Genomic DNA, 114117 nt, shown 5'->3' with positions numbered 1-114117 from the left:
CGGCACGTTGCGCGTGTTCGTACGCCTCGGTGTGGGACGCCGTGGTCCCCTCTGGCGCCTCCTGATCGGCGAGCAGCTCCGCCGCCTCGGCTGCCTCGATGCGGCGGGCGTCGGCCGCATCCCAGGCGTTCTGCTGGCGAAGCACCGCACCTCGAACGGCAGCCAGCGCCGACGCGGCAGCCTCGGCCTGGCCACGCAGCTTAGTAATCCTCATATCGTGTTCGCTGACGAGGGCGCTCTGCTCGGCGATCTCCGCGTCCAGGGCATCCAGCTCCCCGCGCGCCCGCACGACGTCCGCCGCAGCCGCGGCCGCGGCTTCGCGGGCGTCGCCGAGGCCGGCGGCGATCTCGTCGATCTGGGACCGCGCCTCATCGATGTCGGCCTGGGTCACGCTCACACCGGGCTGAACATCATCGTCTGATCCGAGCAGCGCCAGTCGCTGGTTCGCCAGGGTGAACAGGCTCCGCAGTCGTTCCTGGGCTTGCTCGAGGCCGAACAGCACGCTGCGCGCGGCATCCACCTCCGTGGTGCTCTGCTGTTTCTCCAGCACCTCCATCCGGGCGCGAAGCCCGGCGGCCTGGTCCTGCAACAGCGCTCGCTCGGCGTGGCGTTCCTGCTCGTTCCGCGCGGCATCCGCGAGCGCCGTCCGCAGCCCCACCAGATCGTCCGCGAACAGCCGGGCCTTCGCATCACGCACCACCGCGGCGATCGTCGCGGCCTCGCGGGCGATCTCGGCCTGCTTGCCGAGCGGCTTCAGCTGGCGACGGATCTCTCCGGCCAGATCGCTGAGGCGGGTGAGGTTGGCTTCCATCGCGTCCAGCTTGCGAAGGGTCTTCTCCTTGCGGCGGCGGTGCTTGAGGATACCTGCCGCCTCCTCGATGAAGCCGCGCCGGTCCTCCGGCGTCGCCTGCAGCACCGTGTCCAGCCGGCCTTGCCCGACGATGACGTGCATCTCCCGGCCGAGGCCGGAATCGCTCAGCAGCTCCTGAACGTCCAGCAGACGTACGGACTCCCCGTTGATCGCGTACTCGCTGCTGCCGTTGCGAAACAGCGTGCGGGAGATGGTGACCTCGCTGTACTCGATGGGCAGGGCACCGTCGGCGTTGTCGATCGTGAGCGCGACCTCCGCTCGCCCCAGGGGGCCACGGGTCGAGGTCCCGGCGAAGATGACGTCCTCCATCTTCCCGCCGCGAAGGGTCTTCGCGCCCTGCTCCCCCATCACCCACGCGAGGGCGTCGACGACGTTGGACTTGCCCGAGCCGTTGGGGCCGACGATGGCAGTGACTCCGGGTTCGAGGGCGAAGGTGGTCGGTTGCGCGAACGACTTGAACCCCTTGAGCGTGAGGCTCTTCAGGTGCATCCGTGCCCTCCTGGCCGTTGACTTACCTGCCCACGTTACCGGATGCCCCCTCTCCCGCCCGAGAGGCGCGACACGCCGCGACACGCCCGGAATGTTGACTCGGTCGCCGTTTCCGCGCTAGCGTCGCAACCCGAACGACGAAAGGAGGATGCCATGTTCATGAACAACCGTCTCGCAACCGCAGGCTACATCGCTGGCCGCGCCGCAGGCTTCAACGCATCCCTTCGTCGTGATCCCGGTCACGTCGGGGCGTAGCAGCGTCAGCCCGGAGTAGAGCCCCGCTCCTCCGATCGCCTCTTCCGACATCGCATCGACCCACGCATCAGCGCGGGTGAGCTGTCCCTCAGGACGCCCATCCGCACGCGTTCGCGACGTCTGGCTTCTCCGCCGCCCGACGAGTCATCGACTCGTCCGCTACTCATGCACCGCGCACCGGCGCCTGCCGAGCGCACTCAACGAAGGTCACTACCGTGAACACACTCCTCACCAGGCCCGACGGCCTGACCCACCCTCCTCAACAGCTGCCGACGCCGCAGCGCCTGGCTCGTCTGGGGCTGGCCGACCGGCTCGCGTTGCGCATCGGCCTCTGGCTGATCCTGCGCGCCGAGACACCCAAGCCCACCAGCCGTCCGGGTGACCGCATCGACGCCATCCGCCAGGAGCACGAACTGCGCCTGCTGCGTGCTACCGCCTTCGGGCCGATCATCCGATAAGGAGCCGACATGACCACCATTCGCCAGATCCCCATCGCACCGGACGAGACCGCCGTCACCGGCGACATCGAAACCGCCACCGCGCTTCGCAATGCGGTGTACGCGATCCCGTCCGGCACCGATGAGGAAGACACCACGCCCGCGGCCTTCCTCCAGGAGTTCACCGGCACCACCCAGCTGCACCGCCTCTGGCTGTGCGAGCTGGGTGGCCGCCCGGTGGGCCTCGCGCGGATGCACGCTCCGGTCGAGGCGGGAGCGACATCGGTGTACACCGAGATCCTGCTGCTACCCGAGTTCGAAAGCCAGGGAATCGGGACCCTCGCGCTCCGCGTGATCGAGGACGAGGCTCGCAGCATGGGCCGTCTCACCCTGATCGGCGAGGCCGAGCACCTCCCTGATCCGACACTGCCACGGCTCACGCCCCCGACCGGTTTCGGATCGATCCCGGAGGACCACATCGCGAGGTTCCTCGCTGGGCGCGGCTGGAGCTTCGAGCAGGTCGAGCGCAAGAGCTCGTTCGACCTCACGGCGGACCTCGCCCCCGTGCGCGAGCACCAGGCGCGGGCTGCGACGGCCGCCGAGGGCTATGAGGTTCTCGCGTGGGACGACGCCACCCCGGCGGAGTTCCGCGAGCCGATGGCCCGGCTGCACGAGCGGATGTCTACCGACATCCCGACAGCAGCGCTCGAGCTGGTCCCCGAGAAGTGGAGTTCCGAGCGGATCATCCAGAAGGATGAACGGCGCGCGGCGTCGGGCGAGCGCACGCAAACGACCGTGGCGCGGCACATCGCCTCCGGCGAGCTCGTCGCGTTCAACGTGCTCTCCCGTGAGGCGTCCGACCCGGCGAGCACGACATTCCAGGGCGACACCCTGGTACATGGCGATCACCGCGGACACCGGCTCGGCATGCTCGTGAAGACGGCAGGCATCCTCCGCTGGCGCGAACAGAACCCGCACTCCACGCGCATCCTCACGTGGAACGCAGAGGAGAACCGGCCGATGCTCTCGATCAACGAAGAGCTCGGCTTCGTGCCGGCCGGCTACATCGGCGCGTGGCAGAAGCGGCTCACACCGTGAGGAAGCCCTCCGGCCCGTCTTTCGAGTACGAGCTCATCACCATCCCGGAATCGGTGGATGCACCCGACGCCGCCGGCTTCCTCGACTACTGCGACATCCGTATGCGGCAGCGTGTCGAGGAGGCCGGCGAGCGGGCGATCTCCCGCACTTCCGCGGAGGTGCTCGGCTGGTTCCTGGCGGACGCCGGCCGGGTCGCCTCCTTCACCTGGGTGATCCGTGAGGGCGCGGAGCTGATCGGTCGTGCCGGGCTCGCCATTGAGCTCGACACGGCCGAACGCGTTTCGCCCGTCGTCATCGAGATCTCCTCCGCGTATCGCGGTCGCGGTGCGGGGACGGAGATGGCGCGGATCATCCGCGACGCTGCGACCCGCGAAGGCGCCGGGACCCTCCGGGTCTGGAGCGAGCACGAAGCCGGATCGGGCGTCGATGCCGCCTCTGGGCACGGGTCCATCCCGCGCGACGACACAGCGCGCTTCATCCTCGCGCAGGGGTTCACTCTTCAGCAGGTGTACGTGCGCTCCGAACTGAACCTGCCGGAGTGCGTCGCCGGGATGTCGGCGATCCGCGCCGAGGCCGAGCGGCACACAGACGGATATCGCGTCGAGCAGTTCACCCTGCCGCTTCCCCGCGAGCGGGTCGCAGATTTTGCTCTGATGCGCGAGCGCATGAGCACCGATGCGCCGTACGGGAACCTCGCGGTCGGCGAACAGGTCTGGGACGAGCAGCGCGTGGCCGACTGGGAGAGCATCCATCACGGCGACGGCTGGCAGACGCTGATCACGATGGCGATCGACGAATCCTCCGATCGCGCGGTTGCGATCAACGAACTGGGCTACCGCGAGGACTCGACCGAGGTGAGCCAGGGCGACACCCTCGTGCTCGCGGAGCACCGCGGTCATCGTCTCGGCACGCTCGTGAAGGCTGCAGGGGTGATGGGTCTGCATGAGCGGGCCCCGCACGCTGTCATCATCACCACTGAGAACGCCGCCGAGAACGTCCCGATGCTCGCGATCAACGACGTGCTGGGGTTCACACCGGTGAAGCTCAGCGCGGCCTGGGACCTCACGCTGAACTGACCGCCGACGCTCTCTCGCGCCCGTCAGCTCGGTGGGCACGCGTCCCGAGTGACATCGTCGAATCACCAGCGGCCGTGGATGTCACGCCAGGCCCACCTGCTGCGCACCCGCAGCGTGATCAGCCCTGCGGGATCTCTTCCCCGGTGACTGCGTCGAACACGCGGTAGGTGGACTGGTACTTCCCGGTGATGGACACGTTGAGTTCAAGCGCGCCGGCGCTCCTGCGCACCTGCACGTCGCTGATCTCCGCGTCCGGGGTCTCGCGGTAGATCCGCTGAGTGACCTCGCGAATGAGATCCGTGTCGATGTCGGCCGCGGAGAATCCTCCGTCGTCACTCCGCGTCGACGCCCACGGCTCATCCAGCCGCCCGTTGCGCACCGCATAGGTGTCCAAGCCGATCGGGTCGGTGTCGCTGTGGACGCCGAGGGAGATGAAGTCGGAGAAGACGACGATGTGCTGGAGCTCACGATCGCCCAGCTGCGCCTGGATGTCGGCCAGTTCGAGCGGCAGTCGTGCCGAGTCCCAGAGACCGTGCACCTGTCCCGACCAGCGCTGCGGCGTCTCGACGACGGCGACGGTGAGACGGTCCGCTCCGTTGAAGACGTACAGCAGAGATCCGTACGCGCCTCCCGCTACGCACACCGCCACGAGGAAAAGGTTCACGGCCCGGCGGGCCGGATGCATCGCGCGGCCCGCGCCCAGCACGACCTCCTCGCGGGTGTCTGCCGGAGGGGTATGCGTCGCAGCCGGGGCGGTGATCCGCCCGTACAGCTCCGGCGCGGTGCGGAGCGACTCGGCCCACTGGGGCGCCGGACGCAGATCGATCTTCGTCCCGGCATCGGTCGTGGCCGCGACGACGAAAGCGCCGGTCGCGAGATTCGGCAGGTCCCCCAGCGTGATGAACTGCGAGATGGTCTCCCGGTGCGGCTGCCCTGTGCGCGGGAACACCGTGATCTCGATCTCGAAGAGGTGGTGGAAGTTCTGCACCGTCACGCCGGCTTCACGCAGCGATTCGATCCGGGCGATCAGCCGCGGAGCATCCGCGGGAAGTGGTTCATCGGGCTTCGCCTTCGCCAGCTGGGCGATCGATTGGCCGGTGACGGTCTTCGCCCCCATCACCGCAGCGATCGGGCCGATCACGCTGGCGCCGATCGTGCCGACGACGAACGGCAGCACGCTCGCTTCGCCCGCTCCCAGGATCAGCGAGATCCCGCCCGCGAGCAGGGCTCCCACGCTGCCCCAGAACAGCACGAGCAGAACGCGTCGCCCCCAACTCTTCATGCACTCAGCATAACGAGACGTCGTGTTCCCGCAGACGGGCCCTAGGGTGTGGGTATGGACGAGTACGAGGTCGACGCCGACGGATTCGTCTGCGTCGTTGCGCCCGATGGCTACAGCGGATTCGTGGACGAGGACTGGACGCTGCCAGATCTGCTGACGAAGTTCGCCGAGCAGATGAACGCCGGTTCACTGTTCGTGGCCTACCCGGGCGACGAGGCTGCGGATGCTGCGCTCACCGTCGACGCCGAGGAGGCGGAGAACGTGATCCGTCGGGCATACGGCGTCGTGCGCGTCGGCGACGGCGGACTGTGGCTCACCGACTACACGCAGCTCACGATGGCCGCGCAGTTCGCGGACGAGGGTCCGCTCGCCTCGTACGCGCATCGCCTCGACGTGGACCCCGGCACCTACCTGGTCGCGCTGGCGGAGACCGGTGACGGTGAGTACGCCCTCACCATCCGACCGCATCACGGGGAAGCCATCGTGCACGACGCCGTGCCCTGGTTCACGAACTGAGATCCCGAGTCTCGATACCCGTACCGGTTCCAGCGCGCGCTACGCTCACCGGATGGATGAGCAGTGGCGCGTCGAGTTCGATGCCGACGTCACCTTCGCGAACGGCGGTGGTCTGCAGACGCAGGGGTTCCGACTCGATATCGCGGGAGAGGACATCGATGACGCGGAGCTCACCGAGTACTTCGTGCACCGTCACCTGGGCCTCCTTCTCGTGGACACGGTGACGATCCGCCGCCGGCGCGTCTTCCGCGAAGCGCACACGGGCTCGCGCGGTGGTCCTTCCGATCCGGCACCGAAGGGTGAGACCGCCGCTTCGGGCTAGCATGGCCACAGGGGGAAGAATGACGGCTGATCACGATCGGCGCGCCGCGGGAGATCCGCGGACGCCACCACAACAGCTCGCAGACATCGCCACACGGCGCCGGGATCTGCACGCGGTCATCATGCGCAATCCTGCGGCGTATCCGCGGCTGCGGCAGTGGATCGCGTCGGTGAATCCGGCGGCGCTCTCATCACCGGGGACCCAGCCGAGGCCCGCGGACAGCCCACGACGGCCCGAACCGCGCCGAGCGCCGCAGATGCCGCCGTATGCGCGTCAGCCATCGCCCGCGCCGGTATCGCGTCCCGTGCAGCCCGGGCCGTATCCGCCCCCTGCAGCTGCGGCGGGATACCCCGCACCGCCGCCGCGCCGCCGACGCGGATGCTGGTTCGCCGGCTGCGGCTGTCTCGGGGTCGCCGGCTTCGTGATCGCGCTGGCGCTTGTGGTCAGCGGATTGGGCGGCGCGATCTCGGCCGGCGGATCACGCCCCACCGCTGCTCCCGCAATCACGACGACACCGCTTCCTCCGCCGGCCCCGTCTCCCACCCCGACGGCGGATCCCGAAGCGGATGCACTGGCCGAACAGCTCGCCGCGTTCGCCGCGGAGCGTGACGCCTACTACGCGCTGTACGGGGCCATTGACGGCAATCCGGTCGCCGCGCTCGTTGCTCGCCCGAACGACTTCCGCTTCCTGGAACAGCAGGCGGCCGACCCCCTGCTCACCAGCACCGATGCTGCATCGCTCGTTCAGCAGGCCGTGCAACAGCGGCAGAATCTGCAGCAGCGCATCGATGCGGCCGCAGCCCGGCGCAATAACGACAGCGGCACGATCGCCGAGGACATCGTCGACAATGCCGGCAACGGCTTCATCGACATCCGGTGGGATGCCGGCGATGTCTGTCCCATCACCGACAACGGCGAATGGCGCACGCTCGGGTGCGTGAACGGCGATGACCTGCTGACGGTCCACCTCATGCCGGGCGATCAGTTCGCCAATGAGTGGTCGCTCCGGATGATCACGGTGCACGAACTGGCGCACGTCTATCAGGGCGCCGACGTCTACCGGTACGAGGACTACGTGGGAGAGACCGATCGCCTTCTCTCAGAGGGCTACTTCGAGGGCAGCCGCGAGAAGATGGCCGACTGCTACGCGCTGGACTACTACGGCGGATGGTCGCTGTGGTACGACAACTCGTACGTCGGATACGGCTATGTCTGTGGTGACGGCGAGCGCCAGGCGATTCGCGACTGGTTCGCGGCCCTCACCTCGCCGCTCCCCCGCGGTTAGTCGCCCGCCAGTCTCACACCGGACGACCGCGAGCGATGGAAGATCGATATCGCACCGTGGACGGCTCTCCCGCATGTGATTTCCATCTTTCACCGGCGGTCCCGCGTGCATGTCCGGCCGCGACGGCGCCGCATTGCAACGTGACGGCAGAAGAATGGAGTCATGACCACAACCACAGTGAAGGCCTACGGCGCGGTGGATGCCACCGGCCCCCTCGTTGCACTGACGATCGAGCGACGCGAAGTCGGCCCGCACGACGTGCTCATCGACATCGAGTACGCCGGTATCTGTCACTCCGACATCCACACGATCCGCGGCGACTGGGGCCCGATCACCTATCCGCAGGTGGTGGGCCACGAGATCGTCGGGCGCGTCGCCGCGATCGGCAGCGCTGTCACTCGCCACCGCATCGGTGACCTCGTCGGCGTCGGATGCCAGTCCAACTCGTGTGGCGAATGCGCGCAGTGCGTGCAGGGCCACGACCAGTACTGCCTGGCCGGCAACACCCAGACCTACAACAGCATCGACCCGGCCGACGGCACGATCACCCAGGGCGGCTACTCGCAGGCCGTCGTCACCAACGAGGACTACGTGCTCGCGATCCCCGCCGGCCTCGACCCGGCGAAGACCGCCCCGCTGCTGTGCGCGGGGATCACGACCTACTCTCCGCTGCGCCACTGGAACGTTGGCCCCGGCACCCGGGTCGGAGTCGTGGGCATGGGCGGGCTCGGGCACATGGGTGTCAAGTTCGCCGCCGCGCTCGGTGCGGACGTCACGGTCCTCTCCCGCGGCACCGCCAAGCGCGAGGATGCCCTGGCCTTCGGCGCGCACCGATACGTCGACACGACGGATCGCGAGGCCATGCGGGAGCTGCGCGGCGGCCTCGACCTCATCATCAACACGGTCTCGGCAGGCATCGACATCCGGGTGTACCTCAGCCTCCTCGACGTCGACGGCACCCTGGTGGTCGTCGGCGCGCCGGCCGAGCCGTTCAGCGTTCCGGCATTCTCGCTGATCCCCGCGCGGCGTTCCATCGCCGGATCCACGACGGGAAGCATCACCGAGATCCAGGAGATGCTGGAGTTCTGCGCCGAGCACAGCATCCACCCCGAGACCGAGCTGGTCTCCGCCGATCAGATCAACGACGCCTGGGAGCGGGTGCTCTCCGCCGACGTGCGCTACCGCTTCGTCATCGACGCCAAGACGCTGTAAGCAGCCGTGGAAGACGGGGACGCCGCTCGGATTCGTTCCGGGCGGCGTTCCCGGCTCTCCGGTATTCAGCGCTTGCGCTGGCAGCGGGGGCAGAAGTGGCTGGAGCGATTGGTGAACGACACCCGCACGAGCGATGTGCCACAGCGATCGCACGGCTTGCCGTCGCGCCCGTATGCGTGCAGCGAGTGCGCGAAATAGCCCGCCTGCCCGTTCACGTTGACGTACTGGGCATCGAAGCTGGTGCCGCCCTCGGCGAGAGCCTTCTCCAGCACGGCGCGGACCTCGGCGAACAGGCGGTTCACGGCGCGGGTCGACAGAGCACTCGCGGGAGTCTCCGGGTGGATACGGGCGGCCCAGAGCGACTCGTCCGCATAGATGTTGCCGATTCCGCTGACCACGCCCTGGTCCAGGAGAACCCGCTTGATGGCCGAATCGGTACGGGCCAGACGCGCCCGCACCGGGGTGAGCGAGAATGCCTCGTCCATCGGATCCCGCGCGATATGCGAGACCTGCGTGGGAATGAGGGCGTCGTGTGCGCCCCAGCCGGCAGGAAGCGCGTCGGTCGTCGCCACGAGGTCATCGATGGCCAGCGAGCCGAACGTCCGCTGATCGGCGAACACCACGGCGAGTTCGCCGTGCTGCGGGTGATCCACGATGAGGCGGACCCGCTCGTGGCGTTCCGGGTGAGCATCGGGTTCGCGCAACAGCATCTGCCCGCTCATCCCGAGATGACCGACGACAGCCCGACCGGTCGCCAGCGGGAACCACAGGAACTTGCCCCGCCGCGCGGCACTCAGCACGGTGGCACCCCGCAGCTCCGCTTCGAAGGAGGCAGCGTCGCCGAGGTGACGAGTGAGCGCACGGTCATCCAGCACCGACACCCCGGTGATCGTCGCGCCCGTGAGCGCCGGCGACAGTCCGGCGCGGACGACCTCGACCTCGGGGAGCTCAGGCACGCTCGCTGAGGACGTGCCAGGCGGCGAGTGCCGCCGCCATCTCGGCCGTCTTCTTGCTGGTTCCGGTGCCGGTGGTGCAGATGTCGTCGACGCACACCGTCGCGGTGAACCGGCGGTCGTGATCGGGGCCTTCGGCCTCGATGCTGTACACCGGTGCCGTCATGCCGAGCTTCGCGGCGACCTCTTGCAGGGCCGTCTTCGGATCCACCGCCGCGCCGTAGCGCTCGGGGTCAGCCAGCAGCGGCTCGATGATGCGGTGAACCAGTGCGGTCGCCTCGTCGGGACCTGCGGACAGGTACGTGGCGCCGATGATGGCCTCGGTGGTGTCGGCGAGGATCGAGTCCTTGTCGCGCCCGCCGGTCTGCTCCTCGCCGCGGCCGAGCTTCAGGAACTCGCCGATGCCCAGCGTGCGTGCGGCCTCCGCGAGAGCCACCGTCGAGACGACGCTCGCGCGTCGCTTCGCGAGGGAGCCCTCGTCGAGGTCGGGGTGGCGCGTGTACAGGAGTACGGTCGTCGCCTGACCCAGCACGGAGTCTCCGAGGAACTCCAGACGTTCGTTGTGCGGGATGCCCCCGCTCTCGTACGCATACGAGCGATGTGTCAGCGCAAGCGACAGAAGCTCGGCGTCGAGGACGACGCCGAGCTTCTGCATCAATGCGGTCAGTTCAGTCACTGTGCTTCCCGCGGTGAGGTGTCTCAGATGTCAGCGACCTTGCGGCCCTTGTACTCCAGGAACAGCTCGGTGCCCTGCGAGTCGGTGACGACCTTCGCCTGGTGCGGACGGCTGTAAACGACCTTGCCGTTCTCGATGGTCTTGACGAGCGTGGGGGCCTCGGCCTTCCACTGCGCGCGACGCGAACGGGTGTTGGAGCGGGAGACCTTCCGCTTCGGGGGGTTACCTGCCATGACTAGCTCTCTTCCGTGTTGCGCAGCTCGGAACCGGTCGTTCCGGCTGCCTGGTCTGTGAGTCCTTGAAGCGCAGCCCATCGGGGATCGATGGGGGCTGAGGAGTCTTCCGCCGACGCAGTCGTCAGCCGCTCGCCCGTGGCCGGATCAAGACCGGGGCAATCCGGCTGACACACCGGCTGAAATGGAAGCGACAGAACAATCGCATCCCTGACCGGAGTTTCAAGATCCACGTGGTTGTCTTGAACCTCGAAGTCAGTCTCTTCATCTCCAGAGTACGCGAAAAGCTCCTGGAACTCGACTTCGACACCCTGAGTGAACTCGGTGAGGCACCGGCTGCACTCCCCTTCGACGCTCGTGCGGATCTCCGCGGTCACGAGGATGCCCTCGTGGACGGACTCCAGACGCACGTCCAGGTCCAGCTCTTCACCCGCGGGGACGGCGATGAGTCCCTCCCCCCACTTCTCAGGGGCGGGAATGGTGAGCGTGAACTCGCGCATCTCTCCCGGCTGGTGCACGATATCGCGCACGGGAAGGGAGAACGGTCCGGGTCGGGTGGTCTTCACAACCGACCAGTCTACCGTGCGGGCAGGCCTCAGAGGTCGCGTGCGCCGGTGTCGAGGAACGCAGCGACGGCCGGCGGCACATACGCGGACACGTCGCCGCCGAGTCCTGCCACCTGGCGCACCAGCGAGCTGGACACCAGGGCATGCGCGGGGTCCGGGAGGAGGAACACCGTTTCGACGCCCGCGAGTCCGCGGTTCACGATCGCCATGGGCGTCTCGTACGCGACGTCGACCTGCGAGCGGATTCCCTTCACCAGCACTCCCGCATCGACCTCGACGCAGTAGTCCACCAGCAGCCCCATGCTCCACGAAGCCACCACGATGTTGCCCGCAAGCCCCGCGTCGCGAATCGACTGCTCCAGCAGACTCAGACGCTGTGCGATCGGCAGCATGGCGTGCTTCTCAGGGTTGTGGACGACGAGCACGTGAAGCTCGTCGTACAGCTCTGCGGCACGGGTGATCACATCGAGATGACCGAGCGTGGGCGGGTCGAAGGATCCGGGGACGACGGCGATCCTGCTGTTCATGCTCACAGCCTATGGGGTCAGCGCCGCGTGGCGGTCAGGATGCGAACTCCAGTTTCCCCCCGAGCGGACCGCGACGTCAGCTCTTGCCGAGCGCCGCGCGCTCCGCCTGGGTGACCCGGCGCGCGACCGCATCGGCGAGGGCCGGATGAGCGGCAAGCGTCGGGTCCGCCTCCAGCAGCCGCTCTGCTTCTGCACGGGCGATGGCGATGGTGTCGGCGTCCTTCACCACGCGCAGCAGCTTCAGCGATGATCGGGCCCCGGATTGCGCGTCACCGAGCACGTCGCCCTCCCCGCGCAGCTCCAGGTCGACCTCGGCGAGCTCGAAGCCGTCGAGCGTCGCCGCAACCGCCTCCACGCGCGTGCGAGCGGGCGTACCGTCCTCCGCCTCCGTGACGAGCAGGCACAACCCCGGAACTCCCCCTCGTCCGACCCGTCCGCGCAACTGGTGCAACTGGGAGACGCCGAACCGGTCCGCCTCCAGGATGATCATGGTGGAGGCGTTGGGCACGTCCACGCCCACCTCGATGACGGTGGTGGCAACCAGCACGTCGATCTCGCCGGCGGCATAGGCCCGCATGATCGCGTCCTTCTCCTCGGAGTGCATCTTGCCGTGCAGCACCGCCACGCGGATGTCGGCGAACGACGGATGCACGGCGAGCATCTCGGCGACCTGCACCACGCCCCACCGCGGTCCGCTGGCTTCGCCCTCCACCGGAGGCGGCAGTTCGCCGTCCACCAGCTCCTTCTGGGCGTCGATCGCGGCGCACACGACGAAAACCTGGCGCCCCTGTGCCACCTCCTCGGCGGCACGCTCCCACACCCGGCCGAACCAGCTCGGTTTGTCGGCGAGCGGGGCGACGTGGGTGGTGATGCCCGCGCGGCCCGCGGGCATCGTGCGGATCGTCGACACGTCGAGGTCGCCGAACACGGTCATCGCGACGGTGCGCGGGATCGGCGTGGCGGTGAGCACCAGCGCATGCGGCGCGGTGCCTTTCGCCCGCAGGGTCTCGCGCTGCTCGACGCCGAAGCGGTGCTGTTCGTCGACCACCACGAGTCCGAGCTCGGCGAACGTCGTGCTCTCGCTGAGCAGCGCGTGCGTTCCCACCACGATGCGCGCCTGGCCCGCCGCCACCCGCAACGCGGCCTTGCGGCGTTCGGCAGCCGGCATCTGACCGGTGAGGAGCGTGGGGATCAGCTCGGGCGCGAGCTGTGGCCCGAGCATCTTCGCGATGGAGCGGAGATGCTGGGCGGCCAGCACCTCCGTGGGCGCGATCAGGGCGGATTGCCCGCCGGTCTGTGCCACCTGCAGCATGGCTCGCAGCGCGACGAGCGTCTTTCCGGAGCCGACCTCGCCCTGCACGAGCCGGTTCATGGGCCACTCGCCCACGAGGTCCTCGGCGATGACGGCGCCCACCGCCTGCTGATCGGGGGTGAGCGTATACGGGAGCGCGGCGTCGAACCGCTCCAGCAGCGACCCCGCGGGCCGAGACACGGCGTGCAGCCGGCGGACCTCGGCGCGCTGCTGCAGAAGAGCGGTCTGCAGCAGGAGCGCCTCCTGCATCCGCAGCGTGTGGCGCGCGACGTGCGCCTGCGACACGGTCTCGGGCCGGTGCACGGCCTCGATCGCGTCGCGGGCGGGGATGCACTTGTGCGCCGCGGCGAACTCCGGCGGGAGCGGATCGGGTATCGGCCCGAGCCCATCGAGCACGGTCTCGATGGTCTTACGGATCTGCCAGCTGGGAAGCGCGGCCGTTGCCGGATAGATCGGGATGGGAGTGTTCGCCCAGCGGGCCGCGTCGACCGAGGCCTCGTCATCGAACAGCTCGTACTCGGGGTGCGCGAATTGCAGACCGCCCTTGTAGAGGCCCACCTTGCCGGCGAAGATCCCGCGCCTGCCGGGACGCAACTCGCCCTGGCGCCACGCCTGGTTGAAGAACGTGAGCGCCATCTCGCCGTTGCCGTCGCTGATCACGACTTCCAGAAGCGACCCGCGCCGGGCCTGCATCCGACGCTCGGAGACCTTTCGCACCTCCGCGACGATGGTCACCTGCTCGCCGATGGGGAGCGACCGGATGGGAGTCAGCTCGCCGTGACTGGCGTAGCGACGCGGATAGTGACCGATGAGGTCACCCACAGTGCGCATTTCGAACGCTTTCGCGAGCACGCCGGCGGTCTTGGCGCCGATCGCGCTGTCGAGGCTGGTGTCCACACCGAACTGCACCGCTCCAGCCTACTGTCGCCGTCGGACACCCCCGCCGCGTGAGCCGCGCGAGCGCGGATAGGCTGGAGCGGTGACACGGATCATCGCGGGTGCGGCCCGGGGCCTCGGACTGGCCGTTCCCGATGCAGGAACCCGGCCGACCAGTGATCGCGTCCGCGAATCGTTGTTCGGCAGTCTCGAGACGCACGGACTCATCGACGGTGCGCGCGTGCTCGACCTCTACGCCGGATCCGGAGCTTTGGGGCTGGAGTCCGCCAGCCGGGGTGCAAGCGCGGTGGATCTCGTCGAGAAGGCCCGGGCGGCGGCCGCGGTCGCGAGCCGGAACGCGGCGGGTGTCGCCAAGGCGACCGGCGTGGGCGCTCGGGTCCACCAGAGCGGGGTGCTGCCGTTCCTGCGGTCGACGTCGCTGGTCTGGGATCTCGTCTTCATCGACCCTCCCTACGATGTCGCCGAAGGGGAGATCGCGGAGGTGCTCGCCGCCCTCACTCCGCGGCTGTCCCCCGACGCTGTGGTCATCGTCGAGCGGGCGAAGCGCTCCCCAGCGCCGGACTGGTCGGCTGCGGGGATGTCCGCGATGCGCGACAAGACCTACGGCGACACCACCGTGTGGTGGGGCGAGCTCGCCTCCGTCTGACGCCATCGCCTCGACGGGATGGAGCGCGCCTGCTGCGCTTGCGCATCCTGATGCGCGTCCACGACTCAGCGAGATCGCTCAGCCCTGCGCCGCGTCCCAGTCCTGATACGGGTCCCACCCGCCGCGTGCGTCGTACACGGCGCCGTCGACGGTCACGTCACCGACGGGCGAGGCGAGAACCCGGCCGATCCTGCGGAACCCTGCGGGAAGCTCGCGGCCGGCGGGGAAGGCGGCCAGGAGGGTGTGGTCCTCTCCCCCCGCCAGCGCCGCCGCCGGGTCTGCGCCCAGCGCCGCCGCGTCGATATCGATGCGTACCCCCGACGCGCGTGCCATCCGTCGCGCGTCCATCACCAGTCCGTCGGAGACGTCCATCAGCGCGTGGGCTCCGCCGGCAGCGGCCTGCTCACCGAGCCTCACCGGAGGTTCCGGGCGCAGCTGACGCCCGACGTCGAACCGCTCGGCCTCGGTGAGGAGCGCATCGTCCACCGCCACGGGCCTGCCCTCCGCGTCGCGGAAGCGTGCAAACAGCACCTGCAGCCCACGGGCTGCGGGGCCCTGTTCGCCGGCGAGCGCGAGCACGTCGCCCGCGCGAGCCCCACTGCGCAGCACCGGGCCGGCTCCTCGCAGATCTCCCAATGCCGTCACAGCGATCGTCAGCGTGGGCGAGACGGTCACGTCGCCACCGACCACCTGGATGTCGTCTCCGAACCAGCGGCAGGCGCTCACGAGCCCGTCGTAGAAGTCCCCCACCCAGCCGAGGGGCAGGTCCGCGGGAAGCGTGAGGGCGATCAGGAGCGCCGTGGGTCGCGCCCCCATCGCGGCCACGTCGGCGAGGTTCACCGCCGCGGCTTTCCAGCCGAGTGAGGAAGCGTCCGACCAGGCCATGCGGAAGTCGGGTCCGTGCACGAGGGTGTCGGTGGTCACCACGGCGTCTCCGCCGAAGCGAAGCACGGCGGCATCGTCTCCGATTCCGAGGATCGTCGCGCCGTCGTGCCGCACATCCGGGACCCGCGCGGTGATCCAGGCCAGCAGCTCCCCTTCCGAGACCTGGGAGATCGGCGTCGCGGCATCGGGACGGAGGGGCGCCTGAGACATCCCTCCACGCTACCCGAGCACCAGGGGCGGCACGCGGCTGACGCGGAGGCGGGCGGGTTAGCCTGGAGGGGTGAGTCTCCTCCGTCGTATCGGCGCCCTCGTCGGCGCGTCCCTCGCATCCGCAGCCCTCGTGCTCTCACTGACGGGATGCTCGCAGACGATCTCCATACAGGCGGCCCCGAACGCCGATGATCCCCAGTGCGCGGCGATGATGGCGCAGCTGAACAAGACCGGCTCGTACGACACGATCGCCGGCCTGCCGCGCGTGTGGACCGACGCGCAGTCGACGGCGGCCTGGGGCTCGAAGGCGGAGATCCTGATGGCCTGCGGCGTCGAGGTCCCGATGGCGTCGACCACCCCGTGCCAGACGATCGCCGGAATCGACTGGCTCGTGGATTCCACGGACGAAAACCACTACCGAGTCACGACGTTCGGCCGCCAGCCCGCGGTGCAGCTGTTCATCTCGTCCCGCACGGACGGGCTCTCTCCCACGGAGGTGCTGGACCGGTTCGCGAAGCCGATGCTCGGCTCCCGCGTGCTCGCCACCTGCACCGAGCGCCCGACGAGCTGACCTCCGGGAACGCCACCCGGGACGCGACCGCGACATTCCTTGCCGGGGCACATCGCCGCCCAGCACCGCGCCGACGCCGGAACCCGACTCACCGCGCCGAACCCGACTCACCGCGCCGAACCCGGCTCACCCCACCGGAACCCGACTCACCGCGCCGCACCCGACCCACCCCACCGGAACCCGACTCACCGCACCGAACCCGATTCACCGCACCGCACCCGATTCACCGCATCGCACCCGATTCACCGCATCGCACCCGACTCACCGCACCGCACCCGGCTCACCGCACCGGAACCCGGCTCACCGCACCGGAACGGTGAGCACCGCCCGAGTCCCCTGACCCTGCTGGGATCGCAAGGACACGTCTCCACCGTGCCGTCGCGCGATCACGCGCACCACCGCGAGCCCGAGGCCCGTCCCCTCCACAGCCCGGGCGTTGGAGCCGCGCGCCAGATCGTCCCAGACGCCATCGATCTCCTCCGCGGGGATGCCCCACCCGGTGTCGGCCACCTCCACCGTGACGATCCCGTCGTGCTCGGTACCACGCACCTCGACCGTGGCGCCGGGATCGGAGTACTTCGCGGCGTTGCCGACGAGGTTGTAGACCGCGACGGCCAGCAGATCGGGGTCACCCGTCACCGCGGGCACCGGCCACGGGACGCGAGCGAACTCGACACGATAGCTGCGCTGGGGATGACGACCCGCCACGGCCTCCACCGCATCACGAGCCAGCGACTCCAGGTCCACGCTCTCCCGCTCCAGGGGGCGGGTCTCCAGCTCGGCGAGCTTCGCCAGGTCGGCGACCAGGGAGCTGAGGCGTTCCGACTGCACGCGAGCGACGGTGAGAGCCGCGGCGTCCCCGGTCGCGAGTCCGGTGCGGATCGCCGTGACGGGGTTCTTCACCTCGTGATCGAGGCGGCGGAGAAATCGCGCGCGTTCGGCTCTCGAGGCCGCCTCCGCCTCGGATACCGCCCGTGCCACGATCGCCTTCCGCGCGCCGCGGGCCATGACCGCGGCCGCCCAGACGATCGACGCCACCACCGACAGCGCGAGGGCGAGCGTTGCAAACGGCAGCGACAGCACGAGGACCGCATTCGTGCGTGTCGCGATGAGCACGAGGGCCGCGAGCATCCCGATTCCCAAGGGAAGCAGTGCCCACCACAGCCGTGCGCGTGACGGCCGATGCGTCATGATCCGCTCACCGCCCCGACGAACCGGTATCCCGATGCCTGAACCGTCTCGATGTAGCGCGGCTCCTGCGGATCATCGCCCAGAACACGGCGGATCTCCGCGATGCGATGGTCGATGGCCCGTGTGGTCACGGCGAACTCGTAGCCCCAGAGCGTCGCCAGGAGCCGATCCCGCGTGTGCAGTTCGTCCGGATGGCTCATCAGGTACTCCAGCAGCGTGGTGGCGCGCGGCGTGAGGACGACGTCGCGGCCCCGCAACCGGACCCGGCGCGCGGTGCGATCGAATTCCAGCTCGCCCGCACGCAGCACCTGGGCGGAGGCGAGCGACCGCTCCCCCGGACGTGCTCTGCGCAGCACGGCCCGGATGCGGCTGACCAGCTCGGGCGGATCGAACGGCTTTCCCAGGTAGTCGTCCGCCCCCTCGTCCAGAGCGGCGGATCGCTCGAATGCCTGGTCGACACGCGTCAGGAGGATGAAGGGCGTCCAGTCTTCGCGCCCCCGCAGTTCACGCAGCAGCGAGCGGCCGTCGCGTCGCGGCATGATCACGTCGCTCACGATGATGTCGGTGCGCTCGGCCGCCAGCGCTGCCAGCGCCTCTTCACCGTCGGCGGCGGTCCGTACCCGGAACCCGCTGCGCTCCAGGTACGGTGCGAGCGTGGCGCGGATGGGCTCTTCGTCGTCCACGAGCAGGACCGTGGGCTCCGTCATCGTCTCCCCTCCTCGCGGCCGAGCTGTCCCGGGTTGCGGTGCCCGGTCATCGAGCGAACTCGCTGAGGCGGAGGTCGGAGGCGAATCCGGCGTCCTCGACGGACGGCGTACCGCTCTCCCAGCGAACCGTGGTGGAGCTGCCGTTGCTGGTGACACGGATGGCGTCGACCGACGCGACGAGCGCGTCGGTGGAGAAGCCGTCGACGACGAGGGTCTTCACGTTCTGTGCGATCACCATCACGGAGCTGCCGGTCACCACGATGGTGTCGCAGTCGTCCGTCACCTCGACCCGCACCGCGAAGTCCGTGATCTCCAGATTCCCCCCGCCGCAGGTGAGCTGCTGGTCCACCGTCTTCGCCAGTGCGGCACGATGTGCCTCGGCCGTGACCGAGCCCGTTGCGGACGTGGTGGTCTGCGCAGCGGATCCGGCGGGGTCTTCGCCCGTCGCTGCGCCCGCCGAACCCTTGTCGGACGCCGTGGCCGGGGGCGTGCTCTCACCCGCGCGGGGCGCCTCCCCCGGTGCCGCGGCGTTCGGGTCCGGTGCGATCGTGGCACTGCAGCCACTGACCAGCAGCATCACCGTCGCCGCGGCGACCATCAGCAGTGGCCTCCTCCGAAACGCGCTCATGTCCTTCACCGTATCCGACCCGGCCACTGCCGCCCCGCTCATGCCGTCGTCACCGCGTAGATGATGCCGCCGGCCAGCACGACCAGCAGGACGATGATCGCGATGAGTTCGAGATATCCGAGCACGAGGCCGATCACTGCGAAGGCCGTGCCGCTCTCACCGCGCCGACGGATCTGTCCGAGCGCGATGTGCCCGAGGATGACCGGGATGAGCGAGAAGCCGAGCAGCGAGAGGACGAAGGCGACCGCCGCCAGGGAGTTCACGGGTGCCGGCGCGGCAGCGGGAACGGGGCGGATCTGGGTCATCGGCTGGTTCATACCCACAGACTAGAAACGGCCCCGCCGCACATGGTGGCGGGGCCGTCGCAGTGCTGTCGCAGATCTGCGACAGCAGGCGCCGACGTCGGCAGGCTCAGGCGCGAGCGAGTGCGTTGTCGACCAGGTAGGTGAGCAGGTCGGTGTAGCTGAGTCCCGTGGCGATCCAGCACTGCGGGAACATCGAGATGGGTGTGAAGCCCGGCATGGTGTTGAGCTCGTTCACGATCGGGCCGTCAGCCGTCACGAAGAAGTCCACGCGTGCAAGGCCCTGTCCGTCGACCGCATCGAAGGCGCGAACCGCCAGCTCACGCAGCTGGGCGGTGGTTGCGTCGTCCAGCTCGGCCGGGCACACCAGATCCACGCCCTCGCCGCCGAGGTACTTGCCCTCGAAGTCGTAGAAGTCGCGGGTGAGGACGATCTCCCCCGGAAGCGAGGCGCGCGAGGACTCGCCGGGCATCCCCTTCAGGACGGCGACCTCGATCTCACGCCCGGCCATGCCCTGTTCGATGAGCACCTTGTCGTCCTCATCGAAGGCCACCCGAAGCGCGGCGTCGAGCTCGTCGGCCGTGTGCACCTTGGAGACGCCCACGCTGGAGCCCGCGCGCGCCGGCTTCACGAACCACGGCAGCGGATACTGAGCGGCCGACGTGCGGACGTGCTCAGGCGAGGAGGCCCAGTCTGCGGAGGTCACCGTGAATCCCGGCGAGACCGGGATGCCCGCCGCCTGCAGCACGACCTTCATGAAGTGCTTGTCCATGCAGACAGCCGAATCCAGCACGCCGCATCCCGCATACGGCAGGCCGAGAATGTCGAGGAAGCCCTGCATGGTGCCGTCCTCGCCGTGCGGCCCGTGCAGGATCGGCAGGACGACATCGATCGGCATCGGCTCCGACACCGATCCGTCCGTCCGGCGGACGTGCAGCACACGCTCGCCGCCGGCCTCGGGCCACAGCACACGTGTGCCGTTGTCGCGCACCTCGGGCATGGCGTCCGCGACCATCGCGAACTTCTCCGGGCGGTCCTCCTCGAGCACGAAAGCGCCGTCTCGCGTGATCCCGACCGGAATCACATCGAACCGATCGCGGTCAATCGCGTGCAGAACCCCGCCCGCCGTGGCGGAACTGATCGAATGCTCGCTGGAGCGCCCGCCGAAGAGCACCACCACCCGCTGCTTGCCCATTGTCCGTCCTCTCCCCCTGCGGGGTGTCGTCGTCGGTGGTCAGGTGAGGGGCGATGTCCCGGGGGTGCATCGTGCCATCCAGCACCATCTTGACCTGTTGCACGATCGGCATCTCCACGCCGACCTCGGCCGCCAGCTGCAGCACCGGACCGACGGACGCGAGCCCCTCGGCGGTCTGCTGCATCTGCGTGACGACATCCTGGAAGCCGTACCCCTGCCCGAGCAGACGTCCGGCCGTGTTGTTCCGGCTCAGCGGAGACTGGCAGGTGGCGATGAGATCTCCGAGCCCTGCCAGGCCCTGCAGCGTGCCGGCCTGTGCGCCGTATGCCACGGCAAAATCCGTCATCTCGACGAGACCGCGCGTGATGATCGACGCCTTGGTGTTCTCGCCATAGCCCACGCCGTCGACGATGCCGATGGCCACGGCGATCAGGTTCTTCAGCACGCCGCCGAACTCTGTGCCGATGACGTCGGTGTTCGTGAACGTCCGGAAATACCGGTTGGACGCCAGCCGGGCGACGGCCTCCGCCGTCTCCAGCGAGGAGGAGGCCACGACGGCGGCAGTGGGCTGTTCGCGCGCGATCTCCAGGGCGAGGTTCGGACCGCTCGCCACGGCGATCCGGTCCGGGTCGCACTGCAGCTCCTGGGCGATGACCTGACTCATCCGCATGCCCGACTGCTTCTCGACGCCCTTCATCAAGCTGACGATCGGGACGTCGAGATTGCCGATCAGCGGACGCAGAGCCTTCAGGTTCTGTCGGGCGGACTGGCTGGGCACCGAGAGGAAGACGGCTTCTACGCCGTCCACGGCCGTGGACAGCTCAGAGCTGGCGGTCATGGTGCGCGGCAGGTTGATACCGGGAAGGTACTTGCTGTTGCGCTTGGCGCGGGAGATCTCCTCGGCCTGCTCCGGCCGACGCGCCCACATCACCACCTCGGAGCCCGCGTCGGCGAGCACCTTGCCGAAGGTCGTTCCCCAGCTGCCCGCACCGACCACTGCCACGCGAGATGCGCGTGCGGAGGGTCTAGGCGTCATAGCGGCCGGTCTCCTTCTGGTCGTGCTGTGCGGGATTCCACCGCTCGGCGGGCGGCTGCTCACCGCGCAGTTCGCCGAGCATCTCGGCGAGCCGGTCCATCACCAGGGTGGTGGCCTCGGTCAGGGCGGATTGCGAGTGCTCGCGCCCGGCGTAGTCGCTGAGGTCGATCGGGTCGCCGAATGCCATGGTCACGGGCTTGCGCCACGGGAACAACCGCAGCTTGCCGTAGCGCGGCATGATCTCCTGCGCACCCCACTGCACGGCCGGGATCACCGGGAGCCCGGCTTCGAGAGCCAGGCGGACGGCACCGGTCTTCCCACGCATCGGCCAGAGATCGGGGTCGCGAGTCAGCGTCCCTTCCGGGTAGACGATGACACCGCGACCGTGTTCGACGATGTCGTTCGACGCCTTGAGGGTCTCCTTCGCGGATGCGGAGGTCGATCGGCGTGCTACTGGCACCATGCCGGTCGCGCGCAGTGCGGAACCGAGCACGGGAACCCGGAAGAGGGATTCCTTCGCCATGAAGCGCGGTGCACGCCCGAGACGCCAGACCCCCACCGCCACGATCAGCGGATCGATCTCGGAGTAGTGGTTGGCGACCATGACGTACGCGCCCTCGCGAGGGAGCTTCTCCGGATGCACGAAGCGGATCTTCGCGAGGAGGCTCATGAACGGGACGACGATCGCCCCCAGCGGCCAGAACCAGCTGGGACGCGACTTCTCCGCAGTGGCGCGCACGCGATCAGCCGATGACGTCGAAGTCCGCGCCGAGGCCGGACAGCTTCGGCAGGAGCTTCTCGTATCCGCGGCGGATGATGCCGATGTTACGGACCGTGGACTCGCCCGTCGCGGTGAGCGCCGCGATGACGTGGCTGTAGCCGCCGCGCAGGTCGGGCACCACGATGTCGGCACCGGTGAGGTGGGTCGGACCGTTGATGACCGCCGCCTGCTCCAGCTGACGACGCGGCACGCGGCGCGGGCCGTTCTGCAGACCATGCGGGTGCACCACGATGTCGGCGCCCATCTTCACCAGTGCATCGGTGAAGCCGAAGCGGTTCTCGTACACGGTCTCGTGCACGATCGACTGTCCCTCGGCCTGCGTGAGCGCCACGATCAGCGGCTGCTGCCAGTCGGTCATGAAGCCGGGGTGGACGTCGGTCTCGACCGTCACGCCGCGCATCGCGCCGGCGCCGCGGCGGAAGACGATGCCGTCCTCGTGCACATCGAAGTCGCCGTTCATACGGCGAACCACGTTGAGGAACGTGAGCATCTCCTGCTGGCGGGCACCCTCGACATAGATCTCACCGTCGGTCGCGAGCGCGGCGGCCGCCCAGCTCGCGGCCTCATTGCGGTCGAAGATCGCACGGTGATCGTAGCCCTTGAGCTCCGCGACCCCCTCGATGAGGATGACGCGGTTGGGCTCGTAGGAGATGATCGCGCCCATCTTCTGAAGCACGGCGATCAGATCCATGATCTCCGGCTCGATGGCCGCGTTCTTCAGCTCGGTCTGTCCATCGGCACGGACCGCCGTCAGCAGCACCTGCTCGGTGGCGCCCACGCTCGGGTACGGCAGGTGGATGTTCGCGCCGTGGAGACCGTTCGGTGCGGAGAGGCGGATGCCGCTGGGCAGCTTCTCCACCACGGCACCGAACTTGCGGAGGGCGTCCAGGTGGAAGTCGATCGGGCGGTCGCCGATGCGGCAGCCGCCGAGGTCGGGGATGAAGGCCTCGCCCAGGCGGTGCAGCAGCGGACCGCAGAACAGGATCGGGATGCGAGAGGATCCGGCGTAGGCGTCGATCTCCTCCATGTGCGCCGACTCGACATCGCGCGGGTCCATGAGCAGCGAGCCGGGCTCGTCGCCCTCGACGACGCGCACGCCGTGCACCTCGAGCAGCGAGCGCACCACGGCCACGTCGCTGATGTCGGGAACGTCGCGCAGGGTGCTGGCGGTGTTGCCGAGCAGTGCCGCCACCATCGCCTTGGTGACCAGGTTCTTGGCGCCCTTCACGGACACGCGACCGGACAGCGGACGACCGCCGCGGATGGACAGGATCTCCCCCGCCCCTGGTGCGATTCCGCCGGTGCCGGTGATGTCGTTCAGGGTGATGCTCATGCGGTGGCCTTACTCTGCAGTGGACGTCTGCACCGGTAGGGTGCGCGGCTTCCAGGATTCGCGACGCGCCTCGTAGGCGGCGATCTTGTCTTCGTTCCGGAGGGTCAGACCGATGTCGTCCAGCCCCTCCAAGAGCCGCCAACCAGTGTAGTCGTCGATCTCGAACGGAACCGTGAGCTCGCCCAGTGTCGCTGTGCGCGCCGGCAGGTCGACGGTGATGGACACACCCGGCTCCGCGTCGATGGCCGCCCACAGCCGTTCCAGGTCAGCCTCGGAGATGATGCCGGTGAGCAGTCCCTGCTTGCCGGAGTTGCCGCGGAAGATGTCGGCGAAACGCGGCGAAAGCACGACACGGAAGCCGAAGTCCCGCAGGGCCCAGACGGCGTGTTCACGGCTGGATCCGGTGCCGAAGTCCGGACCTGCCACCAGCACCGATGCGCCCTGGAACTCGGGCTGGTTGAGGACGAAATCGGGGTCCTGGCGCCAGCCGGCGAACAGCGCGTCCTCGAAGCCGGTCTTGGTGACGCGCTTCAGATAGACCGCGGGGATGATCTGGTCGGTGTCGACGTTCGAGCGCTTCAGAGGCGCGGCGATACCGGTGTGGGTCGTGAACTTCTCCATGTCAGGCCACCTCTCCTGCGGTCTGCAGATCGCTCGGGCTGGACAGCGTGCCGCGGATCGCGGTGGCTGCGGCGACGAGCGGCGACACCAGGTGGGTGCGACCGCCCTTGCCCTGACGGCCCTCGAAGTTGCGGTTCGAGGTCGACGCACAGCGCTCCCCCGGTGCCAGCTGATCCGGGTTCATCCCCAGGCACATCGAGCAGCCCGCGAATCGCCACTCGGCGCCGAAGTCTGTCACGATCTTGTCGATGCCCTCGGCCTCGGCCTCCAGGCGCACCCGCGCGGACCCGGGAACCACCATGACGCGGACGCCGTCCGCCTTCTTCTGCCCCTGGATGATGGAGGCGAACGCGCGCAGATCCTCGATGCGGCTGTTGGTGCAGGAGCCCATGAACACGGCGTCCACGGGGACGTCCTTCAGCTTCGTGCCCGGGACCAGGTCCATGTACTCCAGCGCGCGCTCGGCGGCGGCGCGCTCGTTCGGGTCGGTGTAGTCCTCCGGCGAGGGCACCACATCGGACAGCGATACGCCCTGACCGGGGTTGGTGCCCCAGGTGACGAAAGGCTCGAGCGTGTCGGCGTCGATGAAGACCTCCGCGTCGAAGGTCGCGCCCTCATCCGTGGGGAGCGTGCGCCAGTATGCGACCGCGTCCTCCCAGTCCTGGCCCTTCGGGGCGTGCGGGCGCCCTTCGAGGTACGCGAACGTCGTCTCATCGGGTGCCACCATGCCGGCGCGGGCACCGGCCTCGATGGACATGTTGCAGATCGTCATGCGTCCCTCCATGGAGAGGGAGCGAATCGCGGAGCCACGGTATTCCAGCACGTAGCCCTGGCCGCCGCCGGTGCCGATCTTGGCGATCACGGCGAGGATGATGTCCTTGGCGGTGACCCCCGGCTTCAGCGCGCCGTCCACGTTGATCGCCATGGTCTTGAACGGCTTGAGCGGCAGCGTCTGCGTCGCCATGACGTGCTCGACCTCGCTGGTGCCGATGCCGAAGGCCATGGCGCCGAATGCACCGTGGGTCGAGGTGTGGGAATCTCCGCACACCACCGTGATGCCGGGCATGGTCAGGCCCAGCTGCGGGCCGACGACGTGCACGATGCCCTGCTCCGCGTCTCCGAGCGAGTGGATGCGAACGCCGAACTCGGCCGCGTTGCGGCGCAGCGTCTCGATCTGCGTGCGGCTGGTGAGGTCGGCGATCGGCTTGTCGATGTCCAGCGTCGGGGTGTTGTGATCCTCGGTCGCGATCGTGAGATCCAGCCGGCGCAACGGGCGGCCCTCCGAGCGGAGGCCGTCGAAGGCCTGCGGGCTCGTCACCTCGTGCACCAGATGCAGGTCGATGTAGATGAGGTCCGGCTCGTCGCCCTCCCCCTCGACGACGAGGTGGTTGTCCCAGACCTTCTCGGCCAGGGTCCGCGGACGGGCGGTGTCAGTGGTGGTCATTGCAGTCTCTCCAGAATCGGCGGATGGCCCAACGAAACGGCTCCGCGACGAGCAGGCCTAGAACGAGGGCTCGTCGCGGCGGAGAAGGAGAAGCAGTCCCGCGCGCATCTTTTGAGGCTACCACCGCCGTGAAGCACCACGGACCGCGCCCGTGCTCCGTGCGTAACGCAGAACCGGGCTGCCCAGATGACGTCTGGCCGTCACTTCCTGTCACGCGCTGTCACACGATGATCGGTTTGCGCGTCCCACCTGGAATCCTGGGCGTGCGTGCGATGAGACACGATCGATGAGAAGGAGCGCCAGTGAGCGATCAGCACGGGTTCTCGACCCGCCAGGTACACGCCGGATCCGACGTCGCCACGGCCACGCCGCGCGCCGTACCGATCCATCTCACCGCCGGCTTCCCCTTCGACTCCTTCGCGCAGGCCGAGCACCACTTCTCCACGGGCGCGGGGTTCGGATACACGCGCATCGGCAACCCGACCATCGACGCGGTGGAACGCAAGCTCGCCGCTCTCGACGGGGGCACCCAGGCGCTGCTGGTCTCCTCCGGACAGGCGGCGATGTCCACCGCGGTGCTCTCGGTGGCCGGCGCCGGCGATCACGTGGTCTGTTCGGATCACATCTACGAGGGATCGCGCGGCCTGTTCCTCGACTTCCTGGCCCGCCTCGGAATCTCCACCACGTTCGTCTCCGACATCCGTGACGCACAGACCTGGCGCGATGCCGTGCAGCCCAACACGGTGGCGTTCATCGGCGAGAGCATCTCCAACGCGGCGAACCTCCTGCTCGATGTCCCACTGGTCTCCTCGGTCGCCCGCGAATACGGCATCGCTCTCATCGTGGACAGCACCTTCTCCACCCCGTACCTGTCGCGGCCGCTGGAAGAAGGCGCCGACCTCGTGATCCACTCCGCGAGCAAGTTCCTCTCCGGACAGGGCTCGGTGCTCGGCGGCGTGGTGGTCGATGGCGGGCACTTCGACGCCGCACGCGACGGTGCACGCTCCCCGCACCTCGTCGCCGCGGGCCGTCATGGCGAGCCGAGCATCGCGGAGCGCGCCGGCGGCAGCGCCCGGATCACGTATGCCCGCGAGGTCGTCTCGTCTCGACTCGGCCCCACGATCTCCCCCCTCAACGCGTTCCTCATCGGCCAGGGCGCCGAGACGCTCTCGGTGCGCGTCCGCGCCCACAGTGCGGCGGCGGCAGAAGTGGCCGCATGGCTCGACGCCCACCCCGCCGTGGAGCGCGTCGACTACGTGGGCCTTCCCTCCCACCCCGACTACGAACTCGGACAGCGCATCCTCCCCCGTGGCGCCGGTTCCGTGTTCACGATCACGCTGCACGGCGGTCGCTCAGCGGCAGAGCACGTCGTCAACTCCGTCGGAGTGATCACGCACATGACCCACCTCGGAGATGTCCGGACCCTGGTGCTTCACCCCGCGACCACCAGCCACGTGCACAGCACCGCCGAGGAACGCGCGGCCGTGGGCGTGTTCGACGGTACCCTCCGCCTCTCGATCGGGCTCGAGGAGGTCGGGGACATCATCGCCGACCTCGAGCAGGCGCTCGCCGGCCTCTGACCTCTCGCACCGAGAGAACACGAACCGCCCCGGTGCCAGGCACCGGGGCGGTTCGTTATCGGTCATGGCGTCAGCGGCGAGCCATGCCGGGACGACGACAGACCGCAGACATCAGGTCCACCGTGCTGCCGTTGAGCCCACACGCGAACTCAGCCGGCGAGACCCTGGTCGGTGAGCCACGCCTTCGCGATGTCCGGAGCGGACTTCTGGTCCACCGTGCTCTCCTTGTTCAGCTCGCGCAGAGCGTCCGCCGTCAGCTTCGCGCTCACGGCGTTGATGGTGTCGGCGACCTTGTCAGCCACGTCCTTGTTCACGACGGGAACGACATGAGACGCGAGGAAGATGTTCTTCGTGTCCTTCAGCGCCACGAGGTCGTCGGTCGCGATCCGCGGGTCGGCGGTGTAGACGTTGCCCACCTGGATACCGCCGGCGACGAGCTCGTCGACCGTGGTGTCGGCGGTCGGCGAGAACGTGACGTCCACACCGTAGATCGACTTGAGACCGGTCGGGCCGTAAGGACGCTCCTGCAGCTCCGGCGGGCCGCCGAGGGTGAGGTTCGGCACCTTCGCGAGATCCTCGATGCTGCTGAGCCCGTGCTCAGCAGCGAACGCGGCCGTCACCGTGTAGGAGTCCTGGTCGGTGGCCGGCGCCTGATCCAGCACGGTCAGCGAATCCGGCATGGCGGCCTGGAGAGCGGCATACACGTCGTCGTCACCGGTGGCCGTCGTGTCCTTGTCGAGCCACTGGAGCAGGTTTCCGGTGTACTCGGGGAAGAGTGTCACCTCTCCGCTTTCCAGAGCCGGCATGTAGGCGTCGCGCTGGCCGATGTTGAACTTGCGCTCCACGGTATTGCCTGCGCCTTCCAGCGCCTGCGCGTAGATCTCCGCGATGATCTCGTTCGAATAGTAGGCCTGCGAGCCGACCACGATCGCGCCGGACGGTGCGGCAGAACCCGAGGGGTCGCTTCCCGCCGTGGACGATGACCCGCCGAGCGGGTCTGAGGAGGCGCAGCCCGCGAGGGCGAGAGCTGCCGCGGTGAGGGCGGCGAGGGCGAATCGTCGTGTGAGGTTCATGATCGCTCCGATCTGTTGGACGATTTCTCGAAACTACTGGTGGACGGGACGTGCGTCAGGCGGTGGCCACGGCTGCGGCGCGTGCCTGGGTCAGGCGGATGCGAACACCCGCGGGGGTGACGACACGCTGCAGCAGGGCCAGCAGCGCGTCGATGGCAAGGGCGAGCACGACCACGACGATGGACGCACCCAGGATCTGATCGAACCGGCGGGTCTGGATTCCCTGCAGGATGAAGAAGCCCACGCCCCCGAGACCCACGTAGGCGGCGATGGCGACCGTGGCGACGACCTGCAGTGCAGCGGCGCGCAGGCCGCCGATCAACAGGGGAAGGCTGAGGGGCACTTCGACTCGGAACAGCACCTGCCAGGTGTTCATTCCCACGGCGCGTGCCGCATCGAGGGTGCGACGGTCGATCGCGTCGATTCCGGAGTACGCGCCCGCCAGGATCGACGGTATCGCGAGAACAACGAAGGCGACGATGGCGGCGGGCCCCTTCAGTGCGACACCCATCAGCATGACGAGCAGGATCACCAGTCCGAGGGACGGGATCGCCCGCGCCATCCCCGAGATGACGACGGCGACATTGCGTCCACGCCCGGTATGGCCGATCCACCAGCCCAGCGGGACGGCGATGATCGCGGCGATCACCACGCTCACCAGCGTGTACCAGAGGTGCAGCCCGATGTTGGCGGGCAGCGACAGCGCCCCGCCGTCCAGGCGATCCGGCGAGAAGATCCAGGCGAAGGCCTCCAGGAACAGGTTCATGCCGCTGCCACCACCCGCCGGGTACGCGCCGTCCGTGGCGCGGGCCTGTTCCACGGCAGCAGGAGGCGGCCGAGGGCGACGAGGAGGAGGTCGAACACCCAGGCCATCACCCCCACCGCCACCACGCCGGCGAGTACTTCGGCGATGATGCGGCGCTGGGATCCGTTGGTGAACAGATACCCGAGATTCTCCACGCCGATCAGGATCCCCACGGTGGCAAGGGCAACGGTGGAGACCGTGGCGACGCGGAGCCCGGCGAGGAGGACCGGGCCGGCCAGTGGCAGCTCGACGGTGAAGAAGCGGCGAACGCGGCTATAGCCGATGGCCGTGGCCGCCTGGCGCGCGTCATCGTCGACCGAGTCGAACGCGTCGGCCACCGACCGTGTCATGAGCGCGACGGCGTAGATGGTCAGCGCGACCACCAGGTTGGTGGGCGACAGGTACTCGATCCCGAACAGGCTGGCGAGAACGGCGAAGAGCCCGAAGGACGGGATCGCGTAGAGGACGCCGACCACGCTGAGCACGACGCCGCGGATTCGCGTGTACCGGTGCGCCACCCAGCCAACGGGAAGGGCGAGCAGGAAGCCCAGGATGATCGGTGGCGCACACTGGGCAACGTGCTTGAGCGTGAGAGACCAGATGAGACCGAGATTGTCGAGAACCCATGTCATGGTGTCACCCGGCCCGCCTCGTCATCGATGAGGCGGGCGTGAGCGCGTCCCGCTTCATCCACCAGCACGGTGCCGTCGGGGGTGTGTTTGGCGCGCAGGCTCCGGCGTCCGCCGTCGAGGCCGACGAACTGACGGACGAAGTCATCGGCGGGCGCCTCGATGATCTCGCTCGGCGACCCCAGCTGTGCCACGTCGGCGCCCTGACGCAGGATCACGACCTGGTCACCCAGGAGGAACGCCTCGTCGATGTCATGAGTGACGAACACCACGGTCTTGTCCAGTTCCTGCTGCAGGCGCATGGTCTCGCGTTGCAGGTCGGCGCGCACGATCGGGTCGACGGCGGCGAACGGCTCGTCCATCAGCAGGATGTTGGGATCCGAGGCCAGGGCGCGCGCCACCCCGACGCGCTGCTGCTGCCCTCCGGAGAGCTGGGCCGGGTAACGGGAACCGAGATCCGGGTCGAGCCCGACCAGTTCCAGCAGCTCGCCCGCCCGAAGCCGCGCCTGCGCGCGGGACGTCCCGTTCAGGATCGGCACGGTGGCCACGTTGTCTCGCACGGTGAGGTGCGGCATCAGCCCGCCGTTCTGCATGACGTACCCGATGCTGCGGCGCAGGCGCACCGGATCGGTCTGCCGGACGTCCTCGCCGTCGATGAGGATGGTGCCCGATTCAGGATCCACCATCCGGTTGATCATGCGCAGCAGAGTGGTCTTGCCACACCCGGACGAGCCCACGAAGACGGTGGTGCGACGTGCCGGGATCACCAGAGAGAAGTCGACGACTGCCACGGTGCCGTCGGGATACTCCTTGTGGACTGCGCGGTATTCGATCACCGCTAAAGCCAATCACGGACCACCGACACGCACCAGGGCACTCGCCGCGGCGAGTGCCCTGGTGTGAAAGAACCGCGGGTCAGTCCAGCGATTCGACGTTACGCGCCGCGACACGACGCTCACGGCCCGACGCGATCAGGCTGGCGATCGTGGCGATGGCCATCGATGCGACGATCACGATGAGCGACGTCCACGTGCTGATCTCCGGCGCCCATTCGAAGGGCTGTCCGCCATTGAGGAACGGAACCGTGTTCTCGTGCATCGCGTGGAAGACGAGCTTCACGCCGATGAACGCCAGGATGGCCGCGATGCCGTAGTGCAGGTAACGCAGGCGCTCGAGGAGATCGCCCAGCAGGAAGTAGAGCTGGCGCAGGCCCATGAGCGCGAACAGGTTGGCCGTGAAGACGATGAACGGGCTCGTGGTGATACCGAAGATCGCAGGGATGGAGTCGATCGCGAACAGCAGGTCCGTCACGCCGATCGCGATGAAGACGATGATCATCGGCGTGAAGTACCGACGGCCGTCGATGCGGGTGGTGATCTTCGCACCGTCGAACTCGTCGGTGACGGGGATGACCCGGCGCACGAGGCGCACCACGAAGCTCTCCTTTTCCTCCTCGTCGTCGGAGGAGTTCTCCAGCGCCTGCTTGATGGCCGTGTAGAGGAGGAAGGCGCCGAAGATGTAGAAGATCCACGACCAGCGCTCGATCACGGCGGAGCCGAGCAGGATGAAGGCTGCGCGCAGGATCAGCGCGATGATGATGCCCACCATCAGCACCTCCTGCTGATAGCGGCGCGGCACCTTGAACTGCGTCATGATGAGCACGAAGACGAAGAGGTTGTCGATCGAGAGGCTGTACTCGGTGAGCCAGCCGGCGATGAACTGACCCGCGTGCTCGCCGTCGGCGAAGATCCAGATCAGCACCGCGAAGATCAGCGCCAAGGTCACATAGAAGACGACCCACAGGGTCGACTCCTTCGTCGAGGGGATGTGCGGGCGCTTGAGGACCAGCAGGAGATCCGCCACGAGGATCAGCACCAGGACGACGAGTGATCCGATCTCGAAGAGCGGCGGCAGTTCGAGCAGAACATTCTGCAGGGGAAGGAAGGTCGTGGAGATCACGGAGGCCTTTCGGAGGTTGACGAAATGACCGAAAGTCTCTCCCCCGCTCGATGAGCGGTGCGCAACCGGAGCCGGAGCTCGTGATGACGATGGCGCGTTTACGGGATACTCCCCCTCGCTTCGTCGATTCTAGCGTGTGATCCGCGTGCCGCCGCGACGCAGTGCACGGATCGGGACAGCGGAGTCTGAGACGATATCTGCCACCGGCACACTGTCAGGTGAGAGACAACAGAAGGAGGGCGCGTGGAGGCAGTACTCGACGATGCCGACCTCGTGGCTGCGGCCGCGGGAGGCAGCGAACACGCCTTTCAGCGGCTGTACCGGCAGTACGTCAGGCCGGTCTACTGGATCGCCTACGGGCTGCTGTCCAACGCGGCTGACGCGGAAGACGTCACCCAGGAGACGTTCGTGGTGGCGTGGCGGAAGCTCGCCGGCCTGGAACTGCAGGGTTCGTCCCTGCTTCCCTGGTTAGCAACCATCTGCCGCTTCCAGTCCGCGAACCGCCTCCGCTCCCGTCGGCGGGACCTCGCGAACCGCTCCGAGCTGATCGACGAGGCGGTGCCCGACACCGTGGACGTGGAGGACCAGGTGATCGGCGCCGACCTGGCAGAGCGCATCACCGAGGAGATCGCCTCGATGAGCGAGATCGACCGTGCGATCTTCCGCCTCTGCGTCGTCGAGGGCTACGGCTACCAGGCTGCGGCCGACTCGCTGTCGGTCGGCCATGGCGTCGTCCGAAACCGTCTCTCCCGCATTCGCACCCGCCTGCGGACCACCCTGACCGAATCGGAGAGCTGATGAAGGCCACACCGCCGCTCGCGAAGCCCGAACTTCCCGAGCTCGACGCATCCACCATCGACCGGATGGAGGACGCCGTCTTCGCCCGCATCGCGACGCAGACGCAGAAGGAGCGCGCCGCCGCCGCACGTCGCCATCGCCGTCGGCTGACGGCAGGATGGACGACCGCCGCGGCCACCGTCGCGGTTGTCGCCGCCGGCGCTGTCGTCGGTCCTCAGCTGATCGCCTCGACGGTGGCGCAGGACAGTTCGGCGGGCTCGTCCGCGTGGAGCGAGCCGGCCGGAAACGCCGTCCCGGACCTCGCCGCGGTCGACGCGGGCAAGGCGTTCGAGGGCGCGCCGGAGGCGTCCTCGCTGCGCAGCGACGCCAGTGCCGCAGGGGGCGCGAACGCCGCCGTCACTCCCGTCGAACCTCAGATCATCACCACGGCGGACGTGGGCCTGCAGGTCGAGGACATCACCGCAGCCACCGCGCAGCTCACGATCTTCGCCCAGAATCACGACGGCTATGTGGCCTCCCAGAGCGTGGGCAGCGGTGGCGGAATGACCGAGCCCCTGGCGGCCGACGTGCGGGTGGACTACGGATACATCTCGCTGCGCATTCCGGAGTCCGATATCGATGCAGCCATCGCGGATCTCGCCGATCTCGGTACTGTCGTCTCGCAATCGGTCAACCGCACCGATGTCACGGCGCAGTCCGTGGATCTGCAAGCACGCGTGGACTCGCTGTCCACCTCGGTTGCACGGCTACAGGATCTGATGAAGGCCTCGGGATCGGTCGCCGATCTGGTCGCGGCGGAGAGCGCACTGGCGGAGCGTCAGGCGGAGCTCGAGTCGCTGCAGCAGCAGCTCGCGAGCCTGCAGGATCAGGTCGCGATGTCCACTCTCTCCGTGAACCTGAGCCTGAAGTCCACGTCCGTGGCGGCGGATCCCGCCGGCTTCGGGGACGGTTTCTGGAGCGGCTGGAACGGTCTCATCGCGGCAGGCAACGCGCTGTTGATCGCCCTCGGGTTCGCGGTTCCGTGGCTCGTGGTGATCGGAGTGATCCTGCTCATCGTCCTGCCGATCATCCGTGCGGTGCAGAACCGGCGCCGTGCCCGACGGGAGGCCAGCGGTGAGGCAGAGGCGGAAGCCGACGACGCGGCCCTCGACGAGGCGCTGAAGGGCTGACGACAATCACCACTCCGGTGATCCCGGTTCGCCTCCTGGCGGCCGGGATCACGTCTGTCGCCGGCCGGGTTCCGCCGGCCGAGGACGGGGGTGGGAGCTCTCACGCGGGGTGGGAGCGGGAAAACGCACCGCCGGATTCGATGTCCGGAGCATTCTGGATCTTCCGTCCGGAGCCCACCCGGGCCGTGCATAACCAGGAAAACGACGAAGCCCCCGGACGTTTGTCCGGGGGCTTCGTCACTCGGTGACCCCAGCGGGATTCGAACCCGCGTTACCGCCGTGAGAGGGCGACGTACTAGGCCGCTATACGATGGGGCCGAGTGTCTCTCGCGGCCTTCCGGCTCGCTTGCGACTCATTTAGTATGCATGAGATGAGGACCGCTCTGCAAATCGGCCCCCTCATTCGTCGATCCCGGGCGTGTTCACCGCAGTGACCCCCGCCGGTCACCCGGACGTCGCGTGTGCGACGCCCCGCGCATTCGTCGCTCCCTCGTGATTTCACCTGAACACGCCGGCGGCCACTTGCGCCTGGCGACAGCAACGATCCCCCATTCGCCGATCCGGGCGCATTCCCCGGAGCAACTCTGACGGTCACCCACACTTGGCGTCAGCGACGAAAGGGAGTTGACTCGTGCCATGCGCATCACGAAGTACGAGCACGCCACGGTCACCCTCGAAAAGGACGGTGAATCGCTGATCATCGATCCGGGGAGCTTCCTCGCCAGCCTCACGGAGATCCCGCGCACCGCCGCGATCGTGCTCACGCATCAGCACGAGGATCACTGGAGCCCGCGAACGCTCGACCAGATCCTCGCGACCAACCCCGGCATCCCGATCTTCGGCCCCGCCGGCGTCGCCGCGGCGGCCGCGGGCTACGACATCACCGTCGTCGCACCCGGCGACACGGTGCAGGCGGGCCCCTTCGCGCTCCGCTTCTTCGGCGGGGTGCACGCCGAGATCCATCGTTCGATCCCGCTCATCGACAACGTGGGGGTGCTCGTCGACGATGCCTTCTACTACCCGGGCGATTCCTATGCGGCACCGGGCGTTCCGGTGAAGCTCCTGGCCGCGCCGCTCGGGGCTCCGTGGCTGAAGATCTCGGACGCGATCGACTTCGTCCTGGAGGTCGCGCCGAGCCAGGCGTTCGGGACCCACGACATGACGCTGTCCACCGTCGGCCGCGCCATGCACCGCGGACGCCTGGCCTGGGCGACCGAACAGGGCGGCGGCACGTTCCACGAGCTGGACCCGGGAGACACGATCACGATCTGATTCGCGTCACGCGCTGCGACCCCGTGCCACGGTGCGCCGATGCCGGCCCTCTTCACGGTGCGACGCTGACCGCCTGTTCCCACAGTTCCAGTCGGTCCCCCTCGATCGAGATCCGGATCTGGCGCAGATCATCCGACGGAGCGGGGTTCCAGACCAGCGCATCGCCGTCGCGCCAGATATCGAGCAGGCGCGGATAGCCGGGGCGCTCGCGCACGCCGGTGCACAGCGGCATCACGAACTCGCCGGAATCCACGAACCAGAGACAATCGAGCGAGGCGTGCTGCTGCGCGCTGGTGAGTCTCGCACCGATCACGCGAAGACCGTAGGCCTCCCCGTACGACATCCCATCCGTCATCGAGAACCCCTCGAACACGGTCGGCTGCGCATCGAGGATATCTTCGATCTCCGAGGTCGCGACCGGCGTGCCTTGAAGCGCCAGCGCCGGCCGTGGTTGCGTGGCAGCCCAGATGCCGGCGCCCACGCCGAGGACGGCAGCAGCGGCGACGGCACCGAGGGCCGCTACTCGCAGTCGCTGCCGGATCAGTGCCCCCGATGCGGAGCGTGACGACATGCGTGCCGCGCGAGGGGGCACCGTCTCCGCCTCTCCGCGGCTGCCCGAGGCCGGGCGATCCGCCGCGGGAGCCTCCCGAGTCCGCAGAGGGTCATGGCGGACCCCGCATCTCTCGAGCGTGCGCCGACGAAGGGCATCCCTCAGCGCCTCCGTCTCCTGGGGGTCCAAGGGTCCAGACCGGGGACCGAACGCGCGGCGCAGGAGTGCGCTGTCCGGCTCGAGATCGCGAACGCCCGCAGCCGAGCGCACGGGGATCGGGGCGGGCCCACCCTCGCCACGCCCCGGACCCCTCGATGCGCCGCCGTAGCCTGGGCGCCCCGCACCGTCGCCCTCGCGCCCCGCACCGTCGCCTGGGCGCCCCGCACCGTCGCCTGGGCGCCCCGCACCGTCGCCCTCGCGCCCCGCACCATCGCCTTCGCGCCCCGCACCATCCGCGGAGGCTGCCCCGGTCGCCTCCGGCGACGGCGCGCTCATGCCGGCGCCTCGGACAGCCAGACCTCAAGCCCGGAGTCCCGCTCGATGAATCGAACCGAATCCTGCACCGTCAGGCCGAACAGCGCGCTGCCGGTGCCCAGATCCCCCGCCACCTCCCACGTCGTGCCGAAGGCGCTCTCCGGCGCGCATGCGCCGAGGAGAGTCTCGGTGCGCAGGTCGGCGTCGGGGCCTCCGACATACAGGCATCGCACCAATCCCGGACCGTCGAAGGCCATCGTGCCGATGCCGATCTTCATGCGATCCGCTGCATATTCGCGATAGTCGGTGACCTCTTCGTGGGCCACCCTGCCGGATGCCGCCTCGACCACGGGGATCAGCACCCGGTCGGGATGCGGCGCCGTGAGGGCGCCGAGGAAGAACCCGACGACGGTGAGCAGGGCCACCGCCAGCGCACCGAGTCCCGCCCAGAGCACCCGCTCTGTTCGCGACAGCGCCCGGGAGCCCCGACGCGTCACAGCGACCGCCTCTGCTCCCGGGCCATCGGGAAGAACCCCGGGGCCGGGATCGGTGGAGGGCAGGTCGCCCGCGGCCCGACCCCGCACATGCGCCCGGGCCGCCTCCCACGTCGGCGACTGCAACTCACGCAGCCGCTGCTGCGCATCCGCGGCGTCGGCGCCGGCCCCGGGACCGTACACGGCGCGCTGGAGCCGGTGCAGCTCGGCGAGATCCGCCTCCTCCAGCCCACTCATGCCCCCACCGTAATACCGGCGGCCCTGATTCAGCCCGGAAGCCAGCGTTACCGCTCCAGACCGCTCACACCCCGCCGAAGCGCCGTCACGTCACCCCGTCGCAGAGCACACCCAGCGTTACCGGCTCCCGCCCGGGACCGGCTCCAGACCGGGACCAGCTCCAGACCGGGACCAGCTCCAGACCGGGACCAGCTCCAGACTGGGACCAGCTCCAGACCGGGAGCGAGTTCAGGCCGGGAGGCGGCGGTACGCGTCCAGCCAGGCGTCGGCGATGAGACGCGAGGCGCGCGGGAACGGGTGCACGCCGTCCGGTGCCCATGCGGCCGCATCCTCGCCCGCCGCCTCACTCAGGCGCTGCTGCAACGGCACCCACTGGGCGCCGAAGCGACCCGCCAGATCCGCTACCACGCGCTGCTTTCCCCTGAGCTCGGTCAGCCACCCCTGCTGCTCCGCCCGCACCGGAAGCAGGAACGGCTCGACCAGCAGCACCCGCACGCCGGCCGGCACGCGTTCGAGTAGGTGTCGCAGGTGGGCTTCGAACTCCTCGTCTGTGGTGGGGTCGTCGCTGTCGAATCGCCGCCAGACGTCGTTGATGCCGACGTAGATCGACAGCACGTCGGGCTGGGACGACATCACATCCGCCTCCCACCGACCGACCAGATCGATCGCCCGGTTGCCCGCGATGCCGGAGTTGCTGATCCGGGCATCCGCCAGCTCGGGAGCCTGCGCCAGAAGGGATACGTAGCCGTCCCCCAGCGAGGCGGGATCAGTGCGGTCGCGCCCGGCATCGGTGATCGAGTCGCCGGTGAAGTGAATGCGGAGCATGGGAGTCCTTTCGTGGGTTCAGGCTAGGGCACGGATCGGCTCCGCCCCCTCCGAGGGCAACGAAGATCCGATGTTTCCGACGCATGCTTGCGTCAGTTACCGATTATCGATTATCGTCGTGCTCATCTCCTCCCCCGGAGCTTTCGAAGACGAGAGGATCGACGATGATCAAGAAACGTTCCCTGGCGACGACGAGCATCGCCCTGCTCGCCGTGGCCGCACTGACCGGATGCAGCACGGGCGCCTCCGGTGAGGGCGGTGACGCGGGCGCCGGCGGCACCACCGAAGTGCGCGTGCTCGTGAACATCACCCCCAACCTCACCGAGGAATGGTGGAACACGCTGGTGAAGCCGTTCGAAGACGCGAACCCCGACATCGACGTCATCATCCAGAGCCCCGGCGCAGATGGCGTGCAAAAAGCCCTGCCCCGGCTCCTCGCCTCCGGTGACGCTCCCGATATCGTCCAGTCCCTGGCCCCGACACCGGAGCTCGCCCAGGAATTCGTGGATCTGTCCTCGTACGACTGGGCCGCGAATGGCCCACTGGCCGAGCAGTACGCGATCGATGGCAAGCAGTACATGGCGGGTGTCGGGATCCAGCTGCAGAGTCTGTGGTTCTACAACAAGACGGCTTTCGAGGAGGCGGGCATCACCGAGACGCCGAAGGACCTCGAGGAGTTCACCGCCGACCTCGCGAAGCTGAAGGACGCGGGGTGGACGCCGATCCAGACCGGCGGCGACTGGATGTCGCAGATGTCCTACCAGGCGCTGGCGCTGCCGTCGGTGGTGGCGCAGAACGACGACTGGTTCCAGAAGATGAGCTCCGGTGACCTCACCTTCAGCAAGACCGCCGGCGCGTACACCGAGATGTACGCCGACTGGGTGGCGAAGGGATACCTCAACTCCGACGCGCTGGGGATCAAGTATCCCGATGCGGAGCAGAGCTTCCTCGCGGGCAAGAGCGCGCTCTACCCGATGGGCAGCTGGTTCGCCGCAGCCGAGGCGAACGCGGACAACCCGCCCAGCATCGGGGTCTTCGCGGGGCCGGCCGACGCGTCGGTGAAGAACCCGGCGATGGGAGCGAACATCGCCAGCCCGTATTCGATCCTGAAGTCCAGCGACCACCAGGAGGCCGCGCTCAAGGTCGTGGAGTACCTCGCGACCGACAAGGCGGCGGTGGTCGACCAGCTCCAGGTCGACGGCAACTACCGCGACGGCTACGAGTACGAGATGAACGACCTGGCCACGGAACTGCTGCAGATCGTGTCCGACACTCCCGCATCCAGCTACACACCCACCGGAAACGGCTACGGCGAGCGCACCATGCCCGCCGGCTACGCGGACGAGCTGAACACGCAGGTCCAGGCGCTGCTCGGAGGCACTCCCGCCGCCGACGTCAACAGTGCGCTGGACTCCTGGTTCGCCGCCAACGCGCAATGACCCTCGGGGCGCCCGGCGTTCCGGGCGCCCCGCTCACGTGATGGAGCCTCCCATGGTCACACTCGACCGCCCCGCCGCGCCGCCGCGCCGGTCCTCCCCCGCCATGCGCTGGCGCGCGCGTGTTCCCGGGTTCCTGATGAGCGCGCCCGCCGTGCTCGTCTTCCTCGCGATGTTCATCGTGCCGATGATCCTGGCCTTCGTGCTCAGCCTCACCAACTGGAACGGCTACAGCCTCAACTTCACCTTCATCGGGTTCGACAACTACACGCACGCGTTCCGCAACCCGCGCACCATCGATGCGGCCGTCTTCACCGCGGTGGTGGCGTTCTTCGGCACGATCGCCTGCAACGTGCTCGGACTCGCCGTCGCGGCGCTGATCTCCGGCCCGGGACGGGCCAACACCGTGTTCCGGACGATCTTCTTCTACCCGTACATCATCAGCGCGCTGATCATCGGCTTCCTCTGGGCCGCGATGCTCAGCCCGCAGGGTGCGGTCAACAGCGTGCTCGGTGCCGTCGGCCTCGGCCCGCTGCCGTTCCTCACCGACATCGGGTTCGCCAAGGCGAGTGTGATCGCCACCATCGTGTGGTCGCACTTCGGGTTCAACATGATCCTCTACATCGCCGGCATCAAGTCGGTGCCGACGGAGTACTACGAGGCGGCCACCGTCGATGGAGCCAGCCCCTGGCAGCAGTTCCGGAACGTGACCGTGCCGCTGATCGCTCCCGTGCTCACGGTGAATCTCGTGCTCACCCTCGTCGGCCTGCTGAAGGTCTACGACGTGGTGCTCGCCCTCACAGACGGAGGTCCGGCCGCTGGAACGCAGACCATCGTGTTCCAGATCCTCAAGGACTCGTTCGCGAACGCCAAGCTGGGACTCGGCGCTGCCCAGTCCGTCGTCCTGCTCATCATCACCGCCGTGCTCGGGCTCGGCGTCACCCTCGCCCGCCGTGGCGCCGAGAAGAAGGTGGCCGACTGATGGCCCTGATCACTGACGGAACCCTGCCGCTCGTCGAGGAGCCGGCGGACACCCGCACGCTCACGACTCCCCCGCGCCGGCGTGGCCGTTCCGGCCCGCGACGGATCCGTCGCCCGCGCCTGCTCACCGTGCTCACCGGGATCGTGCTCTCCGTGCTCGCACTGGTGATGCTCGTGCCGATGTACATCATGATCATCAACGCGTTCAAGCCGCAGCAGGAGATCATCCGCAACCCCCTCGGGTTCTCCCTCGACACGCTCACTTTCGAGTACCTCTGGGCGGCGATCACCTCCGAGCGCTTCAATGTGGTGGCCGCCTACGGGATCACGCTGTTGTTCGTCGTGCTGGTCAACCTCTTCGGTATCCTGCTGTCCGCTCCGGTGGCGTACGTCATCGCTCGCGGACGGTCGAAATGGCACCTGGGTCTGCTCCTGCTGTTCGTCTCCGGTATGTTCATCCCCGGTCAGGTCACCCTGATCCCCGTGGTCTTCGTGCTGCGGGTGCTCGGACTGATCAACACGATCCCGGGATTCCTGCTTTTCGAGACCGCCGCGACGCTGCCCATCACGATCTTCCTGTTCGCGGCGTATCTGCGAACCGTGCCGCGCGACATCGACGAAGCGGCAGCACTGGACGGCGCCGGCCGCATGCGCGCCTTCTGGCTCTGCATCTTCCCCATCATGCGCCCCGTGGTGGCCACGATCATGGTGCTCAACTCGATCAGCGTATGGAACGACTTCGTCAGCCCGCAGATCATTCTGGGGCCGAGCTCGGGGCTGTACACGGTGACCACGGGCGTCTACTCCGCGGTCAGTCAGTACAGCACCTCGTACACCACGGTGTTCCCGACGCTGCTGCTGGCCATCGCACCCGCGGTGATCTTCTTCATCGTCATGCAGCGCCACATCATCGGCGGCCTCGTCGCCGGTGCCACGAAGGGATGACGCCTCGATGAGCCCCGAGACAAACACGATGCCGGATCAGGAGAAGCCCACGATGAGCGTCCTCACCTTCCCGCTCGCGCGGATTCCCGCCTGGGCGGTGCTGGAGCGGCGGCTGTTCGATGCCGTCGAAGAAGCGTGGCGGGTGTTCGACGCGCGTTTCTGCGACGCCGACGGACGAGTGCTGCGCACTCCGGAGTTCGACTCGCGTGACGGCGTGGACGATCTGTACGAGCCGTTCTTCAACTGGCCCACCTTCTACGCCCTCGGCGGCAGCGACGAGATCCTGGCGTCCGCCAAGCGCCACTGGGAGGGGGTGACCGCCCAGCTCACCGAAGGCGGCATGCTCACCGATGAGTACGAGAACGGCTATGACTGGTTCCACCAGGGTGAATCGCTCATCTTCCTCTACGCGCTGTGCGCTGCGGACCCTGACGATGCCGCCTTCGCCGAACGCGCCCGGAGGTTTGCGCAGCTGTACACCGATCCGAGCCACGGCAACTGGGACCCGGAGCTCAACATCATCCGCGCGCCGCACAACGGGTCGCTCGGCCCCCTGCCGGGGCTCGGGCCGCAATGGCAGGCGTACCGCGCGGATCAACCCGAGATGCGCAAGTACGGTCTTCCGCTGGATTCGCTGCCCGGCATCCGTTCCTGGGACGACCTCGCCGACGAGGAGAACGCCCGGCGGATGGGTCAGGAGATGCAGCGGCGCGCGGCGGGCGATGTCGCAGTGAACCTGGCTGCGACCACCCTCGCGGTGAACCGGTGGCTGTACGACGGGGACGAGGCCACCGCGCGGTGGGTGATCGGCTACATCGACGGCTGGCGTCGCCGTGCCGCTGACAACGACGGCCTTATCCCGGACAACGTCGCCCCCGATGGTCGCGTCGGCGGTCTGCACGACGGCGCCTGGCACGGCGGCCACTACGGCTGGACCTGGCCGCACGGACTCGAGACGATCGGCATGGCCACCGTGATCGCCGCGATCAACCACGCCATCGTCTCCGGGTCCACCGACGCCCTCGACCTCGCCCGTGCGAGCCTCGACGCCCCGATGTCGCACGCGGCCTCCGGCCCAGTGGAAGAGTCCGGTTTCAGCCTCGCCGGCGGCTGGAGCGAGCGATACGGCGAGTACGCCGATCGTCCCGGCATGCTCGTCCCGCACCGCTACGGCCGGGACGGATGGTTCGACTACGGTCCTCCCCGGCTGGATCTGCCCCTCTGGCTGTGGTGGTTCAGCCGCGACGAGTCCGATCTCGCGCGACTGCGCACCCTGCTGGACGGGCTCCCCCACGACCCGGCCGAGGTGATCGCGTTCCGCGACAAGGCCGAAGCCGGACACGAAGCCGCCTGGGTGAGCTTCCTGCTCGGTGAGGCACCGGACTATCCCGTGCACGCACTGGAGATGGCACTGGGCCAGGTCGCCCGACGAGTCGCCCTGATGACGGACGCCGATGTGGACCCGAGAACCGTGCATCTGCACTTCTGGCAGCGGGTGAACCCGGTGGTGACCGAGGTGCTCTCGCACCTGGTTTCGGGTGCTCCGCAGATCCTCTACAACGGCGGACTTCCGCTGACGGCGCTGCGTTACCGGGACGAGGATCGGCACCGGCCCGGGCTTCCCGCCGATGTCGCCGCGCTGGTCACACGTCTGGGTGACGGCGAGGTGGATGTGGAGCTGGTCAACCTCTCGCAGATCGCTACGCGCCGCGTGCGCGTCATCGCCTCGTCGTTCGCCCTTCAGCGGATCACCGCCGTGCGTTCGGAGGGCGTGGCCCACGGCACGTACCCGGGCCGGAGCGAGGCATACGCGTCCCCGAGGGACCCGAGCATCACACGCTCCAGCGAGGTCAGCGACGGAACCGTCGTGGTGGAGCTCCCACCCGCACACGCCGCCCGCCTCACCCTCACCGTCGAACCGGAGACGGTTCGCCCCCACCACGACGGGCGCGCCGACGCGCCCGCAACAAAGGAATGATCATGACCGACACCGCCGCCCTCATCCGCCCCGAGTTCCAGCTTCCCGTTCGCGGGCCCGAGTTCCAGCGCGCGGATGCCGACACTCTGGCGTCCCTGGAGCGGGTCTCGGCCGCCACCGCATGCGCAAAGCTGCACGGTCTCGGCATCCGGCACTCGTTCGTCGAAGGGCCCCGCCCGCTGCGCACCGGTCAGCGGATCGTCGGCAACGCCGTGACGCTCCAGTTCATGCCCCAGCGCGAGGATCTCGCCTCGGGCCTCGGTCAGGAGTACGTCGAGAAGCACACCGCGCTGTGGAAGGTGCTGGAGAGCATCCAGCCTGACGATGTGCTCGTGGTCCAGGCCTACGGCAGCGCGCACTCCGGGTGCGTGGGCGACATCCTGGCGCGCTACTTCCAGCGCCGGGGAGGCGTGGGAATGGTGGTGGACGGGCGTATCCGGGACTCCGGGAAGATCGCCGACATCGGACTTCCCGTGTGGTCAACGGGTGTCACCCCCCACTACGCCTCCCAGTCGGAGCTGTTCCCGTGGGCGTTCGATGTGCCCGTGGCCGTCGGCGGGGTGCTGTGCCTGCCCGGCGACGTCGTGGTCGCCGACGACGACGGCGCAGTGATCGTGCCGCAGGCGATGGTGTCCGCCGTCGCCGAGGACGCGGTGGATCACGAGGAGTGGGAGAGCTTCAGCCGCATGCGCCTCGACGAGGGTGCGCGCCTGAGTGACTACTACCCCCTCACCCCCGACAGCCGTCAGGAGTACGAGACATGGCGTTCCGCCCAGCGCTGATGCCGCTGCGCACCGAGGCCGACGACGCCACCGTCGTCGGCCTCGGCTGCGCGCCGTTCGGCAACCTCTTCTCCACGGTGGATGACCAGCAGTGCGACGCCACCGTGGCGCGCGCGCTCGATCGCGGAGTCCGGTTCTTCGACACCGCGCCACACTACGGTGCCGGGGAGAGCGAGCGCCGCCTCGGGCACGCGCTCGCAGGAGTTCCCCGCGATCGGGTCTGCATCGCCACGAAAGTGGGCCGCGAGATCCTCACCGCCGATGGCGAACCGGCACCCCTGGGCACCGTCGGCGCGTCGACGGGCCCGGATCTCAGTGGCGACGGCATCCTGCGCAGCCTCGAGGGCAGCCTCCGCCGGCTCGGCACTGACCGGATCGACCTGCTGTACCTCCATGACCCCGCGGACGTCGACGCGGCTCTGCGCACGGCCATGCCCGTGCTGGACCGGCTTCGTGCGGAGGGCGTGGTCCGCGCGATCGGTGTGGGCATGGTGTGGCCGGACCCGCTCACCCGGTTCGTCCGCGAGAGCGATCCGGACGTGATCATGATCGCCGGCCGGACGACGCTGCTCGACCACAGCGGGCAGCGCGAGCTGCTGCCCGCTGCGCGTGAGCGCGGGATCGGTGTGATCGCGGCGGGGGTGTTCAACTCCGGGATCCTGGTCGATCCGGTCGGCTCACCGTACTTCGACTACCGGGAGGCTCCCGCACCGATGCAGGAGCGGGCGCGCCGGATGGCCGCGCTCGCCGCGGACGCCGGCGTGAGCATCGCCGATGCAGCGGTGCAGTACGCCCTGCGCCTCGACGGCGTCGACGCGGTGGTCGTGGGGGCGCGGACCCCGCACGAGGTGGACGCCTTCGTCCGCAACAGCGAAGCCGCTGTGCCGGATCCGCTCTGGGAGCAGCTCTCCCGTGTCTGACGCCGCCGTGCCCCCTCGCCATTCCCCTGCAGCGCACCTGGATGCGCACGTCCATCTCTGGGATGTCGATGAGGTGCCCCTTCCCTGGTTCCGGGCAGAACTGGGGCTTGCGCGCCGGGTCCTCGCCGCGGATCTCGAACGCGCCGACGTCACCGGCACGGGGGCGGTGGCGGTCCAGGCGGCCAACACCCTGCGGGAGTTCACCTGGCTGGAGGACGAGGCCGCGACCGCCACGCGCCCGATGCGCCTCGTCGGCCAGTACGAACCCGGCCCGGACGGCTGGGCGGGGGTCCTGCAGCCGCGATGGCGCCGGCTCGCCGGCGTACGGCTCGCGGCGACTTCGGCGCGCAGCGATCTGTCCGATGTGCCCGGCGTCGAGCCACTCGCAGAGGGCCTGGCAGAACATGGTCTCGTGCTGGAGCTCCTGCTTCGACCGGATCAGCTTCCCGCGGCCGCCGCGCTCGTCGCGCGTCACCCCGAGCTGCCGACGATCCTCTGCCACGTGGGGCTCGGCTTCGGTGAGGCGGACACGAACTGGAATCGGGCCCTCGCCGACTACGCCTCCCACCCGAACGCGCATGCGAAGGTTTCTGGGGTGATCCGGCACGTCGGAGCCGGGCACACGGCCGACGAACGGCTGCGCGGAATCGTCACGCACGCGCGACGGTGCTTCGGAGATCACCGTCTGCTGTTCGGCAGCGACTGGCCCATGTCCGCCCGGGTCGCTCCGCACGAGGTGATCGTCGCCGTGACGGCGCGGGCCTGGGGTGAGGACGCTGCGGACGCCGACGGGTTCTGGGGCGCTACCGCCCGGATGCTCTACGGGTTCTGAGGCGGCGCTCCCGCGACCACGCAGTGTAACGACGGGCCCGACCGCTTCGGTCAGTCCTGCGGATCGGGCCCTCCGGCGATCATGTCGCGCAGCGTCCCCGCGGCGTGCGCCCGAAACAGCGCGGCCGCCGCGTCAGGGTCGCCGGCGTCGAGCACCGCGAGCAGCTCGTCGTGCCAGTCGGCGACCATTCCCCAGTCGCCGACGAAATCCGGATCGCCCAGCAGATGCAGCGAGCGCAGGCTCGGTTCGATGATGTCCCACATCCGTGGCAGGTACACATTACGGCTGGCCTCGATCACCGCGCGGTGGAAGGTGAAGTCGAGCTCGCGGAATCGGCCGAGCTCCCGTGCCTCTGCGGCGTCGTGCATCTGCGCGATCAGCCCCGATAGGTGCTCGCGGGTCTCAGAACTCAGCCGTCCCGCCGTGAGGCGTCCGGCAAGCGTCTCCAGTTCGGCGCGGGCGACGCGCGCCTGCTCGATCTCCTCGTCCGAGTACGTCGCAACGAACGATCCCTGGTGGCGTACGTGGGAGACGAGGCCGTCGTGAGTCAGTCGCTTCAGAGCCTCGCGCACCGGCGCCTGGCTCACCTGCAGCTTCTTCGCGAGACCGGATTCGACCAGCTGCTCCCCGGGCGCCAGCGTTCCACCCTTGATCATCTGCTTGAGCAAGTCGTAGATCTGGTCGGAGAGCAGACCACGACGAATCTCGGGTACGGCATCCAGGGCATCGGGCATGGCGTGATCCTATTACGGCAATCGACAATCGCTAACGAACAGGCTCAGTGTAATCGATTATCGGTAATACGGCGGTGTCTGCGGAAGTTTAGTGATCGGGAACCTCCCTGGACGCCGCGTAGTCCGGCGGAAGCATCGGCTCCGCACGGGTGTCCGCAGCCGGGTGCACGACCACCGCCTCCAGCTCTCCACCCCCGGTGAGCGTGACCGTGAGCGTCCGCGTCTCGCACACCGGCACACGATGAACGCGCCGCACGCCGATCGTGTGGCCCGACGCCAGCACCTCGCCCGCAACCGTGATGCGGTGGTGAAGCACCCGCTGCCCCTCCTCCAGACGCTCGCGCAACTCGACGTGGCCGATCGCCACGCTCTCGGCGAGTTCCGCCTCCCACACCCCGTCACCTCGGTGGTGGAGGCGAGCCGGTACCGGCCGCCCGAACCGCAAGTCCAGCTCCGCGCGGTACTCCGCGAGTCGAGCCAGATCCGCCGCGTCGATACGCCCGCTTCGATCCGGCGGCAGGTTCAGGAGCAGGTTCGCGCCGAGCTGCACCGATGCCTGGTGAATAGCGAGAAGGTGCGCCACCGACTTCGGGCTCTCATCCGGATGCCAGAACCAGCCGCGACGGATCGACACGTCGCACTCGGGCGGGAGATATCGCGGCACCGCGAGCGGGGCTTCGCCTGCCACGTACTGGCTGAGCGGCACGGCATCGGCCACATACTTCACGGGATCAGTGGCCAGGCCGTCCTCGTTGCCCACCCAGCGGATGGTCGGTGCACCCATGTTGAACACCATCGCTTCCGGCTGATGCTCCGCCACCAGCCGCATGAACCGCGGCCAGTCATACGTGCGCCCCTCGGACCCAGCACCGTCGAACCACACCTCGACGAGATCGCCGTAGCCGGTGAGCAGTTCCGTCAGCTGGGCGGCATACAGGTCGTCATAACGATCAGGATCCGCATACTCGGGCGCATGCCGATCCCACGGTGAGAGGTACACGCCGAAGCCGACCCCACGCTCACGGCAGGCATTCGCGAGTTCACCCACCACGTCTCCGGCGCCGCCGCGCCAGGGTGAGGATGCCACGGAGTAGTCGGTGGTGCTGGTGGGCCAGAGGCAGAACCCGTCGTGGTGCTTCGCCGTGAGCACGACGTAACGCGCCCCGGCGAGCTGGGCAGCGTCCAGCCACTGGCCGACATCCAGCTGCTCCGGCACGAAGGACGCCGCAGGCAGTGTGCCATCGCTCCATTCCCGGTCTCCGAAGGTGTTGACCCCGAAGTGGAAGAAGACGCCGCTCCCGGCGCGCTGCCACCGCAGCTGGGCTGCCGTGGGGCGCGGGATGTCGACGTCGTGCTGGGGAGATCCCGTTGTCATGATTCCTCCGCGCTGATCTGCACGGCGGCCACGCCGCCTGCCTCCATCCTCGCTTATGCCGGGAGTGAAGCCGCGGGTTTAGCACATCGTGATGCGCGGTGCCATCCCCTTCATGCTCGCTTCCCGCGTCGGCACCGTGGAGGGATGACGAGTCCAATGAGAGGAGAAGTCATGTCGAAACTGCAGGGAAAGCGCATCGCGTTCGTCGCGACCGACGGGTTCGAGGACAGTGAGCTCACCAGCCCGTGGGCGGCCGTCACCGCGGCGGGTGCCAGCGCCGTCATGCTCGCCCCGGCCGCAGGTTCCATCACCGGCAAGAACGGTCACGAGCAGCCGGTGGATCATGTGCTCGGTCAGGTGAGCGCGGATTCCTTCGACGCACTGGTGCTTCCGGGAGGGGTCGTGAACGCTGATCACCTCCGCATGGACAGCGAGGCGGTGGCGTTCGCTCGCGACATGTTTGCCGAGCACAAGCCGGCCGGCGTCATCTGCCACGGTGGCTGGCTGCTCGTCGAGGCCGGGGTCGTGGACGGACGGCGGATGACGAGCTATCCGAGTCTGCAGACTGATCTGCGCAATGCGGGTGCGGACTGGGTGGACGAGGAGGTCGTGGTGGACCAGGGGCTGGTCTCCAGCCGGACGCCGGATGATCTTCCCGCGTTCAACGCGAAGCTCGTCGAAGAGATCGGGGAGGGTGAGCATGAGCGCCAGCACGCCTGATCGCGAGGGGGGCGGGGCGATGGAGGACACATCCGGCGAGGCCCGCCCCGACCCGGCGACGGCCGTTCCCGACGAGCCGGAACAGGCTCACGTCCCCTACACCGGAATGCGGGAGATGCCGGCGAACGCGGACGCCAATCCCACGCCCACCACGACGCATTCCACGTGGGGTGCGGGTGAGCCCCGCCTGCTCGTCACCGATGAGACCGAGAGGTTCACGTTCGCCCTCACCAAGGACGAGGTGCGCATCGGAGCGGCGACGGGATGTGACCTGGTTCTTCCGGGGATCGACGCACTGCACGCCACGATCACCCACGACGACCGGGACGAATATGTCCTGGTCCTCCACGGCGCGGGCGAGATGAACGCCAATCCCGCGGCAGCCGCCACCGATGTGGCGGGCTCACCCCCGGGCGAACGCAGCGAGGTGCTCCGCACCGGGGCCCGGTTCACGGCCGGGCCCTGGCGGTTCGTGTTCATGCGGGCGGAGTTCGCCGATCACGGCCGGCCGTTCGGAGGTCGCGTAGGCGGTGAGCTGTCGGACCAGCCACCCCAGCCCGCGCGCCCCGACTACAGCGACCGAGACAACCCGGAGTGGAGCGGACGGTGGGAGGTCCAGGACGATTGAGCTCTCCCCCTCCGCAACGGGATCCCTCGTCTGCAGAGGGTGATCAGCAGCCCGCAGGGCGTGGTGGCGACAGCGGCGGCGGCGTCCGCCGCGCTCTGCGGGCGGTGGGGCCCGGCATCGTCACGGGGGCCGCCGACGACGACCCTTCCGGAATCGCCACGTACGCGCAGTCCGGCGCCCTGTACGGCACCGGCCTGCTGTGGACCGTGCCGCTCACCCTTCCCCTCATGATCGTCGTGCAGGAGGCCTGCGAGCGGATGACGCTGGCCACCGGGGATTCGTTCGGAGCACTGATCCGTCGCCGGTTCCAGCGCGGTGCCCGCACGTGGATCGCCGTGCTGCTGGCTGCACTGCTGGTGGCCAACAGCGTCAATGCGGCGGCGGATCTCGTGGCCATCGGCGAAGGCATGAGCCTGCTCCACGCCGGTCCGGCGCCGCTGTGGTCGCTGATCGCGGGGGTGGTGATCGGCTTCGTGGTGGTGCGCGGCTCGTTCGCGTGGATCTCGCGCATCTTCAGATGGCTGTGCCTGGTGCTCTTCGCCTATGTCGGCGTCGTGATCGTGGCGTCGGTCGACTGGGACGATGTCCTCGGCGGGCTGCTCGGTCGCGGCTTCGAGTGGGAGCCCCGGTATCTGGGTCTTGTGGTGGCGGTGCTCGGCACCACGATCAGCCCGTACATGTTCTTCTGGCAGACCGAGGAACGTGAAGAGATGCTGCGCTCGGACGCACGATCTCGCGGACGCGGACAGCGCAGGGGATCCGCGAAGCCGCTGACCCTCGACGACCAGTCACCGGCCGGAGCACGCCGGGCACTCTGGCTCGGCCGGATCGACGTCATCATCGGCATGCTCTTCTCGGTCGCCATCATGTTCGCCATCGTGGTCTCGGCAGCCGCGACGCTGGGCGTGCACCATCAGAAGGTCGACTCGGCCCAGGCCGCGGCCAGCGCGCTGCAGCCCATTGCGGGAGACTTCGCCTTCGCCCTGTTCGCGATCGGCTTCATCGGATCCGGGATGCTCGCCGTCCCCGTACTGGCCGCTTCCGGCGCCGCGGGCTTCGCTGCGCTCCTCGGCAGGCCGTGGAGCCTGGACCGCAAGCCACACCAGGCGCGCACCTTCTACGCCCTTCTGCTGGTGGGTCTGACCGTCGCGGTCGCGCTCTCGGTGATCGGGGTGGATCCCATTGGATTGCTTGTGCTGTCCGCCATCATCAACGGCATCGCCGCGGGTCCGTTCATCATCGTGCTGATGCTCATCACCGGCGATCGGCGGCTGATGGGCGAGCATCGCAACGGGTGGGCGGCCCGGATCCTCGGCTGGGGCACGGCGGTGATCATGTGCGCGGCGGGCGCCTTCGGGATCGTCTCCTTGGTGCTGGGACGGTGATGTCGCCGATCCGGACGGCGATGCGGGCCCTTGTCAACCCTGTAGCGGCGCACATGTGGCGGCATGACGCTGAGATGAACGGAAGGAAGCACATCATGAGCGAGATCTACGACGAAGGCCTGCTGCCTCCGAACGTTCACCCCTCCCGCACGGACCGGAGACAAGCCGGCGAGGCCGACACCGACACCGACACCGACACGGCGACCAACACCAACACCAACACCAACACCAACACCGACACGGCGACCGACACCAACACCGGAACCAACACCAACACCGGGGCCGATACCAACACCGGGAGCGTGAGGGATGTCGCAGACCAGGGGTTGCTCCCCCCGAACGTCAAGCCCTCACGCACCGATCGGACGGCGGACGACGACAGCGGCGGCGGGCAATCACCCCCGCCCGAGGCGGACACCGATGATCAGCTGCCCGGCACGGACGACGGCCTGCACGGCGAGGCCGGCAGTGAGCGGGAGGCCGAGCCCAGCCGGAGTGATCCGCTGCGTAGCCCCGCCACCCACCCGGAGGAGGTCCCCGAGCGCGATCCCGACATCGCGCCGCCGACCGCACCGGAGCGGGCGCCGGCTCCCGAAGAGGATCCGGAGGTGCCGCCGCTCACGGACCCCGAGTTCGACTTCCGCGACCCCCAACGGCCCCAGGGCACCCCGATGTGACCCAGGAACCCACGCCCGAGGGCACCCCGAACCGACGCAGCAAGCCACGCCCGAGGGCACCCCGACCCGACCCAGGATTCCAGGAACCGACGCCCTGGTTCACTCCGCGGGTGCGGGATACGGGTGCCCGCGCAGGAGGCGGGCCAGATGCATCGCATTCGCCGCCGCGGTCTGCGCCGCCGAACGGACACTCTCCGGCACGGTGTCGAGCGCGATGAAGTCCGTCTTGCCCATGGCCTCGCCGTTCCAGTAGACACCGCTCTGGGCCGGAATCGTGAAGCCGACATCTCCCAGCGTCTGGGCCAGGATTCCGACGATGTGATGCGCTCCGTCCTCGTTTCCGACCACCACCGGGATGGCGACACGGTCGTAGAGGCTCGGCCGGCCCCGTTCGTCGGTCTGCGAGAGTTCGGCATCGAGGCGCTCGATCACGCGCTGTGCCACGCTGGAGTGCTGACCCACCCAGGTCGGCGTCGCGAACACGAGGATGCTCGCGTCCAGCACCTGCCGCAGCAGCGCCGGCCACCCGTCGCCGGGGCCCATGTCACGCTCGACGCCGGCCTGCACACTGTGATCCACCACGCGCACCGTGTCGACATCACACCCGAGGTCGGACAGGGCGCCGGAGACGAGTCCGGCGAGTGCCCCCGTGCTCGACTCCGCTGGTGCGGGCTTCAGCGTGCAGTTGAGTACCAGTACGGTCATTCGCTCAGTCATACCGGCACGGTAGGCAGGCTGCCGCCGCCGGATCACGGGGGTGGCGCGACGGCCCGGAACGCGCTAGGCGACCTCGCGCACGGTCCGGACGCGTGTCAGAGGGGTCCGTCCGGATGGATGCTGCGCGTCTCCGATCGGCGGGAGCGACCCCGCCAGCGCCACCGCGGCGGCGGCAGCATCTTGAACACCGCCAGACAGACGTACACGACGGTGTTCACAGCGACGAATCCGGCGAGCACCGCGAACCACGGGCTGTTCAGCACGGCTTCGGGAAGCAGGACTCCCGCCGGCATGGTTCCTCCCGCCGCGAAAACGCTCATGCCGTCGCCTCCGCATCGGCGCGGCCGGCGGGCTGCTGGAGATGCGACCAGGTCGCTTCCCGTCCGAATGCCATGTCGATCACGCCTTTCACGAAAACCACGTCGCAGAAGAAGTCGTACACCAGCTCGGGGATCACCAGCGCAGCAAGCAGGCGAGCACGCCAGCCGCCGCTCCACACCGTGACCACACGTTCGATCATGAACACGAGTCCGATGGCGATCCAGAACGTGAACCACACCCACTGATCCAGCGCGAGCAGCATCGTGATGATCAGCGCGAAGTACGAGGTGAGCGCGATCACCGAGTACCCGATTCCGATCTGCTGCGACCAGTAGCGCACCGTCGTCGGCGTCAGCCCGTACTCCCCCAGGTTCTCCAGCGCTCCACGCTGCCACCGCAGCCGCTGCTTCCACAGCATCCGCCACGTCGGCATCAGCTCCGTCACCACGACGCACTCCGGCGGGGAGACGATGAGCCCGCCGAGGCTCTTGATCGCGATGGTGATCTCGTTGTCCTCGGTGAGCGCCACGGTGTCATAGACCTCGCCCGCGTTGCCCGGGATCAGCCCCCCGCGCGCATCGGCGACGGCGCGCAGGGCGGGGGCCCGAAACACGCTGGCCGTGCCGGTGAGAACGAACACCTTGCCGCGGCGGCGACGGATCTCCCGGGAGTATCGGGTGAACTCGTTGCGCTGGAATTGTCCCAGCAGGCCATGTCCCGGCTCTCCGAGGAACAGTCCACCCACAGCCATCAGCGCGCGGTCCGCGGTCATCCGCCGTCGCGCCACGCGCAGGAACCGGGTGGTGGCGAAGCGGGTGTCGGCGTCCATCACGAGAACGCCGTCGTTGTTGCCGAGCTGGGGCAGGAGCTCACCGAGCGCCTGGTTCAGCGCTCCAGCCTTCTTCCGGGTGTTGCCGACGGTCTCGAACACCTCGACTCCCGCACCGCGGGCGAGAGCTACCGTGTCATCGGTGCAGTTGTCCGCGATGACGATGATCCGCTCGGGAGGCGTGGTCTGCGCGCGCAGCGAGGCGAGGGTGGCCGGGAGGTTGTCGGCCTCGTTGTGTGCCGGGATGAGTGCGGTGATGGTGACCGGACCGTCGAAGACGCCACGCGTCGCGGCCATGATGCGCCGAGGCGCCAGCGGGCGCGCGTCGATGTCCGGTGGCGTACGCCGGGACCGGCGGGTGACGTGCAGCTCGTAGAGCACGACGGCTGCAGCCGCGGCAGATGCGAAGAGAACGGCACCGATCAGGAGTCCGATGGCCGGGCCATCGGCGTCGTACCGGAACTCGAATCCGAGCAGGTTGCCCTCCCGGGGATCCCACACCGGGCGGGGCGCGGTGAGGGCTATCACCGCGATCAGGAGCGCCGCCGCCAGCAGGGTGATCGCAATCACGATGACGCCCGCAAGGCGCCCGGTGCGCGTCAGTCCGGGACGCCGGATAGATCTGTGGCCGGACACAGCAAATCTCCCCTCCTCTGATTCAGGACGCGTGCCGGCCACGAACGACACCACGTGGATCGGGACCACCGGCCACTCGCTCGTGAACGGTGCCGGAGGACGGGGGCCCACCGGCAGTCACGTCACTGCTGCATCTTCTATTACACGGTGCTGCGGGGCCGGATCGGGCACTCTGTCCTGTGAATCTCATTGGGACGCCGCCGGAGAGGCCTGTCCTCAGGCGATCGGTGCCGGTCGCCCGAAGAGATATCCCTGGGCGTACTCGGCCCCGAGATCGCGAGCCAGCGCTGCCTGTCGCGGGGTCTCGATACCCTCCACGAGGAGGCGGGCACCGACGGCGCGTGCCGCATCGCAGAGGCGCGCCGCGAGCGCCTGCGTGGCGACGTCGTCCTCGTACGTGGCCACGATGAACCGATCGAGCTTCACGATGTCGGGGCGCAGTTCCTGGATCCGCTCGACCGTCGAGTGTGCGGCACCGGCGTCGTCCAGCAGCAGGAGACAGCCGAGCGCGGTGCTGATGCGGCGCGCGGCGGCACAGGCGGCGGGGGCGGACAGCTCGCTGAGCTCGAGCCCCCAGCGCAGGCGGCGGTCGAAGGCCACCCGCTCGTTCTCCAGGGCATCGAAGGTGGGTCCGGACGCGTTGCAGGTGATCAGCCATCCGTCGGGGATCGCCGCCGCTGCGCGCCGGATGTCGGCCAGCAACGAGAGCTCCAGTTCCACGAGGGTTCCTCGTGCGCGCGCCTGCGCGAGATGTTCCTCGGGCGTGCGCCCATCCGCGAAGCGCGACAGGGCCTCGACGCCCGCCACGCTCTCGTCACGGAGGTCGACGATGGGCTGGAACACAACCGCCACGTGCGCCTCCCGCCTCTGTTGGCCGTGCTCACTCTATTGCGTCTACTGCATGCTGCATATCCGCAACGGCGCCGGCCTCGGCATCCGCGTCGCAACTCGCGTCATAAAACGCGCACTCCCCCGTCTCTCTGGTGAGCCCCTGCACCGAGCACCCGGTGCGGGCGGGAAGACGAGGCCGCGAAAGGAGGAGAGATGACGGGTGACCGATCGGCCGCCGCACAGCGCGCGAGCCGTTCGCTGCGCGCTCGGCTCAGCGGGGAAGAACGCGCCTACGCCTTCGCCACCGGCGCTCTCGCCGGCGCGCTGGTGCTGAGCGCCCTCGCGCACATCGTGCTGGAGGAGCCGCAGCCGACGCTGGACCTCCTCGTCTACACCGGAGCCCGCATCCTCCTCGGCGCAGTCGTGGTGATCGCCGCCGTCGTGCTCCGTGAACGCCTCCCCGCCTGGGTGGGGATGACCGCCGCTCTCATTCCCGCCGTCATGCTCGCTGTGTTCGCCGTCTTCGGCACCGACACCGCTCACACTCTGCTCTGCCTGCGGGAGTTCCCGCTCGTCGCGCTCTACCTGGGCTGGTTCTCGCCGCCCTGGCTCGCACGCCTGATCGTATATCCGGCGGTGGCCGCGACCGTCGGTGCAGCCGCGGCTCGCGGGCTCCCGCCGGAAGGTGGCGTGCTCACCCCCATCGCCGTCGCGGAATTCACGATCTTCTCGGTGCTGTGTCTTGTGCTCGGCATCCGTGGTTCGGCGTACTACCGCCGTCGGGTCGACGGCGACCAGCTCACCGGTGTCCTCAACCGGCGGGGTCTGCATCGCGTGGGCGGAGACCAGGTGCGCCGGGCACACCGTCGCGACGAATCGCTCACGGTGGTGCTCGTGGACGCCGACCGTCTGAAGGCCGTCAACGACGCCGCGGGCCACCACGCCGGTGACACGGCGCTGCAGGCGCTGGCCCACCATCTCGGTGCTGCCATCCGCGATACGGACGTGGTCGGCCGGCTCGGCGGAGACGAATTCGTCGTGATGCTGACCGGGACCGATGCACGCACGGCACGCAGCATCATGGCCCGCGTGCGCCGCACGTCACCGGTCCCGTTCAGCTATGGCATCGCCGAGCGCTCCCCGGAGGACGACCTGGATACGCTCATCCGCCGTGCCGACGAGCGGATGTACGACTACAAGTCCTGACTCGGACGCGTCCTCGCCATCGCGCCGACAAGCAGATCACGACGCCGCGCCCTCACTCGGGCGCGCCCCCTCCAGACGGGCTCACCGCGCTGGACGCCCCGGATCCCGTCACGCATGCGCCGACGAACGGACGCGACGTCACTTCCTGACAGCTCTGAGCTTCTCTCCGGCACACTCAGCTCTGCGCGCCGTCCGTCCAGCGAAAGCGTCCGCCGTGCGCGGCGAACTCGGCGTTCACCTCGGCTCGCAGCTCAGGGTCGGCGAGGAAGTCCGCCGCCGTCACCGCGAGCGCCACGGCCGCATCGGACAGGGCGACGAAGGACGCCGGCCGAATGGTGTGGGCGGCGAAGGCAGCGTTGTGCGGATGCACATCGTCAGGGCCGCCCAGTCCGATGGAGGGGTGGAGGGACGGCACATAGTGGCTGACGTTGCCCATGTCGGTGGACGCGCCACCCTGTGCCTGCACCACCGGGGAGACCGGCACCTCCCGGCCGCGTCCGCGTACGGCCTGCACCCACCGCCGGGTGAGCTCGCGGTTGTGCTGGAGCGGGAGGTACGGCGGCACGGGGTCAACGTCGATCTCGGCGATCGTGCCGGTCGCGAGCGCGGCGCCCTGCAGCGCGTCGACCACGCGATCGGTGAGGGCGCGCAGCGTCTCGATCTCTGCCGAGCGCACGTAGAACAATGCGCTGGCCTGCTCGGGCACGACGTTGGGCACTGCTCCGCCGTCGGTGATGATGCCGTGCACCCGGTCGATCGGAAGGATGTGCTGGCGGAGCTGCGCGACGCTCTGATAGGCGGTCACGACGGCGTCGAGGGCGTTGCGGCCGAGCCATGGGGAAGCGGCCGCGTGCGCGGCGCGGCCACGGTAGGTGACGGCGACACGACGGACACCGGTCGTGCGGGGCGCCAGGACGGGAGAGACCGCCGATCCTGCTCCCGGATGCACCATTCCGGCAGCATCGACGTCGTCGAATCCGCCGGCGCGGAGGATGAGCTCTTTGCCACCGCCGTTCTCCTCGGCCGGCGTGCCGATCAGCGAGAGCCGGGCGCCGAGACGCTCGGCCACCGGCGCCGCAGCGAGGAACGCGCCCACGGCTGCCGCCGCGATGATGTTGTGCCCGCATGCGTGCCCGACGCCGGGAAGTGCATCGTATTCCGCGATCAGCGCGAAATGTGGCCCCTCCGATGGGCCGACGCTCGCCCGGAACGCGGTCGGCAGGCCGAATGCGCCGATCTCCGCGATGATGCCGTGCTGACGCAGCACGTCGGCGATACGGGCGACGGAGCGCCGTTCCGCGAAACCGATCTCGGGATCATCATGCAGGTCGATGGCGAGTTGCTGCAACACCGGTGCCGACTCGTCGACCCGCCGTGACAGCTCCGCCACGACGCCGTCCCCGGCGCCCGCGTGTGCCGACTGCTCGACGACGCTGACCGCCTCCACCGGTCGCGCGGTGCGCACGTGCCAGTCCAGGGCCGTCTGCAGCGCGTGCTCCGAGGTGCCGGCCCGTCGGGCGGACGCCGTCACCTCGTCCGCGGGTGCCAGCAGATCCGTATCGTGCAGGGTCACAGCACGACCTCGTCGCCCTGGGCGTTCCGCAGCGTGAGCCGGTAGGGGTCCGCATCGCCGGTCACGAGCGGAACAAGCGCATCGTCACCGAGGCCGAGGGCGTCATGCACCGCGGACAGCGCCGCGTCGTCGGCCACCACTCGCTCGAAGCTCACCAGTTCGATCGTGGGGATATCGCTCAGACCGGGCTGCGGGGTGTTCCCCCACTCGATGAGGAACGGAACCGCGAAGTCCCCGCTTCCGCGCGTCAGGCGCCACTCCAGCAGTTCGCCGTCGGGCCGACGACGCGACAGGTCCCAGATCTCGCCCGGGTCGTAGCCGCGGGCGCGCGAGGACGCGACAGCCTGCTCGATGTCGTCGGGGTGCACGGCGTACGTGACGATGCGGGGTGCGTCCAGCCCGTCGATGCCGAACGTGGTCACCGGCCCCTCGTGCTCGACCTCCGGGTTCGGACCGATCAGCTCGATGTAGTGGGGAACACGCTGGCCGTCGACGGTGAGCGCGACCAGGGCGTTCGCCGTGCCGGTCGGGTGGGCACCGCCCGGTGCGGCGGTCACTCCCGTGCGTTCTGCGAACCAGGCGATCACGCCGGCGAGGTCGGGACCCGCGATGACGATGTGGTCGAGCAGGGCTGGGGCGGCGTGGGCGGTACGTGTCATGACGGGCTCCTCTGAGGGGACGGCTTCGCAGAGCTCCAGTACAGCGCCGACGGCGCGGGCGTGGCGGCGTGTTTTTCATCTGCCGCAATCACCGGTCACGCAGCGTCACGTGACGCGCCCCGTTCGAGCCACCAGCAGATCACGGGGTCCTGCCACACACCACGCGCCGAGATCGAGCACGCGCCGCGGCTGCCAAAGCGCGCGTACGTCGCCGCGCCTAGGCTGGATCCGTGTCCGCCCTCCGCCCCGTGATCACCATCGCCGCGCTCGGAACGGTGCTGCTGCTCTCCGGCTGCGCTGCGACGGGATCCGACGTCGGCGACATTGCCGGCGCCGGAACTCCGTGGCCCGAGACAACGACGTTCGATTACCAGCTGGGCGGTCCGTACGAGCTCGGCCCCGGCGTCGGTATCGTGGCGCGGGACCGCACGGCACCGCCCGCGCCGGACGCCTACACGATCTGCTACGTGAACGCGTTCCAGACCCAGCCGGGCGAGGCCGGCTCCTGGCCGTCGTCCGTGCTTCTCACCGATGACGAGGGCGACCTCGTCCACGATCCCGACTGGCCCGACGAGGTGCTGCTGGACACCTCCACCCCCGACCGCCGCGCCGCGATCGTCGCCGTGGTCGCGCCGTGGCTGCGCGGATGTGCCGATGACGGGTTCCAGGCGGTCGAGTTCGACAACCTCGACAGCTTCACCCGGTCAGCGGAGGCGCTGAGCCTGGAGGACAACATCGATCTGGCCCGGATGCTGTCAGATGTGGCCCATGACGCGGGTCTCGCGGTCGGCCAGAAGAACACCGCCGAGCATGCCGCCCGACTGCGCGCGGATGCCGGCTTCGACTTCGCGGTGACCGAGGAGTGCGCCGCCTACGAGGAATGCGCGGCCTATCGCGACGTGTACGGCGATGCCGTGCTGGACATCGAGTACACCGACGAGCTGCCCCGGTCCTTCGCGCAGATGTGCGCCGACGCAGATTCTCCGACGCTCATGATCCTGCGCGATCGGGACCTTCACACCCCCGATTCCGCGGAGTACGTGTTCGAGGCGTGCCCGCCCCGCGGATGACGCGTGGTGCTCCGGCGGCCGCGGCTAAGCGCGCAACGCCGCGACGGCCGCAGCGACGTCGATCACTGCGTCCACCGGGATGGCCGTGTCGGGAGCCGCCGTCAGCAGAGTGCCCGTGGCGACGATCGTGACCGAGCCGCGCGGGGAGAGAACCTGAACCGAACCGACCTCCCCCAAGGTCTCACCGGAGCCGAGGATCAGAACCCGGCCCCCCAGCGCACCCGCGCGCGGATCATCGGTGGCGCCCGGCAGGGTGCTGAGTTCCTCTGCTGTCCACGCCAGATCGTCGATACCAACCGACAGTGCCGCATAGTCGGCGATATCCGTGGAGCCGGACGTGATCGCCTCATTGGTCCACACGCATGTCGTCCCCTCAGCCCCCTCCACCGAGTCCGCCGCGGAGAGGGTGAAGTTGCCTGTGATCGACGCGGCGAGCGGCTCAATGTCTGCGCACGTGATCGCCGCGGCGACCGATGCCTCGGTGCCGGGGGTCTCCCCCGTGCTCGGCTCGGACGATGCAGTCGCCGCCGAGCCCGCGGGCGCGTTCGCCTCCGCGGTGGGTGCGGTCCCCGGTGATGCCGGCACAGGCGATGCCGAGCATCCGGTGAGCGCGACCACGCTCAATGCTGCGATGACCAGTGCGGGGGAAACAGAGCGCCTCACCCGGTCATCCTTTCACAGCGACCGCACGTGCACGTGCCCCCTGCTGTGACGCGCGCGGGATGCACTCTCGGTTTGGCCCGTGCGCACGCGTGGTCTAAGCTAGAACACGTTGCGACGCCGGTCGATAACCGGTGGGGTATGGTGTAATTGGCAACACGGCTGATTCTGGTTCAGTTGTTCTTGGTTCGAGTCCAGGTACCCCAGCGTTATGAAGGCCCCCGGGAAACCGGGGGCCTTCTCATGTGTGGCGTGGCCCGGATATGCCGGCCCCCGGCGCATCCCCGGCATACCTCAGCTCTCTGGACGCTCCAGCGCAGCGCGCGCTGCCGCCTCCTGTTCGTGCGCCCTTCGCGCCTCCTGAGCTCGATCTCCCTGCTGACGTTCGGCCTCCTCGACGACGGACCGCGCGGCGTCGAGGGCGGCGCGGGTGCGCTCGAGGTCGGCCTCGAGCTGTGCCACGCGGTCGGCGAGAGCGTCCGCGCGCGCCTGTGCATCCTGCGTGTGCTTGATCAGATCGGCAAGGACGCGGTCGGCCCGCTCCCGCGCTCTCTCAGCATCGCGCACCGCGGCCTCGGCGGCACGGCGGCGTCGCCGCTCGGCGAGCTCATCCGTCGGCGGCGGGTTCGCCGCAGTGAGGTCGGGCGCGCCCCCGGCGACGGCATCACTCAGATCTGCAGGCCCTGTGCTCGGCTCCAGGGTGCGGATCAGCCGACCGGAGGCCACGGCCGCGGCAGCCTGCGGGTCGAAGAACGCCGCGGAGATCGTCTGATGCACAGACTCGGCGGTGGCTGCCGTGACCCGCTCCCCCTGCGACTCGGCGAGCTTCACCGCCTCCTGCGCCAGGTGCCGTGTCAGAGCGCGACGCTGACGGCTGAGCTCGGTGAGAGCCGCCGCATCGAGATGTTCTTGCGCCTCGCGCAGATCCGCGGCGAGGCTCAGCGCCTCGGCTAGGTGCGCGGCGCGCCGACGCGCGAACACGTTCACCACCCACGCGCCCACGCTCGGCTTGCGCAGCGCCCGGATTCGGCGCGCCAGTTCCGGGTCCTCGGTGCGAGCAGCACGCGCTGCGCGTGACGAGACGAACTCGGCGAGCGGACCGGAGCAGAGCCCGGCCGCGATCTCGTCGAGTCCGTCCGCCACGGCGGTCAGTCGGCCTGCGTCAGCTCGTTCGCCAGCGCGTCCAGCCGGCGAAGCGTCTCCGGCTTGCCGAGCAGCTCCATCGACTCGAACAACGGGGGCGAGACGCGCCGGCCCGTGATGGCCACGCGCGGCGGTCCGTATGCGACGCGGGGCTTGAGTCCGAGCTCGTCGACGAGGGCCGCGGCGAGCGCCTCCTGAATGTGGGCGGCATCGAAGTCCGCCTCCGGGACGACCTCGAGAGCCCCGATGCACGCGGTCAGCACCATCGGCGCATCGGCGGGGAGCCCCTTCATCGCGTCGGCCTCATACGTGACCGAGTCAGAGAAGAGGAACGAGAGCATGCCGGGCACCTCGCCGAGCAGCTGCACGCGCTCGTGCACCAGCGGCGTCGCCTTCGCGAACAGCGCGCGCTGCGCCGGTGTGGGCTCCGACCACACGCCGGCGGCCGTCATGTACGCGATCGAGCGCTCCGTGAAGTCCTCGACATCGAGACGGCGGATGTGATCGCCGTTGATCGATTCGGCCTTCTTCTGATCGAATCGGGCAGGGTTCGGGTTCACGTCGGCGATGTCGAACGCTGCGGTGAACTCCTCAAGGGAGAAGATGTCGCGGTCCGGCCCGATCGACCATCCCAGCAGCGCCAGGTAGTTGAGCAGACCCTCGTGGATGAAGCCCTTGTCGCGCTGGAGGAAGAGATCCGCCTGCGGGTCGCGCTTGGACAGCTTCTTGTTGCCGGTCTCTCCGAGTACCAGCGGCATGTGCCCGAAGCGCGGTACGAAATCGGTGACGCCTGCATCGATCAGCGCGCCGTAGAGGGCGAGCTGGCGCGCGGTCGAAGGCATGAGGTCCTCACCGCGAATGACATGGGTGATGCCCATGAGGGCGTCGTCGACCGGATTGGTGAACGTGTACAGCGCGTGGCCTCCGGCCCGCACGATCACGAAGTCGGGGAACGACCCGGCGGGGAAGGTGACCTCGCCGCGGATCAGGTCGACATAGGTGAAGTCGCCGTCGGGAACCCGGAGGCGGTACGCGGGCTCGCGGCCCTCGGCACGGAAGGCTGCCTTCTGCTCGTCGGTCAGATCGCGATCGTAGTTGTCGTAGCCCAGCTGCTTGGCCCGCCCCGCCGCCTCATTGCGCGCGTCGATCTCCTCCGCGTTGGAGTAGCTCTCATACACCACACCCGCGTCGATCAGCTTCTGCAGGACCTCGGCGTAGATGTGCTTGCGCTCGGACTGGCGATAGGGAGCGTGCGGACCGCCGACCTCGACCCCCTCGTCCCAGTCGATCTTGAGCCAGGTGAGCGCGTCCACGAGCTGGCGGTAGCTCTCCTCGCTGTCGCGGGCGGCGTCGGTGTCCTCGATGCGGAACACGAGCTTGCCGCCGGTGTGACGGGCGTACGCCCAGTTGTACAGGGCGGTGCGCACCATGCCGACGTGCGGCAGACCGGTGGGTGACGGGCAGAAGCGCACGCGCACGTCCGCGCCGGAGGCGGTCGTGGTGCGGGGATCAGGTGAAGTCGACATCACCTCACATTCTATCCGCCGCGCCGCTCACGCCCCGTGGTCAGGACGAACCCCCATCCACCGAAGTACAGCCGCAGGACGCGCGAAGCACCAGCTCCACCGGCAGGCGCACCACACGCGCGGCGGTGTCGGGGGCCTCCAGGCGCGACGCCAGCAGGCTCACCGCGGTCCGCCCGAGCGCTTCCATGGGCTGCCGGATGGTGGTGAGCGTCGGCCTCGCGAACTCTCCGGCGTCGATCCCGTCGAAACCGGTGACCACGACATCCTCGGGAACCTGCAACCCGGCGTCGTGGAGCGCCTCCATGACACCGAGCGCGGTCTGATCACTCGCGCAGACGATCGCGCGCGGGGGCACCAGCGATCGGAGCAGGTCCGCGATCACCGCGCGCGCTGCCGCGCGCGAGCCTCCGTCTGTGATGTCCGGCGTGTCGGCGCGGAGCCCCCGCGCATCCAGAGCCGCCTCCCACCCTCGACGGCGAGCCTCGTGCTCGTGCCCGACATCCGATCCGGCGTACCAGAAGGAGTCCACCGCATGTTCTTCGATGAGATGCTCGACGAGTGCCCGCATGGCACCTTCGTTGTCGATGACCACCGCGTCCGCGATGACGTCGCGCGGTGCCGGCTGAGCGACCAGCACAACCGCCTTCGTCCGGCTGAGCTGCGCGACCGCCTCGTCGTCGACGGTCGACGGCAGCACGACGACGCCGTCGACGCGCCGAGCGATCTCCTCCAGCTCGACTCCGACGCTCGTGCCGGGCTGCCAGCCCACCACGAGCGGTGTGCGTCGCACCGTGCACTCGATCTCCGCACCGCGGAGCACCTCATCGGCGAACAGCGGGAACAGGCGAGGACGCCGCCGCTGACCAGCCACACGCACGACGATGTCCTCCTCCTCGCCCGCGCGATCCGGTTGCAGGCCATTCGTCGCGGCCGACGGCTCCCACACCTCGTCGGGTTCGTGTCCGCTGAAGGAGTACACGCCGATGGCCCCGGTCTGGCGCTCCGCGAGGGCACGCGCGCTGCCGCTGGGAAGATAGCCGAGTTCCGCGACGGCTCGTCGCACCCGTTCCCGCGTCGAGGCGCTGAGTTTGTCCGGCGCGCGGAAGTACCGGGAGACCGTCGCCGTGGACACGCCCGCGGCCCCTGCCACGTCGTACACATTCGCGGATCGCATCGGGCTCCTCTCTCGGGTCGTCCCACTCTATGCCACTTGACGCCTGGAAATGTACGCGCATACACTCACCAGATCCCGACCGTGCGGCAGCCTTCCGATCCGGCCTGGCCTCGACCCCGACGATGAGGAGAAGACATGCCATTCCCACCGGAGCAGCGCGACCGGCCGGATCCCGAGCGAGACGCGATCACGGACACCGCCCCTCCACCCGCGGCGACCCGGGTACGCCGGCGCACCCCATCGATTTCCCCGCATCCCGCAACGACGACAGACCCCACTGCAACGGCGACGGACCCCACCGCACCACCCACTGCGAGCTCGGCTCCCCCACATCCCGAAAGGACGACGGACCCCACCGCACCGCCCGCGGCGACATCGACTCCCCCACACCCCGCAACAACCACAGCCACCGCGGCGATCACCCCCAGCACCAGCACCAGCACCAGCACCAGCACCAGCACCAGCACCAGCACCAGCACATCAACACCCCTTGCCACCCCGCCCGCCGACGAGATTCCGGGCTCGCGTCAGTCCCCCGCGTTCTGGATCGCCTTCGTCCTCACCTGGCTTGCGAGCGGACTCGCACAGGGCATGGCGGGGGTGGCCGTGCCGCAGCTGCTCAAGGAGTGGAGTCCGGACACCGCCACCGGCGACCTGAGCTTCGTGCTGACGCTCGGCGGGGTCGCGATCCTGATCACCACACCGCTGTTCGGCCGGCTGAGCGACCGTTCGCTCTCGCGCTGGGGCCTGCGGCGCCCCTGGATCCTGTACGGGTCCGTGATCGCGCTCCTGGGCTTCGTGATCGAGGCACTCGCTCCCTCCCTCGTCACGCTGAGCATCGGAGCGGTCCTGGTGCTCACCGGGTGGGGCGCCGTCTCGATGACCATCCACACCCTGTTCGCCGACCAGATCCGCCGGCGGATCCGGGCCATCATGTCCGCGGTGACGGGCGCAGCCACCACCATCGGCATCCTGACCGGCGTCGCGGTCACCGGCATCGTGGCGTCGTGGGGGCAAGCGGCCATGTTCCTCGTTCCCGGCGGCGTGTCCGTCCTCCTGGCGATGACGCTGTTCTTCACGCTGGATGACCTGCACCGCACGGAGCCCGCGTCCGCTCTGAACTGGCGGACCGTTCTGGACACCTTCTGGCTCAACCCGCGTCGTCACCCCGACTTCGCCTGGGCATGGATCTGCCGCTTCTTCATGACCGCCTCGATCGTCTCGGTCACCAACTACCTCTACCTGACGATCTCCAGCCGGTTCGGCATTGACGATCCGGCGCAGATCGCCGCGATCCAGGCTCAGGCCACCGGCGCATTCACCCTCTGCAACCTGCTGCTCGCCTTCGTCTTCGGTGTCATCTCCGACCGCACGGGGCGGCGCAAGCCCACCGTGATCATCGGGGCGCTGACCAGTGCCGCCGGTTTGATCGTGGCGATCGCGTTCGGTGACATCGCGATGTTCCTCGTGGGAATCGCCATCGTGGGTGCGGGCCAGGGCGCCTACATCGCCGCGGATGTGGCTCTGATGACGGAGACACTGCCCGCGATCGAGGACGCCGGAAAGGACCTCGGCATTGTGGCGCTGGCATATCTGCTTCCCGGTATCGTCGTGCCTGTGCTCGGATTCTTCCTCACCCGCATCGGCTCGGACACCGGCGAGAACTTCGCGGCTCTCTATGTGGCGGCGTTCCTGATGGCACTCATCGCCGCGTTCGCCGTCACGCGCGTACGGAGCGTGCGTTGAGCGGCCGGGGCCCGCGGCTGACGCGCGTCGCTGCACAGGAGTATCGTCGCCTCGCCCGCAGCGAGGGCATGCCGCCGGCGACCCACCCGGAGGTGCAGCGCGACCGCGACATCCCGGTGCGCGCTCACGACGGCGCTGCGCTCCTCACGGATCACTGGCATGCCCCCGATGCCGCAGACAGCACTCTCCTCATCCGCACCCCGTACGGGAGGGATGGCATCGCCGGGGTCGCGAAGTTCATCGCCGAACGCGGACACCACGTGATCGTCCAGAGCTGCCGCGGGACGTTCGGATCGGAGGGCGAATTCAGCCCGCTGCACGACGAGGTCGCCGATGGTCAGAGCACGCTCACCTGGCTGCGCGCCCAGCCCTGGGCCACCGGGCGGGTACACACCTGGGGCGGAAGCTACTTCGGTGTCACGCAATGGGCCCTCTGCGACGGACCCGACCGCCCCGACGCGATGGGCATCGCTGTGTCGGCTCGCCGGTTCGACGACGGGATCATCTATCCGGGAGGCGGCTTCGCGATCGACACCACCGTGGCGTGGAGTTTCGCGCTGCGCATGCAGGAGCGTCCGCTTCTCGCGCGCATCGGGATGATTCTGCGCGCTGCGTCCGCTCTCCGCCGCGGATCCCTCACGGTTCCGCCTGCGGAAGCCGCCCAGGCGGCGGTGGGGACAGATCCCCGGTTCTTCCGCGACTGGGTGGAGCATTCGCAGCGTGACGACCCCTGGTGGGAACCGCTCCACTTCGCCCAGGATCTCGCAAGCATTCCGCCCGTGGCGCTCGTGGCGGGGTGGCGTGACCTGTTCCTGCAGGAGCAGCTGAAGGATCATGCGGCCCTGGTCGCGGGAGGCGTCCCCGCGAAGCTGGCGATCGGCGACTGGCTCCACGGTGCACCCGAGACCTCCGTCATGGGCGTGCGCGATGCGCTGGTCTCCTTCGACTCACTGGATCGGCTCCCGGACGTGCGCATCGAGGTCACCGGCGGCATCGGCTGGCGGGAGCTGGATTCGTGGCCGCCGCCCGCCGAGTCCCGCGTGTGGGCGGCGACCGCAGCCGGCGGTCTGCGCCCAGGCGCTCCCGATGAGCGGGCCACACCGCTGTCGTACCGCTACGACCCGGCTGATCCCACACCGAGCGAAGGCGGTCGCACCCTCGGCCCGTTCGCCTCGGGCTATCGGATCCAGCGTCGCCGGGAGGCTCGATCGGACGTCGTGCTGTTCACGTCCGACCCGCTCGACGACGACCTTCTCATCATCGGCGAACCGCGGGTCGAGATCACACTGACCTCCACCAACCCTCGCGTCGATCTGTTCGTTCGGCTCTGCGACGTGGACGAGCGGGGGCGCTCTCGCACGGTCACCGATGGCTACATCCGGCGAAACCCCGAGGCGGGTACGCACACGGTCCTGCAGCTCGCCTCCCTGGCCCACCGTTTCGCCGCCGGACACCGGCTGCGTCTCCAGGTGTCATCCGGTGCTCATCCGGTGTACCTGCGAAACCCCGGAACCGCAGACCCGATTCGCGATCACAGCCGGCTGCTGCCGAGCGAGCAGACGTTCGACGTGGGCGGCGAGCACGCACTCGCGCTCCACCTGCCCGCCGTCGACGGCGCCGTGCTGCGCCCCATGAGCTGAGCGCGCTCCACGCTCCGCCGCCCTCCGGCCCCCGGTCAGGCCCGCGGGTCGCGCACGCGCAGCGCGAAGGGCGACACCACGGTCACGGCGATCACGAGCACGAGCGCGACCACCGCGAGGCCCCGATACTCCACCGCCTGCAGCACGAGCCCGGCGAGCACCGCGCCAACGGCCGCGCAGAGGCTCATGAGCGAGTCGCTGAGACCCTGCCGACGCGGGCGCCGTTCGAGGGAGGACGCCTCGGTGAGCAGCGTGCTCCCCGCCACCGTCGCCGCACTCCAGCCGAGCCCGAGCAGCACGAGCGCGACCAGCACACCGGCGTGGGACTCGCTGCCCACGAACGCGGCCACCAGCGCGCCGGCGAGCAGCAGCTGGCCGAGAAGGATCACCGCGATACGCCCGAACCGGTCCGACAACCAGCCGAAGACCGGCGAGAGACCGTACATGCCCGCGACGTGCGCGGCGATCGTGATCCCCACGATCACGGTCGCGTCGCCCATCGTCATGTGCTGCAGGTGCACCGGCGTCATGGCCATCACCGAAGCCATCACGGTGTGCGAGGCTGCCACGGCGAACACGGCATATCGCGCAACTCGGGGCCGGTCGACGAAGGCCCCGCCGGTGGCCGCAGGGGCGGCCGCGTCGCGCTGCTGCGCAATCCGCAGCGGGTCGGGCCGCAGCGCGACGATGTAGAGCAGGAACGCTGCCACCTGCGCGACGAGGGAGAAGAGGTAGGAACCGGTGTGCACCGGCATCCCGAGCATCCGCCCGACGGCTTCCCCCGGCCCGAGGAGCAGGGGGCCTGCAACGGCGCCGATGGTGGTCGCCCAGACCACGACCGACAGCTCGCGGCCACGCCGGGCCGGTGTGGCGAGGTCGGTGGCGGCGAAGCGGGACTGCAGGTTTCCCGCGTTCCCGGTGCCGATGAGGACAACACCGACGAGGAAGAGCCAGAAGGTGGCCGACGCCGCCGCAGAGATGACGATCGCGATGCCGACAAGGGCGAGCAGGTTGCCGAGCGTCAGCGCGATACGTCGTCCGCGGCGGGCGGCGAGTCGCGCCAGCGGGATCGCCGCGAGTGCGGCACCCAGCGTGACCGATGCCGTGGCGAAACCGGACAGCGCGTCCTGACCGGTGATGTCCTTCGCCAGCAGCGCACCGAGGGAGACCGTGGCGCCGAACGCGATGCCGCCGAGGACCTGCCCGACGGCCAGCGTGCGCACGGTCCGCGACTGAATCCGTGCGATCGTCGCGTCATCGAGCGACGCAAGCGCGGTCATCGGGCGACCGGTGCCGCGTGGCGAAGTACCGGACGACGCGTCACGATGCGTCGCGGACGGTGTTGCGCAGGATCCCCAGACCGGTGATGTCGACCTCCACCACGTCGCCCGCAACGAGCGGACCGACGCCGGCGGGAGTCCCCGTGAGGATGACGTCCCCCGGCAGCAGCGTGAACGCCGCGGACGCGTGAGCGATGATCGCGGCCACGCCGTGCACCATGTCGCTCAGCGGAGCCTGCTGCTTGATGTCACCGTTGACCTTGGCGGTGAGCACGCCCGCCGTCGGGTCGAACTCGGTCTCGATCGCGGGACCCAGCGGGCAGAAGGTGTCGAATCCCTTCGCGCGGGACCACTGGCCGTCGCTGCGCTGCAGATCGCGGGCCGTCACATCGTTACCGATCGTGTAGCCGAACACGTAATCCAGCGCGTTCTCCGCCGTCACGTTCTTCGCGATGCGGCCGATCACCACGGCGAGCTCTCCCTCGAACTCCACCCGCTCCGACAGGGCGTTCGGGCGCACGATCGCGTCACCCGGGCCGATGACGGCGGTATTCGGCTTCAGGAAGAGCAGCGGCTCGGCCGGCACGTCATTGCCGAACTCCGCAGCGTGGTCGGCGTAGTTGCGGCCCACGGCCACCACCTTCGAGCGCGGGATGACCGGCGCCAGCAGTGCCGCGTCCGACAGCGGCACCCGCTCCCCCGTCGTGTCGAATCCGGCGAACATCGGATCGCCGGCGAGCACCACGAGATCGGTGTCGTCGACGATGCCGTACTTGATGGCGTCCTGGTGGCTGAAACGTGCGATCCTCACCTCGCCAGCCTATCGCCCCGCCGTACACGGGATGGGGCCCGCGCCTCCGTCTCAAACGAAGGCACGGGCCCCATTCCACCTGTCCTCAGCGTCTCGGCTGTCCTCAGCGCCTCGGCTGTCCTCAGAGTCTCGGCTGTCCTCTCAGCGCCACGCCTGTCCTCAGCGTCTCGGCTGTCCTCAGCGTCTCGGCTGTCCTCAGCGCCACGCCCGTCCTCAGCGCTTCGCCGCGGTGTTCCGGCTCTCAGGCGTCCAGGCGCACGAGCCAGCCGTGCTTGTCGGCTGCGCGACCGTACTGGATGTCGGTGAGCTCCTGACGCAGGCTCGTGGCGAGCTCGCCCAGCGGCTGCTCGTCCTCGAAGCCGGCACCCTTGAGCAGTCCGATCGGGCTCAGCACGGCGGCGGTGCCGCACGCGAACACCTCGACGATGTCGCCGGATCGCACACCCTCGCGCCACTCGTCCAGGGACACGTCCCGCCGCTCGACGGTGTGACCGCGGTCCTCCGCCAGCTGCAGGATGGAATCGCGCGTGATGCCCTGGAGGATCGAGTCGGACTCGGGGGTCACGACGGTACCGTCCTTCATCACGAACACGACGTTCATGCCGCCGAGCTCTTCGACGTTGCCGTCGCGGAGGAAGACCACCTGGTCGCAGCCGTTGGCGCTGGCCTCCGCCTGGGCGACCAGGCTCGACGCGTAGTTCCCGCCTGTCTTGGCGGCCCCCGTGCCTCCCTTTCCGGCGCGGGCGTAGTCCTCGCTCAGCCAGATCTTGACGGGCTTCACGCCGCCAGAGAAGTAAGCGCCGGCGGGGCTCGCGATCAGGTAGTAAGCCACCTTCTTCGCCGGGCGGACACCGAGGAAGGCCTCCTTGGCGAACATGAACGGACGGAAGTAGAGCGACTGGTCCTCACCGGAGGGCACCCACGAGCCGTCGACCGCGATCAGTTCGCGCAGCGACTGCACGAAGATCTCCTCAGGCAGTTCCGGCAGCGCCATGCGGCGAGCCGAGCGCTGCAGCCGACGGGCATTTTCCAGCGGACGGAAGGTGTGGATGGAGCCGTCGGCATGGCGGTACGCCTTGATGCCCTCGAAGATCTCCTGGCCGTAGTGCAGCACCGATGCCGCGGGGTCGAGCGAGATCGGACCGTAGGGCTGCACGCGGGGACGGTGCCAGCCCCCGGTCTCCGACCAGCAGACGTCGAGCATGTGATCGGTGAAGTGCTGCCCGAAGCCGGGGTTGGCGAGGATCTCGTCACGCTGGGCGTCGGTCTTGGCCGCGAGGTTGCGGGTCACCTGGAATTCGAGGGTGGGAGAAGTGGTCATGTCACATCCTGGTTCGAAGAAGCGTTCTGCGCGGGTTCAGGCTACGCCCGAACGCGCTCGGCGATGGCATCGCCGATCTGAGTCGTGGTGCGAGGCTGGTCGCCGCGTGCGGCGACGTCCGCCTCGATCGCGTCGTTCACGCGACGTGCTTCGTCCTCGAGCCCCAGGTGGTCGAGCAGGAGGGCGATGGAACCGATCGCAGCGGTGGGATCCGCCTTCTGCTGGCCCGCGATGTCGGGCGCCGAACCGTGCACGGGCTCGAACATCGACGGGAAGGTGCCATCGGGATTGATGTTCCCCGAGGCGGCGAGGCCGATGCCTCCGGTGACGGCACCTGCCAGATCGGTCAGGATGTCACCGAACAGGTTGTCGGTGACGATCACGTCGAAGCGGGACGGGTTCGTGACCAGAAAGATCGTTGCCGCATCGACGTGCAAGTAGTCTACGGCCACGTCGGGGTGCTCCGACGCCACCTCGTTGACGATGCGCTGCCAGATGCCGCCGGCGAAGGTCAGCACGTTGGTCTTGTGCACCAGCGTGAGCTTGTGGCGGCGGCGCTCGGCCAGCTCGAACGCGTAACGGACCACGCGCTCGACACCGAAGGCGGTGTTGACGCTGACCTCGTTCGCGATCTCCTGCGGCGTGCCGCGGCGGATCGAGCCGCCGTTGCCGACGTACGGCCCCTCCGTGCCCTCGCGCACCACGACGAAGTCGATGTCGCCCGGGTTCGCCAGCGGGCTGGCCGAGTTCGGGTACAGGCGCGAGGGGCGGAGGTTGACGTAGTGGTCCAGCGTGAAGCGCAGCTTGAGCAGCAGCCCGCGCTCGATGTTGGCGTCCTTCAGACGCGGGTCACCGGGGACCCCGCCGACCGCACCGAGGATGATCGCGTCGTTCTCGGCGATCGCCGCAAGGTCCTCGTCGGTGAGCGTGTCGCCCGTCTCGAGATAGCGCGCGGCACCGAGGGAGAACCGGGTCTTCTCGAAAGTGACGCCGGACTCGGCCGTGACCGCATCCAGCACCTTCTCGGCTTCGGCGACCACCTCGGGGCCGATCCCGTCACCGGGGATGACGGCCAGCTTCACGACACGCGACATTGCTCTCCTCAGGGCGGCATCACTCCGCGTCGGAGTGTGCGACGGACTTCCCTCCCAGCGTAGTGGCCGCGATGACCGCGGCGATCACCACGAGTCCTGCGCCGATGAGGCCCGTCGTGAGCACACCCGAGTCGAACGCGTGAGCGGCGGCGAGGCGCAGCTGATCGCCGACGGCCCCGCCGATCTCGTCGGCGGTCACCATGGCACCGGCGAGCGTCTCCCGGGCGGCATCGGCGGCATCCTGCCCCACGCCGTCCGGGATGATGAGGTTGGTCCGGTAGAGCGCGGTGAGCAGTCCTCCGAGCACGGCGGTTCCGAGTACGGCGCCCAGTTCGTATGCGGTCTCCGAGACGGCACTGGCGGCACCCGCCTTGGCCGGCGGTGCGCTGGCCAGGATGAGATCGTTCGACACCGTCTCGGCCATGCCGATGCCAATGCCGAGCAGGACGAACGCGATCACCAGGGTGAGCAGCGCACCCTCCTGCGATGCGAGTGCGGACAGGACGAAGCCCGCGATGGAGAACAGCAGGGCCACGGGCACGATGACGCGAGGCGCCACGCGCTGCGCGATCGGAACGACGACGAGACCCGCCACGATCATGACCACCAGGCCCGGGACCAGCGCGAAGCCTGCAGCCATCGGCGAGAGGCCGAGGATGAGCTGCAGGTGCTGCGAAACGAAGTACAGGAAGCCCACCAGAGCGAACACGCTGAGCATGTTCACGAGGATGGCGCCCGTGAAGCGGGGCGTCTGGAAGAGCTTCATGTCCAGCATGGGGACATCCGCGCGCAGCTGCCGACGAACGAACAGCCACCCGAAGCCCAGACCCACCACGAACAGGATCGGCGCCGGCGAGAGCAGTCCCTCGACCGCGAGCTCCTTGATGCCGTACACGACCGGCACCATTGTCGCGATCGACAGCGCGATGCTGATCGGGTCGATACGGCCCGGGTTGGGGTCTCGCGTCTCGGGCACGAGGAACGGCGCAAGGATCAGCAGCGGGATCATGACCGGCACGGCCATGAGGAACACGGAGCCCCAGGAGAAGTGCTCCAGGAGGAAACCACCGACGATCGGTCCGAGCGCGGCGCCTGCGGAGAAGCCCGCCGCCCAGATGGCGATCGCGAGCCGGCGCTGGACCGCGTCGGTGAAGATGGTGCGGATCAGCGACAGCGTCGACGGCATCAGCATGGCACCGAAGATGGCCATGAGCGCACGCGCCGCGATCAGCCACCCCGCGGAAGGCGCGAAAGCCGCCAGCGCGGAGACGACCGTGAACCCGATCGCTCCGATGAGCAGCAGCCGGCGGCGACCGAAGCGGTCGCCGAGCGTTCCCATCGTCACCAGAAGCGCCGCGAGCACGAGCGAGTACGCGTCGATGATCCACAGCTGCTCGATGGCCGATGGCTGCAGCGAGATGGCGATGTCAGGCAGCGCGAAGGTCAGCACGGTGTTGTCGACCGAGACCAGCAGTACCGGCAGCATGAGGATCGCGAGCGCGACCCATCCGCGCCAGGTGACCCGGCCCGTCTCGATATCGGCACGCAGGGCGTGGGTGTCGACAGACATTTCTTCCTCGGTTTCGTGAACAGGCTCCCCTGTTCTGTAGCGGCACCGGAGCGCGATGGCGATCCGGTGGGTACTGTTATACCGTCCAGACGGTACAGTAATCAATCCGCATGAGAGGATGCTGGGCATGGCACGACCCCCGCACGCGCGTGAGAAGGTGCTCGACGCCTTCGAGTCGCTGCTCATCGACGACGGCGAGCGCGCCGCCACGATGGATGCCACCGCGCGCGCTGCGGGTGTCTCGAAGGGCGGCCTGCTCTACCATTTCGGATCGAAGTCCGCGATGGAGGAGGCACTCGTCGAGCGGATGGACCGTCTCGTCATCGAGGATCTCGACGCGATGGCCGCGTCGGCGGGCGGCGTGGTCGACGCCTTCATCCGCAGTTCGGCCACCATCAACTCACCCTTGGATCGAGCCATCGTCTCCGTCGGACGCCTGGCGACGTCGGGCTCCCCCACCGCGACGGAGGCGCTGCGTCGCCTCCGCGAGAGCTGGCGCGCCTTCCTCGCCCCGCACGTGCCCGATGACACGGCGCTCACCCTCGTGATGCTGGTGGCCGACGGCGTGTACTTCAATCAGGCGCTGGAGATCGGGTCCGTCGCGGAGATCGCCGACATGGACGCGCTGATCACGCTCGTCCGCAAACTCGCCGACTGAACCCGCGGATGACCGCGGCTCGGTCGCACGACGCCGTCACCGCCCTCGCCACAGCGTCCAGCCACACGGTGCCTCCGTGCGGAACGGCGGAGCCAAGAGCGGGACATCCGACTGGTCATCTCGAGCCACTCGTCGCCCATTCAATCTGAGGACCCCGTGACCGTCCTCACCACACCGTCCAGCCGCATGCCACCGTACGGAATGCCAGAGCCAAGAGCGGGACATCCGGCTGGTCATCTCGTCACACTCGTCGCCCATTCAGTCGTAGGACGCCGTGACCGTCCTCGCCACACCGTCCAGACGCACCATGCCACCGTGCGGGATGATCCACTGCGGCCGCGTGTGACCGAACGGAACTCCCACGCAGACGACCGCGTCGGGGTTGTACCGCTCGATCTGCTCGACGATCACCTCGCGTTGTGCAGCCCGGAGCCGCGCGCGTTCCGCCGCGGACGGGAGAGGAACTCCCCGATCGGTCACCACCGGGCGCGCCACGAGCACACCGCTCACAGCCTCCAGCACACCTCGCTCCCCGAGGCCACGCACCCAGCGGCGCACCTCGTCGGCGCCGGGCAGGGTCTCACTGGTCTCCAGGAGGAGGATCGACCCGCGCAGTTCGTCGAGGGACGGCATCCGATCGGCCAGTGCCACCTGGTCGAGCACTTCGATGCACCCACCCCACGTCGGACCGCTCAACACCCGGGCCGGGCCCGCCCACGCCCACGGCTCGGTCCGCTCACGATCGCCGTACTCGGTCAGCGCCCGAGGGTCGGTCCACTCCCGGCCGAAGTCCTCCGACTCCCCCGGTTCCGTCAGCTCGATCTCGCCGCCGTCGAGCAGCGCCGCCCGGAGCGACCGCGCGTGGATCTGATCGACGGCGGGGCCCGGCCCCAGGTGCACCTGGGTGGAACCGCCGTAGAAGCTGCGCACGCCGAGCCGCCAGAGGAACGAGTGGAGGTTGGTGTTGTCGCTGTACCCCAGGAATGGCTTCGGGTCCGCGGCGATCACGGCCGCGTCGAGGTGCGGGATGACGGTCACCTGGTCGTCACCGCCGAGCGTCGCGATCACGGCGCGGATCGCGGGATCAGCGAAAGCGGCATTCACGTCGTGCGCCCGGGCGCGAGCGCTGACCCCCGCCGTCCGCGTCGTCGGGAACTCGACCGGGATCAGTCCGGTCAGTTCCTGCACACGGCGAAGCGCCTGCTCGTGCACCTCGACGGAGATCGCCGGCGCGGCAAACGCCGGCGACAGCACGGCGATCCGATCTCCCGGACGGGCATGGGGAACGGGCCGGAAGTGCGGGGTTGCCATGACTCCACCCTATGGGCGAGCTCGCCCCGAGATGCTTCCGCAGACGCGGCAGAGCCCGCCCCGTCCGGGGCGGGCTCTGCCGTGCACGCAGCGTGGCTCAGGCCTCGGTGATCTCGATCTGACGGAACACGTCGGCGTCGATGGCCGAGCTCACCTCTTCCAGCAGTTCGTCCGAGACCGGGGAGTCGACCGTCAGAACTGACAGCGCACGTCCACCGGCGGACTGGCGTGCGATCTGCATGCCGGCGATGTTGATGCCGGCCTCGCCGAACTTCTGGCCGTAGACGGCGACGATACCGGGACGGTCGGTGTAGACCATGACGATGTGGTGCTTCTCGATGGGCAGCTCGAGGGCGAGGCCGTTGATGCCGACCAGCTTCTCGATCTGCTTCGGCCCGGTGAGCGTTCCGGAGACCGACAGCTGGGTGCCGTCGGAGAGGGCACCCGTGAGCGTGATGACGTTGCGGTACTCGTCGGACTGGTCATCCACCAGCAGGCGCACGTCGATGCCGCGCTGGTCTGCGAGCAGCGGCGCGTTCACGTACGACACCGACTCGCTCACGATGTTGGTGAAGACGCCCTTGAGCGCCGCGAGCTTGAGGACGTCCACGTTGTAGCCGCTGAGCTCGCCGTGCACCTCGACGTCCAGGCTCGTCAGCGGCGACTTCGCCAGCGCGGAGAAGAACTGGCCGAGCTTCTCCACCAGGGCGATGCCCGGACGCACATAGGGGTCGATGGCGCCACCGGCGACGTTCACCGCGTCCGGGACCAGCTCGCCGCCGAGTGCCAGACGCACCGAGCGGGCCACCGAGATGCCGGCCTTCTCCTGTGCTTCATCCGTGGACGCGCCCAGGTGCGGGGTGACGACGACGTTCGGCAGTCCGAGCAGACCCGTCTCCTTCGGGGGCTCCGAGCTGAACACGTCCAGGCCCGCACCGGCGATCTCTCCCGATGTGAGTGCCGCCTCCAGCGCGGCCTCGTCGATGAGCCCGCCGCGGGCCACGTTCACGATGTACGCCGACTTCTTCATTGCCGCCAGCTGAGCCGTGGAGATCATTCCGGTGGTCTCCGGCGTCTTCGGCATGTGGATGGTGATGAAGTCCGACTGCTCCAGCAGGTCGTCCAGGCTCAGCAGTTCCACACCCAGCTGCTGGGCGCGAGCACTGGTGACGTAGGGGTCGTAAGCCACGACGCGCATGCCGAACGCCTGCATGCGCGCGGTGATGAGCGCACCGATGCGACCCAGGCCGATGATGCCCAGCGTCTTCTCGAACAGCTCGGTGCCCGTGAAGGAGCTGCGCTTCCACTCACCGGCCGACAGCGATGCGTGGGCGGCCGGGATGCGACGAGCGAGCGAGAGGATGTGGCCGATCGTCAGCTCCGCCGCGGAGATGATGTTGGACGTGGGCGCGTTGACCACCATGACGCCCGCAGTCGTGGCCGCCTTGATGTCGACGTTGTCCAGGCCCACGCCCGCGCGGGCGACCACCTTGAGCTTCGGGGCAGCAGCGAGGGCCTCCGCGTCGATCTGGGTGGCCGATCGGATGAGCACGGCGTCCGCATCGGCCAGCGCCGACAGCAGTGCAGGCCGGTCGGTGCCGTCGACGTCGCGGACGTCGAAGTCGGGACCGAGCGCGTCGATCGTGGCGGGCGAGAGCTTTTCGGCGAGAAGAACGACGGGCTTCGTCACAGAGGTATCCTTCGATGCGGTTTTTCGCGTGATGGGGAGGGCCGATGCGCCGCACGCCGTCGGGGGCGCGATCGGTGTCAGCCTACAGTCTCGGCACCGGTGCTCTCGTTCACGTGACGTTCCCGGACCATTCAGTACGCACCCGCGCGGGCGCGCAATCGAGCACGCGGCATCCAGCACCTGCGCTCAGGCGAGCAGAATGCTGAAGGCCCACCAGCACGGCGCCTCAGAGTGCGCGATGCGGCATTCCGGATCACTTTTCTCGCCCCAGGCCCCCGGGTCCCTCGGAGGTCCCGAAACACTCTCCCCTGACGGGGACGCGGACCCGCCCTGCGCTCAGCCCGCGCCGACGAGGGAGGACTGCGCGGCCACCTGCAGCATCACCACGTCCAGCCAGAACACACCGACCAGCGCGAAGCCCGCCAGGAACAGGAGCGCCTGCTTCCAGACCCAGAGTCGCCGTCCCACCACGACAATGCCCGCGTAGACCAGCACCGGGAAGAGCACGGGCATGAGGCCCACTCCGACGCCTGCGGGGGTCAGTCCCGTGTTGCCCTGTGACGCCAGCACGAGCGCGAAGATCGCCACCCAGATCGCGAAGGAGTAGACGAGGCCGAACACCGCGGCCACCGTCCACCGCAACCACGACCCGGCACCGCGCGTGGCCGGCTTCACCGTCTGCTCGCTCACTGGACGCCTCCCATCAGTGCGCTCTCCCAGTTGATGACGAACGGCCACGGCACCAGGAGTACGACGCCGGCGATCAGCCAGGCAAAGCGCACCCAGGTGCGACTGCGCAGGGTCAGCACGAACACCACGGCGAACCAGACCGCCGGAGCCGCGATGGCGGTCCACTTCACGATCGTGTAGATCGGGCCGTTGGCCAGCAGGAGATCGCCCACCACGTCGAGGCGATTGCCGCCGATGAACCAGCCGATCACGTAGAGCAGATAGACGCCCGCGAGGATGCCGATGCCCAGCAGGGCGCCGTTTCCGGCTTCCACGGGCTGGTCGTCGTGCACGACCTCATCGCCCGCGAACGACTTCGCCTCGCTGTCGTCGTCATCGGCTGTCGCGGCGGGCGGGTCGGTGACGGGCTCACCTTCGGTGTGCACGCTGTCCGCCCCCTTGCCTACGGCACGCCAGCCGCGCGCGAGTGTCGGCTCAGCGGCACCGTGTTCGGGTGCGGAATCGGGAGCGCCCTGCGGCTCGGAACTCATGCCCTCAGTCTACGGACGCTTCCGCTCCCCGCACCCTCCCCACTCCCCCCGGCAACGAACGACGCCGGCAACGGAGATACGGGGGAACGGGCGTCAGGCGTCGGAATCCGCAGCGATGGGCCACAAACGGAGCATCCGAGCACCGGGAACGTCAGGCGTCGGCGGCGACGCGGGCGGCACGCACCAGTTCCTCGGAGACCACGTCGTACTCGTCCACTCCGCCGCCGGGGCCCGCCGGTGTGCCGTCGGTGATGGCCACGCGCGCCGACAGATGGATCGCGTCGACGCCGGCGGCACGCAGCGCCGGGATGGCATCGATCGTCACTCCGCCCCCGGCCTGGATCTGCAGTCGCCCGCTGGCTTCCGCCACCATTGCTCCGAGCACGGCGGTACCGTCGCCGGCTCGCACGGTACCGCCCGACGTCAGGATGCGCGTCGCGCCCACGTTGACGAGTTCACCGACCGCGGCGACAGGATCCGGATGCACGTCGATCGCGCGGTGGAACACCAGGTCGGCGTCGCCCGCCGCCTCCCTCCACCGCCGGACCGCATCGGTGTCCACCGACAGATCCGGCCGGAGTGCGCCGACGACGACCGCGCCGATGCCCAGCGCGACGGCGGAGCGGATGTCCGCTGCCACCACCGCGATCTCGTCCGCGTCGTACACGTATCCGCCCGGCCGCGGCCGGATGAGCGCAGCCACGCGATCCCCGCCGACGGCATCGACGGCACCGGCCATCACTGCGTGTGACGCCGTGATCCCGCCGGTGATCAGCGCCTGGCACAACTCCACGCGATCCGCGCCGTTCCCGATCGCCACGCGAGCGTCCCGCGGCGACTGTGCCACGATCTCCAACACCGTCATCTCTCAGCCTCCACTGTCAGCATCCATCTCGACTCGCCAGCACACGTGCCGACTCACCAACAACGTCCGGACTCAGCAGCACCGAGTCCCGGCACACCACCAGACCCCGACCGACTCACCAGCACCGAATCCCGTCTTACCAGCGCCGAATCCCGACTCGTCAGGACCAGATCCCGGCTCACCAGCATCAGAACCGCCGCACCAGCACCGGATTCCGGCTCACCAGCACCGGATTCCGGCTCACCAGCAGCCGACCCGAGTCGCGCTCCGAAACGTGAGCAGATCACCCGCGAAGCCCGTCGCCGCCCGCTGTCGCATCATCAACTCGAGCAGGTCTCGCCGGCTCCATCATGCGCCGCAGGTGCTCGAGACGGGGGTTCGATTCCCCGCACGCCACGGCACCGCGCTCGCACGCCTCAGGCGGGCACGGTCAGCGTGGCCACCGCGTCGCCGCGGAGGGCTTCCGGAACAGCCACCGTCGCGGTGCCGTCCGCGCCCGCGACGATCTCCGCCGCTTCGGTACCGGCCCAGCGCGCGCCCGAGGCCGCGGCGAGTTCCGCCGGGAGCTCCACCACGCCCGTAACAGGATCGAGCACGTGCACGTGGGTGCCCGAGGCAGACGAGGTGTAGGCACGGGGTGTTCCCTGCCCCTCCCCGGCGCGGATCCAGGGACGCGTCGCGTAAATCGCACCACCGTTCACCCGGAGGAAGTCGCCGAGCTGACGCATCGCAGCCAGCTGCAGGTCGGGAATTGTGCCGTCCGCTCGCGGACCGGTGTTGATCAGCAGGTTGCCGTTCTTGCTCACCACGTCCACGAACAGGCGGATGAGATCGGTGCCCGAGAGCGACTGCTCGGGGCCCTCGGCCTGGTTGTACCCGAACGAGTAGCCAAGACCGCGCGTGGACTCCCACACGGCATCCTGCACGTCCTCAATGTGCGTGTACTCCCGGGTGAGGAAGCCGTGGTACGGCACGCCCCACCGGTCGTTCACGACGCCCTCGGGCACGGCCGCGAAGTAGCGCCGCAGCAGAGCCGCCACCGCGAACTCGTCGTGCCCCTTGCCCCCGTCGGGCCAGTCGATGTCATTCCACAGGACGTCCGGAGCGAAGCGCTCGACCAGTTCGTCCAGCTGCGCTGCCGCATAGCGGGAGTACTGCTCGTCATTGCGGCGGAAGCGGAACAGGTCCGTGTCGCTCTCGATCGCCGGGAAGTCCCCCGTGTGCCAGTCCAGCGCACCCGAGTAGTACACGCCGAACCGTGCGCCGCGGCGCCGCGTGGCGTCATGCAGTTCGCCGATCAGGTCGCGCCGCGGGCCCCGACGAGCCGCGTTGAACCCGCTCGTCACGGTGTCCCACAGGGCGAAGCCGTCGTGGTGCTTGGTGGTGGGGATGATGTACTTCGCTCCCGCGCCCACCAGCTCGGAAACGAGGGCGTCCGCGTCGAACGCCTCTGCGCGCCAGAGGTCTGCGAGATCCTCGTAACTGGTGCCCGTGCCGTAGACCTCCTGGTGGCGGATCCACGTGGGACTGCCCGCGATGCGGACGGTGTTCCCGTACCACTCCGCGTACTGGTGATAGGCGTAGGCGTCCTCTGTCGGGATGTGGACCCCGGGGCCGTGCTGGATCGCCCAGGCGGGAACCGAGTACAGCCCCCAGTGGATGAAGAAGCCGAGCTTCGCGTCCCGGTACCACTCGGGCACGGCTCCGCTCACGGGGTACTCGGGGCCGTCCCCACCGAAGTCGGGACCGATGCGCTTTTCGAAGTTCATCATGTCAGTTGACCCCTCCACCGACGGAGACGACAGGATCCGCACCGCGCCGCGTGACCACGGGGGTCAGCACCGGCACGACGCCGGAGTCGTCGAACGGATACACGCCGGGCTGGAGACGGTGGTGCCCGAGCCGCAGCAGATCCTGGTCGACGCCGCCAGGCGTGAGCGCGAGGATCCAGTCCGCGGCGAGGTCGTACAGCTCCGGCTCCAGGTAGCCGATCTTCACGATCACCACGTCGGCGCTCTCCGGCTCGAGACCGAGCATGCGGAAGTCCTCCAGGTGGTGGAAGGGCTTTCGGCGCTCGGTGATGATCGAGAACACACTTCCCGCACGGATCACGATCTGGGTTCCAGCATCCGGGTCTCCCTCCGTGATCGAGAACACCTCGCCGGTGATCTCGACGGGTCCGCGGGGGCCGGGATCCACGCGGCCGCCGACCTCGAGGGTGACGCTGCTGCCCACACCCGCGGCAACCGCTTTCGAGACCGCGTCCGCGTCGAACACGGAAGCGTGGATGACCGTGCGCCCCGCCTCGCGCAGCTCCGCTCGCTGAAGCAGTTCCCCGAGCGTCCACGAGACGTCGCCGGCGCCGCCGGCGGTGGGGTTGTCGCCCGAGTCGGAGATCAGGAAGGGGCGCGCGGCGCCGGGTGCGAGCGCCTGATCGAGCGCCTCGCCGAGCGTAGCCGTGGGGCCGACGAAGACGAAGTCGGCGCGCGCGTCCCAGTACCGTCGAGCCAGGCGCTCGGCCTCGCGCGCGATGAGCTCCGCGTCGTCACCCATCACCACGACGATCGCCATGTTGCGAGGCTCGTCTGCCCACGCATAGCCGACCCAGACGGCGGCGTCGACCACGCCGGGGAGGGACTCGATCCCCGGGATCTCGTCATAGATCCCCTTCGCCGGCTCCAGCCGCGTGCTGGTCTTCTCACCGGGCAGCAGCACGGGAACAGGTACCCACGCCTTCAGCGGGCGTCGCTCGAGCGGGTCACCACCGTGCTCACCCCGCAGGCGCGCCAGGAGATTCCAGACGGCACGCTCCTTGGTGTTCATCCAGTCCTCGTGCGGTGCCATGCGGTAGCAGGTCAGGAGGTCGACCTCATCCAGCAGCACGCGTGACACATTGCCGTGCAGGTCCATCGACGTACTGATCAGGGTGTCAGGACCGAGCTCACGCCGGACGGCCTGTGCGAGATCGCCCTCGGCGTCCTGCATCCCCACCACGCTCATGGCTCCGTGGATGTCGAAGAAGAACCCGTCGAACGCACCGCCATCGGCGATCGCGGCACGGATGCCGTCCACGATTCCCGCCTTCATGCGCTGATAGGTCTCCGGCGCGACGGCACCACCCGGAAGGGAACGGCCGTGATAGATGGGTGTCCACTCGGCCGCCTCGCGAAGCTCGCGTCCCGCATCGAGGAAGGGGTAGTACGCCAGCAGGTCGTCGCCTTGACGGATGGTGAAAGCCTCGTCACCGGAGATGTGCGGCGAGAACGTGCTCGATTCGATCGAGATCCCGGCGATGCCGATGCGGGGACGGGCAAGCCCGCCTTCCGCGACGGGGCTCAGCGGTCCCATCCAGATCTCGTGGGCTTCCGGTCGTTCGGTCACGGGGGCTCCTTCTCTGAAGCGGGGGAAGAGTATCAGGGCGTCGGCCGGCTGCCGACGGGTGGGGCGGTTTCGAGGAGTGACGGTGTGCGCGAGCGCGCCGCAGCCGCAGCCCCCAGCGCGACGGCGTCGGATCCGAGCGCTGCCGGGATGATCCGCAGCGGCGCGCCGGACACAGGCGCGTCGGTCTGCAGCGTGGCGATGATCGTCGGCTCCAGAAGATCCCACGCGTGGGAGACTCCGCCGCCGATCACCGCGACGTCCAGGTCGACCAGGGTCGCAGCGCTGGCGCAGGCCAGCGCCACCGCACGCCCTGCGTCCTGGAACACGGCGATCGCGTCCGCGTCCCCGGCCCGGGCACGCTGGGCCACCTCGGCGGCGCCGAGCCCGTGCGCACCGCTGCGTTCGCCGTAGCGCAGGGCGATCGAGGTGCCGGAGGCCAGCGTCTCGAGGTGTCCGGTCTGACCGCACGTGCACACCAGATCGCTGTAACCCGGGGTGTGACCGATCTCGCCCGCGGCGCCGTTCGGCCCATGTCGCAATGCGCCGTCGATCACGAGTGCACCTCCGACCCCGGTGCCCAGCATCACCCCGAGCACGTCGTCGCCGTGCCCGGCACCCGCGGCGACCTCGCCGAGGAGAAACGCGTTCACGTCGTTCTCCACCGCCACCGGCACGCCGAGACGTTCTGCGAGCGCGTCCGCGAGGGCGAACCCGACCCAGTCGGTGAACATCGCCGAGGCAGCCAGGATGGTTCCGCTGACAGGATCCACCACCCCGGCGGCCCCAACGCCGGCGGCGCGGAGGGTGCCACCGAGGTGGGCGACGAGATCGCGAGTGAGGGTCGCAGCGGCATCGGCCATGGCGGCCCCGCCGTCCTGGGCCGGGGCCGGAACGACGCCGCGCGCGAGTACGGCGCCGTCCTCTCCCGTCACCAGCACGGCGATCTTGGTTCCGCCGATGTCGATTCCGGCCACGAGGAGGTACTCGCCGGATGACGCCGCGGCGGCGGCGTACAGGTCACTGCTCATCAAGGATCAACGACCACCCATGCCGGCCATGGCGATCCCCTTGACGAGGTGCTTCTGCAGGACGATCACGAGCACGGTCGTCGGGATCATCGAGATGATCGCCGCGGCCATCTGGAGGTCCCATCGGGTGCCGTTCTGGCCGGCGAAGCTCGCCAGACCGATCGGCAGGGTTCCGAGCGCGGACGTGTCGCTGACGACGATGAGCGGCCACAGGTAGCTGTTCCAGAAGGACAGGAACGTGAAGACCGCGAGCACAGCGACAGCCGACTTCGACAGCGGAAGGATGATGCTGAAGAAGGAGCGCAGCGGGTTGGCGCCGTCGACGCGCGCCGCCTCCTCGAGCTCGAAGGGAATGCCGCGGAAGAACTGTCGCATCAGGAACGTGCCGAACGCTCCGAACGCGAACGGCAGCACCAGCGCCTGCATCGTGTTGACCCAGCCGAAGTTCTGCATGAGCTGGAACATCGGGATGACCAGGACCTCAGCCGGCACCATCAGGGTGGCGAGGAACAGGATGAAGACGGCGTCGCGCCCCTTCCACCGCAGGCGTCCGAATGCGTATCCGGCCGCGGTGGACACGATGATCACCACGAGGGTGCCGAGGATCGCCACGATGAACGAGTTCACGATGTAGCGGACGAACGGGCCGTACTGGAAAACGTCAACGAAGTTGGACCACTTCACCTGCGAGCCGATCAGCGTCGGCGGCATCGAGAAGATCTCGACGTTCGGCTTGAGGGCGGAGAAGAACGCATAGATGAGCGGGGCGACGAAGATCAATGCCGCGACGTAGATCAGCACGTGGGCAAGGACGAGCCGCACCTTGGCCGCGGGTGTCGTCTCGACGCCGCGCTTGCGCTGACGCGGGGCAGGAGCAATCAAAGTTTCCGTGCTCACAGTGCACCCGCTTCTTCCACGCGGACGGACCGCGAACCAGGAACCAGTGACCGAGTTTCCGTGCTCACAGTGCACCCGCTTCTTCCACGCGGACGGACCGCGAACCAGGAACCAGTGACCGAGTTTCAGTGCTCATAGTGCACCCACTTCTTCTGCGCGGTGAACTGCAGACCCGTGATGACGATGATGATCGCGAACAAGATCCATGCCCCGGCCGCCGCGAGGCCGAGATCGCCGAAGGTGAACCCCTGCTCCCAGATGTACATGACGAGGGGCTTGGTGGCGTTGCCGGGTCCGCCGCCGGTGAGCAGCTGGGGCTGGGCGAACACCTGGAGGGAGGTGATCATGGTCATGATCGCCGCAAAGAACACCGAGGGCGAGATCATCGGAAGGATCACGCTCCACACCCGGCGGAAGCCCTGCGCGCCGTCGATCGCCGCGGCTTCGAGAACGCTGTCGGGCAGCTGTTCGAGTGCGGCGGAGAAGATCAGCATGTTGTAGCCCAGCCCCTGCCAGACGCTCATGGCGACGACCATGATCATCGCCCAGAACGGGTCGGCGAGGAAGTTGGGGAGGGTGATACCGAAGAACGACTGCGAGACGCCGTTGAACAGGCCCTGCGGCTGCAGCATCATCTTCCACACCAGCACGTTGGCCACCATCGGGGTGACCACCGGGATGAAGAACAGGACACGCAGTGCGCCACGGCCGCGGATGCGCGGGCCGAGCCCGAGCGCCAGTGCCAGCGAGAGCGCGATGCTCAGCGGGACGTAGAGGATCGTGTACACCGCGGAGTTACGAAGTGCCGGCCAGAAATCCGGGCTCTTGCTCGGGTCGAACAGCTTCGCGTAGTTGGCGAAGCCGTTGAAGGTGCGATCGCCGAACACGGGCCAGTCGAAGACGCTCATCACGATCGAGAGTCCCACCGGGACAATCGTGAACAGGGCGAGCCCCACCAGGGCTGGGCTTGCGAAGCCCAGCGCCCAGCGGGACTCGACCCGCGCGAGCGACCCTCGACGATTCTTCGTCTTGGTCATCTTGCTTTCTCTCGGTTCACTGCGGAGACGTATCGGATACGTCAGTTGCCGAACTGCGACTGCGCGTTCTTCAGCAGGTCAGCCATGGTCATCTGGCCGCTGTAGACGGACACCAGGTTGGGCTGGATGTAGTTGTCGAGCTTGTCCCAGTTCTTCGTCATGTACAGCGGCGTGGTGCTGGCGAAGGCTGCCTCGAAGACCGACTTGACCTGGTCGCGGTACTTCTCATCGATCGACTCGAAATACAGCGGCTGCGAAGCCGTGCGCGCCGGGTAGGAGCGGCCGGAGGATGCGATGTAGTCCTGCGCGTCCTTGCCCAGCAGCGAACCCATGACCTTCAGTGCGGCCTCGGGGTTGTCGCAGGTCTTGGCGATGCCGTAGCCGGAGCCGAGGATCGGACCGACGCTGCCCTTGGCGCCGGCGGGGAGGGGCGCCATGCCCGCGGCGAAGCCCGACTCGTTCGTGAGGTAGCTCACGGCGTTCCAGGTGCCGTCGACAGCCATCGCGGCGTTTCCGCTGGAGTACTGGTCCTCGCCCCACCCGGTGTCGGATGCGGAGGCCACGGGGGCGGCGACCTTCTTGTCCGTCACGAGGCCGGCGTACCACTCGGCGGCCTTGACGAAGTCCGCGTTGTCGATCTCGAGCTTGCCCTCGGCGTTCGCCGGCTGGGTGCCGGACATCGAGATGGGAAGGGACACCCACTGGTATCCGCCCATGCCCATGCCGAAGCCGAACTTGCCGTCCTTGGTGGCCGCCGCCGCGGTCTTATCGAAGTCGTCGAAGGTCCAGCCGATCTCCGGCGTGGGAGCACCCGTCGCCGTCAGCATGTCCTGGTTGTAGTAGACGAGCATCGTGGCGACGTCGAACGGGAGGCCGTAGAGCTTGCCCTCGAACCCGAGGATGCCATCGGCGCCGACGTTGAAGTCTGCAAGGTCCAGTCCGGCGGTCTTGAGGTCCTCGTCGCTCAGCTCGCGGAAGCCGGCGGTGTACCCACCGAGCTGGGCACCGCTCATGCCCGAAACGCACGCCATGTTCCCGGAGGCCATGTTCGTGGTGAGCTTGGTGAAGTAGTCGCCCCACGGAGCGGTCTGCAGCTTGATGTTGATGTCGGGGTTCGCCTCCTGGGCGAACTTCACCTGCTCCTGAAGAGCCTTGGTGTCGGACTCGCTGCCGGACCACATGTCGACGACGATGGTGGGCTTGTCGCCCGAACCGCCCGAGCCTGCGTTCGAACCGTCGGAGCCGCCGGAGCACCCGGTCAGCACAACAGCGATGCCGGCGGCTGCCGCCACCGCGCCCACGCGCAACTTCTTCATTGAATGCCTCCTCGGCGATCGGGACACTTAGTTCGGTCATCGAACCAAGCTGGTGCAGTTGTGTGTAAAGTCACCATGTCAGAGTTCGATGGTCGACACAAGTCGAACATCGGACCTTTACCGAAGCTTGATAAAACGTCATGCTGCACCTGCTGGACTTCTGGGCCGGTAGCGTGGCAGAACGCCCGACAGAAAGATCCCATGTCTTCCGTGATTCCCGCATCGGCCGATGATGCATCGCTGCGTGACGCCCTCCGCCTCATCGCACACGGCGAGGCGACCTCGCGCTCGCAAATCGCCGAGCGACTCGGACTCGCTCCCTCCACCGCCGGGCTGCGCGTGCAGATGCTCATCGACGCCGGACTGGTACGCGAGGGAGCCGACGGTGCATCCCGCGGTGGCCGCCGGCCTCGCACCCTGCACCTCGACGACGAAGCGGGCGTGATCCTCACGGTGGACCTCGGCGGTGGCCACGCGCGCATCGGGCGTCACGCGCTGAGCGGTGCACTCCAGGAGGTCACGACCATCCCCGTGAACCTCGCCGACGGTCCCCGTGCGACGATGGCCGTGGTCGAGTCGGGGTTCGACCGCATCGCCGGGGACTCCGGCATCCGGGCCATCGGCGTGAGTCTTCCGGGCCCCGTCGACATCGAGACCGGCACGGTGGTCCAGCCCTCGCGTATGCCCGGGTGGCCCGGCTTTCGCGTGGACGAGCATCTCCGCGCGCGCTATGGCGCCCCGGTGGCGGTCGACAACGACGCGAACCTCGCCGCCCTCGGTGAACACCGGGTGCACTTCGGTGCTACGCGGCACAGCATCACCGTCAAGGCGGGCACCGCCATCGGCTCCGGCATCATCGTGGACGGCGCCGTCCACCGCGGCGCGACCGGCGCGGCCGGCGACATCACGCACACGCGCATCGATGGCAGCGGCGACTTGCCCTGCTCATGTGGCAACACCGGATGCCTGGAGACGGTGGCCAGCGGCGCCAGCCTGCTCCGCCAGGCACGCGATGCGGGACTCGACGTCAGCACGCCGGCCGATGTGATCGCACTCGCCCTGGACGCCGAGCCGGTTGCCACCACGCTGGTACGCACTGCGGGCACGCACCTCGGCCAGGCGCTCGCCGGCGTGGTGAACTTCTTCAACCCACACGCGGTGTTCCTCACGGGCAGCCTGACCGTGGCGGAGCCGTTCCTGGCCGCGGTCCGCAGTCGTGTCTACGAGGTCTGCCACCCCCTGGCGACCAAGTCCCTGCGGATCGAGGCAGCCCAGACCGGCGCCGACGCGATCCTGTTCGGCGCCGCAGACCTGGCGCTGGATCTCATCGAGATCCCGCTGGGATAAGGACGGACTTCCAATCCCGCACCCACGGCAGCGCCGGACACCTGCTGAAGAACCCCGCCGACGCACCCCAGCACACTCACCAGGACGAACCCACCGAACGGCCAGTCCCGCACCCACGGCAGCGCCGGGCTCCCACCGGCTAAACCCCGCCGGCGAGACCCGGCACGATCACCGGATGCCCGCTGGTCAGATCCCGTCGGCGAGACGCAACTCGATCACCGGGACGAGCACATCGGGCCGCCGCACGGGAAGATGGACCGTGAGCGTGCCCTCGGCCTCACCGGCCGGCGTCATCAGCCCCGCGACCTGGTCGGGATCGGTCTGCGAGGTCTTCAGCCACGAGCCGTCGTTCAGCAGCCGGGCGTAGGTGACCTTCCCCGCCAGCTCCGGCAGGTGCACGAAGCCCAGCGGCCAGGAGAACAGGTGCAGGTAGAGCCGATCGCCGCGGCGCGTGTACACGCCCTCGCGCGGCGGCGTGAAGTCCGCGTGGCCCGCCCCGACGATCGCGTCGCGGTGCAGCGACATCCACTCCCCGATCGCCGACAGCGTGGCCACGTCGCGCGGCGGGATGGCCCCGCGCCCGTCGGGCCCCGTGTTGAGCAGCATGTTGCCATCCATCGACACCGAGTCGGCGAGCATCTGGACGAGGAGCGTGGCCGACTTCTGGTCGGTGTTGTCGCGGTGGTACCCCCACGAGCCGTTCAGCGTCTGGCACGCCTCCCACACCTGCGCGCTCCCGTCAGCGGCGACGATGGGCGCCGTCGGCTGATACTGCTCCGGAGTGACGAAGTCCGCCGGGATGCCCAGTCGGTCGTTGACCAGCATCGCCGGCTGGAGCTCGCGGCACATCGCCAGCAGCTTCTCCGCGTCCCAGTCCTCCGGCCCCTTGCCCGCCCAGCCCTGCTGGCTCTCGGGATAAGTGAAGTCGAAGAAGAGGTAGTCGATGTCGCCGTATCCGGTGAGGAGTTCCCGCACCTGGCCGTGCAGAAACTCCCGGTACCGTGCCATGTCTCGGCCCTCGTTCAGCGCGTGTGCGTTCTCATCATCGCGGCGCGGGTGATTCCAGTCCACGGTGAAGTCGGGGTGATGCCAGTCGATGACCGAGTGGTACAGGCCCACCCGCAGACCCTCCGCCCGCAAGGCGTCCACGTACTCCCGCACGAGATCGCGCCCGCAGGCCACCATGCTCGTGAAGTCGGTCAGCCGTGAGTCCCACAGCGCAAAACCGTCATGGTGCTTGGTGGTGAGCACGACATAGCCCATCCCCGTCGCCTTGGCACGGCGGGCGATCTCGCGCGCGTCGAATCGATCGGGATCGAAGTTCTCGAAGTACTGGCGGTAGTCCTCGTCGGTGAGACGTTCGTAGTTTTGCACCCACTCGTGCCGGGCCGCCCCGCTATAGAGCCCGAAGTGCACGAACATTCCGAATCGCGCCTCATCAAACCACTGCTGCCGCATCGTCGCCTCCAGATCAGATTCATCCCATCCTGCCACAGACATCGGATGTATGACCACCGTATAGCTCAGTCCGGGCCGCAAATGCGCGAATTGATCCGAGGTGTGGTGCTTGGAACCCCCTCGCGCCGGGGACACACGCCTGCAACACTGGAGACATGTCTCTGGAACTCATCATCCGCTGGGAGGACGGCGAGACCTCCGCCCTGGAACACGGCGAGCTCCTCATCGATCGCCTGGACGAGATCGACGCGGTCGCCGACGAGCACGATGTGCGCTGGCTGAGCTCATTCGCCGACGATCGCGACATCCCCGAGGACTTCGGCGGCGATCCTGAACAGCTGGCCGAGCTGCTCGGCCCCAATCCGATCTGGCACACCCCCGCGGAGGCGGCCGCCAGCATTCATCGGCTCGCGGAGCTCACGGATGGCTCGGTGGCGGACGGCCTGCGCGAGCTTTCGACCCTGTTGCGCCGCGACAGCCGCGCCTTCCAGCTCGACGTCCTGCTCTGATCGGTTTCATCGCGCGCAGAACGCTCCAATTCACGCGGTTTTCGAGCACTGTGCGCGCGATGAAACCGAGTGGCGGATACGCCGAAGGCGGAGCCGGAAACCGGCCCCGCCTTCGAGAGAGGATCAGCGCGCGGCGTCACCCTCGGTGTAGTCGTCGTCCGTCTTGGTCCAGGCGAACAGAGCGCGAAGCTCCTTGCCGGTGGCCTCGATGGGGTGCTCCTGCTCCTTGGCGCGAAGCGCGAGGAACTCCGGTGCGCCGGCGTCCTGGTCGTCGATGAAGCGCTTGGCGAAGGCACCGGTCTGGATGTCCGTGAGGATGTCCTTCATGTGTGCCTTGACGTTGGCGTCGACGACGCGCGGGCCCGAGACGTAGTCGCCGAACTCGGCGGTGTCGGAGATCGACCAGCGCTGCTTGGCGATGCCGCCCTCCCACATCAGGTCGACGATGAGCTTCAGCTCGTGCAGCACCTCGAAGTACGCGATCTGCGGCTGGTAGCCCGCCTCGGTCAGCGTCTCGAAGCCGGCCTGCACCAGGTGGCTCATACCACCGCAGAGCACCGCCTGCTCGCCGAAGAGGTCCGTCTCGGTCTCCTCGGTGAAGGTGGTCTTGATGACACCGGCACGGGTGCCGCCGATGGCCTTGGCGTAGGAGAGCGCGGTTGCCCAGGCGTTGCCGGAGGCGTCGTTCTCGACGGCGATGATGTCCGGGATACCGCGGCCGGCGACGAACTCACGGCGCACGGTGTGGCCCGGAGCCTTCGGAGCGATGAGGATGACGTCGACATCCTGCGGAGCGTCGATGTAGCCGAAGCGCACGTTGAAGCCGTGAGCGAAGGCCAGCGTCTTGCCTGCCGAGAGGTTCGGCTGGATCGAGTCGGCGTAGATGCCGCGCTGGTGCTGGTCCGGCGCGAGGATCATGATGAGGTCGGCCCACGCGGTCGCGTCGGCGACGTTCTTGACCTCGAAGCCCTCGTCTTGTGCCTTCTGGGTCGACTTCGAGCCGTCCTTGAGGGCGATGACGACCTCGACACCCGAGTCACGCAGGTTCTGCGCGTGGGCGTGGCCCTGCGAGCCGTAGCCGACGATCGCGACCTTCTTGCCCTGGATGATCGACAGGTCTGCGTCTGCGTCGTAGAAGATCTCAGTCACTTCTTGCATTCTCCTTGTTCGTGATTCACGTTCTGATGGAAGTTCTGTGGCACGCCCGGCGGCAGGTCAGCCGCGCAGCACGCGCTCGGTGATGCTCTTGCCGCCGCGGCCGATGGCGAGCAGGCCCGACTGGGCGAGCTCCTTGATGCCGAACGGCTCGATCGCGCGGAGGAAGGCGTCCACCTTGCCCGAGTCGCCGGTCACCTCGACGACCACGGCGTCGGGGGCATAGTCCACCACCTGGGCCCGGAAGAGGTTGACCACCTCGAGCACGTTCGAGCGGGTGCTGTTGTCGGCGCGCACCTTCACGAGCATGTGCTCGCGCTGCACGGATGCCGACTGTTCCAGCTCGACGATCTTGATGACGTTGACCAGCTTGTTCAGCTGCTTGGTCACCTGCTCGAGAGGCTGGCTCTCGACATCGACCACCACGGTGATGCGGGACAGCCCCGGCACCTCGGTCACGCCCACGGCGAGGGACTGGATGTTGAACCCGCGACGGGCGAATAGTCCCGCGACACGGGTCAGCAGACCGGGCTTGTCCTCGACCAGGAGGCTCAGCACATGGCTCGACATGATCAGATCTCCTCGTCGAAAGCGGGCGCGTTCTCGCGCGTGTATTCGAAAGCAGGCGCGTTCCCGCCCGCGTACTGGGTGACGTTCAGCGCGTGATTCGACATGATCAGATCTCCTCGTCGAAGGCAGGCGCGTTTTCGCGTGCGTACTGGATGAAGCTGTTGGATACACCCTGCGGGACCATCGGCCACACCATGGCGTCCTTGGAGACGACGAAGTCGATCACCACGGGACGGTCGTTGGTCTCCAGCGCGAGCTTGATCGCGGCGTCGACCTCCTCCTCCTTCTCCACGCGGATCGCGAGAGCACCGTACGCCTCGCCCAGCTTGACGAAGTCGGGCACACGGATGCTCGCATGTCCCGTGTTCAGCTCGGTGTTGGAGTAGCGGCCCTCGTAGAACAGCGTCTGCCACTGCTTGACCATGCCCAGTGAGGAGTTGTTGATCACCGCGACCTTGATCGGGATCTCGTTGATCATGCAGGTGGCGAGCTCCTGATTGGTCATCTGGAAGCATCCGTCACCGTCGATGGCCCACACGACGCGGTCGGGCTCGGCGACCTTCGCGCCCATGGCGGCCGGAACGGAGTAGCCCATGGTGCCGGCACCGCCCGAGTTCAGCCATGAGTTCGGTCGCTCGTACTTGATGAACTGCGCGGCCCACATCTGGTGCTGACCGACACCTGCCGTGTACACCGCTTCAGGCCCGGAGAGCTCACCGATGCGCTGGATCACGTACTGCGGCGACAGCAGACCGTCGCTCGTGGGAGCGAAGCCCAGCGGGAACTCGGCGCGGAGGCCATCGAGGTAGCTCCACCATTCCTCGGTGTCGGGCTTCGTCCCGCCTGCCTGACCGCGGAAGGCCGCGTCCAGGTCGATGAGCACGTCGCGCACGTCTCCCACGATCGGCACGTCCGCCGCTCGGATCTTCCCGATCTCGGCCGGGTCGATGTCGACGTGCACGATCTGCGCGTGCGGGGCGAACAGCTCGGCCTTACCGGTGACGCGATCGTCGAAACGGGCGCCCAGGGCGACGATGAGGTCGGATTCCTGGAGCGCGAGCACCGCGGGAACCGTTCCATGCATACCCGGCATGCCGAGGTGCTGCGGGTGCGAGTCGGGGAATGCCCCACGAGCCATCAGCGTGGTGACGACCGGGGCGCCGGTCGACTCCGCGAGGGTGCGAAGCTCTTCGGACGCGTGCGCACGGATCACACCGCCGCCCACGTACAGCACGGGCTTGCGTGCCTCGGTCAGCAGCTGCGCCGCCGCCTGGATCTGCTTGCCGTGTGCCTTGGTCACCGGGCGGTAGCCGGGAAGGTCCACCTTGGGCGGCCAGATGAACGGTGCCTCGGTCTGCTGCGCGTCCTTGGTGATGTCCACGAGTACGGGGCCGGGACGACCGGTGGACGCGATCTCGTAGGCCGCCGAGATGGCGCCCGGGATGTCCTCGGCACGCGTCACCAGGAAGGAGTGCTTGGTGATCGGCATCGTGATTCCCACGATGTCCGCTTCCTGGAACGCGTCGGTTCCCATCAGCGTGGAGAACACCTGACCGGTGATGGCAAGCATCGGCACGGAGTCCATGTAGGCATCTGCGATGGCGGTGACGAGGTTGGTGGCGCCGGGGCCGGAGGTCGCGATCGTCACACCGGTCTTGCCGGATGCGGAGGCGTAGCCCTCAGCCGCGTGTCCGCCACCCTGCTCGTGACGCACGAGGATGTGGCGGATCTTCGTGGTGTCCATCAGCGGGTCGTAGACGGGGAGGATGGCGCCACCCGGAAGACCGAAGACGTCCGTGACGCCGAGAAGCTCGAGAGTGCGGACGACAGCTTCAGCTCCCGTGAGCACGGGCGCTGTGGCGGTGCGAGCTGGCGGCCGGGGAACGGCCGAGGCGGAGGCGTCGGACATGGTGCATTCCTTGTGTGTCGTGTGCGGATGAGAAGAGTGTGAGGCCGTCAGCAGCGGCGGCTGAGCGGAGTCAGCGGCGGGCCGGAGGACGTGGCCTGTACGCGTCGGGTGGAGCGCGGATATTTCGGCGTCCGGTGAGACTCACCGGAGCCCAGCTCGTCTCCCCCGACGAGTGAATCCGGGGAGGGAGCCGCGATATCGACCCGATTCAGATCACCATCGCGCACGAACAGGGGAAAGAGAGTCGCCTGATCGAGTGCTCTGCGCTCGTCCCCGGGTCCGGTTGTGCCGACATCGGGGTGAGCGTGCATCAAGCGTAATACATGATTCGCCTGCTGCCCGACACCGCGCCCCCACGGCACGCATCGAGCGGACGCACGGGGTGCGTCCGAGGGCGATGCGGCGGGCATACGGAGAGTCTACGGCCCGGCACCCGCCGCGCAGCGCCACCTGTGACACGAGCGCGCGTGAACGAAGGCTGAAGTGCATCCGGCATGACGCCCCGGGCAGTCAGGCTCAGCCGCGCCGAGGTCCCCCGTCGCCCACACGGACCCCGACATCGCCTCGACCCAGCAAAACCCGGAAGCCGGTGTCACACCTCCCGATGCGCGCGGATCGACGCGATCACATTGAGGACCACAGCCAGCTCCGTCGGGTCCGACACACTCAGCCGCGCCGAGGTCTCCCCGTCGCCCACACGGATTCCGAGATCGTCTGGTCCCAGCGAACGCAGGGCGTCCTCGTCGGTGACGTCGTCGCCCGCGAACAGCACTGCGGTTGCTCCGGTGAGCTCCCGCAGGTGGGCGACGGCGTCATCCTTACCCTCGTCGCGCCAGGCGTATTCGATCACGTCGTGTCCGTCGCGACGACGCCAGCCCGCATCCGCCATCAGCGCGTCGATGCGCCGGCCGGCCTCGTGCGCGACGGCGGGCGCGGCGAGTCTGGTGTGCAGCGCAAAGCCCGCGCTCTTGTCCTCGATGCGCACACCCGCCAGGTCGGCGATCGCATCAATGGCTCGTTCACGCAGCTGTGCCGCATCCGCGGGCTCTTCGAGAGGCTCCTGCTCCCCCTCCGCGAGCGCCGCCGGAAGGAGGTACTCCGCGCCGTGGGAGCCGGCGAGGAGGATCGGCGAGACCGGCGGACGCTCGGTGATGATCTGAAGGTCCCGCAGCGAGCGTCCCGACACGAACGCCACGTACGTATCGTCCATCCGGCTCAAGGCGTCCAGAACGGCCGTCGCCTCCGGGATAGCCCGCACCGACATCGGGTCGTCGGCGAGCTCGGACACCGTCCCGTCGAAATCGAGGGCCACCAGGAGGGTCTCCGTGGTGGCGATCGAGCGGACTTCCTCGATGATCCGGGGCGTCATGCCGGCGCCCCCGCTCGGACCTTCTCCATGGCGGAGAGGAATGCCGCGGACCACGCCTGCACATCGTGCTTGATGACCTTGCGTCGCATCGAGCGCATGCGACGCCGTTGCTCGTCCGCAGGCATGTTCACCGCCGCCATGATGGCGTCCTTCAACCCGTCAATGTCGTGCGGGTTGACCAGCAGAGCGCTGGAGAGCTCGTCGGCTGCTCCCGCGAACTCGCTCAATACGAGAACCCCCCGGTCGTCGTCGCGCACCGCCACGTACTCCTTTGCGACGAGGTTCATGCCGTCGCGCAGGGCGGTCACCAGCAGAACGTCAGCGGCGAGGTAGAGCGCGGCCATCTCCTCCTTCGGATAGGAGTGGTGGAGGTAGCGGATGGCGGTGTGATCGAGCGTGTCGTAGGTGCCGTTGATACGTCCGACCGTCAGCTCGATCTCGTCACGCAGTTCGGCATACGCGTCCACGCCCTCGCGCGACGGACTCGCGACCGTGATGAGGGTCGCGTCGGCGACGCTCAGCCGCTCATCGCCCAGGAGCTCGCCGAAGGCCTTCAGCCGGTGCCGGATGCCCTTCGTGTAGTCCAGGCGGTCAACGCCCAGCAGGATGCAGCGGGGATTTCCCACGCTCTCGCGGATCTCCTGTGCTCGCGCGACCACGGACGGGCGGTGGGCGAGCTCGGCGTAGCTGGCCGTGTCGATCGAGATCGGGAACGCCTTGGCGAGCACCGTCCGCGTGCCGCCGTTCTCCGTCGGCACCGTGATGTGGGACGCCCGGGACTCGACGTGCAGCAGACGGTGCGCGGTGGTCTGGAAGTTGCGGGCATCGCTGTGCCGCTGGAATCCGATGACATCGGCGCCGAGCAACCCGCGCAGCACCGGGACCCGCCAGGGCAGCTGCATGTAGATGCCGCTCGCCGGGAACGGGATGTGGTGGAAGTACCCGATTGTCACATCGGGACGCAGCTCCCGTACCATCTGCGGAACCAGCTGCAGCTGGTAGTCGTGCACCCACACGGTGCCGCCGGGTGCCACGGCGTCCGCCGCGCGGGTTGCGAAGCGGCGATTCACGCGCACGTAGGCGTCCCACCACACGCGACGGTAGCGCGGCGAGGCGATGACGTCGTGGTAGAGCGGCCAGAAGGTGTCGTTCGACATGCCCTCGTAGTAGTCGGCCACCTCGTCCTCGCTCAGCGAGACGGGAAGCAGTCGGATGCCATCGGCGTCGAAGGGCTCAAGGTCGAGATCGGCGCGACCCGGCCAGCCGACCCATGCGCCGTTGACGGTCTTCATCACCGGTTCCAGAGCCGCGACGAGCCCTCCGGGCGAGGTTCGCCAATGCGTGGATCCGTCAGGTTCGACGATGCGATCGACGGGCAGACGGTTGGCGACGACGACGAGCTCCGGCTTGGGCACGCGGTCCTCCTGACTGTTGGTCTCGGATGCGTGGGCTCACCCAGGCTAGTGCGCGAGACGGAAGGTTTGGTGGATGTGCGGGCGGGTAGCGCAGCGGTGTGGCGTGTGCTATGCATACACATCGTCACATACGAATTCGGGGCCGCACGCAGCACGAACCCAGCCCGTTCTCCCCGTCAAGCCGATAGGTTTGTGCCATGCGCAAGTATCTGTTCGGCACGGGGATCATCGGAGCGATCACCAGCGGCTACTCGCTGCTGCGCGGCACACGCGAGGAGCAGTTCACGTGGCGCACCGTTGTCGCCTGGCTGTCCTGGGGCCTGACTCTGGCCCTGGCCATCGGAACCATCGTCGAGGTCCGGCGCGAGTCGCGTGGCGACATCGTCGCCCACCCGGAGCCCTCCAAGGAGGAGCGCCGCCAGCTCAAGCGCTTCCGCTGAGCTTGGTCCCGGGACCAGCTATCTCCCGCACGCCCTCTCCTGCGCGCTCTCTCGTGCACGCCCTCTCCTGGAGACTCTCTCCTGCAGGCCCTCTCGTGCACGTCCTCCTCCGCAGGCCCTCTCCTGCACGCTCTCTCCCGCACGCTCTCTCCCGCAGGCCCTCTCCCGCAGGCCCTCTCCCGCACGCTCTCTCCCGCACGCCCTCCCCCGCTCGCCCTCTCCTCCACGCCCTGACGCACGCCCTCTCGCCGCACGCCGGCGTCTGCGATGCGCCGGGCCGGCGTCTCCGTGCCAGGGACCGCGCAACCCGTCTGTGATTACCGGGCTTGCGTCGCCGCGCCGGGGAGCCCCCGCATCCGCCTGGAGAGTTGGGAGCGCTGATCCCGTGCAGGTCAGCAGACCACGCCGACGAGCACAAGCTCGCGACACTCAAGGCCGGAGCCGGGCGGAACGAGACCGGCTCTGGGCCGACTACCACGGCGGCTCGGGATCCCCGTGATCGTGCAGAAGTCGATAGCGATCGCCCGTGTTGGAGTCCGCGGATCGCTCGTCGGTTGCAGGGCCGGTGGGCACAAAGCCGACGTTCCTTGGCGTGAGCATCTCCAGATGAGATCGGCCCAGTGCACTCACGAACTCGAGGTCTCCACCCGCGAGCGGCGTGATGCTCCAGCCAGCGCTGGTCTTCAACGTGTGGTGGCGACGACAGAGCGGAGCGAGGTTCGCGACGTCCGTCTTTCCGCCGCTCGCCCACTCGTGGTTGTGGTCGAGATCCGTACGCCTCACGGGGACCCGGCATCCGGGGTGTCTGCAGTGCTGATGACTGTGGGTGAGGAATCGCTTCATCTCCGCCGTCGGGCGATAGCGATCAGTGGCGAGGACAGCGCCGTGGATTGGATCGGTGAGCAGTCGGTCCCAGCCGACGGCTCCGCCGGCGAGCTGGCGAGCCGTGTCCGCGTCGATCGGCACCACGCCGTCAAGCTCTGCGCCGGTGTGCGTGATTCCCATGAGAGTGAGTGCGGGGACCATCACCGCCACGGTCGCACGTATCGCTCCGACAGCCGTGTCCACACTGGTCGGTGCACTGGTCAGGAGCAGATCCGCGAGGAGGTCCGCGCGCATCTGGTCGACGGTGCGCGTGTCCTTGTACGGCGATTGCTCAGGATCCGCTGCTGCGCCCTCGCCAGCCACGACATTCGCCGTCGTCCGGGAGGCTTGTGCACGTTCGACATCGCCCGCTGCGCCGTTCGCACCGTGAACAGTGCGGGTGCCGTTCGCCCTGGTTGCGCCGTCCCTGACGCTGACAGCCCTCGCACTATCCGAACAGTTCGCGCCATTCGCACAGCGTCGAGGGTCCTGGGCGGCCGGCCGAAACCCTCGAGGGCGATCGCCGCGCTGGCCGCGAAGAGCGTGCGCCATCTGGTCCAGCCGGTCCTTCACCCCGTGCGCAAGGACCGACGGAAGGTACGCGTGAAGCGTGGACATGCCGTCCACGTCATCCGTGATCCACACGGCTCGCGACGTGTTCGCGATGCGGTGGCGTTCCGTGATGCCGATTTGCTGCACCTCCTCCGCAACGCTGGCCAGCATCGCCCGCAATCGGTTGGGCGACTCGACACGGGCGAGCGTCAACGCCCGCTCGATGAACGCCTCCCGCGCCGGGCCCGCGGTGATCGGCGCACCCGCGTTGACGACCACGTGCGCGTGAGCCATCAGGATCTCTCCCGTGGACACCGCTGCGTGCACCGCGGGGAACTCCCGCACCAGTCGATACGCGTCGGACATCCGGCGTTGAACGGTGCGATCGCTGATGTGAATCACCGCTCCGACCTCTGCCGCAAGTGAGCGCAGACCGAGGTCACTGTGTGAAGACTCCCCCGAGGCCCCCGACAGCGCTACGAGATCCGCGAGCAGGGCCGCTTCCATGGCCTCGGTGGCGGCACGGGAACGCGTCACCGCGGCCACCGCATCGATGTATGAGTTCAACACCTCCGGCGTCGCCATTGCCGGGCCGAGCACCCGCCCCGCAGAACCGCGCGAAGGCGGAAGCTCCGTCCGGTTCGAGGAGCGCGAAGCAAAGCCGTTTGCCCGGGCCTCGCCGTTCATTGGTGCTAATGTCATGGCCCAATTCTGACACTGCCTGTCGTTCTTATGTTCGACACCTGCGGCTCTGTGGATAGATCTTCTGCGCCCAGCATGCGGCGCTGTGTCGTTTCACCGCACCCGCACGTGGCGGTGTCGTTTCACCGCACCCGCACGTGGCGGTGTCGTTTCACCGCACCCCGCACGTGGCGGTGTCGTTTCACCGCCCCACGGAGGCCGGGATCATCCCCACCCCGCGCACCGCTGCACAGCGCACCCCGCATGCCCCACGCAGTGCACGGCACGTTCCAGACGAATCACCCCGCACCGCACACGGCACGCCGCGCACGCCACGCACACCCCGGTACAGCGCACATCTGCTCCCCAGAAGAGCAGCGTCTCACCGCCGATCAGCCCCCACCACCGCTGTCCCGCGGTGTGGAACGAGGCTCAGAGTGATATCGCGTACTGCACGAATCCGGTGTCTCGTGCCACCCGGTCGTACAGCGACCGCGCGGTGGAGTTCCCCGCGGCGGTGAGCCAGTAGACCTTGTGGCAGGCGTTCGAGCGCGCCCACGTCGTCACATGCTCGATCAGCGCTGTCCCCACTCCGTCCCCGCGCGCCGCGGGAGAGACGAACAGGTCTTCCAGGTAGCAGTACGGACGCATCGACCAGGTAGCGGGATGCGTGAGCCAGTGGACGAGGCCGACGGCCGTGTCCCCCTCCCACGCGAGGGCACCGTTGATCTGGCGCCCGTCCACCACGCGCGCGAAGGTCGAGGCGGTCGTGGCCTCGTCGATCTCCGTCTCGTAGAACGAGAGGTACCCCGCCCACAGCTCACGCCACACCGGCTCATCGAGGAGGGACACCGCGCGGATCTGCACCATGCCCTCAGCTTAGGCAGCCTCAGCGCGTGAGGATGAGCGCCTCACCCTGTCCCCCGCCTCCGCACAGGCCCACGGCGCCGGTCCCCGACCCGCGCCGTGCGAGTTCATGAGCGAGATGCACGACGAGGCGAGCCCCGCTGGCACCGATCGGGTGACCGATCGCGATCCCGCCGCCGTGGATGTTGACACGGTCCTCGTCGACGCCGAGGGCGCGCTGTGACGCGGCGACCACAGCTCCGAACGCCTCGTTGATCTCGAACAGGTCGACATCCTCCGCGGTGATCCCCTGCTTGGACATCGCCTTCGCAATGGCATCGGCCGGCTGGCGCTGCAGCGAGTTGTCGGGTCCCGCCGTCTGGCCGCTCGCGCCGACCACCGCCAGGATCGGCCATCCCTGCGCCGCCGCGTGCTCGCGTGAGGTGAGAACGAGAGCCGCCGCTCCGTCCGAGATCGGCGAGGAGTTGCCCGCCGTGATCTGACCATCGGCGCTGAAGGCCGGGCGAAGTCCCCGCAGTGTCTCCATCGTGGTCGCCGGGCGGACGCCCTCATCGGTGGTCACCAGGACCGGGTCGCCCTTGCGCTGCGGTACTTCGACCGTGACGAGTTCGTCGGCGAGAACACCGGATTCCGCTGCGGCGGCCGCGCGCTGGTGCGACAGCATCGCGACGCGATCCTGTGCGTCCCGATCGACGCCGAAGCGCGGGTTGTGGCGCTCGGTGGACAGCCCCATGCTCTCCCGGTCATAGGCGTCGGTGAGACCGTCGAACGCCATGTGATCGAGCACCTCGACGCTGCCGTACTGCCACCCGTCGCGCGAGCCCATCAGCAGGTGCGGCGCGCGAGTCATCGACTCCATGCCACCGGCCACCACCACTGTCGCGTCACCCGAGCGGATCATCCGCGCGGCATCGATCACGGCGGTGAGGCCGGACAGGCACACCTTGTTCACGGAGGACGAGTGGACGTTCCACCCGAGACCCGCACCGACGGCCGCCTGACGCGCGGCGTTCTGGCCGGAACCGGCGGGAAGCACCTGCCCCATGACCACCGCGTCGACGGCCTCGGCCGCGATCCCGCCCTTCTCCAGTGCGCCACGGATCGCGAGCGCTCCCAGCTGCGGGGCGGTGAAGGACGCGAGCTGACCCTTGAGGCGGCCCTGCGGCGTGCGTGCGGCGGCGACGATGACGACATCGGTGGGGTTCATGATTCCATCCTCACGGATTCTCAACGGACAGGGATTCAGGGACGATGAGCGCAGGCTGGGTGGTCGAGACGACCTGGTCGACGGACACCCCGGGCGCGAGCTCCACGAGCACGAGACCGTCCTCGATGACATCGATCACGGCGAGATCGGTGATGATGCGATCCACGACCCCGCGCCCCGTCAACGGCAGTGTGCAGGAATCCACGATCTTGGGCGTGCCGTCCTTGGCGACGTGCTCCATCAGCACGATCACCCGCGCGGCGCCGTGCACGAGATCCATGGCACCTCCCGGACCCTTGACCATCTTGCCCGGGATCATCCAGTTCGCCAGATCCCCGGCGGCCGACACCTGCATCGCTCCGAGGATGGCTGCATCGATCTTGCCGCCGCGGATCATCCCGAAGCTCAGGGCGGAATCGAAGAAGCTGGCTCCAGCGAGGACCGTGACCGTCTCCTTGCCGGCGTTGATCAGGTCAGGGTCCACCGCCTCTGCACTCGGGTACGGGCCGACGCCGAGGATGCCGTTCTCCGACTGCAGGACGACGGTGACATCGCTGGGCACGTAGTTCGGAACCAGGGTGGGCAGCCCGATGCCCAGGTTCACGTAGGAGCCGTCCGTCAGCTCCTGTGCGGCGCGCGCCGCCATCTCCTCACGGGTGAGAGCCATGTCAGTTCCCCTCACGAACGGTGCGTCGCTCGATGCGCTTCTCGATGTCCGATCCCACCTCGAGCACGCGATGGACGTAGATGCCCGGGAGGTGCACCGCGTCGGGATCGATCTCCCCCGGCTCGACCAGCCTCTCAACCTGCGCGATGCAGACACGACCGGCCATGGCCGCGAGCGGATTGAAATTGCGTGCCGACTCATGGAACACGAGGTTGCCGTGGCGGTCGCCGATCAGCGCGTGGACCAGGGCGAAGTCCGTGGTGATCGCCTCCTCCAGCACGTACTCCCGCTCTATGCCGTCGGGCGCGAAGACCCGCACCTCTTTCTGAGGCGATGCGACCGCGATGCTCCCGTCCGGGTTGTATCGCCGCGGCAACCCGCCCTCCGACACCTGCGTTCCCACTCCGGTCTGCGTGAAAAACGCCGCGATCCCCGCACCGCCCGCGCGGAGCTTCTCCGCGAGCGTGCCCTGCGGGGTCAGCTCCAGCTCCAGCTCGCCGGCGAGGAACTGACGCTCGAACTCCTTGTTCTCACCGACGTAGGAGGAGGTCATCTTACGAATTCGGCGTGCATTCAGCAGCACCCCCAGACCCCAGTCGTCAACGCCGCAGTTGTTGGAGACGACGCTCAGCTGGGATGTCCCCTGCTGCAGCAGCGCCTGAATCAGGGCGATCGGGTTGCCGGAGAGTCCGAACCCGCCGACCGCGATGCTCGCGCCGTCCCTGATGTCCGCCACCGCCCCCGCGGCCGATGCCACCTGCTTGTCGATCACCGAGCCTCCTCGCTCCCGCCGCGTTCGCGCGCCTCTCCAGGGTGCTCCGCAGATGATCCCGACGAAAGGGACCAGACTGTCATGTGGTCGATGTGGACGTTAATGTCCACATTATGAGCACACAGCGAGAGACGCGACGGGTGAGCACGGCCGTCCCGGGAACGCAGGCCGTCGCCCGCGCGGCCCACCTCCTTCGCCTGGTCACGGCTGCCGGTGAGACCGGTGCGGGAGTCCAAGAGCTGGCGCACGCCGCCGACCTGACTCGCTCCACCGCCCATCGCCTGCTGTCCGCGCTTCAGGCCGAGGGCCTCGTGGATCGGCACGAACAGAGCGGGGCATGGCTGGCCGGCCCCGAGCTCTACCTCATGGGCACGGTCGCTGCGACGCGATACTCGGTGCCGGCCCTGGCGCGCGACGTCGTGCGATCGCTCGCAACGCGCACCGAGGAGAGCGCGTTCCTCTCCGTGCGACGCGGAGACGAGAGCGTCTGCCTCGTGCGCGAGGACGGCGCCTTCCCGATCCGCAGCTTCGTGCTGAGTGAAGGGGTACGCTTCCCTCTCGGTGTGGCATCGGCCGGACTCGCCATCCTCGCCTTCCTCCCCGCTGACGAGTGCGAGGCCTATCTCGCTTCCGCGGGCGATCTGCGCGTGCGGTACGGACCCGCGCACGGCACGCCGCAGCTGCGCTCACGCATCGCGGAGACTCGCGACCGCGGATACGCCCTGAACCCGGGCCTGATCGTGGAGGGCAGTTACGGGATCGGTGCCGCCGTGTTCGATTCTGACGGCAGGCCGGCCTGGGCGCTGAGCCTCACGGGTGTTCAGTTCCGGTTCGGCCCCGACCGCCTGCCGATGCTCGGGCGTGCGCTGCTGTCACACGCCCACCAGCTCACCGGCATTCTCGCGACTCGTTCTCATCCGTAACACATACCTAAGGTATATACCTCTGGTATGCTTTCCGGATGAAGAACACGCAGGACATCGTCCGCATCGTCACAGCGGCCACTGCTCTCGGGCGCATCGCCGCCGTGACGACGAAGAACGAGACCCCTGCAGCGCAGTGGCGCACGCTCGCCATCCTGATCAGCGAAGGCCCGCAGCGCATCGGCGAACTGGCCCGCCTCAGCCGCGTGACGCAGCCGGGTATGACCCGGCTGGTCGCCGCGATGACCGAGGCGGGTCTACTGGCCCGCGAAGAGGATCCGTCCGATTCCCGCGCGCACCTCATCTCCGTCACCACCGACGGGCGCCATGCGCTCGACGCTTGGCAGACGCAACTCGGTGAGGCGCTCAGCCCGTTCTTCGCCGATCTCCCCGACGAGGACTGGGAGACGCTTCGCCGCGCCTCCGAGATCCTCGCCTCCCGCATCGCATCATCACAGGAGTCCCATCGATGAGTACTGCCCATCAGCAGTCCCTCCTCAAACAGCCCATGACCGTCTGGGCCGTCGCATTCGCCTCGGTCGTCGCGTTCATGGGAATCGGCCTGGTCGACCCGATCCTGAACTCGATCGCCACCGACCTGCACGCCACCCCGGTGCAGACCGAGTTGCTCTTCACCAGTTACCTCGCCGTCACCGGCGTGGTCATGTTCTTCAGCTCCTGGGTGTCCAGCCGCATCGGGGCCAAGAAGACCCTGCTGATCGGCCTGGCCGTGATCGTGGTGTTCGCCCTGGCGTGCTCGCTGAGCGGGACCGTGGATCTCGTCATCGGCTTCCGCGCGGGATGGGGTCTCGGCAACGCGCTGTTCATCTCGACAGCACTCGCCACGATCGTGGGTGCTGCCGCGGGCGGCAGCGAAGCGGCCATCATCCTGTACGAGGCCGCGCTGGGCGTCGGCATCGCGATCGGTCCGCTGCTCGGCGGGCTGCTCGGGCACCTCTACGGATGGCGCGGTCCGTTCGCCGGAGTGGCGATCCTGATGGCGGTGGCCTTCATCGCGATCATCACCATGTTGCGAGGTGAGGTCGAGAAGCCCCAGCCGGTGAGCATCAGCGCACCGTTCCGCGCTCTCGCCCAGCCCGCGCTGGGCCTGCTCGCCGTCGCCGCACTGTTCTACAACATGGGCTTCTTCATCCTGCTGGCGTTCTCACCCCTGGTGCTGAGCGCACTGGGGATTGAGACGATGCAGATGGGATATGTGTTCTTCGGTTGGGGCCTGGCGCTCGCCATCACCAGCGTGTGGCTCGCCCCGCGCCTGCTTGAGCGATTCCGGCGCACCACGGTACTGATCGCGACCTTCCTGCTGCTGGCGATCGATCTGGCGGCGGGAGCCTTCACGATCCACAATTCCGTGGGTCTCATCGTGGTGATCGTTGTGGGCGGCCTGCTGCTGGGCGTCGTCAACACGACGCTCACAGAGGCCGTCATGGAGGCGACCGACCTGCCCCGCGCCGTCGCATCGTCGTCGTACTCCGGTGTGCGCTTCCTGGGCGGCGCCGTCGCTCCCCCGCTGGCCGCCGCTCTCGCCGGGCTCGCCGGAGACTGGCTCCCCTACGTGTTCGCCGGGGTCGTGGTGATCATCGCCGCGCTGGTGCTGGTGTTCGGGCGCTCTCGGCTCGCTCGCGTCGACATGCGCGGTGCCGACGCGGTCGAAGAGGTGGAGGCGGTCGCGATCGGCGACGCCAGCTGAGATCCCGATGCCCCTGGCCTGCGCAGGCCAGGGGCATCGGCGTTCCAGAACCACGCCGCACCGCGCCGACGGCTGCCCTCGCCCCCGTCCGATGACAGCATGGGAACATGATCACCGCGGAGCAGGCCACCGTGATCCTGGACGGGATCACTCTCCTTCCCCCCACAGACCTCGACGTTGCGAGGGGCACGGTCTGCGTGCTCCGGGGACGCAACGGCTCCGGCAAGACCACGCTGCTCTCTCTGGTGGCCGGCCGCCGTCGACCCACCGACGGAACGGTACACGTCGCTCAGGATCACCCGGACGATCGATCACGACGGTTCCGTACGCGCGTCGCGGCGCTTCTGGACCCGCCGCCCACCGCACGTGATCTCACGATCCGGGAACAGCTGGCACTCATCGCGCTCACCTGGGGCGTCGCCGAGGCCGACGCCGCCGCCGACCGGGAGATCGCTCGCTGGGGAATCGAGGAACTCGCCGCACGGTTCCCGCACGAGCTCTCCAGCGGCCAGCGCCGGCTGTTCCACCTCGCGGCGACCTGGATCCGGCCCGCCGAGCTCGTCATCCTCGACGAGCCCGAACAGCGCTTGGACGACGAGAGACGGCACCGCCTCATCGCCAACATCGACGAGCGCCGACGGGCGGGCACGACGTTCCTGATCGCCAGCCATGATGACGACGTCGAGCGGGCTGCTGACCGGGTCGTGCGGATCGCAGCATGAACCGGAGACGAGACGTGCGGTGTGCGGACGGATCGGCGCGATGAGCACCCCGAGCCTGCGAGCGGTCCTGCGCCGGGCGCGCACCCGGGAGAGGAGCTTCGGCGACCACCTCTACGCCGGGTACCTCGGTGTCCTGGTTCTGCTGGTCGTGGCCGCGCCCCTCATCCGCGCAGTGTGGATGCTCCTCGTCGACCCGGTTGTCGTGCCGATGCTCGCCGCGGCCCCGGTGAGCGCGCTGCCTGCTCTCTGTCTGCTGGCAGGGGGGATCGCGCTGGTGCTCGGCGCCGCAGCGGGCCCCGCCGCACGAACACCGCTGCTCACCGCGATCCTCGCGGATTCCCCGCTCTCCCGTGTCCGTGCGTTCGGCGGCCCGATGCTGCGTGCCTGTGCCATCGGAGGAGCCGTGCTGGGTGGGGTGTTGGCTGCCTGGGCCTGGCCGCTCGTCACCGTGGGCACACTTGCGTCGGCCACAGCCATCGAGTGGTCGGTCTTCGGGTTCGGCCTCGGCATGGTGGCAGGCACCCTCACGCTCGTGGGTCAGCGCTTCCCGCACCCGGCGCCGCTGGTGGGTGCGGCGCTGATCGCGCTCTCACTCGCCGTGGGCGTGCTGCCGACGCCCCCGCTCGCTTCGCTGAGTGACGATGTCCGGGCCGTCTCGGTGCTCATGGCCGTAATCGCCGCCGTCGTGTCCGTCGGGGCCATTCCCCTGCTGCTGAACTCCCTGCGTTCGTCGGCCCTCGTGAGCACGGCGCAGCGTCGGGAGAGCGCCATCGACGGCGCCGTGCTGCTGGATACCGCCGCCGTCGCCGATGCGACGCGCAGCGTGCCCCACACCGGCAGAGGGCGCCGTGCCGTAGGCCCTGTCTCCGGCCGCGGAGCACTGCCGCTGGTGTTCCTCCGACGCGACGCGGTGGGCTGGACCCGCACGCCGGGCCGGCTGGTGGTCGCCATCGTCGGGCTCCTGGGCGCCGGAGTTCTCGGGGTGTTCGCGCTTTCGGCCCCGGGCACGGCCTGGCTCGCGGTTCCGGGAGCGGTGATCGTCTATGCCGCAGCAGGTCCGTTCACCGATGGGGTCCGGCTGGCCGCGGAGGCTTCCGACGCCCCGGCGCTCTACGGTGTGTCACCCCTCACCCTCCTGGGACTGCACCTGGTCGCCCCCGCGGCGGTCTGGCTGACCGCCATCATCGGCGCGACGGTCCTCGTCGTCCTCGGCGTGGTGCCGGCTGCAGCCGTCGTGTGCGTCGTGCTGATCGGCACGGCCGCGCTCGCCGCGCGGGTGGCCGATGCCCGCAAACCGCCGCTTCCCGTCGCGATGCTCGCGCCCATCGTCACCCCGTTCGGCGATATGGCCGCCGCCAACCGCGTCATCTGGACGCTCGGCCCCGTACTGGCGACCGCCGCCGTCGGGCTGACGGCAACGGTCCCGGCGCTCAGCGCCGCCATCCTGGCCGGACTGCTGCTGCATGCAGCTTCACGCTGGCGTAGTGCGCGGCTGCACGGCTGAGACCGACCGCACGGAGACGACCCCGCAGATCAGCGCGGCCAGACCACCAGGATCAGGGACTCGCGCGTGTCGGCGAGGCGGACCCAGCCATCGCCGAAGAGATAGCTCATGCCGTATCCGTCGGCGTCCTTGATGAGAGCGCCCTCCCGCGGCTCGGTGACCACGACACCAGCGGGATCCTCTTCTGTGGTCCACCCCTGCGCCGCGAGGTCGGCCTGGGCCTGCGCGGCCAGCTCCGGCGTCAGGGTGCCGTATCCGAACACCTGCGCGATGTCGTTGCCCTCCCCCGCGTGGTTGCCCCAGGTGCACGACATCCCGTCGGGGATCAGCGTGGAGCCGATGTAGAGCGGATTGCTGACGGCGGTCCAGCCTTGTGCGGTGTAACCGGAGACGAGACCTGCGGAGATCATCGACTCGCAGGTGAGCTCGACCGGCTCCGTCGCCGTCTCGCTGCTCTCCGGGTCCGGCGTGCTGGGTTCCCCCGTCGCGGGTGGCGCCACCGGAGTATCACCCTCGGGCGCCGCGGGCGAGCAGCCGGCGAGCACCCCGATCGCGAGCAGCAGCGCACCGCCGCGCAGGAGCCGCTCCCTCATCAATCCGCGCTTCCGAGGAACCTGGAGAACGCCTCGTGCAGCACGCCATTGGTGGCGAGCACCGAACGCGACGAGATCGAATCGACGCCGTCGATGTCGGTCACACGGCCGCCCGCCTCGCGAACGATCGGGACGATGGCTGCGATGTCGTACTCCTTGACGTCGAACTCGGCGACGAATTCGAGTCGTCCTTCGGCGAGCAGCATGTAGGGCCACACGTCGCCGTACCCGCGATCGCGCCAGACGGCGCGGGTCAGACGCAGCAGATCGTCGGCGCGACCGACTTCGTCCCACTGCGCGATGCTCTGGAAGCTGATGCTGGCGCGGGCGATGTCGTCGACGTCAGATACGTGGATCCGGCGATCTCCCTCCGCCGTCGCGGTCCAGGCGCCCTGTCCGGTGGCGGCCCACCAGCGTCGTCCGAGGGCCGGCTGGCTCACCACGCCGACCTGCGGCACGCCGTCCACCGCAAGCGCGATGAGCACGCCCCACATCGGAATGCCCTTGAGGTAGTTGTGGGTGCCGTCGATCGGATCGATGATCCACTGGCGCGATGAGGTGCCGCTGGTGCCGAACTCCTCGCCCAGCACACCGTCACGGGGACGCTCCGTGTCCAGGATCTCCCGGATGGCTCGCTCCGTGGCGATGTCGGCGTCGGTGACGAACGTGGCGTCGGGTTTGGCCTGCACGTCCAGATCGGCCGAATCGAATCGCGACATGGCGACACGATCCGCGGCATCCGCGAGCCGCAGAGCCAGGAGGAGATCCGCGGCGTAGAGGTCGGACGCGGGTGGGGAGGGGATCGCAGACGCTGTCACGATTCTCACCCTACCCGGCGGTACCACGCGGAAACCCGCCGATCGCCTGTGCGATGCACCTGCGTGCGCACAGGGTCGACGGGTCTCCGCCGCAGTCAGCCGGCGGCGACTGCCAGCTCGTTGGGCGCGTGATCGAGCGTGGTGGTCGCGATCTTCTCACCGGTGGTGAGGTTGACGGCGTGGACGGCCCGAGTCGCGGGCTCGGTGACGTAGGCGATCTCGCCGTCCACCGTGATCGCGGGGTGCGGGTCCTGCCACTGGGCCGGCCCCTCCCAGGGCGCCACAACGGGGTAAGAGCGCAGGATCTCGCCGCTGACGGGGTCCAGGACGTGGATCTGGCCGTCGGTGCTGAGGATGTAGGCGAGATCACCGGGTCCCCGCGCGACGTCCCGGAAGGTGTAGCGCACGTTTGCCGGCAGGTCCACGACTCGGAGATCGTGTGTCGCGGTGTCGATCAGCGTGACGGCGTCGAGCAGGTAGCCCTCCGCATCGGGATCGCTCTTGTAATCACCGACCACGATCGGGCTGGTGTCGGAGACGAAGGCGTTGCCCATACGGCCGTACACGTCCGGTGCCGCCAGCTTGTCGAATTCGCCGTCCGAGTAGAGCAGCGCGCCGTTCTCGCAACCGAACACGACCGTTTCCTGCTGAGCCGTGCCCTCGCCGTGGATGCCGGGGCACTGATCGTTGAGAGCGGTCTGGACCCACCGGTCCCCCTCGGCGGTGAGCGCAACAGCGCCGCTTCGCCCGCTCTCATCGCCCACGGTGGTGAGCAGTGTGCCATCGGAGAGCACAATGGAGACGCCGTGGTGGGCGGCTGGGGCGGTGTACCTGGCCGACGCGGGCAGGGAGTCGTAGCCCGGGGCGAACGCCGCCGTGTCGAACACGGTGGTGGTGCCGCTGCCGTCGTCGAACAGCACGGTCTTGCCGTCGTGCACGACCACGTGTCCGGCGGCGGTCGCCGGCACGAGCGGATCGGCGAGCACACCGTCCACCGTGTCGAGGAAGCGGAATCCTGCGCTCGTGGTGACGGCGATCGTCCGTCCATCGCCGAAGGAATTGACGCGGGTGAACTCCTCGGTGGGGATCTCGGCGACGGTCTCCAGCGTGTGCGGATCGAGAACCGCGATGCCGTGCTGAAAGGTGACGACGACCCGCCCCGACTCGGAGTGCGTGTGGTCGTGCCCGGTCGTCGACGCCGGCGCCGGCGTCAAGGACGAGGTCGCGGATTCCGCCGCAGCCGTGCCGGAGCAGGCGGTGAGTCCTGCCAGCAGGACCGCTCCGAGCGCCGCCACGGCGATGCCGGTGGGGTGTGTGGTGTGCATCTCTATCTTTCTTGTCATGCCTCAGCGGGTGAGGCCCTGGGCGATGCGGTCGGTGTTGACGCGCATCATCGTGAGGTAGGTGTCGGCACCGCCGCCGGGTTCGGTGAGCGACTCGGTGAAGAGCTCGCGCACCTCGATGTCGAGTCCGGCCTCCGATGCGAGGACCTGAGCAAGACGATCCGGCTGCGAGGACTCGGCGAAGATCGTGCGGACGCCGGATCCGTGGATCGCACTCGTCAGCTCGCGGAGGTCTGCAGCGCTGGGTGCGGCGAGGGTCGTCCCGCTGGGGATGATGGTTCCCACCACGCGGAAGTCGAAACGATCCGCGAGATAGCCGAAGACGTGGTGATTCGTCACCAGAGCGCGGCGCTCGGTAGAGATCGCTGCAAACTTCTCGGTCATCTCCGCATCCAGCGCGACGAGCTGATCGCGATAGGACGAGACGTTGTCGGCGATGGGCCCCTCGGGCAGTCCTACGGTGGCGGTCAGCACCGGTTCCAGAGCATCGACGACGTCGATCATGCGTGCCGGATCCGTCCAGAAGTGCGGATCATCCGCGCCGGTTCGCCCCTCGTCACCGGCATAGGCCAGCACGTCGATGACGTCGCCCGCGACGAACTGGGCGGCACCGGCAGCAATCGATTCGTCGAGGTTGTGCTGCAGCCCCTCCTCCAAGCCCAGGCCGTTGGAGACCACGAGCGGCGCGTCATGGAGGAGTCGCGCCTCCTGAGCAGAGATCTCGAACGAGTGGGGGTCCGCGTTCGGCTTCATCAGAACGACGACCTCGGCCTGCTCGCCCACCAGGTTGCGAACGACATCACCCAGGATGTTCGTGGTCACCACGATCTGCGGGCGGGCATCGCTCTTCGCAGATGAGCATCCGGTCGAAAGGAAGGCGAGGACTGTCAGCACGATCAGGAGGCGCTTCATCGTCCCACCTCCGTGAAGAAGGCAGGGGCGGTCGGGGTCTGCAGCGTGCGCGCGATTCGCGCGCTGTCGGCGTAGTCGATCTCGTGCACCATGCCGGATGCAGCGTCGTTGAGGTAGGCACGCTGTCCATCGACTACGAGTGAGGAATTCGCGGAGTCTGCCGTCAGCGGCTCTGTGGCCGCACTCTCAGAGGTGCCGCGGAACACGCGCACACGCCCGTCCGTATCGAGAGCGACGACATGCTCGTCCACGTCGTCCGCGGCGACCACCCGCACCAGAGGAACGGAGCTCGGCACCAGTGTCCACGTGCGCGCGCGGGCATCGAGTATCCAGAATCCGGCTCCAGGCGCGATCGATGCCACCCTCGGGCGCCCCTTCCGCCCCGCGAAGTCGGTCGGAGCGAGCGCGCCCGGCGGAAGCGGCACGACCTCTGGCGCTGTGTCGACGGACGCGATCACCATCGCTCCCTCGGCACACCCGATCACGAGCCCAGCGCGCGTCGTGATGGATCCCGACGGCGCCGAGCACGGGGAATCCGCAGTGAGGACCTCGCCTGCGGCGTCGACCGTGTACAGCCGTCCATCGCGGGCGATAGCCGCACCGTCACCGAGAGGAGCCACGACAACGTGTGCGTCCACGTCGATGCGGAATCTCTCGACGATCTGCCCCGCTGCAAGAGCGGCGTTGTCGAGCAAGACGGCCTCGCCGCTACCCGCGAACACGATCGCCGTGTAACCTGCGGTCGACAGCGCACCGGCCGCGACGGTAGCGGGGCCGGAACCCGCGACCGTCCCGATGACCCGCGCGGGGGCGCGGTAGTAGTGGAAGTGATCGCCGTGGTCCCATGTCCACACACCCGAGTCCACGATCTGCACGCCTGCCGCCGTGGAGATGAACGCATACCGGCCATCCGTCGCCAGCGCCGTCGGCGCGGCGACTCCATCGATGCGCGAACTGCTCCCGTCGAGCAGGTCGAGGATGCCTGCGGCGCCGGCGTGGTCCACGGTGAGCAGCTGCAGCGGTGGTTCTGCGACCTCCACCGCCCCGGCGATCACGCCATGGTCTGTGGCTGTCGCATCGTTCGAGGACGGCGCCGCCGGTGTCGCCGCAGAGGAACACGCGGCGACCAGCACTGCCAAGGCGAGCAGGCCCTGGGCAGCGACCGCACGACGCATCATGCGATCACCTCGATCCGCGCGTGGAGCGGCACCGCTGGTTCCGTGCGTATGACCCTCTGGCTCTGGCGACGCCGCCGTGCCCCCGCGCGCACACCGCCGGAGACGAAAGCCAGCACCACGGCGGTGAGCGCGATCGAGGCACCCGCAGCGGTTCCGGCATGCCATGAGATCAGCAGCCCGAGGAACACGGCGAACGTGCCGAACAGCGAGGCGAGAAGCATCGTGCTGGGGATCGAGCGCGTCCACGGACGTGCAGCCACGGCGGGAGCGAGCAACAGACCGACCACCAGGAGCGAGCCCGCCACGGGGAAGGAGGCGACCACGGCCAGCGTCACGAGGGCCACGAGCACAACGTGGGCCAGCGCGGGGCGCAGTCCCAGCACGTGAGCGATGCGGCGATCGAAGGCGGCGACCACGAACGAGCGGTGAAAGCGCGCCGCGAGCAGGATGGTCATGACGGTTGCGACCACCAGCGGGATCAGTTCCGAGCTGCCCACCGCCAGGATGTCACCGAACAGGAGGGCGGTCGCGTCCGTTGCGAAGCTGCGGGAGTGCGACACGATGATCACCCCGAGCGACAGCATTCCCACGAACAGGAGGCCGATGCTCGTGTCGTAGGAGAGGCGTCCCCGTCGCTGCAGCACTCCCACCGCGGCGCTCATGACCGCGGCCGCGAGCGCGGCACCCAGGAGAACCGGCGCGCCAGTGACGGTGGCGATCGCAACGCCCGGCAGCATCCCGTGACCGACCGCCTCACCGAGAAAGGCCATCCCGCGAATCACCACCCAGGTGCCGACGACACCGCAGATCACCGCCACGAGCGCTCCGCCCAGGAGCGCCCGCTGCAGGAACTGCGCGGACAGGGGATCGAGCAACCAGGCCACGCCTCACCGCTTTCGTATTGATAATGAGAATCGTTCTCAATACGCTAACATGAGATCATGACGCTTCCGAACCGCGCCCCCTCCCCCAGCACGGCTGCTGCCCTCGACCGAGTGAGCTTCGCTTACGACGGCGTGGAGGTCATCCGAGAGGTCACGCTCGACGTGCAAGCCGGCACGGTCACCGTGCTGCGCGGACCGAACGGCTCCGGGAAGTCGACCCTGGTGGAGATCATCGCCGGCACGCACACGCCCACCTCCGGAACGGTGCGTCGCGGCGGAAGTGTTGCGCTCGTGGCACAACGCATCGATGCACTCGCCGGGCTCCCCCTGACTGTCGACGAGGTCGTGCGCATTGGCACCTGGCGTGCGGGAACGCGCGTCCGACGCTCGGCGGCACGCGGCGCGATCAGCGCTGCACTGGGTGAGGTCGGATTGGAAGGATGGGAGCGTCGGCCGTTCGCCGACCTGTCCGGCGGTCAACGCCAGCGCGTTCTGCTGGCGCAGGCCCTCGTTCAACGCCCCGAGATCCTGCTGCTCGACGAGCCCGACGCCGGCCTGGACAGGGAGAGCACAGAAGCCCTGTCGCGACTGCTCTCCGCCGAGGCGGGCCGAGGTGCTGCGGTTGTCTGCATCAGCCACGACAGCGGCGTCATCGCAACCGCGGACCGCGTGGTCGAGCTCGCAGCGGGCCGGGTCATCGCCGACAGCAGCAGATGACCGCCGAGGGGGCCCGACTAAGACACCGCCTACGCTGCCCTGCAGGCGTTGGCGCCGGATACGCATCTCCTCCTCTACGTCTTGGTCGACTGATGTCCCAGCGCCGGCAACCCCTCGGCCACGACATCATGCTCGGCATCACCATCTCAACCACCATCAGCCGGCACGGTACGACAAGGACTCCACCGGCCTCATCACCGAGGTGCTCCAACTCGCCGGCGCGGCGACATCCTCGCCCAGGAGGCCGGCAGGAGGGCCAGCTACTACGGAAGCGACCTCGGCATCCAACTCACCCTCATCACCGCACTACGCTCCCGTCGCTGAGGAATGGGTCGCGCTCGGCGTGGAACGACGAGCGGCTCCGATGCACACTGCACCGGAGCCGCCACAACACTGAATATAGGTCAGCGCCCGTGGCCTCCGCCCTCAGTGGCCCAGCTCTCCGACTGGGCGGCGTCTTCCTGGCGGGCAGGTGCAGCCACATGTGCGGCACCGAATGTCACGGACTCCGCGAGCGCGGTCACTGCAGCGACGCGAGACTCCTCGACCACAGCCGCCTCTCGCCGGCGTGCGAGCACCAGAGACCGTTCCGTTTGAATCTCGGAGCTGATCTCCGCGATCCTCGTCGCAAGAACGCTTGCGAGCCCGTCACGTAGATCCTCGAGTGTGGTGTTCGAGATAATGAGACGCCGGTCCGCGACAGCCAACCGCACGTCGGAGTATCCGCCCTCCGCCAAAACCTCCAGCGTCCTTGCTCCCAGCAGCCCCTTCACTTCGTTATGTTCCGGACGGCGGGTGAAGACTGCCTCGACCGAGTATCGGGCCGGTGCATGGTCTGTCATCAACGCAGCGGGCAACGAACCCACCAGCACCGATCCGAGGCCCAGCGTCGCGGTGTCCACACCGCTTGTTCGTGTCTGCGTATCCATGCTCCGGACGCTACGCCCCCAGGATGTGAGCCTCACAGGTTCAAGCCCACCTGCGGGACGGCAGAAGACCGGGGGCGAT

Annotated in this window: 111 protein-coding genes and 2 tRNA genes (1 of these 113 only partly in view); 39 read left to right on the top strand and 74 right to left on the bottom strand. The window is 68.6% G+C overall.

Going from position 1 to position 114117, the window contains the following annotated elements; all coding sequences use genetic code 11:
• Positions 1-1360, bottom strand: partial view of a chromosome segregation protein SMC gene (smc, locus tag LQ566_RS01930; protein WP_231089873.1) — the 5' end (the start) only. The gene continues 2147 nt to the left of window position 1, outside the view; 1360 of the gene's 3507 nt are visible here — the first part of the coding sequence; the start codon lies at positions 1358-1360; its stop codon lies off the left edge, out of view.
• Positions 1361-1830: 470 nt separating this feature from the next.
• Between smc and LQ566_RS01925 the strand changes: the two genes are divergently transcribed.
• From LQ566_RS01925 to LQ566_RS01915, 3 genes are read left to right on the top strand one after another with little or no spacing between them, the layout of a single operon-like run.
• Positions 1831-2073 carry a hypothetical protein gene (locus LQ566_RS01925; protein ID WP_231089872.1) on the top strand — a complete coding sequence of 81 codons (243 nt, stop codon included), beginning with the start codon at positions 1831-1833 and terminating at the stop codon, positions 2071-2073.
• 9 nt (positions 2074-2082) lie between these two features.
• Complete coding sequence (locus LQ566_RS01920; protein ID WP_231089871.1) at positions 2083-3150, top strand: GNAT family N-acetyltransferase; 1068 nt, start codon at positions 2083-2085, stop codon at positions 3148-3150.
• Entirely contained in the window at positions 3147-4226 is a 1080-nt protein-coding gene (locus LQ566_RS01915) for a GNAT family N-acetyltransferase (RefSeq protein ID WP_231089870.1), read from the top strand. The genes LQ566_RS01920 and LQ566_RS01915 overlap by 4 nt, the downstream gene beginning before the upstream one ends.
• Before the next feature lie 118 nt (positions 4227-4344).
• On the opposite strand, the gene LQ566_RS01910 is transcribed toward LQ566_RS01915, so the two are convergent.
• On the bottom strand, positions 4345-5508 hold the full coding sequence (locus tag LQ566_RS01910) for a hypothetical protein (RefSeq protein ID WP_231089869.1): 1164 nt from the start codon (positions 5506-5508) through the stop codon (positions 4345-4347).
• 54 nt (positions 5509-5562) lie between these two features.
• On the opposite strand from LQ566_RS01910, the gene LQ566_RS01905 reads away from it, so the two are divergent.
• From LQ566_RS01905 to LQ566_RS01890, 4 genes are all read left to right on the top strand, one after another.
• On the top strand, positions 5563-6024 hold the full coding sequence (locus LQ566_RS01905) for a hypothetical protein (protein WP_231089868.1): 462 nt from the start codon (positions 5563-5565) through the stop codon (positions 6022-6024).
• Positions 6025-6076: 52 nt separating this feature from the next.
• Positions 6077-6346: a hypothetical protein gene (locus LQ566_RS01900; RefSeq protein ID WP_231089867.1), complete on the top strand. Its 270-nt coding sequence runs from the start codon at positions 6077-6079 to the stop codon at positions 6344-6346.
• 19 nt (positions 6347-6365) lie between these two features.
• Positions 6366-7631: a variant leucine-rich repeat-containing protein gene (locus tag LQ566_RS01895; RefSeq protein WP_231089866.1), complete on the top strand. Its 1266-nt coding sequence runs from the start codon at positions 6366-6368 to the stop codon at positions 7629-7631.
• Positions 7632-7793: 162 nt separating this feature from the next.
• Positions 7794-8843, top strand: coding sequence for an NAD(P)-dependent alcohol dehydrogenase (locus LQ566_RS01890; protein ID WP_231089865.1), 1050 nt, complete (start codon positions 7794-7796; stop codon positions 8841-8843).
• Positions 8844-8908: 65 nt separating this feature from the next.
• Here the strand turns inward: LQ566_RS01890 and mutM are convergent, their stop codons facing one another.
• From mutM to LQ566_RS01860, 6 genes are all read right to left on the bottom strand, one after another.
• Entirely contained in the window at positions 8909-9799 is an 891-nt protein-coding gene (gene mutM / locus LQ566_RS01885) for a bifunctional DNA-formamidopyrimidine glycosylase/DNA-(apurinic or apyrimidinic site) lyase (RefSeq protein ID WP_231089864.1), read from the bottom strand.
• Complete coding sequence (rnc, locus tag LQ566_RS01880; RefSeq protein ID WP_231091352.1) at positions 9792-10451, bottom strand: ribonuclease III; 660 nt, start codon at positions 10449-10451, stop codon at positions 9792-9794. The genes mutM and rnc overlap by 8 nt, the downstream gene beginning before the upstream one ends.
• A 44-nt stretch (positions 10452-10495) precedes the next feature.
• Positions 10496-10705, bottom strand: a complete 210-nt coding sequence (gene rpmF, locus LQ566_RS01875; protein WP_018188062.1) for a 50S ribosomal protein L32 — start codon at positions 10703-10705, stop codon at positions 10496-10498.
• 2 nt (positions 10706-10707) lie between these two features.
• Positions 10708-11205: a YceD family protein gene (locus LQ566_RS01870; protein WP_231089863.1), complete on the bottom strand. Its 498-nt coding sequence runs from the start codon at positions 11203-11205 to the stop codon at positions 10708-10710.
• Positions 11206-11300: 95 nt separating this feature from the next.
• Entirely contained in the window at positions 11301-11798 is a 498-nt protein-coding gene (coaD, locus tag LQ566_RS01865; protein WP_231089862.1) for a pantetheine-phosphate adenylyltransferase, read from the bottom strand.
• 76 nt (positions 11799-11874) lie between these two features.
• A complete protein-coding gene (locus LQ566_RS01860) occupies positions 11875-14019 on the bottom strand; it encodes an ATP-dependent DNA helicase RecG (protein ID WP_231089861.1) in 2145 nt (714 codons plus the stop codon).
• Positions 14020-14089: 70 nt separating this feature from the next.
• Between LQ566_RS01860 and rsmD the strand changes: the two genes are divergently transcribed.
• Positions 14090-14653: a 16S rRNA (guanine(966)-N(2))-methyltransferase RsmD gene (rsmD, locus tag LQ566_RS01855; protein ID WP_231089860.1), complete on the top strand. Its 564-nt coding sequence runs from the start codon at positions 14090-14092 to the stop codon at positions 14651-14653.
• A gap of 78 nt (positions 14654-14731) precedes the next feature.
• On the opposite strand, the gene thiL is transcribed toward rsmD, so the two are convergent.
• Positions 14732-15748, bottom strand: a complete 1017-nt coding sequence (gene thiL / locus LQ566_RS01850) for a thiamine-phosphate kinase (protein ID WP_231089859.1) — start codon at positions 15746-15748, stop codon at positions 14732-14734.
• Between the two features lie 70 nt (positions 15749-15818).
• Here thiL and LQ566_RS01845 point away from each other — a divergent pair, with 70 nt between their 5' ends.
• On the top strand, positions 15819-16319 hold the full coding sequence (locus LQ566_RS01845; RefSeq protein WP_231089858.1) for a DUF3515 family protein: 501 nt from the start codon (positions 15819-15821) through the stop codon (positions 16317-16319).
• A 300-nt stretch (positions 16320-16619) separates the two neighbouring features.
• Here the strand turns inward: LQ566_RS01845 and LQ566_RS01840 are convergent, their stop codons facing one another.
• The 10 genes from LQ566_RS01840 to leuC form a co-directional block, all read right to left on the bottom strand.
• Positions 16620-17510, bottom strand: coding sequence for a sensor histidine kinase (locus tag LQ566_RS01840; protein WP_231089857.1), 891 nt, complete (start codon positions 17508-17510; stop codon positions 16620-16622).
• Positions 17507-18217 carry a response regulator transcription factor gene (locus LQ566_RS01835; protein ID WP_231089856.1) on the bottom strand — a complete coding sequence of 237 codons (711 nt, stop codon included), beginning with the start codon at positions 18215-18217 and terminating at the stop codon, positions 17507-17509. Before LQ566_RS01835 ends, LQ566_RS01840 begins: the two co-directional genes overlap by 4 nt.
• Before the next feature lie 46 nt (positions 18218-18263).
• Positions 18264-18845: a hypothetical protein gene (locus tag LQ566_RS01830; protein WP_231089855.1), complete on the bottom strand. Its 582-nt coding sequence runs from the start codon at positions 18843-18845 to the stop codon at positions 18264-18266.
• 38 nt (positions 18846-18883) lie between these two features.
• Positions 18884-19162, bottom strand: a complete 279-nt coding sequence (locus LQ566_RS01825) for a DUF4190 domain-containing protein (RefSeq protein ID WP_231089854.1) — start codon at positions 19160-19162, stop codon at positions 18884-18886.
• 94 nt (positions 19163-19256) lie between these two features.
• Complete coding sequence (locus LQ566_RS01820) at positions 19257-20342, bottom strand: D-alanine--D-alanine ligase family protein (protein WP_231089853.1); 1086 nt, start codon at positions 20340-20342, stop codon at positions 19257-19259.
• A complete protein-coding gene (locus LQ566_RS01815; protein ID WP_231089852.1) occupies positions 20248-21378 on the bottom strand; it encodes an NAD(P)H-dependent glycerol-3-phosphate dehydrogenase in 1131 nt (376 codons plus the stop codon). The genes LQ566_RS01820 and LQ566_RS01815 overlap by 95 nt, the downstream gene beginning before the upstream one ends.
• On the bottom strand, positions 21368-22117 hold the full coding sequence (locus LQ566_RS01810; protein ID WP_231089851.1) for a lysophospholipid acyltransferase family protein: 750 nt from the start codon (positions 22115-22117) through the stop codon (positions 21368-21370). Before LQ566_RS01810 ends, LQ566_RS01815 begins: the two co-directional genes overlap by 11 nt.
• A gap of 4 nt (positions 22118-22121) precedes the next feature.
• On the bottom strand, positions 22122-23492 hold the full coding sequence (gene murA / locus LQ566_RS01805; RefSeq protein ID WP_231089850.1) for a UDP-N-acetylglucosamine 1-carboxyvinyltransferase: 1371 nt from the start codon (positions 23490-23492) through the stop codon (positions 22122-22124).
• Between the two features lie 9 nt (positions 23493-23501).
• A complete protein-coding gene (gene leuD / locus LQ566_RS01800; RefSeq protein WP_231089849.1) occupies positions 23502-24113 on the bottom strand; it encodes a 3-isopropylmalate dehydratase small subunit in 612 nt (203 codons plus the stop codon).
• A gap of 1 nt (position 24114) precedes the next feature.
• Positions 24115-25557, bottom strand: coding sequence for a 3-isopropylmalate dehydratase large subunit (leuC, locus tag LQ566_RS01795; RefSeq protein ID WP_231089848.1), 1443 nt, complete (start codon positions 25555-25557; stop codon positions 24115-24117).
• 302 nt (positions 25558-25859) lie between these two features.
• Between leuC and LQ566_RS01790 the strand changes: the two genes are divergently transcribed.
• A complete protein-coding gene (locus LQ566_RS01790; protein ID WP_231089847.1) occupies positions 25860-27137 on the top strand; it encodes a PLP-dependent transferase in 1278 nt (425 codons plus the stop codon).
• Positions 27138-27286: 149 nt separating this feature from the next.
• Here LQ566_RS01790 and LQ566_RS01785 read toward each other — a convergent pair whose 3' ends face one another.
• From LQ566_RS01785 to LQ566_RS01765, 5 genes are all read right to left on the bottom strand, one after another.
• Positions 27287-28210, bottom strand: a complete 924-nt coding sequence (locus tag LQ566_RS01785) for an ABC transporter substrate-binding protein (RefSeq protein WP_231089846.1) — start codon at positions 28208-28210, stop codon at positions 27287-27289.
• Positions 28211-28265: 55 nt separating this feature from the next.
• A complete protein-coding gene (locus LQ566_RS01780) occupies positions 28266-28976 on the bottom strand; it encodes an ABC transporter permease (protein ID WP_269142871.1) in 711 nt (236 codons plus the stop codon).
• Complete coding sequence (locus LQ566_RS01775) at positions 28973-29647, bottom strand: ABC transporter permease (RefSeq protein ID WP_231089844.1); 675 nt, start codon at positions 29645-29647, stop codon at positions 28973-28975. Before LQ566_RS01775 ends, LQ566_RS01780 begins: the two co-directional genes overlap by 4 nt.
• Complete coding sequence (locus tag LQ566_RS01770) at positions 29644-30480, bottom strand: ABC transporter ATP-binding protein (protein WP_231089843.1); 837 nt, start codon at positions 30478-30480, stop codon at positions 29644-29646. Before LQ566_RS01770 ends, LQ566_RS01775 begins: the two co-directional genes overlap by 4 nt.
• A gap of 79 nt (positions 30481-30559) precedes the next feature.
• Entirely contained in the window at positions 30560-31603 is a 1044-nt protein-coding gene (locus LQ566_RS01765) for a TerC family protein (RefSeq protein ID WP_231089842.1), read from the bottom strand.
• Positions 31604-31846: 243 nt separating this feature from the next.
• Here LQ566_RS01765 and LQ566_RS01760 point away from each other — a divergent pair, with 243 nt between their 5' ends.
• Together LQ566_RS01760 and LQ566_RS01755 are read left to right on the top strand one after the other, a co-directional pair.
• Positions 31847-32401, top strand: coding sequence for an RNA polymerase sigma factor (locus LQ566_RS01760; RefSeq protein ID WP_231089841.1), 555 nt, complete (start codon positions 31847-31849; stop codon positions 32399-32401).
• Positions 32401-33570 carry a DUF4349 domain-containing protein gene (locus LQ566_RS01755; RefSeq protein ID WP_231089840.1) on the top strand — a complete coding sequence of 390 codons (1170 nt, stop codon included), beginning with the start codon at positions 32401-32403 and terminating at the stop codon, positions 33568-33570. The genes LQ566_RS01760 and LQ566_RS01755 overlap by 1 nt, the downstream gene beginning before the upstream one ends.
• Before the next feature lie 245 nt (positions 33571-33815).
• On the opposite strand, the gene LQ566_RS01750 is transcribed toward LQ566_RS01755, so the two are convergent.
• A tRNA-Glu gene (locus LQ566_RS01750) sits at positions 33816-33888 on the bottom strand.
• Between the two features lie 318 nt (positions 33889-34206).
• Between LQ566_RS01750 and LQ566_RS01745 the strand changes: the two genes are divergently transcribed.
• Positions 34207-34842 carry an MBL fold metallo-hydrolase gene (locus LQ566_RS01745; protein ID WP_231089839.1) on the top strand — a complete coding sequence of 212 codons (636 nt, stop codon included), beginning with the start codon at positions 34207-34209 and terminating at the stop codon, positions 34840-34842.
• Between the two features lie 52 nt (positions 34843-34894).
• On the opposite strand, the gene LQ566_RS01740 is transcribed toward LQ566_RS01745, so the two are convergent.
• From LQ566_RS01740 to LQ566_RS01730, 3 genes are all read right to left on the bottom strand, one after another.
• Positions 34895-35434, bottom strand: coding sequence for a hypothetical protein (locus LQ566_RS01740; protein WP_231091406.1), 540 nt, complete (start codon positions 35432-35434; stop codon positions 34895-34897).
• A gap of 449 nt (positions 35435-35883) precedes the next feature.
• Complete coding sequence (locus LQ566_RS01735; RefSeq protein WP_231089838.1) at positions 35884-36597, bottom strand: hypothetical protein; 714 nt, start codon at positions 36595-36597, stop codon at positions 35884-35886.
• 228 nt (positions 36598-36825) lie between these two features.
• Entirely contained in the window at positions 36826-37422 is a 597-nt protein-coding gene (locus tag LQ566_RS01730; RefSeq protein ID WP_231089837.1) for a GDSL-type esterase/lipase family protein, read from the bottom strand.
• A gap of 164 nt (positions 37423-37586) precedes the next feature.
• Here LQ566_RS01730 and LQ566_RS01725 point away from each other — a divergent pair, with 164 nt between their 5' ends.
• Genes LQ566_RS01725 through LQ566_RS01695 form a run of 7 tightly spaced genes read left to right on the top strand, consistent with a single transcriptional unit; the run spans position 37587 to position 45296 of the window.
• Positions 37587-38861, top strand: a complete 1275-nt coding sequence (locus LQ566_RS01725) for an ABC transporter substrate-binding protein (RefSeq protein ID WP_231089836.1) — start codon at positions 37587-37589, stop codon at positions 38859-38861.
• Positions 38862-38913: 52 nt separating this feature from the next.
• Entirely contained in the window at positions 38914-39840 is a 927-nt protein-coding gene (locus LQ566_RS01720; RefSeq protein WP_231089835.1) for a carbohydrate ABC transporter permease, read from the top strand.
• The gene (locus tag LQ566_RS01715; RefSeq protein WP_231089834.1) at positions 39840-40784 is read left to right on the top strand and encodes a carbohydrate ABC transporter permease; all 945 of its coding nucleotides are present in this window, start codon (positions 39840-39842) and stop codon (positions 40782-40784) included. The genes LQ566_RS01720 and LQ566_RS01715 overlap by 1 nt, the downstream gene beginning before the upstream one ends.
• A gap of 7 nt (positions 40785-40791) precedes the next feature.
• Positions 40792-42762: a DUF8034 domain-containing protein gene (locus tag LQ566_RS01710; protein WP_231089833.1), complete on the top strand. Its 1971-nt coding sequence runs from the start codon at positions 40792-40794 to the stop codon at positions 42760-42762.
• Between the two features lie 2 nt (positions 42763-42764).
• Positions 42765-43544: an RraA family protein gene (locus tag LQ566_RS01705; RefSeq protein ID WP_231089832.1), complete on the top strand. Its 780-nt coding sequence runs from the start codon at positions 42765-42767 to the stop codon at positions 43542-43544.
• Complete coding sequence (locus LQ566_RS01700; protein WP_231089831.1) at positions 43523-44464, top strand: aldo/keto reductase; 942 nt, start codon at positions 43523-43525, stop codon at positions 44462-44464. The genes LQ566_RS01705 and LQ566_RS01700 overlap by 22 nt, the downstream gene beginning before the upstream one ends.
• Positions 44457-45296, top strand: a complete 840-nt coding sequence (locus LQ566_RS01695; RefSeq protein ID WP_231089830.1) for an amidohydrolase family protein — start codon at positions 44457-44459, stop codon at positions 45294-45296. The genes LQ566_RS01700 and LQ566_RS01695 overlap by 8 nt, the downstream gene beginning before the upstream one ends.
• A gap of 50 nt (positions 45297-45346) precedes the next feature.
• Here the strand turns inward: LQ566_RS01695 and LQ566_RS01690 are convergent, their stop codons facing one another.
• Together LQ566_RS01690 and LQ566_RS01685 are read right to left on the bottom strand one after the other, a co-directional pair.
• Positions 45347-46030 carry a GntR family transcriptional regulator gene (locus tag LQ566_RS01690; RefSeq protein WP_231089829.1) on the bottom strand — a complete coding sequence of 228 codons (684 nt, stop codon included), beginning with the start codon at positions 46028-46030 and terminating at the stop codon, positions 45347-45349.
• Positions 46031-46118: 88 nt separating this feature from the next.
• Positions 46119-47405 (bottom strand): alpha-L-fucosidase, encoded by a 1287-nt coding sequence (locus tag LQ566_RS01685; protein WP_231089828.1) that lies wholly within the window; start codon positions 47403-47405, stop codon positions 46119-46121.
• Between the two features lie 171 nt (positions 47406-47576).
• Here LQ566_RS01685 and LQ566_RS01680 point away from each other — a divergent pair, with 171 nt between their 5' ends.
• The 4 genes from LQ566_RS01680 to LQ566_RS01665 all read left to right on the top strand — a co-directional run bounded on the left by LQ566_RS01680 (position 47577) and on the right by LQ566_RS01665 (position 50815).
• Positions 47577-48125 (top strand): type 1 glutamine amidotransferase domain-containing protein, encoded by a 549-nt coding sequence (locus tag LQ566_RS01680; RefSeq protein ID WP_231089827.1) that lies wholly within the window; start codon positions 47577-47579, stop codon positions 48123-48125.
• Positions 48106-48753, top strand: a complete 648-nt coding sequence (locus LQ566_RS01675; protein ID WP_231089826.1) for an FHA domain-containing protein — start codon at positions 48106-48108, stop codon at positions 48751-48753. The genes LQ566_RS01680 and LQ566_RS01675 overlap by 20 nt, the downstream gene beginning before the upstream one ends.
• Positions 48750-50138: an Nramp family divalent metal transporter gene (locus LQ566_RS01670; RefSeq protein ID WP_231089825.1), complete on the top strand. Its 1389-nt coding sequence runs from the start codon at positions 48750-48752 to the stop codon at positions 50136-50138. The genes LQ566_RS01675 and LQ566_RS01670 overlap by 4 nt, the downstream gene beginning before the upstream one ends.
• Positions 50139-50233: 95 nt before the next feature.
• Positions 50234-50815, top strand: a complete 582-nt coding sequence (locus LQ566_RS01665; RefSeq protein WP_231089824.1) for a hypothetical protein — start codon at positions 50234-50236, stop codon at positions 50813-50815.
• Between the two features lie 99 nt (positions 50816-50914).
• On the opposite strand, the gene LQ566_RS01660 is transcribed toward LQ566_RS01665, so the two are convergent.
• From LQ566_RS01660 to LQ566_RS01645, 4 genes are all read right to left on the bottom strand, one after another.
• Entirely contained in the window at positions 50915-51532 is a 618-nt protein-coding gene (locus LQ566_RS01660) for a flavodoxin family protein (RefSeq protein WP_231089823.1), read from the bottom strand.
• Positions 51533-51627: 95 nt separating this feature from the next.
• Positions 51628-51852, bottom strand: a complete 225-nt coding sequence (locus LQ566_RS01655) for a hypothetical protein (protein ID WP_231089822.1) — start codon at positions 51850-51852, stop codon at positions 51628-51630.
• A complete protein-coding gene (locus LQ566_RS01650; RefSeq protein ID WP_231089821.1) occupies positions 51849-53252 on the bottom strand; it encodes a glycosyltransferase family 2 protein in 1404 nt (467 codons plus the stop codon). Before LQ566_RS01650 ends, LQ566_RS01655 begins: the two co-directional genes overlap by 4 nt.
• 282 nt (positions 53253-53534) lie before the next feature.
• Positions 53535-54170, bottom strand: a complete 636-nt coding sequence (locus LQ566_RS01645) for an EAL domain-containing protein (protein ID WP_231089820.1) — start codon at positions 54168-54170, stop codon at positions 53535-53537.
• Positions 54171-54362: 192 nt separating this feature from the next.
• Here LQ566_RS01645 and LQ566_RS01640 point away from each other — a divergent pair, with 192 nt between their 5' ends.
• Positions 54363-55355: a GGDEF domain-containing protein gene (locus tag LQ566_RS01640; protein ID WP_231089819.1), complete on the top strand. Its 993-nt coding sequence runs from the start codon at positions 54363-54365 to the stop codon at positions 55353-55355.
• Between the two features lie 175 nt (positions 55356-55530).
• Here LQ566_RS01640 and LQ566_RS01635 read toward each other — a convergent pair whose 3' ends face one another.
• Together LQ566_RS01635 and LQ566_RS01630 are read right to left on the bottom strand one after the other, a co-directional pair.
• Positions 55531-56928 carry an amidohydrolase gene (locus tag LQ566_RS01635; protein ID WP_231089818.1) on the bottom strand — a complete coding sequence of 466 codons (1398 nt, stop codon included), beginning with the start codon at positions 56926-56928 and terminating at the stop codon, positions 55531-55533.
• On the bottom strand, positions 56925-57587 hold the full coding sequence (locus LQ566_RS01630) for a VOC family protein (protein ID WP_231089817.1): 663 nt from the start codon (positions 57585-57587) through the stop codon (positions 56925-56927). Before LQ566_RS01630 ends, LQ566_RS01635 begins: the two co-directional genes overlap by 4 nt.
• A 230-nt stretch (positions 57588-57817) precedes the next feature.
• Between LQ566_RS01630 and LQ566_RS01625 the strand changes: the two genes are divergently transcribed.
• A complete protein-coding gene (locus LQ566_RS01625) occupies positions 57818-58657 on the top strand; it encodes an endo alpha-1,4 polygalactosaminidase (RefSeq protein ID WP_231089816.1) in 840 nt (279 codons plus the stop codon).
• Between the two features lie 24 nt (positions 58658-58681).
• Here the strand turns inward: LQ566_RS01625 and LQ566_RS01620 are convergent, their stop codons facing one another.
• Complete coding sequence (locus LQ566_RS01620; RefSeq protein ID WP_231089815.1) at positions 58682-59320, bottom strand: hypothetical protein; 639 nt, start codon at positions 59318-59320, stop codon at positions 58682-58684.
• Between the two features lie 132 nt (positions 59321-59452).
• Here LQ566_RS01620 and LQ566_RS01615 point away from each other — a divergent pair.
• A tRNA-Gln gene (locus tag LQ566_RS01615) sits at positions 59453-59524 on the top strand.
• An 87-nt stretch (positions 59525-59611) separates the two neighbouring features.
• On the opposite strand, the gene LQ566_RS01610 is transcribed toward LQ566_RS01615, so the two are convergent.
• Genes LQ566_RS01610 through LQ566_RS01600 form a run of 3 tightly spaced genes read right to left on the bottom strand, consistent with a single transcriptional unit; the run spans position 59612 to position 63160 of the window.
• On the bottom strand, positions 59612-60460 hold the full coding sequence (locus tag LQ566_RS01610) for a transposase (RefSeq protein WP_231089814.1): 849 nt from the start codon (positions 60458-60460) through the stop codon (positions 59612-59614).
• A 5-nt stretch (positions 60461-60465) separates the two neighbouring features.
• Complete coding sequence (gene gltX / locus LQ566_RS01605; protein WP_231089813.1) at positions 60466-61986, bottom strand: glutamate--tRNA ligase; 1521 nt, start codon at positions 61984-61986, stop codon at positions 60466-60468.
• A gap of 40 nt (positions 61987-62026) precedes the next feature.
• Positions 62027-63160, bottom strand: coding sequence for a LacI family DNA-binding transcriptional regulator (locus LQ566_RS01600; RefSeq protein ID WP_231089812.1), 1134 nt, complete (start codon positions 63158-63160; stop codon positions 62027-62029).
• Positions 63161-63295: 135 nt separating this feature from the next.
• Between LQ566_RS01600 and LQ566_RS01595 the strand changes: the two genes are divergently transcribed.
• Together LQ566_RS01595 and LQ566_RS01590 are read left to right on the top strand one after the other, a co-directional pair.
• Positions 63296-64906 (top strand): MFS transporter, encoded by a 1611-nt coding sequence (locus LQ566_RS01595; protein ID WP_231089811.1) that lies wholly within the window; start codon positions 63296-63298, stop codon positions 64904-64906.
• Entirely contained in the window at positions 64903-66546 is a 1644-nt protein-coding gene (locus LQ566_RS01590; protein ID WP_231089810.1) for a CocE/NonD family hydrolase, read from the top strand. Before LQ566_RS01595 ends, LQ566_RS01590 begins: the two co-directional genes overlap by 4 nt.
• A 35-nt stretch (positions 66547-66581) precedes the next feature.
• Here the strand turns inward: LQ566_RS01590 and LQ566_RS01585 are convergent, their stop codons facing one another.
• The 5 genes from LQ566_RS01585 to LQ566_RS01565 all read right to left on the bottom strand — a co-directional run bounded on the left by LQ566_RS01585 (position 66582) and on the right by LQ566_RS01565 (position 72622).
• On the bottom strand, positions 66582-67826 hold the full coding sequence (locus LQ566_RS01585; protein WP_231089809.1) for an MFS transporter: 1245 nt from the start codon (positions 67824-67826) through the stop codon (positions 66582-66584).
• Between the two features lie 40 nt (positions 67827-67866).
• Positions 67867-68637, bottom strand: coding sequence for a fumarylacetoacetate hydrolase family protein (locus LQ566_RS01580; protein WP_231089808.1), 771 nt, complete (start codon positions 68635-68637; stop codon positions 67867-67869).
• A 241-nt stretch (positions 68638-68878) separates the two neighbouring features.
• The gene (locus LQ566_RS01575) at positions 68879-69958 is read right to left on the bottom strand and encodes a branched-chain amino acid aminotransferase (protein ID WP_231089807.1); all 1080 of its coding nucleotides are present in this window, start codon (positions 69956-69958) and stop codon (positions 68879-68881) included.
• Between the two features lie 41 nt (positions 69959-69999).
• Positions 70000-71052: a 3-isopropylmalate dehydrogenase gene (locus LQ566_RS01570; RefSeq protein WP_231089806.1), complete on the bottom strand. Its 1053-nt coding sequence runs from the start codon at positions 71050-71052 to the stop codon at positions 70000-70002.
• A gap of 19 nt (positions 71053-71071) precedes the next feature.
• Positions 71072-72622 carry an MFS transporter gene (locus LQ566_RS01565; protein ID WP_231089805.1) on the bottom strand — a complete coding sequence of 517 codons (1551 nt, stop codon included), beginning with the start codon at positions 72620-72622 and terminating at the stop codon, positions 71072-71074.
• Between the two features lie 127 nt (positions 72623-72749).
• Between LQ566_RS01565 and LQ566_RS01560 the strand changes: the two genes are divergently transcribed.
• On the top strand, positions 72750-73280 hold the full coding sequence (locus LQ566_RS01560) for a TetR/AcrR family transcriptional regulator (RefSeq protein ID WP_231089804.1): 531 nt from the start codon (positions 72750-72752) through the stop codon (positions 73278-73280).
• A gap of 258 nt (positions 73281-73538) precedes the next feature.
• Here the strand turns inward: LQ566_RS01560 and LQ566_RS01555 are convergent, their stop codons facing one another.
• From LQ566_RS01555 to LQ566_RS01505, 11 genes are all read right to left on the bottom strand, one after another.
• Positions 73539-74591: a S66 family peptidase gene (locus tag LQ566_RS01555; protein ID WP_231089803.1), complete on the bottom strand. Its 1053-nt coding sequence runs from the start codon at positions 74589-74591 to the stop codon at positions 73539-73541.
• A gap of 97 nt (positions 74592-74688) precedes the next feature.
• Positions 74689-76281 (bottom strand): phosphoglycerate dehydrogenase, encoded by a 1593-nt coding sequence (serA, locus tag LQ566_RS01550; protein WP_231089802.1) that lies wholly within the window; start codon positions 76279-76281, stop codon positions 74689-74691.
• Between the two features lie 336 nt (positions 76282-76617).
• A complete protein-coding gene (locus LQ566_RS01545) occupies positions 76618-76971 on the bottom strand; it encodes a hypothetical protein (protein ID WP_231089801.1) in 354 nt (117 codons plus the stop codon).
• Positions 76968-77501 carry a DNA polymerase III subunit gamma/tau gene (locus LQ566_RS01540; RefSeq protein ID WP_231089800.1) on the bottom strand — a complete coding sequence of 178 codons (534 nt, stop codon included), beginning with the start codon at positions 77499-77501 and terminating at the stop codon, positions 76968-76970. The genes LQ566_RS01545 and LQ566_RS01540 overlap by 4 nt, the downstream gene beginning before the upstream one ends.
• Positions 77502-77652: 151 nt before the next feature.
• Positions 77653-78366 carry a copper homeostasis protein CutC gene (locus tag LQ566_RS01535; RefSeq protein WP_231089799.1) on the bottom strand — a complete coding sequence of 238 codons (714 nt, stop codon included), beginning with the start codon at positions 78364-78366 and terminating at the stop codon, positions 77653-77655.
• Positions 78367-78782: 416 nt separating this feature from the next.
• Positions 78783-80138: an alpha-L-fucosidase gene (locus tag LQ566_RS01530; RefSeq protein WP_231089798.1), complete on the bottom strand. Its 1356-nt coding sequence runs from the start codon at positions 80136-80138 to the stop codon at positions 78783-78785.
• A 1-nt stretch (position 80139) separates the two neighbouring features.
• The gene (locus tag LQ566_RS01525; RefSeq protein ID WP_231089797.1) at positions 80140-81747 is read right to left on the bottom strand and encodes a M81 family metallopeptidase; all 1608 of its coding nucleotides are present in this window, start codon (positions 81745-81747) and stop codon (positions 80140-80142) included.
• A 32-nt stretch (positions 81748-81779) separates the two neighbouring features.
• Positions 81780-82775: an ROK family protein gene (locus LQ566_RS01520; protein WP_231089796.1), complete on the bottom strand. Its 996-nt coding sequence runs from the start codon at positions 82773-82775 to the stop codon at positions 81780-81782.
• A gap of 6 nt (positions 82776-82781) precedes the next feature.
• Positions 82782-83672, bottom strand: a complete 891-nt coding sequence (locus LQ566_RS01515; protein WP_231089795.1) for a carbohydrate ABC transporter permease — start codon at positions 83670-83672, stop codon at positions 82782-82784.
• 125 nt (positions 83673-83797) lie between these two features.
• Positions 83798-84709, bottom strand: a complete 912-nt coding sequence (locus tag LQ566_RS01510) for a carbohydrate ABC transporter permease (protein WP_231089794.1) — start codon at positions 84707-84709, stop codon at positions 83798-83800.
• A gap of 41 nt (positions 84710-84750) precedes the next feature.
• The gene (locus LQ566_RS01505; protein ID WP_231089793.1) at positions 84751-86025 is read right to left on the bottom strand and encodes an ABC transporter substrate-binding protein; all 1275 of its coding nucleotides are present in this window, start codon (positions 86023-86025) and stop codon (positions 84751-84753) included.
• Between the two features lie 201 nt (positions 86026-86226).
• On the opposite strand from LQ566_RS01505, the gene LQ566_RS01500 reads away from it, so the two are divergent.
• Complete coding sequence (locus tag LQ566_RS01500) at positions 86227-87372, top strand: ROK family transcriptional regulator (protein ID WP_231089792.1); 1146 nt, start codon at positions 86227-86229, stop codon at positions 87370-87372.
• Between the two features lie 186 nt (positions 87373-87558).
• Here the strand turns inward: LQ566_RS01500 and LQ566_RS01495 are convergent, their stop codons facing one another.
• Positions 87559-88872, bottom strand: a complete 1314-nt coding sequence (locus tag LQ566_RS01495) for an alpha-L-fucosidase (protein WP_269142770.1) — start codon at positions 88870-88872, stop codon at positions 87559-87561.
• A gap of 113 nt (positions 88873-88985) precedes the next feature.
• Between LQ566_RS01495 and LQ566_RS01490 the strand changes: the two genes are divergently transcribed.
• Positions 88986-89339, top strand: a complete 354-nt coding sequence (locus tag LQ566_RS01490; RefSeq protein ID WP_231089791.1) for a hypothetical protein — start codon at positions 88986-88988, stop codon at positions 89337-89339.
• Between the two features lie 123 nt (positions 89340-89462).
• Here LQ566_RS01490 and ilvC read toward each other — a convergent pair whose 3' ends face one another.
• The 5 genes from ilvC to LQ566_RS01465 form a co-directional block, all read right to left on the bottom strand.
• Positions 89463-90488 (bottom strand): ketol-acid reductoisomerase, encoded by a 1026-nt coding sequence (gene ilvC / locus LQ566_RS01485; protein WP_231089790.1) that lies wholly within the window; start codon positions 90486-90488, stop codon positions 89463-89465.
• A 66-nt stretch (positions 90489-90554) separates the two neighbouring features.
• Entirely contained in the window at positions 90555-91064 is a 510-nt protein-coding gene (gene ilvN, locus LQ566_RS01480; protein WP_231089789.1) for an acetolactate synthase small subunit, read from the bottom strand.
• 106 nt (positions 91065-91170) lie between these two features.
• Positions 91171-92973, bottom strand: coding sequence for an acetolactate synthase large subunit (locus LQ566_RS01475; protein ID WP_231089788.1), 1803 nt, complete (start codon positions 92971-92973; stop codon positions 91171-91173).
• Positions 92974-93565: 592 nt separating this feature from the next.
• Positions 93566-94342, bottom strand: coding sequence for a trehalose-phosphatase (otsB, locus tag LQ566_RS01470; protein ID WP_231089787.1), 777 nt, complete (start codon positions 94340-94342; stop codon positions 93566-93568).
• Positions 94339-95757 carry an alpha,alpha-trehalose-phosphate synthase (UDP-forming) gene (locus tag LQ566_RS01465; protein ID WP_231089786.1) on the bottom strand — a complete coding sequence of 473 codons (1419 nt, stop codon included), beginning with the start codon at positions 95755-95757 and terminating at the stop codon, positions 94339-94341. The genes otsB and LQ566_RS01465 overlap by 4 nt, the downstream gene beginning before the upstream one ends.
• Positions 95758-95954: 197 nt before the next feature.
• Between LQ566_RS01465 and LQ566_RS01460 the strand changes: the two genes are divergently transcribed.
• Positions 95955-96197, top strand: a complete 243-nt coding sequence (locus LQ566_RS01460; protein ID WP_231089785.1) for a hypothetical protein — start codon at positions 95955-95957, stop codon at positions 96195-96197.
• A 471-nt stretch (positions 96198-96668) separates the two neighbouring features.
• On the opposite strand, the gene LQ566_RS01455 is transcribed toward LQ566_RS01460, so the two are convergent.
• The 5 genes from LQ566_RS01455 to LQ566_RS01435 all read right to left on the bottom strand — a co-directional run bounded on the left by LQ566_RS01455 (position 96669) and on the right by LQ566_RS01435 (position 101807).
• The gene (locus tag LQ566_RS01455) at positions 96669-98315 is read right to left on the bottom strand and encodes an HNH endonuclease signature motif containing protein (protein ID WP_231089784.1); all 1647 of its coding nucleotides are present in this window, start codon (positions 98313-98315) and stop codon (positions 96669-96671) included.
• A gap of 411 nt (positions 98316-98726) precedes the next feature.
• The gene (locus tag LQ566_RS01450; protein ID WP_231089783.1) at positions 98727-99164 is read right to left on the bottom strand and encodes a GNAT family N-acetyltransferase; all 438 of its coding nucleotides are present in this window, start codon (positions 99162-99164) and stop codon (positions 98727-98729) included.
• 19 nt (positions 99165-99183) lie between these two features.
• Positions 99184-100368, bottom strand: coding sequence for an acetyl-CoA C-acetyltransferase (locus LQ566_RS01445; protein ID WP_231089782.1), 1185 nt, complete (start codon positions 100366-100368; stop codon positions 99184-99186).
• 10 nt (positions 100369-100378) lie between these two features.
• A complete protein-coding gene (locus LQ566_RS01440; RefSeq protein WP_231089781.1) occupies positions 100379-101035 on the bottom strand; it encodes a 3-oxoacid CoA-transferase subunit B in 657 nt (218 codons plus the stop codon).
• Between the two features lies 1 nt (position 101036).
• Positions 101037-101807 carry a CoA transferase subunit A gene (locus LQ566_RS01435; protein WP_231089780.1) on the bottom strand — a complete coding sequence of 257 codons (771 nt, stop codon included), beginning with the start codon at positions 101805-101807 and terminating at the stop codon, positions 101037-101039.
• A 113-nt stretch (positions 101808-101920) separates the two neighbouring features.
• Between LQ566_RS01435 and LQ566_RS01430 the strand changes: the two genes are divergently transcribed.
• The 5 genes from LQ566_RS01430 (at position 101921) to LQ566_RS01410 (ending at position 106664) form a co-directional block, all read left to right on the top strand.
• Positions 101921-102730 carry an IclR family transcriptional regulator gene (locus LQ566_RS01430; RefSeq protein WP_231089779.1) on the top strand — a complete coding sequence of 270 codons (810 nt, stop codon included), beginning with the start codon at positions 101921-101923 and terminating at the stop codon, positions 102728-102730.
• Positions 102731-102768: 38 nt separating this feature from the next.
• On the top strand, positions 102769-103203 hold the full coding sequence (locus LQ566_RS01425; protein WP_231089778.1) for a MarR family winged helix-turn-helix transcriptional regulator: 435 nt from the start codon (positions 102769-102771) through the stop codon (positions 103201-103203).
• Positions 103200-104438 (top strand): MFS transporter, encoded by a 1239-nt coding sequence (locus tag LQ566_RS01420; RefSeq protein ID WP_231089777.1) that lies wholly within the window; start codon positions 103200-103202, stop codon positions 104436-104438. The genes LQ566_RS01425 and LQ566_RS01420 overlap by 4 nt, the downstream gene beginning before the upstream one ends.
• Before the next feature lie 107 nt (positions 104439-104545).
• Complete coding sequence (locus LQ566_RS01415) at positions 104546-105160, top strand: ABC transporter ATP-binding protein (RefSeq protein WP_231089776.1); 615 nt, start codon at positions 104546-104548, stop codon at positions 105158-105160.
• A gap of 40 nt (positions 105161-105200) precedes the next feature.
• Positions 105201-106664: a hypothetical protein gene (locus tag LQ566_RS01410; RefSeq protein WP_231089775.1), complete on the top strand. Its 1464-nt coding sequence runs from the start codon at positions 105201-105203 to the stop codon at positions 106662-106664.
• A gap of 29 nt (positions 106665-106693) precedes the next feature.
• On the opposite strand, the gene LQ566_RS01405 is transcribed toward LQ566_RS01410, so the two are convergent.
• From LQ566_RS01405 to aztB, 6 genes are all read right to left on the bottom strand, one after another.
• Positions 106694-107257, bottom strand: coding sequence for a hypothetical protein (locus LQ566_RS01405; RefSeq protein WP_231089774.1), 564 nt, complete (start codon positions 107255-107257; stop codon positions 106694-106696).
• Positions 107257-108060 (bottom strand): inositol monophosphatase family protein, encoded by an 804-nt coding sequence (locus LQ566_RS01400; protein WP_372459786.1) that lies wholly within the window; start codon positions 108058-108060, stop codon positions 107257-107259. The genes LQ566_RS01405 and LQ566_RS01400 overlap by 1 nt, the downstream gene beginning before the upstream one ends.
• 110 nt (positions 108061-108170) lie before the next feature.
• The gene (gene aztD, locus LQ566_RS01395; RefSeq protein ID WP_231089772.1) at positions 108171-109400 is read right to left on the bottom strand and encodes a zinc metallochaperone AztD; all 1230 of its coding nucleotides are present in this window, start codon (positions 109398-109400) and stop codon (positions 108171-108173) included.
• 21 nt (positions 109401-109421) lie between these two features.
• Entirely contained in the window at positions 109422-110330 is a 909-nt protein-coding gene (aztC, locus tag LQ566_RS01390) for a zinc ABC transporter substrate-binding protein AztC (RefSeq protein WP_231089771.1), read from the bottom strand.
• The gene (locus LQ566_RS01385) at positions 110327-111508 is read right to left on the bottom strand and encodes an ABC transporter (protein ID WP_231089770.1); all 1182 of its coding nucleotides are present in this window, start codon (positions 111506-111508) and stop codon (positions 110327-110329) included. The genes aztC and LQ566_RS01385 overlap by 4 nt, the downstream gene beginning before the upstream one ends.
• Positions 111505-112392, bottom strand: a complete 888-nt coding sequence (aztB, locus tag LQ566_RS01380) for a zinc ABC transporter permease AztB (RefSeq protein WP_231089769.1) — start codon at positions 112390-112392, stop codon at positions 111505-111507. The genes LQ566_RS01385 and aztB overlap by 4 nt, the downstream gene beginning before the upstream one ends.
• Positions 112393-112449: 57 nt before the next feature.
• Here aztB and LQ566_RS01375 point away from each other — a divergent pair, with 57 nt between their 5' ends.
• Positions 112450-113109 (top strand): metal ABC transporter ATP-binding protein, encoded by a 660-nt coding sequence (locus tag LQ566_RS01375; protein WP_231089768.1) that lies wholly within the window; start codon positions 112450-112452, stop codon positions 113107-113109.
• A 404-nt stretch (positions 113110-113513) separates the two neighbouring features.
• On the opposite strand, the gene LQ566_RS01370 is transcribed toward LQ566_RS01375, so the two are convergent.
• The gene (locus LQ566_RS01370) at positions 113514-114038 is read right to left on the bottom strand and encodes a hypothetical protein (RefSeq protein ID WP_231089767.1); all 525 of its coding nucleotides are present in this window, start codon (positions 114036-114038) and stop codon (positions 113514-113516) included.
• Positions 114039-114117: the final 79 nt, after the last annotated feature.

It is taken from the genome of Microbacterium nymphoidis, assembly GCF_021044885.1.
GTDB lineage: Bacteria > Actinomycetota > Actinomycetes > Actinomycetales > Microbacteriaceae > Microbacterium > Microbacterium nymphoidis.
This window is presented reverse-complemented; position numbering and strand designations above follow the sequence as displayed.

Bases quoted from the DNA above. Each gene is read 5' to 3' on its own strand.
- LQ566_RS01920 (WP_231089871.1), top strand. From the start codon at position 2,083: ATGACCACCATTCGCCAGATCCCCATCGCACCGGACGAGACCGCCGTC.
- LQ566_RS01910 (WP_231089869.1), bottom strand. From the start codon at position 5,508: ATGAAGAGTTGGGGGCGACGCGTTCTGCTCGTGCTGTTCTGGGGCAGC.
- LQ566_RS01905 (WP_231089868.1), top strand. From the start codon at position 5,563: ATGGACGAGTACGAGGTCGACGCCGACGGATTCGTCTGCGTCGTTGCG.
- LQ566_RS01900 (WP_231089867.1), top strand. From the start codon at position 6,077: ATGGATGAGCAGTGGCGCGTCGAGTTCGATGCCGACGTCACCTTCGCG.
- LQ566_RS01895 (WP_231089866.1), top strand. From the start codon at position 6,366: ATGACGGCTGATCACGATCGGCGCGCCGCGGGAGATCCGCGGACGCCA.
- LQ566_RS01890 (WP_231089865.1), top strand. From the start codon at position 7,794: ATGACCACAACCACAGTGAAGGCCTACGGCGCGGTGGATGCCACCGGC.
- rnc (WP_231091352.1), bottom strand. From the start codon at position 10,451: ATGCAGAAGCTCGGCGTCGTCCTCGACGCCGAGCTTCTGTCGCTTGCG.
- rpmF (WP_018188062.1), bottom strand. From the start codon at position 10,705: ATGGCAGGTAACCCCCCGAAGCGGAAGGTCTCCCGCTCCAACACCCGT.
- LQ566_RS01870 (WP_231089863.1), bottom strand. From the start codon at position 11,205: ATGCGCGAGTTCACGCTCACCATTCCCGCCCCTGAGAAGTGGGGGGAG.
- coaD (WP_231089862.1), bottom strand. From the start codon at position 11,798: ATGAACAGCAGGATCGCCGTCGTCCCCGGATCCTTCGACCCGCCCACG.
- thiL (WP_231089859.1), bottom strand. From the start codon at position 15,748: ATGTCTCAGGCGCCCCTCCGTCCCGATGCCGCGACGCCGATCTCCCAG.
- LQ566_RS01840 (WP_231089857.1), bottom strand. From the start codon at position 17,510: ATGACGCATCGGCCGTCACGCGCACGGCTGTGGTGGGCACTGCTTCCC.
- LQ566_RS01835 (WP_231089856.1), bottom strand. From the start codon at position 18,217: ATGACGGAGCCCACGGTCCTGCTCGTGGACGACGAAGAGCCCATCCGC.
- LQ566_RS01830 (WP_231089855.1), bottom strand. From the start codon at position 18,845: ATGAGCGCGTTTCGGAGGAGGCCACTGCTGATGGTCGCCGCGGCGACG.
- LQ566_RS01825 (WP_231089854.1), bottom strand. From the start codon at position 19,162: ATGAACCAGCCGATGACCCAGATCCGCCCCGTTCCCGCTGCCGCGCCG.
- LQ566_RS01820 (WP_231089853.1), bottom strand. From the start codon at position 20,342: ATGGGCAAGCAGCGGGTGGTGGTGCTCTTCGGCGGGCGCTCCAGCGAG.
- LQ566_RS01815 (WP_231089852.1), bottom strand. From the start codon at position 21,378: ATGACGCCTAGACCCTCCGCACGCGCATCTCGCGTGGCAGTGGTCGGT.
- murA (WP_231089850.1), bottom strand. From the start codon at position 23,492: ATGAGCATCACCCTGAACGACATCACCGGCACCGGCGGAATCGCACCA.
- leuD (WP_231089849.1), bottom strand. From the start codon at position 24,113: ATGGAGAAGTTCACGACCCACACCGGTATCGCCGCGCCTCTGAAGCGC.
- leuC (WP_231089848.1), bottom strand. From the start codon at position 25,557: ATGACCACCACTGACACCGCCCGTCCGCGGACCCTGGCCGAGAAGGTC.
- LQ566_RS01785 (WP_231089846.1), bottom strand. From the start codon at position 28,210: ATGAACCTCACACGACGATTCGCCCTCGCCGCCCTCACCGCGGCAGCT.
- LQ566_RS01780 (WP_269142871.1), bottom strand. From the start codon at position 28,976: ATGAACCTGTTCCTGGAGGCCTTCGCCTGGATCTTCTCGCCGGATCGC.
- LQ566_RS01775 (WP_231089844.1), bottom strand. From the start codon at position 29,647: ATGACATGGGTTCTCGACAATCTCGGTCTCATCTGGTCTCTCACGCTC.
- LQ566_RS01755 (WP_231089840.1), top strand. From the start codon at position 32,401: ATGAAGGCCACACCGCCGCTCGCGAAGCCCGAACTTCCCGAGCTCGAC.
- LQ566_RS01745 (WP_231089839.1), top strand. From the start codon at position 34,207: ATGCGCATCACGAAGTACGAGCACGCCACGGTCACCCTCGAAAAGGAC.
- LQ566_RS01735 (WP_231089838.1), bottom strand. From the start codon at position 36,597: ATGAGTGGGCTGGAGGAGGCGGATCTCGCCGAGCTGCACCGGCTCCAG.
- LQ566_RS01730 (WP_231089837.1), bottom strand. From the start codon at position 37,422: ATGCTCCGCATTCACTTCACCGGCGACTCGATCACCGATGCCGGGCGC.
- LQ566_RS01725 (WP_231089836.1), top strand. From the start codon at position 37,587: ATGATCAAGAAACGTTCCCTGGCGACGACGAGCATCGCCCTGCTCGCC.
- LQ566_RS01720 (WP_231089835.1), top strand. From the start codon at position 38,914: ATGGTCACACTCGACCGCCCCGCCGCGCCGCCGCGCCGGTCCTCCCCC.
- LQ566_RS01715 (WP_231089834.1), top strand. From the start codon at position 39,840: ATGGCCCTGATCACTGACGGAACCCTGCCGCTCGTCGAGGAGCCGGCG.
- LQ566_RS01710 (WP_231089833.1), top strand. From the start codon at position 40,792: ATGAGCCCCGAGACAAACACGATGCCGGATCAGGAGAAGCCCACGATG.
- LQ566_RS01705 (WP_231089832.1), top strand. From the start codon at position 42,765: ATGACCGACACCGCCGCCCTCATCCGCCCCGAGTTCCAGCTTCCCGTT.
- LQ566_RS01700 (WP_231089831.1), top strand. From the start codon at position 43,523: ATGGCGTTCCGCCCAGCGCTGATGCCGCTGCGCACCGAGGCCGACGAC.
- LQ566_RS01690 (WP_231089829.1), bottom strand. From the start codon at position 46,030: ATGCCCGATGCCCTGGATGCCGTACCCGAGATTCGTCGTGGTCTGCTC.
- LQ566_RS01685 (WP_231089828.1), bottom strand. From the start codon at position 47,405: ATGACAACGGGATCTCCCCAGCACGACGTCGACATCCCGCGCCCCACG.
- LQ566_RS01680 (WP_231089827.1), top strand. From the start codon at position 47,577: ATGTCGAAACTGCAGGGAAAGCGCATCGCGTTCGTCGCGACCGACGGG.
- LQ566_RS01675 (WP_231089826.1), top strand. From the start codon at position 48,106: ATGAGCGCCAGCACGCCTGATCGCGAGGGGGGCGGGGCGATGGAGGAC.
- LQ566_RS01665 (WP_231089824.1), top strand. From the start codon at position 50,234: ATGAGCGAGATCTACGACGAAGGCCTGCTGCCTCCGAACGTTCACCCC.
- LQ566_RS01660 (WP_231089823.1), bottom strand. From the start codon at position 51,532: ATGACTGAGCGAATGACCGTACTGGTACTCAACTGCACGCTGAAGCCC.
- LQ566_RS01655 (WP_231089822.1), bottom strand. From the start codon at position 51,852: ATGAGCGTTTTCGCGGCGGGAGGAACCATGCCGGCGGGAGTCCTGCTT.
- LQ566_RS01640 (WP_231089819.1), top strand. From the start codon at position 54,363: ATGACGGGTGACCGATCGGCCGCCGCACAGCGCGCGAGCCGTTCGCTG.
- LQ566_RS01630 (WP_231089817.1), bottom strand. From the start codon at position 57,587: ATGACACGTACCGCCCACGCCGCCCCAGCCCTGCTCGACCACATCGTC.
- gltX (WP_231089813.1), bottom strand. From the start codon at position 61,986: ATGTCGACTTCACCTGATCCCCGCACCACGACCGCCTCCGGCGCGGAC.
- LQ566_RS01600 (WP_231089812.1), bottom strand. From the start codon at position 63,160: ATGCGATCCGCGAATGTGTACGACGTGGCAGGGGCCGCGGGCGTGTCC.
- LQ566_RS01595 (WP_231089811.1), top strand. From the start codon at position 63,296: ATGCCATTCCCACCGGAGCAGCGCGACCGGCCGGATCCCGAGCGAGAC.
- LQ566_RS01585 (WP_231089809.1), bottom strand. From the start codon at position 67,826: ATGACCGCGCTTGCGTCGCTCGATGACGCGACGATCGCACGGATTCAG.
- LQ566_RS01575 (WP_231089807.1), bottom strand. From the start codon at position 69,958: ATGACCACTTCTCCCACCCTCGAATTCCAGGTGACCCGCAACCTCGCG.
- LQ566_RS01570 (WP_231089806.1), bottom strand. From the start codon at position 71,052: ATGTCGCGTGTCGTGAAGCTGGCCGTCATCCCCGGTGACGGGATCGGC.
- LQ566_RS01565 (WP_231089805.1), bottom strand. From the start codon at position 72,622: ATGTCTGTCGACACCCACGCCCTGCGTGCCGATATCGAGACGGGCCGG.
- LQ566_RS01560 (WP_231089804.1), top strand. From the start codon at position 72,750: ATGGCACGACCCCCGCACGCGCGTGAGAAGGTGCTCGACGCCTTCGAG.
- LQ566_RS01555 (WP_231089803.1), bottom strand. From the start codon at position 74,591: ATGGCAACCCCGCACTTCCGGCCCGTTCCCCATGCCCGTCCGGGAGAT.
- LQ566_RS01540 (WP_231089800.1), bottom strand. From the start codon at position 77,501: ATGAGTTCCGAGCCGCAGGGCGCTCCCGATTCCGCACCCGAACACGGT.
- LQ566_RS01535 (WP_231089799.1), bottom strand. From the start codon at position 78,366: ATGACGGTGTTGGAGATCGTGGCACAGTCGCCGCGGGACGCTCGCGTG.
- LQ566_RS01530 (WP_231089798.1), bottom strand. From the start codon at position 80,138: ATGATGAACTTCGAAAAGCGCATCGGTCCCGACTTCGGTGGGGACGGC.
- LQ566_RS01520 (WP_231089796.1), bottom strand. From the start codon at position 82,775: ATGAGCAGTGACCTGTACGCCGCCGCCGCGGCGTCATCCGGCGAGTAC.
- LQ566_RS01510 (WP_231089794.1), bottom strand. From the start codon at position 84,709: ATGACCAAGACGAAGAATCGTCGAGGGTCGCTCGCGCGGGTCGAGTCC.
- LQ566_RS01505 (WP_231089793.1), bottom strand. From the start codon at position 86,025: ATGAAGAAGTTGCGCGTGGGCGCGGTGGCGGCAGCCGCCGGCATCGCT.
- LQ566_RS01500 (WP_231089792.1), top strand. From the start codon at position 86,227: ATGTCTTCCGTGATTCCCGCATCGGCCGATGATGCATCGCTGCGTGAC.
- LQ566_RS01495 (WP_269142770.1), bottom strand. From the start codon at position 88,872: ATGTCTGTGGCAGGATGGGATGAATCTGATCTGGAGGCGACGATGCGG.
- LQ566_RS01490 (WP_231089791.1), top strand. From the start codon at position 88,986: ATGTCTCTGGAACTCATCATCCGCTGGGAGGACGGCGAGACCTCCGCC.
- ilvN (WP_231089789.1), bottom strand. From the start codon at position 91,064: ATGTCGAGCCATGTGCTGAGCCTCCTGGTCGAGGACAAGCCCGGTCTG.
- LQ566_RS01475 (WP_231089788.1), bottom strand. From the start codon at position 92,973: ATGTCCGACGCCTCCGCCTCGGCCGTTCCCCGGCCGCCAGCTCGCACC.
- otsB (WP_231089787.1), bottom strand. From the start codon at position 94,342: ATGACGCCCCGGATCATCGAGGAAGTCCGCTCGATCGCCACCACGGAG.
- LQ566_RS01460 (WP_231089785.1), top strand. From the start codon at position 95,955: ATGCGCAAGTATCTGTTCGGCACGGGGATCATCGGAGCGATCACCAGC.
- LQ566_RS01455 (WP_231089784.1), bottom strand. From the start codon at position 98,315: ATGACATTAGCACCAATGAACGGCGAGGCCCGGGCAAACGGCTTTGCT.
- LQ566_RS01450 (WP_231089783.1), bottom strand. From the start codon at position 99,164: ATGGTGCAGATCCGCGCGGTGTCCCTCCTCGATGAGCCGGTGTGGCGT.
- LQ566_RS01445 (WP_231089782.1), bottom strand. From the start codon at position 100,368: ATGAACCCCACCGATGTCGTCATCGTCGCCGCCGCACGCACGCCGCAG.
- LQ566_RS01440 (WP_231089781.1), bottom strand. From the start codon at position 101,035: ATGGCTCTCACCCGTGAGGAGATGGCGGCGCGCGCCGCACAGGAGCTG.
- LQ566_RS01430 (WP_231089779.1), top strand. From the start codon at position 101,921: ATGAGCACACAGCGAGAGACGCGACGGGTGAGCACGGCCGTCCCGGGA.
- LQ566_RS01425 (WP_231089778.1), top strand. From the start codon at position 102,769: ATGAAGAACACGCAGGACATCGTCCGCATCGTCACAGCGGCCACTGCT.
- LQ566_RS01420 (WP_231089777.1), top strand. From the start codon at position 103,200: ATGAGTACTGCCCATCAGCAGTCCCTCCTCAAACAGCCCATGACCGTC.
- LQ566_RS01415 (WP_231089776.1), top strand. From the start codon at position 104,546: ATGATCACCGCGGAGCAGGCCACCGTGATCCTGGACGGGATCACTCTC.
- LQ566_RS01410 (WP_231089775.1), top strand. From the start codon at position 105,201: ATGAGCACCCCGAGCCTGCGAGCGGTCCTGCGCCGGGCGCGCACCCGG.
- LQ566_RS01405 (WP_231089774.1), bottom strand. From the start codon at position 107,257: ATGAGGGAGCGGCTCCTGCGCGGCGGTGCGCTGCTGCTCGCGATCGGG.
- aztD (WP_231089772.1), bottom strand. From the start codon at position 109,400: ATGCACACCACACACCCCACCGGCATCGCCGTGGCGGCGCTCGGAGCG.
- aztC (WP_231089771.1), bottom strand. From the start codon at position 110,330: ATGAAGCGCCTCCTGATCGTGCTGACAGTCCTCGCCTTCCTTTCGACC.
- LQ566_RS01385 (WP_231089770.1), bottom strand. From the start codon at position 111,508: ATGATGCGTCGTGCGGTCGCTGCCCAGGGCCTGCTCGCCTTGGCAGTG.
- LQ566_RS01375 (WP_231089768.1), top strand. From the start codon at position 112,450: ATGACGCTTCCGAACCGCGCCCCCTCCCCCAGCACGGCTGCTGCCCTC.
- LQ566_RS01370 (WP_231089767.1), bottom strand. From the start codon at position 114,038: ATGGATACGCAGACACGAACAAGCGGTGTGGACACCGCGACGCTGGGC.